The 115,343-nt window shown below is 49.3% G+C and carries 97 protein-coding genes, 2 pseudogenes and 1 CRISPR repeat array (1 of these 100 running past the window's edge); of the genes and pseudogenes, 78 read left to right on the top strand and 21 right to left on the bottom strand.

Translation table 11 applies throughout. The features are described from left to right. Positions 1 to 756: the 3' end of an extracellular solute-binding protein gene (locus tag AC3ZPD_RS16895; protein WP_490985458.1), read on the top strand. 927 nt of this gene lie to the left of the window's left edge; the window shows 756 of its 1,683 coding nt (coding positions 928–1,683); its start codon lies beyond the left edge, outside the window; it ends in the stop codon at positions 754 to 756. A gap of 98 nt (positions 757 to 854) precedes the next feature. Here the strand turns inward: AC3ZPD_RS16895 and AC3ZPD_RS16890 are convergent, their stop codons facing one another. Next, positions 855 to 1,778, bottom strand: coding sequence for an AEC family transporter (locus tag AC3ZPD_RS16890; RefSeq protein WP_490985457.1), 924 nt, complete (start codon positions 1,776 to 1,778; stop codon positions 855 to 857). Positions 1,779 to 2,200: 422 nt separating this feature from the next. Between AC3ZPD_RS16890 and AC3ZPD_RS16885 the strand changes: the two genes are divergently transcribed. The 7 genes from AC3ZPD_RS16885 to AC3ZPD_RS16855 all read left to right on the top strand — a co-directional run bounded on the left by AC3ZPD_RS16885 (position 2,201) and on the right by AC3ZPD_RS16855 (position 12,772). Next, positions 2,201 to 3,442 carry a sugar ABC transporter substrate-binding protein gene (locus tag AC3ZPD_RS16885; RefSeq protein WP_490985456.1) on the top strand — a complete coding sequence of 414 codons (1,242 nt, stop codon included), beginning with the start codon at positions 2,201 to 2,203 and terminating at the stop codon, positions 3,440 to 3,442. Positions 3,443 to 3,573: 131 nt separating this feature from the next. After that, complete coding sequence (locus AC3ZPD_RS16880; RefSeq protein WP_490985541.1) at positions 3,574 to 4,473, top strand: carbohydrate ABC transporter permease; 900 nt, start codon at positions 3,574 to 3,576, stop codon at positions 4,471 to 4,473. A gap of 17 nt (positions 4,474 to 4,490) precedes the next feature. After that, positions 4,491 to 5,309: a carbohydrate ABC transporter permease gene (locus AC3ZPD_RS16875; protein WP_068696991.1), complete on the top strand. Its 819-nt coding sequence runs from the start codon at positions 4,491 to 4,493 to the stop codon at positions 5,307 to 5,309. Positions 5,310 to 5,350: 41 nt separating this feature from the next. Then, positions 5,351 to 6,340 carry a LacI family DNA-binding transcriptional regulator gene (locus tag AC3ZPD_RS16870; protein WP_490985455.1) on the top strand — a complete coding sequence of 330 codons (990 nt, stop codon included), beginning with the start codon at positions 5,351 to 5,353 and terminating at the stop codon, positions 6,338 to 6,340. Between the two features lie 60 nt (positions 6,341 to 6,400). Continuing rightward, the gene (locus AC3ZPD_RS16865; protein ID WP_490985454.1) at positions 6,401 to 6,820 is read left to right on the top strand and encodes a hypothetical protein; all 420 of its coding nucleotides are present in this window, start codon (positions 6,401 to 6,403) and stop codon (positions 6,818 to 6,820) included. A 317-nt stretch (positions 6,821 to 7,137) separates the two neighbouring features. Further along, entirely contained in the window at positions 7,138 to 9,303 is a 2,166-nt protein-coding gene (bglX, locus tag AC3ZPD_RS16860) for a beta-glucosidase BglX (protein ID WP_490985453.1), read from the top strand. Positions 9,304 to 9,367: 64 nt separating this feature from the next. Continuing rightward, positions 9,368 to 12,772: a GH36-type glycosyl hydrolase domain-containing protein gene (locus tag AC3ZPD_RS16855; protein ID WP_490985452.1), complete on the top strand. Its 3,405-nt coding sequence runs from the start codon at positions 9,368 to 9,370 to the stop codon at positions 12,770 to 12,772. A 149-nt stretch (positions 12,773 to 12,921) separates the two neighbouring features. On the opposite strand, the gene AC3ZPD_RS16850 is transcribed toward AC3ZPD_RS16855, so the two are convergent. Continuing rightward, positions 12,922 to 13,884 (bottom strand): cation diffusion facilitator family transporter, encoded by a 963-nt coding sequence (locus AC3ZPD_RS16850; protein WP_490985451.1) that lies wholly within the window; start codon positions 13,882 to 13,884, stop codon positions 12,922 to 12,924. A 1-nt stretch (position 13,885) separates the two neighbouring features. Beyond that, positions 13,886 to 14,206, bottom strand: a complete 321-nt coding sequence (locus AC3ZPD_RS16845) for an ArsR/SmtB family transcription factor (RefSeq protein ID WP_490985450.1) — start codon at positions 14,204 to 14,206, stop codon at positions 13,886 to 13,888. Between the two features lie 713 nt (positions 14,207 to 14,919). Here AC3ZPD_RS16845 and AC3ZPD_RS16840 point away from each other — a divergent pair. The 5 genes from AC3ZPD_RS16840 (at position 14,920) to AC3ZPD_RS16820 (ending at position 24,747) form a co-directional block, all read left to right on the top strand. Next, positions 14,920 to 20,613, top strand: coding sequence for a S8 family serine peptidase (locus AC3ZPD_RS16840; RefSeq protein WP_490985449.1), 5,694 nt, complete (start codon positions 14,920 to 14,922; stop codon positions 20,611 to 20,613). A gap of 146 nt (positions 20,614 to 20,759) precedes the next feature. Beyond that, the gene (locus tag AC3ZPD_RS16835) at positions 20,760 to 21,452 is read left to right on the top strand and encodes a response regulator transcription factor (RefSeq protein WP_490985448.1); all 693 of its coding nucleotides are present in this window, start codon (positions 20,760 to 20,762) and stop codon (positions 21,450 to 21,452) included. 37 nt (positions 21,453 to 21,489) lie between these two features. Further along, positions 21,490 to 22,911 carry a sensor histidine kinase gene (locus AC3ZPD_RS16830; protein WP_490985447.1) on the top strand — a complete coding sequence of 474 codons (1,422 nt, stop codon included), beginning with the start codon at positions 21,490 to 21,492 and terminating at the stop codon, positions 22,909 to 22,911. 76 nt (positions 22,912 to 22,987) lie between these two features. Next, entirely contained in the window at positions 22,988 to 24,076 is a 1,089-nt protein-coding gene (locus AC3ZPD_RS16825; RefSeq protein WP_490985446.1) for an ABC transporter permease, read from the top strand. Beyond that, positions 24,076 to 24,747, top strand: coding sequence for an ABC transporter ATP-binding protein (locus tag AC3ZPD_RS16820; protein ID WP_490985445.1), 672 nt, complete (start codon positions 24,076 to 24,078; stop codon positions 24,745 to 24,747). The genes AC3ZPD_RS16825 and AC3ZPD_RS16820 overlap by 1 nt, the downstream gene beginning before the upstream one ends. A 182-nt stretch (positions 24,748 to 24,929) precedes the next feature. Here the strand turns inward: AC3ZPD_RS16820 and AC3ZPD_RS16815 are convergent, their stop codons facing one another. Next, positions 24,930 to 25,898, bottom strand: coding sequence for an AraC family transcriptional regulator (locus AC3ZPD_RS16815; protein WP_490985444.1), 969 nt, complete (start codon positions 25,896 to 25,898; stop codon positions 24,930 to 24,932). A 256-nt stretch (positions 25,899 to 26,154) separates the two neighbouring features. Here AC3ZPD_RS16815 and AC3ZPD_RS16810 point away from each other — a divergent pair, with 256 nt between their 5' ends. The 8 genes from AC3ZPD_RS16810 to AC3ZPD_RS16775 all read left to right on the top strand — a co-directional run bounded on the left by AC3ZPD_RS16810 (position 26,155) and on the right by AC3ZPD_RS16775 (position 36,679). Next, positions 26,155 to 27,144, top strand: coding sequence for an aldo/keto reductase (locus AC3ZPD_RS16810; RefSeq protein ID WP_490985540.1), 990 nt, complete (start codon positions 26,155 to 26,157; stop codon positions 27,142 to 27,144). Positions 27,145 to 27,223: 79 nt separating this feature from the next. Beyond that, a complete protein-coding gene (locus tag AC3ZPD_RS16805) occupies positions 27,224 to 28,228 on the top strand; it encodes an SDR family NAD(P)-dependent oxidoreductase (RefSeq protein WP_490985443.1) in 1,005 nt (334 codons plus the stop codon). A gap of 224 nt (positions 28,229 to 28,452) precedes the next feature. Further along, positions 28,453 to 29,472: a Gfo/Idh/MocA family protein gene (locus tag AC3ZPD_RS16800; RefSeq protein WP_490985442.1), complete on the top strand. Its 1,020-nt coding sequence runs from the start codon at positions 28,453 to 28,455 to the stop codon at positions 29,470 to 29,472. A gap of 34 nt (positions 29,473 to 29,506) precedes the next feature. Continuing rightward, positions 29,507 to 30,448, top strand: a complete 942-nt coding sequence (locus AC3ZPD_RS16795) for a cupin domain-containing protein (RefSeq protein ID WP_490985441.1) — start codon at positions 29,507 to 29,509, stop codon at positions 30,446 to 30,448. Positions 30,449 to 30,454: 6 nt separating this feature from the next. Further along, the gene (locus tag AC3ZPD_RS16790; protein ID WP_490985440.1) at positions 30,455 to 31,540 is read left to right on the top strand and encodes a Gfo/Idh/MocA family protein; all 1,086 of its coding nucleotides are present in this window, start codon (positions 30,455 to 30,457) and stop codon (positions 31,538 to 31,540) included. Positions 31,541 to 31,817: 277 nt separating this feature from the next. Next, positions 31,818 to 33,437, top strand: coding sequence for an RHS repeat domain-containing protein (locus tag AC3ZPD_RS16785; protein WP_490985439.1), 1,620 nt, complete (start codon positions 31,818 to 31,820; stop codon positions 33,435 to 33,437). Between the two features lie 20 nt (positions 33,438 to 33,457). Next, the gene (locus tag AC3ZPD_RS16780) at positions 33,458 to 36,268 is read left to right on the top strand and encodes an RHS repeat domain-containing protein (protein WP_490985438.1); all 2,811 of its coding nucleotides are present in this window, start codon (positions 33,458 to 33,460) and stop codon (positions 36,266 to 36,268) included. A gap of 12 nt (positions 36,269 to 36,280) precedes the next feature. Beyond that, the gene (locus AC3ZPD_RS16775; RefSeq protein WP_490985437.1) at positions 36,281 to 36,679 is read left to right on the top strand and encodes a phosphoribosylaminoimidazole synthetase; all 399 of its coding nucleotides are present in this window, start codon (positions 36,281 to 36,283) and stop codon (positions 36,677 to 36,679) included. Between the two features lie 447 nt (positions 36,680 to 37,126). On the opposite strand, the gene AC3ZPD_RS16770 is transcribed toward AC3ZPD_RS16775, so the two are convergent. From AC3ZPD_RS16770 to AC3ZPD_RS16760, 3 genes are read right to left on the bottom strand one after another with little or no spacing between them, the layout of a single operon-like run. Further along, positions 37,127 to 37,855, bottom strand: coding sequence for a hypothetical protein (locus AC3ZPD_RS16770; RefSeq protein ID WP_490985436.1), 729 nt, complete (start codon positions 37,853 to 37,855; stop codon positions 37,127 to 37,129). 20 nt (positions 37,856 to 37,875) lie between these two features. Continuing rightward, positions 37,876 to 38,439, bottom strand: coding sequence for a winged helix-turn-helix domain-containing protein (locus tag AC3ZPD_RS16765; RefSeq protein WP_490985435.1), 564 nt, complete (start codon positions 38,437 to 38,439; stop codon positions 37,876 to 37,878). Further along, entirely contained in the window at positions 38,381 to 39,337 is a 957-nt protein-coding gene (locus AC3ZPD_RS16760) for a LysR family transcriptional regulator (protein ID WP_490985434.1), read from the bottom strand. The genes AC3ZPD_RS16765 and AC3ZPD_RS16760 overlap by 59 nt, the downstream gene beginning before the upstream one ends. A gap of 252 nt (positions 39,338 to 39,589) precedes the next feature. Between AC3ZPD_RS16760 and AC3ZPD_RS16755 the strand changes: the two genes are divergently transcribed. Continuing rightward, positions 39,590 to 40,696, top strand: a complete 1,107-nt coding sequence (locus tag AC3ZPD_RS16755; protein ID WP_490985539.1) for a YeiH family protein — start codon at positions 39,590 to 39,592, stop codon at positions 40,694 to 40,696. 116 nt (positions 40,697 to 40,812) lie between these two features. Here the strand turns inward: AC3ZPD_RS16755 and AC3ZPD_RS16750 are convergent, their stop codons facing one another. Next, complete coding sequence (locus AC3ZPD_RS16750; RefSeq protein WP_490985433.1) at positions 40,813 to 41,331, bottom strand: helical membrane plugin domain-containing protein; 519 nt, start codon at positions 41,329 to 41,331, stop codon at positions 40,813 to 40,815. Continuing rightward, entirely contained in the window at positions 41,306 to 44,287 is a 2,982-nt protein-coding gene (gene fdhF, locus AC3ZPD_RS16745; protein ID WP_490985432.1) for a formate dehydrogenase subunit alpha, read from the bottom strand. The genes AC3ZPD_RS16750 and fdhF overlap by 26 nt, the downstream gene beginning before the upstream one ends. A gap of 538 nt (positions 44,288 to 44,825) precedes the next feature. Here fdhF and moaA point away from each other — a divergent pair. Both moaA and fdhD read left to right on the top strand, forming a co-directional pair. After that, on the top strand, positions 44,826 to 45,836 hold the full coding sequence (gene moaA / locus AC3ZPD_RS16740; RefSeq protein WP_490985431.1) for a GTP 3',8-cyclase MoaA: 1,011 nt from the start codon (positions 44,826 to 44,828) through the stop codon (positions 45,834 to 45,836). A 61-nt stretch (positions 45,837 to 45,897) separates the two neighbouring features. Beyond that, positions 45,898 to 46,761 (top strand): formate dehydrogenase accessory sulfurtransferase FdhD, encoded by an 864-nt coding sequence (fdhD, locus tag AC3ZPD_RS16735; protein ID WP_490985430.1) that lies wholly within the window; start codon positions 45,898 to 45,900, stop codon positions 46,759 to 46,761. A gap of 241 nt (positions 46,762 to 47,002) precedes the next feature. On the opposite strand, the gene AC3ZPD_RS16730 is transcribed toward fdhD, so the two are convergent. The 3 genes from AC3ZPD_RS16730 to shc form a co-directional block, all read right to left on the bottom strand. Beyond that, on the bottom strand, positions 47,003 to 47,347 hold the full coding sequence (locus AC3ZPD_RS16730) for a Na-translocating system protein MpsC family protein (RefSeq protein ID WP_490985429.1): 345 nt from the start codon (positions 47,345 to 47,347) through the stop codon (positions 47,003 to 47,005). 211 nt (positions 47,348 to 47,558) lie between these two features. Next, on the bottom strand, positions 47,559 to 47,984 hold the full coding sequence (locus AC3ZPD_RS16725; protein ID WP_490985428.1) for a DUF4395 domain-containing protein: 426 nt from the start codon (positions 47,982 to 47,984) through the stop codon (positions 47,559 to 47,561). Between the two features lie 176 nt (positions 47,985 to 48,160). Further along, positions 48,161 to 50,074, bottom strand: a complete 1,914-nt coding sequence (gene shc / locus AC3ZPD_RS16720) for a squalene--hopene cyclase (protein ID WP_490985427.1) — start codon at positions 50,072 to 50,074, stop codon at positions 48,161 to 48,163. Between the two features lie 183 nt (positions 50,075 to 50,257). Between shc and sigK the strand changes: the two genes are divergently transcribed. From sigK to AC3ZPD_RS16670, 10 genes and pseudogenes are all read left to right on the top strand, one after another. Then, the gene (gene sigK, locus AC3ZPD_RS16715) at positions 50,258 to 50,956 is read left to right on the top strand and encodes an RNA polymerase sporulation sigma factor SigK (RefSeq protein ID WP_068696941.1); all 699 of its coding nucleotides are present in this window, start codon (positions 50,258 to 50,260) and stop codon (positions 50,954 to 50,956) included. Between the two features lie 558 nt (positions 50,957 to 51,514). After that, positions 51,515 to 52,249 (top strand): SDR family NAD(P)-dependent oxidoreductase, encoded by a 735-nt coding sequence (locus tag AC3ZPD_RS16710; protein ID WP_490985426.1) that lies wholly within the window; start codon positions 51,515 to 51,517, stop codon positions 52,247 to 52,249. 76 nt (positions 52,250 to 52,325) lie between these two features. Beyond that, on the top strand, positions 52,326 to 52,925 hold the full coding sequence (locus tag AC3ZPD_RS16705) for an NADPH-dependent F420 reductase (RefSeq protein ID WP_490985425.1): 600 nt from the start codon (positions 52,326 to 52,328) through the stop codon (positions 52,923 to 52,925). Positions 52,926 to 53,514: 589 nt separating this feature from the next. Then, positions 53,515 to 54,108, top strand: a complete 594-nt coding sequence (locus tag AC3ZPD_RS16700) for a TetR/AcrR family transcriptional regulator (RefSeq protein ID WP_490985424.1) — start codon at positions 53,515 to 53,517, stop codon at positions 54,106 to 54,108. A 338-nt stretch (positions 54,109 to 54,446) separates the two neighbouring features. Then, positions 54,447 to 54,929, top strand: a complete 483-nt coding sequence (locus AC3ZPD_RS16695) for a DUF2975 domain-containing protein (protein ID WP_490985423.1) — start codon at positions 54,447 to 54,449, stop codon at positions 54,927 to 54,929. Between the two features lie 59 nt (positions 54,930 to 54,988). Next, positions 54,989 to 55,381: a YhfM domain-containing protein gene (locus AC3ZPD_RS16690; protein ID WP_490985422.1), complete on the top strand. Its 393-nt coding sequence runs from the start codon at positions 54,989 to 54,991 to the stop codon at positions 55,379 to 55,381. Between the two features lie 170 nt (positions 55,382 to 55,551). Beyond that, positions 55,552 to 56,049 carry a DinB family protein gene (locus AC3ZPD_RS16685; protein WP_490985538.1) on the top strand — a complete coding sequence of 166 codons (498 nt, stop codon included), beginning with the start codon at positions 55,552 to 55,554 and terminating at the stop codon, positions 56,047 to 56,049. Positions 56,050 to 56,076: 27 nt separating this feature from the next. Then, positions 56,077 to 56,205, top strand: a pseudogene (locus tag AC3ZPD_RS16680) (zinc ribbon domain-containing protein); the annotation flags it as partial. Positions 56,206 to 56,629: 424 nt separating this feature from the next. Beyond that, positions 56,630 to 57,847, top strand: a complete 1,218-nt coding sequence (locus tag AC3ZPD_RS16675) for a multidrug effflux MFS transporter (RefSeq protein ID WP_490985421.1) — start codon at positions 56,630 to 56,632, stop codon at positions 57,845 to 57,847. Positions 57,848 to 57,927: 80 nt separating this feature from the next. After that, the gene (locus tag AC3ZPD_RS16670) at positions 57,928 to 58,635 is read left to right on the top strand and encodes a DNA alkylation repair protein (RefSeq protein ID WP_490985420.1); all 708 of its coding nucleotides are present in this window, start codon (positions 57,928 to 57,930) and stop codon (positions 58,633 to 58,635) included. Between the two features lie 142 nt (positions 58,636 to 58,777). Here the strand turns inward: AC3ZPD_RS16670 and AC3ZPD_RS16665 are convergent, their stop codons facing one another. Next, entirely contained in the window at positions 58,778 to 60,130 is a 1,353-nt protein-coding gene (locus AC3ZPD_RS16665) for an MATE family efflux transporter (RefSeq protein ID WP_490985419.1), read from the bottom strand. Positions 60,131 to 60,275: 145 nt separating this feature from the next. Between AC3ZPD_RS16665 and AC3ZPD_RS16660 the strand changes: the two genes are divergently transcribed. Beyond that, the gene (locus AC3ZPD_RS16660) at positions 60,276 to 60,962 is read left to right on the top strand and encodes a TetR/AcrR family transcriptional regulator (RefSeq protein WP_490985418.1); all 687 of its coding nucleotides are present in this window, start codon (positions 60,276 to 60,278) and stop codon (positions 60,960 to 60,962) included. 158 nt (positions 60,963 to 61,120) lie between these two features. On the opposite strand, the gene AC3ZPD_RS16655 is transcribed toward AC3ZPD_RS16660, so the two are convergent. Beyond that, entirely contained in the window at positions 61,121 to 61,609 is a 489-nt protein-coding gene (locus AC3ZPD_RS16655) for a pyridoxamine 5'-phosphate oxidase family protein (RefSeq protein ID WP_490985417.1), read from the bottom strand. 566 nt (positions 61,610 to 62,175) lie between these two features. Here AC3ZPD_RS16655 and xerA point away from each other — a divergent pair. The 18 genes from xerA to AC3ZPD_RS16565 all read left to right on the top strand — a co-directional run bounded on the left by xerA (position 62,176) and on the right by AC3ZPD_RS16565 (position 73,796). Then, the gene (gene xerA, locus AC3ZPD_RS16650) at positions 62,176 to 63,159 is read left to right on the top strand and encodes a site-specific tyrosine recombinase/integron integrase (RefSeq protein ID WP_490985416.1); all 984 of its coding nucleotides are present in this window, start codon (positions 62,176 to 62,178) and stop codon (positions 63,157 to 63,159) included. Positions 63,160 to 63,300: 141 nt separating this feature from the next. Continuing rightward, a complete protein-coding gene (locus AC3ZPD_RS16645) occupies positions 63,301 to 64,191 on the top strand; it encodes a hypothetical protein (protein WP_490985415.1) in 891 nt (296 codons plus the stop codon). A gap of 10 nt (positions 64,192 to 64,201) precedes the next feature. Continuing rightward, a complete protein-coding gene (locus AC3ZPD_RS16640) occupies positions 64,202 to 64,396 on the top strand; it encodes a hypothetical protein (protein WP_490985414.1) in 195 nt (64 codons plus the stop codon). Between the two features lie 582 nt (positions 64,397 to 64,978). Beyond that, positions 64,979 to 65,242, top strand: coding sequence for a hypothetical protein (locus AC3ZPD_RS16635; RefSeq protein WP_490985413.1), 264 nt, complete (start codon positions 64,979 to 64,981; stop codon positions 65,240 to 65,242). A 373-nt stretch (positions 65,243 to 65,615) separates the two neighbouring features. Next, on the top strand, positions 65,616 to 65,873 hold the full coding sequence (locus AC3ZPD_RS16630; RefSeq protein WP_490985412.1) for a hypothetical protein: 258 nt from the start codon (positions 65,616 to 65,618) through the stop codon (positions 65,871 to 65,873). Then, complete coding sequence (locus tag AC3ZPD_RS16625) at positions 65,863 to 66,234, top strand: retropepsin-like aspartic protease family protein (protein ID WP_490985411.1); 372 nt, start codon at positions 65,863 to 65,865, stop codon at positions 66,232 to 66,234. The genes AC3ZPD_RS16630 and AC3ZPD_RS16625 overlap by 11 nt, the downstream gene beginning before the upstream one ends. A 315-nt stretch (positions 66,235 to 66,549) precedes the next feature. Continuing rightward, positions 66,550 to 66,774, top strand: coding sequence for a hypothetical protein (locus AC3ZPD_RS16620; RefSeq protein ID WP_490985410.1), 225 nt, complete (start codon positions 66,550 to 66,552; stop codon positions 66,772 to 66,774). Further along, a complete protein-coding gene (locus tag AC3ZPD_RS16615; protein ID WP_490985409.1) occupies positions 66,758 to 67,027 on the top strand; it encodes a type II toxin-antitoxin system RelE family toxin in 270 nt (89 codons plus the stop codon). Before AC3ZPD_RS16620 ends, AC3ZPD_RS16615 begins: the two co-directional genes overlap by 17 nt. Positions 67,028 to 67,344: 317 nt before the next feature. Beyond that, the gene (locus tag AC3ZPD_RS16610; RefSeq protein WP_490985408.1) at positions 67,345 to 67,914 is read left to right on the top strand and encodes a GNAT family N-acetyltransferase; all 570 of its coding nucleotides are present in this window, start codon (positions 67,345 to 67,347) and stop codon (positions 67,912 to 67,914) included. 302 nt (positions 67,915 to 68,216) lie between these two features. Beyond that, entirely contained in the window at positions 68,217 to 68,696 is a 480-nt protein-coding gene (locus AC3ZPD_RS16605) for a DinB family protein (RefSeq protein ID WP_490985407.1), read from the top strand. A gap of 39 nt (positions 68,697 to 68,735) precedes the next feature. Then, entirely contained in the window at positions 68,736 to 69,122 is a 387-nt protein-coding gene (locus AC3ZPD_RS16600; protein ID WP_490985406.1) for a DNA-binding protein, read from the top strand. Between the two features lie 364 nt (positions 69,123 to 69,486). Next, positions 69,487 to 70,062 (top strand): dihydrofolate reductase family protein, encoded by a 576-nt coding sequence (locus AC3ZPD_RS16595; protein WP_490985405.1) that lies wholly within the window; start codon positions 69,487 to 69,489, stop codon positions 70,060 to 70,062. Between the two features lie 533 nt (positions 70,063 to 70,595). After that, on the top strand, positions 70,596 to 70,823 hold the full coding sequence (locus AC3ZPD_RS16590) for a hypothetical protein (protein ID WP_490985404.1): 228 nt from the start codon (positions 70,596 to 70,598) through the stop codon (positions 70,821 to 70,823). A gap of 301 nt (positions 70,824 to 71,124) precedes the next feature. Beyond that, positions 71,125 to 71,778 carry a lysozyme inhibitor LprI family protein gene (locus AC3ZPD_RS16585; RefSeq protein WP_490985403.1) on the top strand — a complete coding sequence of 218 codons (654 nt, stop codon included), beginning with the start codon at positions 71,125 to 71,127 and terminating at the stop codon, positions 71,776 to 71,778. Positions 71,779 to 71,853: 75 nt separating this feature from the next. Beyond that, positions 71,854 to 72,417: a GNAT family N-acetyltransferase gene (locus tag AC3ZPD_RS16580; protein WP_490985402.1), complete on the top strand. Its 564-nt coding sequence runs from the start codon at positions 71,854 to 71,856 to the stop codon at positions 72,415 to 72,417. After that, positions 72,418 to 72,612, top strand: a complete 195-nt coding sequence (locus AC3ZPD_RS16575) for a glyoxalase superfamily protein (protein WP_490985401.1) — start codon at positions 72,418 to 72,420, stop codon at positions 72,610 to 72,612. It abuts the gene before it with no gap. A 103-nt stretch (positions 72,613 to 72,715) separates the two neighbouring features. Then, a complete protein-coding gene (locus tag AC3ZPD_RS16570; protein ID WP_490985400.1) occupies positions 72,716 to 73,171 on the top strand; it encodes a GNAT family N-acetyltransferase in 456 nt (151 codons plus the stop codon). A 154-nt stretch (positions 73,172 to 73,325) separates the two neighbouring features. Next, positions 73,326 to 73,796, top strand: coding sequence for a hypothetical protein (locus tag AC3ZPD_RS16565; protein ID WP_490985399.1), 471 nt, complete (start codon positions 73,326 to 73,328; stop codon positions 73,794 to 73,796). Between the two features lie 149 nt (positions 73,797 to 73,945). Here AC3ZPD_RS16565 and AC3ZPD_RS16560 read toward each other — a convergent pair whose 3' ends face one another. From AC3ZPD_RS16560 to AC3ZPD_RS16545, 4 genes are all read right to left on the bottom strand, one after another. Then, on the bottom strand, positions 73,946 to 74,875 hold the full coding sequence (locus AC3ZPD_RS16560) for a dihydrodipicolinate synthase family protein (protein ID WP_490985398.1): 930 nt from the start codon (positions 74,873 to 74,875) through the stop codon (positions 73,946 to 73,948). 69 nt (positions 74,876 to 74,944) lie between these two features. After that, positions 74,945 to 75,787 (bottom strand): carbohydrate ABC transporter permease, encoded by an 843-nt coding sequence (locus tag AC3ZPD_RS16555; protein ID WP_490985397.1) that lies wholly within the window; start codon positions 75,785 to 75,787, stop codon positions 74,945 to 74,947. 13 nt (positions 75,788 to 75,800) lie between these two features. Beyond that, a complete protein-coding gene (locus tag AC3ZPD_RS16550) occupies positions 75,801 to 76,739 on the bottom strand; it encodes a carbohydrate ABC transporter permease (protein ID WP_490985396.1) in 939 nt (312 codons plus the stop codon). Positions 76,740 to 76,814: 75 nt separating this feature from the next. Next, the gene (locus tag AC3ZPD_RS16545; RefSeq protein WP_490985395.1) at positions 76,815 to 78,242 is read right to left on the bottom strand and encodes an ABC transporter substrate-binding protein; all 1,428 of its coding nucleotides are present in this window, start codon (positions 78,240 to 78,242) and stop codon (positions 76,815 to 76,817) included. Positions 78,243 to 78,451: 209 nt separating this feature from the next. Between AC3ZPD_RS16545 and AC3ZPD_RS16540 the strand changes: the two genes are divergently transcribed. The 7 genes and pseudogenes from AC3ZPD_RS16540 to AC3ZPD_RS16510 all read left to right on the top strand — a co-directional run bounded on the left by AC3ZPD_RS16540 (position 78,452) and on the right by AC3ZPD_RS16510 (position 88,972). Then, positions 78,452 to 80,236 (top strand): sensor histidine kinase, encoded by a 1,785-nt coding sequence (locus AC3ZPD_RS16540; protein ID WP_490985394.1) that lies wholly within the window; start codon positions 78,452 to 78,454, stop codon positions 80,234 to 80,236. After that, positions 80,211 to 81,839, top strand: a complete 1,629-nt coding sequence (locus AC3ZPD_RS16535; RefSeq protein ID WP_490985393.1) for a helix-turn-helix domain-containing protein — start codon at positions 80,211 to 80,213, stop codon at positions 81,837 to 81,839. The genes AC3ZPD_RS16540 and AC3ZPD_RS16535 overlap by 26 nt, the downstream gene beginning before the upstream one ends. A 215-nt stretch (positions 81,840 to 82,054) precedes the next feature. Next, entirely contained in the window at positions 82,055 to 82,414 is a 360-nt protein-coding gene (locus AC3ZPD_RS16530; RefSeq protein WP_490985392.1) for a hypothetical protein, read from the top strand. 53 nt (positions 82,415 to 82,467) lie between these two features. Beyond that, positions 82,468 to 82,757: pseudogene (locus AC3ZPD_RS16525) on the top strand (VOC family protein). A 39-nt stretch (positions 82,758 to 82,796) separates the two neighbouring features. Beyond that, positions 82,797 to 83,189 (top strand): hypothetical protein, encoded by a 393-nt coding sequence (locus AC3ZPD_RS16520; RefSeq protein WP_490985391.1) that lies wholly within the window; start codon positions 82,797 to 82,799, stop codon positions 83,187 to 83,189. A 37-nt stretch (positions 83,190 to 83,226) separates the two neighbouring features. Beyond that, entirely contained in the window at positions 83,227 to 83,748 is a 522-nt protein-coding gene (locus tag AC3ZPD_RS16515) for a hypothetical protein (protein WP_490985390.1), read from the top strand. Between the two features lie 529 nt (positions 83,749 to 84,277). Then, entirely contained in the window at positions 84,278 to 88,972 is a 4,695-nt protein-coding gene (locus AC3ZPD_RS16510) for an endo-1,4-beta-xylanase (RefSeq protein WP_490985389.1), read from the top strand. Positions 88,973 to 89,072: 100 nt separating this feature from the next. On the opposite strand, the gene AC3ZPD_RS16505 is transcribed toward AC3ZPD_RS16510, so the two are convergent. Continuing rightward, positions 89,073 to 89,981 (bottom strand): carotenoid biosynthesis protein, encoded by a 909-nt coding sequence (locus tag AC3ZPD_RS16505; protein WP_490985388.1) that lies wholly within the window; start codon positions 89,979 to 89,981, stop codon positions 89,073 to 89,075. Between the two features lie 305 nt (positions 89,982 to 90,286). On the opposite strand from AC3ZPD_RS16505, the gene AC3ZPD_RS16500 reads away from it, so the two are divergent. Both AC3ZPD_RS16500 and AC3ZPD_RS16495 read left to right on the top strand, forming a co-directional pair. Next, positions 90,287 to 90,874, top strand: coding sequence for a TetR/AcrR family transcriptional regulator (locus AC3ZPD_RS16500; protein WP_490985387.1), 588 nt, complete (start codon positions 90,287 to 90,289; stop codon positions 90,872 to 90,874). 386 nt (positions 90,875 to 91,260) lie between these two features. Next, on the top strand, positions 91,261 to 92,775 hold the full coding sequence (locus AC3ZPD_RS16495; protein ID WP_490985386.1) for a UDP-N-acetylmuramoyl-L-alanyl-D-glutamate--2,6-diaminopimelate ligase: 1,515 nt from the start codon (positions 91,261 to 91,263) through the stop codon (positions 92,773 to 92,775). A 29-nt stretch (positions 92,776 to 92,804) separates the two neighbouring features. On the opposite strand, the gene AC3ZPD_RS16490 is transcribed toward AC3ZPD_RS16495, so the two are convergent. Beyond that, positions 92,805 to 93,686, bottom strand: coding sequence for a DMT family transporter (locus tag AC3ZPD_RS16490; protein WP_490985385.1), 882 nt, complete (start codon positions 93,684 to 93,686; stop codon positions 92,805 to 92,807). Positions 93,687 to 93,901: 215 nt separating this feature from the next. On the opposite strand from AC3ZPD_RS16490, the gene AC3ZPD_RS16485 reads away from it, so the two are divergent. From AC3ZPD_RS16485 to AC3ZPD_RS16415, 15 genes are all read left to right on the top strand, one after another. After that, positions 93,902 to 95,200, top strand: coding sequence for a family 16 glycosylhydrolase (locus tag AC3ZPD_RS16485; protein ID WP_490985384.1), 1,299 nt, complete (start codon positions 93,902 to 93,904; stop codon positions 95,198 to 95,200). Between the two features lie 163 nt (positions 95,201 to 95,363). After that, a complete protein-coding gene (locus AC3ZPD_RS16480; RefSeq protein ID WP_490985383.1) occupies positions 95,364 to 95,789 on the top strand; it encodes a hypothetical protein in 426 nt (141 codons plus the stop codon). After that, on the top strand, positions 95,789 to 96,178 hold the full coding sequence (locus AC3ZPD_RS16475; protein ID WP_490985382.1) for a type II toxin-antitoxin system RelE family toxin: 390 nt from the start codon (positions 95,789 to 95,791) through the stop codon (positions 96,176 to 96,178). Before AC3ZPD_RS16480 ends, AC3ZPD_RS16475 begins: the two co-directional genes overlap by 1 nt. A 190-nt stretch (positions 96,179 to 96,368) precedes the next feature. Beyond that, a complete protein-coding gene (locus tag AC3ZPD_RS16470; RefSeq protein WP_490985381.1) occupies positions 96,369 to 97,325 on the top strand; it encodes a carbohydrate ABC transporter permease in 957 nt (318 codons plus the stop codon). A gap of 5 nt (positions 97,326 to 97,330) precedes the next feature. Then, on the top strand, positions 97,331 to 98,176 hold the full coding sequence (locus AC3ZPD_RS16465; protein WP_490985537.1) for a carbohydrate ABC transporter permease: 846 nt from the start codon (positions 97,331 to 97,333) through the stop codon (positions 98,174 to 98,176). 79 nt (positions 98,177 to 98,255) lie between these two features. Then, a complete protein-coding gene (locus AC3ZPD_RS16460) occupies positions 98,256 to 100,001 on the top strand; it encodes a sensor histidine kinase (protein WP_490985380.1) in 1,746 nt (581 codons plus the stop codon). After that, positions 99,979 to 101,604, top strand: a complete 1,626-nt coding sequence (locus AC3ZPD_RS16455; RefSeq protein WP_490985379.1) for a response regulator — start codon at positions 99,979 to 99,981, stop codon at positions 101,602 to 101,604. The genes AC3ZPD_RS16460 and AC3ZPD_RS16455 overlap by 23 nt, the downstream gene beginning before the upstream one ends. A 113-nt stretch (positions 101,605 to 101,717) precedes the next feature. Next, positions 101,718 to 103,055 (top strand): ABC transporter substrate-binding protein, encoded by a 1,338-nt coding sequence (locus AC3ZPD_RS16450; protein WP_490985378.1) that lies wholly within the window; start codon positions 101,718 to 101,720, stop codon positions 103,053 to 103,055. A 76-nt stretch (positions 103,056 to 103,131) separates the two neighbouring features. Further along, positions 103,132 to 105,210 (top strand): glycosyl hydrolase 115 family protein, encoded by a 2,079-nt coding sequence (locus AC3ZPD_RS16445; protein WP_490985377.1) that lies wholly within the window; start codon positions 103,132 to 103,134, stop codon positions 105,208 to 105,210. Between the two features lie 323 nt (positions 105,211 to 105,533). Continuing rightward, a complete protein-coding gene (mntA, locus tag AC3ZPD_RS16440) occupies positions 105,534 to 105,986 on the top strand; it encodes a type VII toxin-antitoxin system MntA family adenylyltransferase antitoxin (protein WP_490985376.1) in 453 nt (150 codons plus the stop codon). Beyond that, positions 105,983 to 106,396: a type VII toxin-antitoxin system HepT family RNase toxin gene (hepT, locus tag AC3ZPD_RS16435; RefSeq protein WP_490985375.1), complete on the top strand. Its 414-nt coding sequence runs from the start codon at positions 105,983 to 105,985 to the stop codon at positions 106,394 to 106,396. Before mntA ends, hepT begins: the two co-directional genes overlap by 4 nt. A gap of 242 nt (positions 106,397 to 106,638) precedes the next feature. Then, positions 106,639 to 106,936: direct repeats of the CRISPR family, unit length 33 nt; unit sequence AGTCGCACTCCATGTGAGTGCGTGGATTGAAAT. A gap of 338 nt (positions 106,937 to 107,274) precedes the next feature. Continuing rightward, positions 107,275 to 108,402: a CdaR family transcriptional regulator gene (locus tag AC3ZPD_RS16430; RefSeq protein ID WP_490985374.1), complete on the top strand. Its 1,128-nt coding sequence runs from the start codon at positions 107,275 to 107,277 to the stop codon at positions 108,400 to 108,402. Between the two features lie 241 nt (positions 108,403 to 108,643). Beyond that, a complete protein-coding gene (locus AC3ZPD_RS16425; RefSeq protein ID WP_490985373.1) occupies positions 108,644 to 109,777 on the top strand; it encodes a glycerate kinase in 1,134 nt (377 codons plus the stop codon). A 30-nt stretch (positions 109,778 to 109,807) separates the two neighbouring features. Then, positions 109,808 to 111,184: a glycoside-pentoside-hexuronide (GPH):cation symporter gene (locus tag AC3ZPD_RS16420; protein WP_490985536.1), complete on the top strand. Its 1,377-nt coding sequence runs from the start codon at positions 109,808 to 109,810 to the stop codon at positions 111,182 to 111,184. A 54-nt stretch (positions 111,185 to 111,238) separates the two neighbouring features. Then, positions 111,239 to 112,723, top strand: coding sequence for a glycoside hydrolase family 5 protein (locus AC3ZPD_RS16415; RefSeq protein WP_490985372.1), 1,485 nt, complete (start codon positions 111,239 to 111,241; stop codon positions 112,721 to 112,723). A 16-nt stretch (positions 112,724 to 112,739) separates the two neighbouring features. Here the strand turns inward: AC3ZPD_RS16415 and AC3ZPD_RS16410 are convergent, their stop codons facing one another. Next, positions 112,740 to 113,606: an AraC family transcriptional regulator gene (locus AC3ZPD_RS16410; RefSeq protein ID WP_490985371.1), complete on the bottom strand. Its 867-nt coding sequence runs from the start codon at positions 113,604 to 113,606 to the stop codon at positions 112,740 to 112,742. A 165-nt stretch (positions 113,607 to 113,771) separates the two neighbouring features. Here AC3ZPD_RS16410 and AC3ZPD_RS16405 point away from each other — a divergent pair, with 165 nt between their 5' ends. After that, complete coding sequence (locus tag AC3ZPD_RS16405; protein WP_490985370.1) at positions 113,772 to 115,169, top strand: family 4 glycosyl hydrolase; 1,398 nt, start codon at positions 113,772 to 113,774, stop codon at positions 115,167 to 115,169. The last annotated feature ends 174 nt before the right edge of the window (positions 115,170 to 115,343 follow it).

The following is a 115,343-nucleotide window of genomic DNA, read 5'->3' as shown; positions in this document are numbered from 1 at the left end:
ACAAACATGATTCTCAGCCGCAGCGGGGCCGGGATCTGGAACGCAGGGGCAGGTATCGGTACCTGGCTTCCGGTGATGAAAAATAAAGATCCGTCCGTCGAGCTTGTTCCGGCGCCATACCCTGTGCTTCATCGGGGGGAACGCCCTGAATTCGGACAGCTGGCCCCGGCCGTAGGTTCCAGCAGCGTAGCCATTTCCGCTAAAAGCAAACATGTGGAGGAAGCGGTGAAAATGCTGGATTACGGGTACGGTACGGAAGGCCACCTGCTTTTTAATTTCGGGATTGAAGGGGTCAGCTATGTGATGAAGGACGGTTATCCGACTTATACGGACATCATTTTAAACAATCCGGAGAAGCTGGCCCCGTCACAGGCGCTGGCGATGTACACGAGGGCGAGTTACTTCGGGCCTTTCGTCCAGGATATCCGTTATATGGAGCAGTATTATTCCCTGCCGGAGCAGAGGGAGGCGATCCGCTTGTGGTCGGATACGGATGCGGCGCTTCACGCGCTGCCTACGCTGCCGATTACGGAGAAGGAGAGCACCGAGCTGTCTACGATCATGGAGGAAGTGAACAAAGCCGTCAACGAGATGTCGTTAAAAATCATCATGGGTTTGGAGCCGATATCCGCATTTGATGAATATGTGGAAAAAATCCGGCTGCTCGACATCCATCGGGCCATCGCCATCGAGCAGCAGGCGCTTGATAATTACCGTGCCGCTGTTTCCCAATTGAGCGTGGGCGCTTCGAAGTGAGGCGCGAATTGAATAAAGCACCCGGAATTTCCGAATGGCGCAAGTCGCCGTGCCGGACAGCCGGGTGCTTTTCTGTTTTTCGTAAGAATCAACGGGGTTCAAGCCAGGTGACCGGCCAAGGAAATCAGCACGGTGATCGTAAGGACGTTAAAGATGGTGGAAACGAGAATGGTTTGAGCGGCAAAATCGGGTTCGTTCTGGTATTCTTCGGCAAGAATCGAAGTGTTGACGCCGACAGGCATTCCGGAGGCGATCAGCAACGCCTGGGCAGGGACGCCCTTTAGACCGAGCAGCATAATTAGCAGAAAACCTACGGCCGGCGCAAACAGCAGCCGCAGGACAACGCTGATATAAACGTCAATCCGTTCAAGCCGCAGCGGATATTTGACGATCTGTGCACCCAACGTCAGCAGGGCAATCGCGACCAGCGACTTATCCCCGTAAAGCAGAGGCTGGTAGATGAAATCCGGAACCGGCAAAGCCAGCAAATGCCAGAGCAGGCCAAGCACCAGCGCGTAAGGCACGGGCATTTTCAGAAAACCTTTAATGGCTTCGCGGTACAAACCGTTGCTTTTGGCCCCCTGGATGGAAATCACGCCGTATGTAAAGGTCAAGAGGCTCTGAAAGGCCATGATCAACGCCTGCACCGATCCGGCCATCGGATCTCCTTTAAAAGCCAGATTGTTGACGGGGAGCCCGTAGTTTCCCGAGTTATCCAGCAGCAGGCTGTTCGTAAACGCGGCCCTCATGCCTCTGCTGAATTTGCGCCCGCGCCCGACCAGGGTTCCGGCCAAATAAAGCACCAGGACGTATAAAGCGTAGAATAAGGCGACGCTGCCCAGAAGGGAAGGCGACATTTCCGATTCATACATGTTGATAAATACGGCAGCCGGAGTAATGAAATAAAAATTGATTTTGGTTAAAGTATAAAGGTCGAGTCTAAAAACGTACTGCATGACGGAACCGATCCCGATCAGCACAAAAATAGGCAGGACCACCTGCAGCAAAATGTCTGCAATCATGGTGTCATTCATCTCATTTCAAAAGGAATAAAGGCAAAGCAGCAATGCTTTGTCATTATAACACGTTAACCGAGTGTTGCAGGGGGAATAAAAATAAGATTTTCATGGAAAATAAGGCTTGAAATCGCTATCAGGCCGGATTATAATGTGTGTATTGAAACGTTTCGAATTTATAAAAAATGCAAAGCGGTTCATATTTCCGATAAACATTCAAATAAAACCTCTGAGACCTATTGGAAGCGTGAACAACGGTCGCACTAGACGAAATAAGCCCTTTATAACGCCTTCCGGCCACCAAAAGCTTACTCATTCGGCTCGAAACGAGTGCGAAATTTTTTTCGAAATGAATCGAAACGTTTCGAAGTAAGTGCTTTCATTTATGGTTTTTAAGCTGTAAAAACTACAAACGGGGTGAAAGAAAGATGAAGAAGAAAACTTGGGGCATCATGCTCGCTACACTGATGGCATTTTCGCTGGTATTGGCAGGCTGCGGCTCGAACAACTCCAATTCCGGATCGGGAAGCAGCAAAACGCTGAAGGTTTGGTTTATGGGAACCTCCGACACGGTAACGCCGATTACCAAAATGTACGAGGAACAGAATCCGGGCGTTAAGGTTGAGGTTCAGGCGATTCCTTGGGATTCCGCCCATGACAAACTTTTGACAGCGGTTGCTTCGCAAAACGGACCGGACGTTGTACAAATGGGGACCACCTGGGTTCCCGAGTTTGCGGCCGCGGGCGCGCTTGCCGATATGGCTCCTTACATCGAAAAATATCCGAACCTGAAAGCAGAAAACTTCTATGACGGCGCGGTGCAAACGGGCCAATATGATGGTAAAACCGTAGGTATCCCTTGGTATGTAGAGACCCGTGCTTTGTTCTACCGTTCGGATCTGCTGGCAGGTGTAGGTTATCCGGAAGGACCTAAAACCTGGGATGAGCTGAAGGATGCCTCGCAAAAATTGGTAGCCCAAGGCGGCGCTGGCCATTACGGCATCACGATTGACAGCAAAGACCAGATTACGGCGGCAATCTTCGCTTGGCAGAACGGCATCGATTTTATCGACGACCAAGGGCAGCCGCATTTCAATGATCCGAAATATGTGGAAGCGATCAACTACCTGAAAAGCTTCTACGACGAAAAGCTGACGCCTTCAGGCACGGATCTGGACACGGTTGCAGCGTTCAAAGACGGTACGATCCCTATGTTCATCAGCGGTCCTTGGATGATTCAAACCATTAAAGACAAAGACCCTGAAATTGACGGAAAATGGACAGTAACGACGCTTCCAGCGAAGGAAAATAATCAATCCGCCATCGGCGGCGCTGATCTCTCAATCTTTAACTACAGTAAAAATAAAGACGAAGCAGCCAAATTTATTTCCTTCATGTCGGATAAAGAAGCTCAGCTGAAATATTACGAAACGTCCAACTCTCTTCCAGCCCTCAAAACGGCTTGGGACGATCAGGCTTTCCAAGATCCAATGATCGCGGCTTTCGGCAAACAGCTTGAGACCTCCCGTCCGGCTCCGCAAATCAAAGAGTGGGAAACCATTGCACAGTCGGTGATCTCCTCCTTTGAGCAAATCACCATCGGCGGCGCGGATACGCAAACCGAAATGGATAAGCTGAATGACAAAGCCAAGGAAATTCTGGCGAAATAATCATTCAGAAGTGGAAAGCTCACGCTGCGCCGGGGTTCCGCCGAAAGGCGGGTCCCGGCTGTATGCTTTTAGCATTTAGGTCCGCCTAAATGGCGGCGTTCTTTGGAATTACCATCAAAGGGGTGAAGATGATGAGGGAGTTCGCGAAACAGTGGAACAAAAATAAATATCCATATATGTTTATTGCTCCGGCCGTTTTGCTGCTGGTCGTTTTTTCGATCATTCCGATTATTATTGCGCTTGTAATCAGTTTTACCAATATGGACCTGATCGGACTTGCCGATTATTCCAATATCCTCGGCGTCGGCTTCGACAATTATATCAACATTTTTAAAGATCCCGTGTTCCTGAAATCTTTGTTTAATACGTTCATTTACGTGATCGTCGGGGTGCCGCTGGTAGTCATTTGCGCCATGGCGGTGGCTTTGCTGCTCAATTACGGCACAAGCTGGCTGTTCAAAACGTTCCGCGTCATTTATTACATGCCTTCCATTACGAATATCGTAGCCGTTGCCGTGGTTTGGGGTTATCTGTATAACGGCTCTTACGGTTTGTTTAACTACATGCTTTCCTGGTTCGGCATTCCGGCCCAGCAGTGGCTGCAAGATCCGACGCTCGCCAAATTTTCCTTGATTCTGCTGGCTCTCTGGAAAGCCATCGGCCTGAACATGATTATTTTCCTGGCCGCGCTGCAGGGAATTCCGCGTTCCTATTACGAAGCCGCCGAAATCGACGGGGCTACCGGCTGGAAGAAACTCCGCTATATCACGGTTCCGCTGCTGAGCTTCGCGACCTTCTTCGTTACGATTACGACTTTGATCGGCTGGATTCAGTTCTTCGAGGAACCGTTCGTCATGACGAAAGGCGGACCGCTGAACGCGACCATGTCGCTGGCGCTCTTCATTTACAATAACGGCTTTAAGCTCAGCAACTTCGGTTACGCGGCTTCGGGTTCGTTTGTGCTGTTCGTCATCATTATTCTGGCCACCATCGTGCAGTTTGCGGTGAGAAAGAAAGAAGTCGAGTATTAAGAAGGGGGAGAACCGGCATGGCCGTCAAAAAGATTGAAAAAGGCGTGATGATAACGCTCCTGATCCTGGGCGGCATTCTGATGATGGTTCCGTTCATCTGGATGCTCGGCTCGTCGTTTAAGCCGGAGAATGAATTTACGGTGATTCCGCCGACCATTATTCCGCACCATCCGACCTGGAACAACTACAGCAGGCTGTTTACGGAAATGGATTTCCTGGTTTATTTGAAAAACACGCTGATTATCGTCATATGTTCGTTTGTCGGCTTGCTGCTGAACGCTCTTGCCGGCTACGCTTTTGCGAAATTCGAATTTCCGGGGAAAAACGGATTTTTCTATTTAATCCTGGCTACCATGATGATTCCGGGCCAGGTTACCATGATTCCGACGTATTTGATCATCAATAAAATGGGACTCGTCAACACGATGGCGGGGATTGTACTGCCGGGACTGGTCGGCGCTTTCGGCATCTTTTTGTTCCGCCAGTTCATGGCGACTATCCCGACGGATTTGATGGAGGCGGCGCGTCTGGACGGGGCAGGGGAGTTCCGCATTTTCTTCCGGCTGATTCTGCCGGTCGTGAAACCGGTTTTTGCGGTTCAGGCGATTTTGACCTTTATCGGGGCCTGGAACAGCTTCCTGTGGCCGCTCATTATTGCCAACGATGAAAGACTGTACACCTTGTCCGTCGGGCTTTCGCTGCTGAAAGGGCAATACGGCACCGAGTTTGGCCTGCAGATGGCGGGCGCAGCCTTTATGGTAATTCCTATCATTATTATTTTTACTTTCTTCCAGAAACACATTATTGAAGGATATACGATTTCCGGGATGAAATAAATAAGTAGACTATGCAAGGCTTGGGAAGGACTGGATGAACGATGGCTACGATTAAAGATGTGGCAAAATTGGCGGGGGTCGCTTTATCTACCGCTTCATACGCTTTGAGCGGCGACAGCAAGGTCAGCTCGAAGACACGCGAGAAGGTGCTGGAGGCGGCAAGACAGCTCAATTATCGGAAAAACGGTTTTGCCATGGATTTAAAGCGCAGCCGTACGAATACGATTGCTCTGATTCTTACCGACTTGTCCGGGCCTTATTATTCCGAGCTGATCCGCAGCGTGCAGGACGTGGCTTTATCGAACGGCTATGATCTGATTGCCTGCAGCTCCATGGGAGGCAAGGACTCTACGGCGGTTAAATTCCTGCGGGAAAAAAGGGTGGACGGGGCCGTCGTGCTGGCCCATAACATTACGGATGAAATTTTGCTGAGCTCGGCGAGCGCCGCTTTTCCGATCGTCGTCATGGACCGGAAAACGACCGGCGAAGGTTTGATCAGCGTTGTGGTCGACGGGGAACAAGGCGGTTATGACGCCACCCGGCATTTGATCGAGAAGGGTCACCGGCAGATTGCTTATATCAGCGGCCCGTCGAATTCCTTTGACAACGCGCTGCGTTATCAGGGATTCCTGCGGGCGATGCGCGAAGCCGGGCTTGAGGAGAAAGCCAAGTGGCGGCTGGGCGGCAGCTTTATCCGCGAAGGCGGCTATAAGGCGACCAAAATGATGATGATGCAGGGCGAGCTGCCAACGGCGGTATTTTACGCCAATGACGAAATGGCCGTCGGCGGCATGAAAGCGCTGGAGGAAGGCGGGGTTTCGATTCCGGATGAAATTTCCGTGATCGGCTTTGACGATATTCAGCTTGCTGAATATGTACACCCTGCCCTGACGACGATTCACCAGCCGATGCATGAATCGGGTTCGCTGGCCGGCCATCTGCTGTTTCAAATGTTGAACGGCGAAGAAGTCAACGAAACCTACAAGCTGAAAGTGGAGCTGATCCGGCGGAATTCGGTGAAGCAGGTATAAATGAAGTACTGCATACGCGCGGGAATTAGGTAAAACTGAAAGGCCAAGGTGGACGCCGTTATGCCGTTTATTCAAACCTCGCTGTTCTCGGAAACGCTTGGTATCCGACCGGAGTTATTATACGGATATGAAGCAGGGAGGCGCTTATTTTACTTATTTGAGCGAAGAACCCCCCGGGCTGGTGTCCTATTTGTTTCCGCTGTCGCGGCGGAGCGGATCTTCGGTGATCCGGGGCAGCTGCAAGGCAGCGGCGACGATTTGCTGGCCCTTCTTCCGAAGGCGGCGGAATCTGGACGTATGCCCAGGCTCTATCAATGCTGCGGGACGGAGGATTTTCTCTACGAAGGCAACAGGATCTTCCTCCGTCATGCTGAGCGGGCAGGCCTGAAGGTGACTTATGAGGAAAGCCCGGGCGAACATGAATGGGGATATTGGGACCGTCAGGCCCGCCGGATGATGGAGTGGCTGCCGTGCCGGTAAACCCGGAGGCAAGCAGGCAAGCGGGCTGGCAAGTAAGCAGGCGAAGGCATGAAAGTTCCAAAAGGCAGGTTTGAATGCAGGCCTGAAGGCTTATGGGCCGTCCGTTTGTTTCGTTAAGGGATCTTTTTATAGCCTGTGGCCTCGGATCGGTCCCGCTTGGAGATCATGACCCGGCAAGGGGAGCATATGTTTTTAGAAATTTTTTTGCCAATCATTTGAAACGTTTCGATTTATGGACATTTAAAATGATTAAATATACAGAATTTTACTTGATTTATTTAAATAGAAACGATTCGAAAATAGGAGGAGAGGTACAGATGACCAACTGGCTCGTTACGGAGTATTTAAACAAAATGACGCTGGAAGAGAAGGTTGCCCAGCTGCTGCAGCTGGCGGTTCCTTTTTTTAAGGGAGCCAAGGACGGCGGCCAGATCACCGGACCGATGAAAAGCCTCGGCATTACGGAGGAGCAGATCGATAACGCCGGATCCGTGCTTGGCCTGGCCGGAGCAGACGAGGTTCTGGCGGTGCAGCAGGCGCATCTGGAGAACAACCGGCTTGGCATTCCGCTGCTGATCATGGCGGATATCGTGCACGGGTTCAAGACGATTTTTCCCGTGCCGCTTGCCATCGGCTGCTCCTGGGATCTGGAGCTTGCGGAGAAAAGCGCGGAAATCGCGGCCAGAGAAGCGGCCGTGTCAGGCATCCACGTAACGTTTGCCCCGATGGTCGATTTGGTCCGTGACCCGAGATGGGGACGCGTAATGGAGTCGACAGGGGAAGATCCGTACCTGAACTCGCTGTTCGCCCAAGCTTTTGTCCGCGGCTTTCAAGGCGACGATTTGCGGAACGAACGGAACCGCGTGGCGGCTTGCGTAAAACATTTTGCCGCATACGGCCTGGCAGAAGGCGGCCGGGATTACAACACGGTCGATTTGTCCGAGCTGAAGCTGCGCGAATCCTATTTGCCGGGCTATAAGGCGGCGCTGGAGGCGGGAGCCGAAATGGTGATGACTTCCTTCAACACGCTGGACGGCATTCCCGCCACCGGCAACCGCAAGCTGATGCGCAAGCTGCTCCGCGAGGAGTGGGGATTTGACGGCGTGCTGATCTCGGATTGGGGAGCGGTCAAAGAGCTGATTCCGCACGGCGTGGCGGAGGATGAACGTGAAGCGGCGCTGAAAGCGCTGCAGGCCGGGGTCGACATCGAAATGATGACCTCCTGTTATGTGCACCACCTCCCCGAGCTGGTTGCGGAGGGGGTCATCGAAGAGAAGCTGATCGATGAAGCGGTGCTGCGGATCCTGGAGCTGAAAGAGAAGCTGGGTTTGTTTGAACAGCCGATGCGCGGGGCGGATCCGGAGCTGGAGCGGACCGTCGTGTACAGCAGCGAGCACCGCGCCGTCTCCCGGGAGCTGGCGGCGGAATCGTGCGTGCTGCTGAAGAATGCCGGCGTGCTGCCGCTGGCCCGGCAGCAGCGTGTGGCGCTGATCGGGCCGTTTGCCGACAGCGGCGACATTCTCGGTCCGTGGTCCTGGACCGGATCGCAGGAGACGGCGGCGCGGCTTGGCGCCGCCATGCAGGCAGCCAGCGCTGAAGCTTCGAACGTGACGGTTGCCGCAGGCTGCGGCATCGACACGTTTGAGGAAGCGCTGGCGCAGGAAGCCGCCGCCGCTGCGGAGGCGGCGGACGTGATCGTGCTCGCGCTCGGCGAGGCGTCCGAGATGAGCGGCGAGGCCGGCAGCCGGGCCGATATCCGGCTGCCGCAGGCACAGCTGGAGCTGCTGCGGCGCATGAAGCAGCTCGGCAAACCGCTGGCGGTCGTGCTGTTTAACGGCCGCCCGCTGGACTTGAGCGGCGTCCTGGACGAAGCGGACGCCGTGCTGGAGGCCTGGTTCCCGGGCAGCGAAGGCGGTCTGGCGATTGCCGACCTGCTCTACGGCGACGTGAACCCGTCCGGGAAGCTGACGATGTCGTTCCCTTATTCGGCCGGTCAGATTCCGGTCTATTACAACCCTTTTAATACCGGCCGCCCGCAGGGCGCGCCGGATGTGCAGGTCCGCTACGTCTCGCAGTACCTGGACGTTCCGAATGAACCTTTGCTGCCGTTCGGCTACGGGCTGAGCTATACGACTTTTGCCTACGGACAGCCGGAGCTGACTTCGGCGACGTTAACGGCGGAGCAGCTGCTGCAGGTGTCCGTAACGGTCACCAACACGGGCAGCACGTCCGGTACGGAAATCGTGCAGCTCTATATCCGCGATATGGCGGGCGAAGTCGTCCGTCCGCTGAAGGAGTTGAAAGCCTTCCGCCGGGTTGAGCTGGCTCCGGGCGAAAGCCGCAAAATAAACTTTGAAATTAACGAAGCCATGCTTCGCTATTATCATAGCAACTTGTCCTTTGGCAGCGATCCGGGCGCTTTCAAGCTGATGATCGGCGGCAGCAGCTGGGACGTGCAGGAGGCCGATTTCCGTCTAGTTTAACTGATAGATAGGACCGATAAACAAAAGGCTTAGGCCGAAAGAGAGAGAAAAGGACGTGAGAAAGATGACAACTGTAACGGAATCCAAGCTGTCTCTCCGCAAGGGCGGACTTCAATTTGATTTCCTGGCCAGCGGAGACCTCCGCCAGGCAGCCGGCGGGGACTTCCTGATCAACCAGCTGACGGGCAACCCGGTGGACGGGGCGGCCGGAAACCTGTTCCTTAGAATTCACTCCCGGGACGGCATCGAAGCTTACCCGCTGCTTGGCAGCCGGTCGGCCAGCCGTTTCCGCCGTCTTGGGGATCGGCTGGTCTGGTCCGGCCGGATTGAGCACCCTGCGGCGGGAGCCGAAGGAGTGGGATATGAGGTTGTTTTTACGCTGACCGATCATGGGGTCTGGTTCTGGGACGTCCGGCTTCAAGGCAGCGGCACCGAGGTGGACGTCATTTACGGCCAAGACGTCGGCCTGGCCCATCCGGGCGCGGTGCGCAGCAATGAAGCATACATGTCCCAATACATCGATCACGCCGTGTTTAAGGACGAGGCCGGCAGTTATGCCGTTTGTTCCCGTCAGAACCAGCCGCAGGGCGGTTTATTCCCTTACCTGCAGCAGGGATCGTTGACCGGGGCGACCGGTTTCTCTACCGACGGCTTCCAGTTCTTCGGTTTGTCCTATAAAGAAACGGGCCGCCCGGAGAGCCTGTACCAAACCAGCCTGGCCAACGAAATTTACCAGTATGAATTTGCTTATACGGCATTGCAATCCGCCCGCAGCGTATTGAACGGCCAAGCCCGCTACGTGTTCTACGGATTGTTTAAGGATGACCATCCCTCCGCGATTACCGGGCTTGAACTTACAGATACCATCCGGCAAGCCTGGGAGGAAGCGGAACAAGACGCGCCGGCTCTTTTCGGGGGTGAGCCGGCGCCGCCCGGTTTGTCTTCGAATCCGCCGGGAACGATGGCGGCTATCGGAGCACCGCTGCAAACCCTCTCCATGCTGCCGGAGGAGCTGGACCTTCTGTTCCCGGTACGGAAACAGGAGGAGTTTGAAAACGGGCAGCTGTTAGCTTTTTTCACGGACACTTATGAGCATGTGGTCCTGAAGGAGAAGGAGCTGCGCGTAGAACGGCCGCACGGGCACATTCTGATGAGCGGAGACAACGCGCGGATGAATCCGGAGGTCATGACGACCACGTCGTATATGTACGGCATTTTTAACTCCCAGGTCGTTGTGGGGAATACGAATTTCAACAAAATGATGAGCAACGCGCGGAATGCCTTAAATGTGCAGAAAACGTCCGGCCAGCGGCTATACGCCGAATTGGACGGGGAATATCGCTTGCTCGCCATGCCTTCGCTGTTTGAAATGGGCTTCAACTATACGCGCTGGTATTATAAAACGGCTTCCGAGACGTTTATCGTCACGAACTACACGACCGTAGATTCTCCGGAGGTGCGCCTGCACGTTCGTTCCGCAAGCGGCGCAGCGTACCGCTTCTTGATCAGCAGCCAAATCACGATGAACGTCAATGAATATGAAGTTCCGTTTGTAATGGAGCAGGCTGGCGATTCCGGCATGCTGATCTTCCGTGCAGACGCAGGTTCCCTAAGCGCAGGCGTTTATCCGCAGCTGCAGTACCGGATGAGCCTGGCCGGAGCCGCATACCGTCTGGGCGATGAGCGGGTGTTGACCGAAGGCGCGGAAACAGGCAGCGCTTCGCTGGTCGTGCAGGAGCTGGAACCGTCTGCGGAATGGACGCTTACCCTGCAGGGGCTGCTAAATGGCGGAGAAATGCCGGTGACGGATCGTCCGGCGGAAGAGGAAATCCGCAAATACCGGGAGTTCTTCGCCGAGGTCATGAACGGCTTCCTGCTGAAGGGCGCTTCCGGACGGGAAGAAGGATTGTTTAAGGTTAACGCGCTTGCGTGGTGGTATACGCACAACATGCTCGTGCATTATTCCGTTCCGCACGGGCTGGAGCAATACGGCGGTGCCGCCTGGGGAACGAGGGACGTCTGCCAGGGACCGGTGGAATATTTTATGGCCACCCATCATTACGGGCAGGTCCGCGATATTTTGAAGACCGTGTTCTCCCATCAATATGAAGACGACGGCAATTGGCCGCAGTGGTTCATGTTTGACGGGTACGCCAATATCCAGCAGGAAGAAAGCCATGGCGATATTATCGTTTGGCCGCTGAAGGTCATCGGCGATTATTTGACGGCCACCGGCGATTTTGCGCTGCTGGACGAACGGGTTCCTTATACGCGCAAGCACAGCTTCGACTTTACGGAGACGGGCGCTTCGGTCCGCGAACATGTGAAAAAGGAGATCGGGTACATCCGGGAGCATTTCCTGCATGACACGTATCTCTCTTCCTACGGGGACGGCGACTGGGACGACACGCTGCAGCCGGCTAACGCGCAGCTCAAGCAGTACATGGTCAGCAGCTGGACGGTGGCGCTTACTTATCAGGCCGTAACCCAGCTGTCCAAGGTGCTGGAGGAGACGGATCCGCAGTGGTCCGCCGAACTGAAGGAGCTGGCGGGCGGAATCCGGCGCGATTTCAACCAATATATGCTGGGCACCGAGGTTATCCCGGGTTTCCTGTATTTTGAGAACCCCGAAGAAGCCCAGCTGATGCTTCATCCTACGGATGAGGAAACCGGCATCCAATACCGGCTGCTTCCGATGACCCGGAGCATGATCAGCGAGCTGCTGACGCCGCAGCAGATGAAAGCCCATTACGAACTTATTCAGGAAAAGCTGCTGTGCCCGGACGGCGTGCGGCTGATGAACCGGCCGGCCCAATATGTCGGCGGGGTCAGCGTGCATTTTAAACGTGCCGAGCAGGCGGCCAACTTCGGCCGGGAAATCGGCCTGCAGTACGTGCATGCGCATATCCGCTACGTGGAAGCGATGGCGAAGATCGGCCAGCCGGAGCAGGCCTGGAACGGCCTTGCCGCCATCAACCCGATCGGGATCCGGGAAGTGGTGCCGAATGCGGCGCTTCGCCAAAGCAACGCTTATTTCAGCAGCTCCGACGGGGATTTCAAAACCCGATACGAGGCTCAGGAACGTTTTGGCGAGCTGCGGGAAGGCAAAGCACAGGTCAAAGGAGGCTGGCGCATTTATTCCAGCGGCCCCGGCATCTACATGAACCAGCTGATCTCCAGAGTGCTGGGCATCCGTGAGGAAGGCGGGGACCTGATCGTCGATCCGGTACTACCCGCCGAGCTGGACGGCGTTTCGTTCGACTTCGAATACGGGGGCGCACCGGTGACCTTTGTTTACCGGATTCGGGAAGGCGCGGTCAGCCGCGTGACGGTCAATGGTCAGGAAATTGCCGGCGAGCGGATTTCGAACCCCTACCGGACCGGAGGTTTGCGGGTGAAAGCGGAGGAATTTGACCGCTGCCGGATTCCTTCCGGCGGCGGCCGTACGGTTGTAGAGATTCAAATGTAAACCAAATGCAAGCCCGCAGATTAGGGGCCTCAAGGCCTTTGGCGTGGCTGGCGTTGGTGTTGGCGCAACGATGGCATCAAAGGAAAAGCCCGCTCACGTGAAACTTCAGTCTTCCGTGGGTGGGCTTTTTGCCGTTTATCATTTTCGCATTAGATCTTCAATTCCTGATGTTTAATCTTGGCGCATTCGACCTGAATGGTCGTGTGTTCGATACCGAATTTGTCCTTGAGCCGGTTGATGGCCTGCTGCAGGACATCCTGATATTTCTGCTCTTCGCCGATCAGCAGGTGGCAGCTCAGCGCATCCAGCCCGGAGGTGATGCACCAGATATGCAGGTCGTGGACATTGACGACGCCGTCGATGCTTTCAAGCTCGGCTTTCACCTCTTCCTGGTTGACCGTATTCGGAGTGCCCTCCATCAGGATATGAACGGAATTCTGAATGACGCCCCAGCCGCTCTTTAGAATGAGCAGGGCCACGACAACCGAGATGATCGGATCGGCGATATACCAGCCGAAGGCGTACATCAAAATACCGGCCACAATGGCGCCGACGGAACCGAGCGCATCTCCGAGCACATGGAGGTAGGCGCCGCGCATGTTCACGTTATTTTTCACATCACCTTTAGTCATCAGGGAAACGGCGCTGATCAGATTAGCAATCAGGCCGACGATAGCGATCAGCATCATGGGGCCGCTTCCTACTTCAGGCGGGTGAGCCAAGCGGCCGACCGCTTCCCATACGATCAGACCGGCAATAACGAACAAGGCAATGCCGTTCAGCAGGGCGGCCAAAATTTCAAACCGGTAGAAGCCGAACGTTTTATCCGGTGTTGCCGGCCTGGAAGAGAACTTGAAGGCGATCAGGCTGAGCAGCAGAGCCGCCACATCGCTCAGCATATGGCCTGAATCGGACAGCAGCGCCAAGCTGTTGGTGAACAAACCGCCGAAAAATTCCAGCAGCAGGATGACGGAGGTTGTGATTAAAGCGATTGTCAGTCCTTTGGAATTTCCGTTCCTGAGCTCTTCGAAATGCTGGTGGGAGTGGCTGTGGGAATGACCGTGCTGGTGACTATGACTATGAGTATGGCTGTGTTGGCTGTGTTGCTCCATGCTAAACGACCTCCAGACCGCATTGGATATGGCTTAAAACCTGGTTCAGAATCGTGATAACGTGTTCGTCTTCGTAAGTGTAATATAAAGTGTTTCCCTCCCGTCGAAACTTGACCAGCCGCAGGCTGCGCAGAAAGCCGAGCTGATGGGAGACGGCGGACTGAGTCAGGTTAAGCACTTCCGTAATATGATTGACCGAACATTCTTCCTGGGAGAGCAAATATAAAATTTTAATCCGGGTCGGATCGCCTAGCGCCTTAAAAATTCTTGAAGCCCGATCGACCGTATCTTCCGTTAAAAAGGCGTGGTCCTGCTGTTTCATGATTTCCGTTCACCGCTTTCGGTCGAGTTTGTTGGATTAAGATACCCTTTGATATTTATAATCTGTCCATTCGTTTTTTGGTTGTCTTATATATGAGCATATGCTCATATATAGTGTATGATAGTAAAGGCGAAATTGTCAAAAGAAGTTAAGCCGTTCCCCTTTTTCTGACACAAGTTGTCATAGGAAAAAAGAACGAACCGGGAGAAATGGACTTACCGACGGTCAATTCGATAGTTACTTCAGTCTTATCCGAAGTGGGACTAATGAATCAAAATGTAAAAAATACAGATATTTTCCAATATTCATGCTTGTGCTTCCATTTTTATGCAATTATACTGACTTTAATTCAAACAAGCTATCGTCAATTCTATTCATAACCTGACAGATTAAATTGGCTGTCAAGTGTTATCCACCTCTATTCGCCACTCCTACGATCTGCTCCTGTCTGATTTTCTCCTAACGGAGCCTGCGGGTTCATGGACAAGAAGCCAGGATCCCTGCACATTAACGTATTCCCTGATCACCAACTTAAATATCCTAGCTAGTCCATTCCAAACTTATTGCTTTCGCCTTGAATTTGAGGTTTCTCTGAAAGGAGGTGATGCTTCTTTAGGAAAAATTTTCGAATGTTTCAGGTTTATTTGAGGTCAGCAGACTGAAGAGGCAGTAAAAAAATTCATCTAAATTCCTAGTAAAAGGAGCGGTGAAGTTTGGTTAATCGAAACAGGTTGAACAAGCATTTTTCGATCGGAATGACGATGCTGCTAACATTTTCGCTTATCACGCCCTTTAATCCGGCAAGCGCAAAATCTGCTGACTATTTCAGCTTGAGAAACACCCATGTAGAAACGCAGGCCGTGAAAGTGGATCCCAAACTCAACAAACAATTTGATCAATCGGAATATGTCACCTATCTGGTGAAAATGAAGGAGCAGACGGACACGACCTCGGTATCCCGGCAGGCGATGCAAAAAGCTTCGCTGCAAAAGGCGACCCCATCCGCCGCCAAGCTGTCGGCCCGTTCGGCCGTCGTCAGCTCCCTCCGCGCAACCGCTTCGCAAACGCAATTTTCCCTTGAACAATATTTGGATGATGCCATGGAAGCAGGAAAGGTCAAAACTTATAAAAGCTACTTTATTGTGAACGCGCTTGCCGTCACCAGTACCAAGGAAGTGATGGAGGCCATCGCCAAACGGGGCGAGGTAGACAAAATCCTGCCGGATGAAACCCGGTATTTGCAGGATACGACGGTGACGCCAACCCTTGAAAAACCGGCGGCCGCCGTGCAGACGCCAAGCGGCAGCGCTCCCCAATCAGGCGCTGCGGCGGACAAGGACAAAGGGAGCGCAGGCGGGAAAAACGGCGCAGCGCCTGCGGCCTCCTCAGCCCCGGCCGCTCCTGCTCCGGGCACCTCGAAACCCGGATCGTCCAGCGGAATTTCGCTTGGCGTTCAAACGGGACAAGACACCAAAACTTCACAAAGCGGCAGCGGCAAATCGCCAACCGCAGACGACCCTAACGTAGAATGGAACATTGAGCGTGTGAACGCTCCGGAAGTATGGGCCAAAGGCATCGACGGCACCGGCATTGTGGTGGCGAGTCTCGATACGGGAGTCGATTATACGCACCCGGCGCTGGAACGAAAATGGCGCGGCCTGGACGCGAACGGCAATATCGTTCACCCTGAGCTGAGCTGGTATGACGCCTACAGCGGGGATCCGCTGCCGAATGACAACGAAGGACACGGCACCCATACGATGGGAACCATGGTGGGTTCCGAAGAAAACGGCACCAACAAAATCGGCGTAGCGCCGGGAGCCAAGTGGATTGCCGTACGGATTTTTAATCCGGATACGACGGACAGCATCATTTTGGACGGAGCCCAGTGGCTGATGGCTCCGGTGGACGATGAAGGCAACCTGCATCCGGAGCTGGCTCCGGACGTGGTGAACAACTCCTGGGGAGGCGGCCCCGGGCTGGATGAATGGTTCCGGCCGACGGTTCAGGCTTGGCGGGACGCCCAGATTTTTCCGGAGTTCTCTGCCGGCAACACGACCTTGACCAATCCCGGCGGTCCGGGCTCCGTAGCGAATCCGGCCAACTATCCGGAGGCTTTTGCTACCGGGGCAACCGACATCAATGATCAGCTTGCGGATTTCTCGCTGCAGGGGCCTTCGCCATACGGCGAAGTCAAACCGGAGGTTTCCGCGCCTGGCGTCAACATCCGTTCTTCCGTCCCTGGCGGATATGAAGGGGGCTGGAACGGGACCTCCATGGCAGGCCCTCACACGACGGCTATTGCGGCCTTGCTGCTGCAGGCCAACCATTCTTTAACGGTGGATGACCTGGAGAACATCCTGATGGACACGGCGGTGCCAAGAACCGACGGCCAGTTCCCGACTTCTCCGAATAACGGGTACGGACACGGCATTGTAAATGCGCTTGACGCCGTCGGCTCCGTCCTGGAGGGCATAGGCTCCGTTTCCGGGAAAGTGAGCACGGGCGGGGACGATACGGAAGAGCCGGTGATCGAACATACGCCGGTAACGGCTGCGTTCGTCGGCTCCGATCTTCCGATCACCATCCATGCGACGGATGACGTCAGTATCCTGAACGTAGACGTTTATGCCAGAACCAAAGGAATGTCCAATTACGTGTATATTCCGGCAGAACGGGTTTCCGGCGACTACAAAGACGGCGTTTATGCCGCGTCCATCCCTTCTTTCCTCGTACAGCCTGCAGGACTGGAATATTATATCCGCGTCAATGATTACGGCAACAACGGATATGATTCGGAAATTTATCCGGTAGAAGTCAGCAGCGGCGTCAAAGCGGGTTATGTGGAGGATTTTGAAAACGGTTTTGTCGGCTTCTCGACAGGCGGCGCAGGGAAACCTTGGGAGTGGGGAACACCGGTCAGCGGTCCGGGATCGGCGGCTTCCGGAGACAAGGTGTTTGCTACCAACCTGACCGGCACCTATGCGGCGGGCTCTAATTCGTACCTGCTCGCTCCTCCTATTGATCTTACCGACAGCGAGAGCGGAGCGCTTGTTTCGTTCAAGCAATGGTACGACATCGAGGATAATTTCGATTCCGGCACCGTGTATTTGGCCTCCGAAAGCACCGGGAATGAATTCGTGCCGGTGAACCGGTTTGACGGCCAAAGCGGCGGCTGGAAAACGCAGTACCTGGACCTTACGCCGTACAAGGGCGAAACCGTTTCGGTTTTGTTTGACCTTGTGAGCGATGGCGGCGGCCAGGCGGCCGGCTGGTATATCGATGATTTTAAAGTGGAGGATCTCGATCAAACGCCTCCTTTGGCGCCAACCGGGCTGACCGCATCGGCGGACATTCTGGGGAATGTAAGCTTGACCTGGACCGCTCCGCAGGATGAGGACCTTAAACAGTTCAAGATTTATCGTTCCGAGAACGATAACGCAAGTTATGAAGAGATCGGCACCTCGCAGGAGCCGGGTTATGTGGATACTTTATCGGCGACGGACGCCACCTATTATTACAAAGTGGCAGCCGTTGATTACAGCGGCAATACGGGGCCAGACTCAAATGAAGTTTCCCTGGACATTCATGCCCCTGAGGTCGTCTATAGCGATTCCTTTGATTCGGACAGCGATAACGGCTGGACGCATTCCGGAACGCAGGATGAATGGGAGCGGGGAACGCCAAACGTTCCTCAGCTGCAGGCAGCCGCTTCCCCGCCGAATGTATGGGGAACCGACCTCGACGGGAGTTATGAAAACGGCGCAAACGCTTCTCTTTATTCGCCGGTTATTGATTTGACCAATGTTCCCGAAGCTGTTCTGCTGTTTAACAACTGGTATGCGATAGAGGCCGGTTACGATAATGCCTACGTGGAAATTACCCGCGACGGCGGAGCTACCTGGAACGAGCTGACCGGCTTTACCGGAGCTAACGACGGCACGCATTGGACACCTGTGATCTCCGATTTGACGGAATACGCCGGTTCCAGCGTTCAGATCCGCTTCCGGCTTACTTCGGATGGCAGCGTGACTTTCCCGGGCTGGTACTTGGACGACTTCCGCATCCTGGCGGTCTCCTCGCCGGAAGGCGCTTCCCGGGACCGGATGGTCGAAGCGAAACCGGAATCGGTTAAAAATCCTTCCGTAGAACCGTTGTTCAAGCGGACGGTAACGGATCAGAAAACCTTTGAGCAGCAGGCAAAATCCGCTGCCCATGCTGAACACGCGGTTTCATCCGGTGTTTCGGCCCGGCCTGAAGGCGGCGCCGTGGATATCGGCATTCAAAGTTTGCCAACCAGCGCAACCGTCACGGTTCTTGAAACCGGCCGATCGGTAAATACGGATCCGGCCTCAGGCAAATACAGCCTGACGCATATAGCGGGCGATTATAACCTGAAGGCGGAAGCCTACGGTTATTACCCGCAAACCAAACCGGTGACCATTGCAGACGGCGAAACCGCCAAAGTCAATTTCAGCCTGGAGCCGATCCCTAGAGGAGTGGTGCATGGCGTGGTCACGGATGAACGCACGGGCGAGCCGATTGCGAATGCCCGGGTACTGGCCGTGGAGGATACGAAAGTAGCCCCGGCGCAAACTGCCGAAGACGGCAGCTTTACTTTGACTTTGCTTGAAGGAACCTACAGCCTGTTGGTACAAGCGGGCGATTATTACTCCAAAACCGAAACGGTCACCGTCGCCGGGAACGACAGCACCCAGATTGAGGTAAGCCTGAAGCCGTTTGTCGGCATTGAAGGTGAACTGGCCTATGACGACGGAACCGCGGAAAACGCCTGGGCGTTTAACGCCGGCGGCAACGCTTGGGGCATCCGCTTTACGCCGGATTCCGAAGCGGCAATGATTACCGGCGCACGGCTTGTCTTCTGGGATGAAACGTTCCCGTCTCCGGGCGGCACGGCTTTCCAATATGCCGTGTATGACGCAACCGGTGCTGATGGTGCTCCCGGCAACCTGGTAGCGGGCCCATTCGATGCGACCGCCCTTCGGGACGAAACGCAGTGGACGGAGGTAGAACTGCCGCAGCCGGTTACGGTTCAGGGCGACTTCTACATCGTGTACATTCAGCCGGCCGCGGGCGGTGCTTCCCCGGCGCTTGCTACGGACGAAGATACGGAAGCGACCGGACGCGCTTGGGAACGGGTGAGCGGAGTTTGGGCCCCGTCCGCCGTAGAAGGCAACTTTATGGTCCGGGCCGAAGTCAAATACGCGGTTAATGCGCCTGTTATTTTGACGCCGGTTACCGCCTCTTACACAAATGCGGCCGATTTGACCGTTACCGGGACTTCCACTGCGGAAGGCTCCGAGATTACGATCTACAATGACGATACGGCTGCAGGAACCGGCGTTATTGAAAACAAGGCCTTCAGCGTTCCCGTTACGCTGCATCCTGGCAGCAACACCTTAACCGCAGAGGCCGAGGTGAACGGGAAAGCAACCGACCGTTCGGAACCGGTCGTGATCACGCTGGATCAGACGGCGCCTGAGCTGGTTGTAACCACGCCGGCTGAAGGCACGTTGATGAACGGCGAAGTCGTGACGGTTACCGGCACAACGTCCGACGAGAACTTTGACGCCTTGCTCGTGAACGGACAGCCGGTGGAGCGGAACAGCGATGGCAGCTTTACCTCAAAACTTATCGTGGAAGAAGGAGATAATACGATTACCGTTACGGCCCGGGATTTGGCCGGCAACGAAACGACGGAAGTGCGCACCGTTCATGTCAGCACGGCTCTGCCGGAGCTGACGAATATGGAGCCTTCGCAAGACGTGCATATTGCTTCCGGAGAGCCGGTGACCGTTTCGTTTGACAGCGTGCCTGGCTTGACGGCTTCCTTCCGAATCGAACTACCGCTGCCTATGAGCACTTTTGCCCGCGGCGGCGTGGTCATGACGGAAACGGAGCCGGGACATTATGAAGGCACCTATTCAACGCCTGCTTCCTTGCAGCTGGACGGCGGCGTAATCGTCATCACGGCGTCTGATGCCGCAGGCAATGAGGTTGAAGCCGAAGCTCCAGGCAAACTTTATGTGGGTGAAACGGACGGCGGAAATCCCGGCGAACCAGGGGATCCCGGAAACCCTGGAAACCCAGGTGACCCAGGTGACCCAGGAGATCCGACTCCTCCAGCCAACCTGCCTCCGTTAGCGGTGATCGAGGCTGCCGACCATGGCGACAAGAAGGAAAAAATCACATTCAGCGCCGCCGGTTCCAGTGATCCTGACGGCAGAATCGTCAAATACCAATGGGATTTCGGCGACGGCAATACCGCTACCAAGCAGTCTGCCTCCCACAAATTCAGCCATAAAGGCTCGTACACGGTAACGCTGACCGTTACGGACGATAAGGGGGCAAAAGCGACGGCGGAGCATGTGATTGTGATCCGATAACAAGGATTGCGTTTCGGTGAATATTTTTTCGGAAGAAGCACCCGTTCAGGTTTCGGCCTGAACAGGTGCTTTTTTTAACCTTATGTTATACTCAAACTGAATTTTAAAGAGGAACGATAAGCGGTGAAGGAAAGGGAGAACCCGTTATGAAAAAACTACTGGTCGCGGACGACGATGCCCATATCCGTACCCTGCTCAGGCATTTTCTGACTGCGGAGGGCTACAGCGTGGTTGAAGCCAAAGATGGGCTGGAGGCTGTGGACAAGCTGGCGGCCGAGGACCTCGATCTGGCTGTGGTCGATGTCATGATGCCCAAAATGGATGGACTTGAATTGTGCGGCTATATTCGGGAGAACTACGATATTCCGGTCATTCTGCTGACAGCCCGGGAGCAATTGGCGGACAAAGAGCAAGGTTTCCGCCACGGTACGGATGACTATGTAACGAAACCTTTTGAGCCGGAGGAGCTGCTGTTCCGCATCCAGGCATTATTCCGGCGTTATTCGCTGGCTTCGAAAGAACGCATCAGGCTGGGCCCGCTGATGATCGACCGCAGGAATTACGAAATCCGGGACGGGGATGCGGTCATGCTGCTGCCGCGCAAGGAATTTGAGCTGCTTGCGCAGCTGGCCCAATTTGCCGGACGTTTATTCGGAAGGGATGAGCTGATCCGTTTAGTTTGGGGCGGCGATTACGCAGGCGACGAGCGGACGGTGGACGTCCATGTGAAACGGCTGCGTCAGCGTTTTGCGGATTATGAGCCTATCTTTCATATTCAAACGGTACGGGGGCTTGGTTACAAGCTGGACGTTTCCGAAGGGAACAAAAATCCGGACTGAGGCTGCCCCGCAGTCTAAAGATTGGAGCTGCAGGCCAATGAAATCTTTATACCTACGCATCTGTATGGTCACGCTGTCTACCATTATCGTCAGCAGCCTGTTCGGATTTATGGTATCCAACATTTATTATCATGCCAAACTGAAGCCTTACAATGACGTCAAGCTTTCCCGCATGCTGGACCAGGTCCGGTCGTTTCTGGAACAGGAGGCTGCGGGCGCGGCGGGTTTGCCAGAGCCGGGCATAACCTCTGACGCGGACAAATACCTGCAGAGCGTGGGAGCGCTGGGATACGAGCTGTATTTGACGGACGGGGCCGGAGAGGAAAGTTACTATGGTGGAAAATTCCGGATCACTGATCTCAAGGAGCAGCAGGTAAAGTCGGTTTTGGCCGGACAAGCCTATCACGGGGTTGCCGATTTTCCCGGCGGCCCGCTGATTACCGGCTTCTTCGAGAACAGGCTCAGCAATACGGTAGGCGCCGGGGTCACGATCGCCGGGCGAAATTATGCGCTGTTTATGCGGCCGGATACGGAAGCGCAGTTCGGTGAGCTGCGGAGCTTTTTTGCGATGATCCTCCTGTTTACGGTCCTGTTCAGCATCCTGCTGTTTCTGATCGCAACGGGGCATGTCGTTCGTCCGGTCACCCGGCTGACGGAAGCGACCAAAGCGATCGCCAGCGGACGGTACGACATCAAGCTGTATACCAGACGCCGCGATGAAATCGGGCAGCTCGCCGCCCATTTTGAGAAAATGAGCCGGGAGATCCAACGTTCCGACCAGTCGCGCAAAGAATTCGTGTCCAATGTTTCGCATGAAATCCAGTCTCCGCTGGCTTCCATTCAGGGATTTGCGGCCGCCCTAAGGAAGCAGGAGTCTTCGCCGGAAGAGCAGGAGCATTATTTAAGCATCATCGAGCAGGAAACCCGGCGTTTATCCTCTCTGAGCAAACAGCTGCTGACCCTGTCCATGCTGGATGACAAACAGGCGGAAGGTTTCGCGGCGGAGCCGGTCCTTTTGCGGGAGCAGCTGAGACAGGCCGCCCAGGTGCTGGAATATCCGCTGGCCGAGAAGGAGATTGCACTGCTGCTTAACGTGCCGGAGCTGACGGCTGCCGGAAACGGCGGACTGCTGTACCAGGTCTGGATGAATCTGCTGGCAAATGCGGTGAAGTTTACGCCGAGCGGCGGGACGATCAAAGTCCGGGCCTGGAAAGAAGGCGAATGGTGCAAGGTCGCGGTAACGGATTCCGGAGAAGGCATCGCAGCCGAGGAGCTGCCGCTGGTATTCGACCGGTTTTATAAAACGGATAAATCAAGGGAACGTACGTCGAGCGGAACCGGTTTGGGGCTTTCCATCGTCCGTAAAATCATCACCCTGCATAAAGGCACGATCGAAGTGGAGAGCACCGTTGGGGAAGGCAGCACCTTTACCGTAACGCTCCCCGCATTTGTAAACTGAAATTCATATTCCGTTCATACAGGCTTCCTATACTGGGCACGTAAATTAGATACGCCAGGTAGGGAGTGAAACCGATATGTTTTTATCGATCAGGGAAATCCGGCATGCCAAGGCGCGTTATATGCTGCTGCTGGTTATTATGCTGCTGGTCACCTTTTTGGTTTTGTTTGTGACGGGTTTGGCCCGGGGGCTGGCTTACGCCAACGCTTCTTCCGTGGAAAATATGCCGGCCCGCTATTTTTTGCTTCAGCAGAATTCGGATAACCGCTTCAGCCGTTCGCAGCTGGATTCATCTTCGATTCAGCAGGCCCAGGCGGCGATTGGACAGGAGCATGCCACTTCGCTGGGCGTCCGCATGGGAACGATCACGGTTGACGGGGGCGTGTTAAAGACGGATATTGCCGTATTCGGAATCGATCCGGACGGTCTGCTGGCCCCCGAGGCTGCGGAAGGGACGCCGCTCCGCGCGGCAGGTGAAGGAGAAGTGCTGGCGGACAGCGGGCTCAAAGAGGCTGGCGTCAAGCTGGGCAGCCTGATCAAGGATCAAAGCAGCGGTTTATCCTGGAAGGTGGGCGGGTTCACGGACGACGCCTCCTACAGCCATGCTCCGGTCGTCTATATGAACTTGGCGGATTGGGGCAAGCTAAGCGGCGGGGCAGCGGTTTATAATGCCATTGCTGTCCAGGGTAACCGAGGAACGGCGGATGCCGCTGCCGCGACGCTGAAAGACGTGGATCTGATCACGAAAAAAGAGGCCATCTCCGCCATTCCGGGTTATTCGGCTGAACAGGCGTCCTTAACGATGATGATCGCCTTTTTGTTTGTGATCGCCGCTTTTGTGTTAACGGTGTTCGCTTATGTCATAACCCTTCAGAAAACAAGCCAATTCGGCGTGCTGAAAGCGATCGGCGTAAAAACCGGCTACCTGGCAGGCAGCGTCCTGCTGCAGATGGTGCTGCTGTCTGTGGTCAGCGTGGCGGTTGGCCTCGTCTTGACCTGGGGAATGGCGCTCGCGCTGCCTTCCGGCATGCCGTTTATGCTTGAACCGGGCGTAATGGCGGGAACTGCGCTGCTTATGATTGTTGTCTCTGCGGCCGGAGCTTTGGTGTCGGCGCTCAGGGTCGCCAAAATTGATGCGCTGGATGCGATCGGGAGGGTTGCCTGATGACAACGATGATGAAGCTGAACCGGGTAACCCGGACCTTTGGCGACGGCGATTCCACGATAACGATTTTGGACGAACTGTCTTTTGAAGTAAAAGAAGGGGAATTCGTGGCGGTGCTTGGGCCCTCCGGCTCGGGAAAAAGCACCTTCCTGTCCATCGCCGGGGCCCTGCTGACCCCGACCTCGGGCGAAGTTACGATCAACGGAAGGACGCTTGCGGGTTTGAACGGGCGGGAATTGTCCGATCTCCGCCTGCGGGAAATCGGGTTTATGTTCCAAAGCGCCAACCTGGTCCCTTATTTGAAGGTGGAGGAGCAGCTGCGGTTTGTCGCCAGGCTGGCCGGGATGGACAAACGCGAAGCCCGGCGCCGCGCGGGTGAGCTGCTGGAGCGGCTTGGACTGCGGCACCGCGCCGGTTTTTATCCGGAGAAGCTGTCCGGCGGCGAGAAGCAGCGGGCCGCGATTGCCCGCGCCTGGATGAATCAACCTTCCATCCTGCTGGCGGACGAACCGACGGCCAGCCTGGACGCCGCACGCGGCGATACGGTCGTGCGCATGATCGCCGATGAGGTGAAGGCGGAGCGTAAGGCGGCCGTCATGGTCACCCATGACGAGCGGATGCTCCATTATTGCGACAGGGTGCTGCATTTGCAGGACGGAAAGCTGGTCTAAGGACTAGGAGCTAAGGAGGCTTCAGGCAAGAGGCAGGAAGAAGGAAATAGAAAGCAGCTGGCTGCGCAAGTAAAGAAGACGTGTACTGGACGCGATCGCTTAAATGATCACGGCAGTCACGTCTTTTTGGCGTTCGAAGGGGTTTAATGGGACCGCGGCTCCTCTGGATCTTCATCTTTACTTTACTTTACTTCCGCGGCGTCCGGAGCGGTATTTTTGCGCAGCTGCTTGATGTCCTGCAGAGGCGGCAGCCCGAACAAACGCCGGTATTCCCGGTTGAATTGGGAGGCGCTTTGGTAACCCACCTTCAAAGCCGCAGAGCCTGCATCCAGGGAATCGGCCAGCATAAGGCGACGAGCCTCCTGCAGCCGGAGGTTTTTTTGATACTGCAAAGGCCCCATGGTGGTTACCGCATTAAATTTGTGATGGAATCCCGATACGCTCATGCTGCACAATTTGGCAAGCTCCTCCACGGTGAAGGACTCGGACAGATGGGTCCGGATCCAGGCGATCGCCCGGGCAATGCCGTTCTCCTGCCGGTCGAACAGCGCCTGCTGCAGGAACAGATGGCCGTAAGCCCCTGACAACATAATAAAAATCATTTCACGTTTGATAAGTTCGGATAAAAAAGGAGCATGCGCCGGTTTGCCTGTCAAATTCAGCAGCCGAATGAACAGCTCCAGCAGATCCGCATCGGATTTGCCGATAAAGGCTGCCGTGCTCAGCTTTTTATCCTTGGATTTTATGTGGATATCGGCTTCCATGATCACGGACGTAATTTCCTGAATCGTAAAATCGATCCGCAGGCCGATAAAAGGCGTTTCGGGCGTTGCCCGGATCACCTGGCCGGAGGCAGGCATGTCGATCATGGAAGCGACATAATCGCCGGCATGATAATACAAAACGTCGTCCCCAAGATGAAGAGTTTTGCTCCCTTGCAGAATAAGGCAAAAGGAAGGCGTGATGACGCCGGGCGTAAGAGGGGCGGGCCGGTGGCGTCTATGAATGGAAAGAAAAGGAATGATCGTTTCGGTCGGCCCTTCTTTGCGGGTTAGCTCCTCTGCCTTGGCTATAAGCAGGTTTAATAGATCTTGATGGTCTGGAACGTCCGTTATATCTGAATGCTGCAGCAAAGCTTCCTGTTGGAGCATGTTTTTCACCTTCCCTGTTGGATAACCGTTTGGCCGAGCCAATTGCACCTTTTCCCAGCCATTGAGCTCGCAACAAGCATAGCGCATTTCCGGACCAAATCCTATAGCTATCGATTGGGAAAAAACAAATACTTGCAGACTCAGGCAATTATTGTACAGGAATGGGTATAGTGAGCCTTCCGTTTTTACCGGATAATGTGGTTATACCTCCTTTAGTCGGGGGGAATAGCAGAGGGGAGGAAACAATACCATGGTTATTCATCGGCGCAAACTGGGCCGTCAAGGACTTGAGGTTTCTGCAATCGGTCTTGGTTGTATGGGCATGAGCCAATCCTACGGGCCTGCGGACGAGCAGGAATCCATAGCTACGCTGCACCGGGCCGTTGAACTCGGCTGCAACTTTTTTGATACGGCAGAGGGGTACGGCCCTTTTACCAATGAGGAGCTGCTTGGCCGCGCCTTTAAGGACCGCCGCGACCAGGTGGTGCTTGCCACCAAATTCGGTTTTCTTTTTAAGGACGGAAAACAGGTCGGCGCGGAAAGAGCCAGCCGCCCTGAACAGATCCGGGAAGCGGTAGAGGGCTCCCTTCGCCGTTTAAAAACGGAATATATCGACCTACTCTATCAGCACCGCGTTGATCCGGCAGTGCCCATGGAAGCGGTAGCCGGCACGGTCGGCGAGTTGGTTAAAGAAGGAAAAGTCCGGTATTTTGGGCTTTCGGAAGCCGGGATTGCGAACATTCGCCGGGCCCATGCCGTCCATCCGGTGTCCGCGCTGCAAAGCGAATATTCGCTCTGGGAACGCAATCTGGAGCCGGAAATCCTTCCGGTCCTGCAGGAGCTTGGCATTGGACTTGTCCCCTTCAGCCCGCTGGGGCGCGGTTTTTTGACGGGAGAGGTCAAACGGGCGGAGGAATATCCGGAAGGCGATTACCGCCGCCACGATCCCCGTTATCAGGGCGGAAATTATGAGGTTAACAAGAAGGCCGCGCAAATCGTTTTCGAGGTGGCAGCCGGGAAAAACGTGACGCCCGTGCAAATTTCGCTTGCCTGGCTGCTCCACAAGGGAGAGAACATCGTTCCCATTCCTGGGACCAAACGCCGTATATATATGGAAGAAAATCTCGCTGCCGCAGATGTTGAGCTGGATGCTTCCGAGATGAATGCGCTGGACGAAGCCCTGGCCCCTGATCAAATTTCAGGCCAGCGGTATCCCGATTGGGTGATGGCCACCATCGACCGCTAAAAACGGACGCATGTATCGACAGACGCCGGACGCCGGTTGCTAGAATGAGACAAAAGCAGAACCAAAGGAGGGAATTATCATGACCACAAAACAACAGCCGATCGGCTCCGGATTTGGAGCGGCTTCAACTACTGATGAGGTGCTTGCAGGCCTTGATCTTCACGGAAAAACGGCCATAGTCACGGGAGGTTATTCGGGACTTGGACTGGAAACCGTGCGGGCGCTCAGTTCCGCAGGAGCCGCGGTCATCGTGCCTGCGCGGGATTATGACCGGGCGTATAAGGCGTTAAAAGATATAAAGCGGGTAGAAATTGAACAGCTGGATCTGCTGGACCCCGCTTCGATTGACGGATTTGCCGAAAAATTTGTCGCTTCCGGGCGGCCTTTGCATATTTTGGTGAACAGCGCCGGCATCATGGCTTGTCCGCTTGCCAGAGATGCACGGGGATACGAATATCAATTTGCCACGAACCACCTGGGCCATTTTCAGCTGACCACCCGGCTTTGGCCCGCTTTGCGCCGGGCAGGCGGCGCCCGGATCGTATCGGTATCCTCTTTGGGGCACCGTTATTCCCCGGTCAATTTTGAAGATCCGAACTTTGAAAGAAGGGAATATGACCGCTGGGCGGCTTACGGACAGTCCAAAACCGCGAACATTTTGTTTGCGGTCGAATTGGACAAGAGGGGGAAAAAGGACGGCATCCGCGCTTTCGCGCTTCATCCGGGCAGCATTGTCAACACCGGGCTCGAAAAATATCTTACCCGGGAAGAGCTGATCGCCGGCGGCGTACTCGATGCGGACGGGGATCCGATTCTTGATCCGGCGAAGCAGTTGAAAACGGTTGAGCAGGGAGCCACGACAACTGTCTGGTGCGCGGTCCATCCGCAGCTTGACGGCAGGGGCGGCGTTTACTGCGAGAACTGCGACATCGCTCCGTTTATGCCGGTGTTTGAGGGAAAGACGGGGATGAGCGACGCGACCCGGTTAACCGGCGTAAAACCTTACGCCGTGGATCCCGAAGCGGCCGAGCGCCTCTGGAGCTTGAGCGAACGGCTGCTGGGCTGGGAACCTCTCGAGATTTGAATGTTTTTCAGGCTGCAGCCGCTCCCCCCGGGGAGCGGCTGTTTGCTGCGCGCGGCGTTAGCTGCGGAAACGGCCTCAAAATCTGACAGGCATCGCCGTTTTTTATGGATTTTATATGTCGTGATATTATAATCTTGTTGTCGCATTTTTCTAATATAAAAGCGCTTAACTTTGTGCTATTTTAAAGGTGGCTGTCAGAATAATATATATCGGAGGTAAAGCGAATGAGCGTCAGAGTCGGAATCATCAGCTATTGGCATGTACACGCCTGGGACTATACGAAACAGGCACAGGCGCATCCGGATGTAGAGATTGCCGCGGTATGGGATGAACTTCCCGAGCGGGGACAAGAGGCGGCCGGGCGGCTGGGCGTTCCTTTCATCGCCTCCCTGGGTGAGCTGCTGGGCCGGGAAGATATCGACGGCGTGATTGTCGTTACGCCGACCAACCGGCACCGCGAGGTTATGGTGGCCGCAGCGAAGGCGGGCAAACATATTTTTACGGAGAAAGTCATTGCCGCCACCACCCAAGAATTAAACGAAATTTTGCGGGAAGCGGAAAATCATAAGATCAAGTTTACGGTTTCCCTGCCCCGCTTGAACGATGGTTATACATTAGCCATCCAGGATATTTTGAGCCGGAACCCGATTGGGCAGATTACATACGTCAGAGTGCGCTTGTCGCACAACGGGGCAACGGCGGGATGGCTTCCGGAGCATTTTTACAATTTGGAACAGGCACAAGGCGGTGCGCTTATCGATTTGGGCTGCCACCCGATGTATTTGACGAACTTGTTCCTGAATCAGCCGATTACGGGCGTCAGCGCGAATTTTGGCTATGTGACCGGTAAGGATGTAGAAGACAACGCTGTAGCGACCCTTTACACGGCTTCCGGAGCGATCGGCGTCGTCGAAGCGGGCTTCGTCAACAATCATTCTCCGTTTACGATCGAGATTCACGGCACCGAAGGCACGCTGCTGTACGGAACGCCGGAACCGAAGCTGCTGCTCAAGACGAGCAGGGAAGTGGAAGGCGTAGATCCGAAGGCGAAGGAGAGCTGGGTAGAGCTGCCTCTTAAGCCTAACCGGGAAAGCGCCTTTGACCAGTGGGTGGCCCATATTCAGAAAGACACGGCAGCTTCGGAAAATATCGCGGCGGCCGCCCAGCTGACTTCGCTGATGGAAGCAGCCAACCTTTCGGCGGCGGAAAGACGGATCGTAACGCTGGAAGAACTGGACGGCTGATCGCTGCACTTTTTTAATCAGGAGGAATTTCGTCATGGACCCTAAAACCTTTAAACCCTGGTTTGACAAACGGGAACTGCTGGAGCGGCTCGACATCACCGTCCCGTGGGGACATTACGAGCTGAGGGTGCTACGTTTCCATCTTACGACCTTCCCGGCTGGCCGGGTCGTGGGATTCCACAATCATGCCGAATTTGAATTTCATTTCATTCCGTCCGGGAAAGGCAAAGTGATCTTCGGAGACGGGGAGGATGGGCAGGAACATGCGCTGTCGGAGGAAATGCTTTATCTTACGCCCCCGGGCGTCATGCATCACCAGGAGGCGGACGCGGCGGAAGCTATGGACGAATTTTGCCTGCATGTCGATATTGCGGAGAAACGCCGGGCCGGCGTGGACCCTTGGGAAATTGCGGAAGCTCAGGAATGCGTGGAGAAGCTCAGGAGCCTGCCGCTTGCGCCAACCATGGATACGCACAAGGCGATGGATTGTTTCCTGGAAGCTTATGCGTTATGCGACGGCAAGCTGCCCGGCTATTACACCTCCATCAAACATCTGGTGGTCGGTATCCTGCTGAAAACGGTCAGGGCTTATGTGCCGGAAGGAATTCAGACGGAATCCGAGGCGCCGAGACGCGACATGCTCACCTACCGCTATCAATACGCCATTCAGTTTATGGAAGCGAACCATGCTTCACCGATAACGCTGGAGAACGTGGCGGAGAGGCTGAACATCAGCTCGCGGCAGCTGCAGCGGATTTTTAACCAGGCCTGCCCGGACAAAACGTTCAGCAAAGCGCTGGAAAATATCCGGCTGAAGGCGGTCTGCCGCAAGCTTGAAGACGGAGCTCTGACGGTGGAGCAGATCGCCCAGTCGGAAGGTTTTAACCATGTAACCTATTTGCATAATGTGTTTCGGAAAAGAATCGGCATGACTCCTGCGGCTTACCGCAGAACCTTACAAGAGAAGCGAGGATGATCGAAGATGGGTAAAACATACCGTGTGGGCATAATCGGCTGCGGCGGCATTGCAAACGGCAAACACCTGCCAAGCCTGGGGAAAATGGAAAACATTCAGCTTGTCGCTTTCTGTGACATCGTTCCGGAGCGGGCAGAACAAGCGGCCGAGAAATACGGCGCCGAAGGGGCGAAGGTTTATACGGATTATAAAGAGCTGCTGAAAGACGGCGGACTGGACATCGTACATGTACTTACGCCTAACGATTCCCATGCGGAAATTTCGATTGCCGCGCTGGAGGCGGGCAACCACGTGATGTGCGAGAAACCGATGGCCAAAAGCGCCGCGGATGCGAAGAAGATGGTGGAGGCTGCGAAAAGCACCGGTAAAAAGCTGACCATCGGCTACGACAACCGCTTCCGTCCGGACAGCCAGCATTTGAAGAAAGCTTGCGACGCCGGGGAGCTTGGCCATATTTATTACGCCAGAGCGCATGCCATCCGGCGCAGAGCGGTGCCAACCTGGGGCGTGTTCCTCGACGAAGAGAAGCAAGGCGGAGGCCCGCTGATCGATATCGGTACACACGCCTTGGATTTGACGCTTTGGATGATGAACAACTACCGTCCAAAGGTTGTGCTCGGCACCAAATATCATGAGCTGTCCCAGCGCGAAAATGCGGCCAATGCCTGGGGGCCTTGGGATCCGAAGAAGTTTACGGTAGAGGATTCGGCTTTCGGCATGATCATCATGGAAAACGGCGCAACCATCAACCTGGAAGCGAGCTGGGCTTTGAACACGCTGGACATCGATGAAGCGAAATGTTCGCTGAGCGGAACGGAAGGCGGAGCCGACATGAAGCAGGGGCTGCGGATCAACGGCGAAGACCACGGCAACCTTTTTGCCAAGGAAGTCGAACTGGGTTCCGGCGGCGTAGCCTTCTACGATGGCGTTAAAATGAACCGGACCGATCTGGAAATGAAAGATTGGATCGATTCGATCGAGCAGGACCGCGATCCGGTCGTTACGCCGGAGCAGGCTTATGTAGTCTCGCAGATCCTGGAGGCTATTTACGAATCGGCCCGCACGGGTAAGGCGGTTTATTTGAACGAGTAGGTTTGAGGATTAGGGAGTAAGAAATAACGAAGGATACATTGTATGATGGATTTGATTTTTATATTTTTTTGACTTGTTTAACATGTGAAGCAGCCGCAGATTTATGCGGCTGCTTTTTGTTATTTACTTTAAAAATAATCTATTTTTAAGATAAAAAGGTACTTTTTTACTATAAAGTAAAAAAGAATATGAACGATAATTCTAATTGTATCGAACAAAAAATTGAGTAGTTACTCCGGTTTCAGATATTCCCGTGACCTTTGGAGCCATGTATCGTTTGTTCTCTTGGCAAGGGAAAGATGGGGCTGCCATTTCCAAACAAGTAGTTGGAATAAATGAGACCTATCTCTTCAGAAATACAGGTTCTCAAACCGAATCAATGAAAACAAATGCGGTTGATGTCGGGGGTAAATACGATGTTGCGGTATACAAAAAGGACGGCAGCGTAGACGATGCTGGCTTTGACGAAACAGGGAATATATCTATTCCCTCTAATGGTTATGCCATTGTAACCGGTCAATCTGCCAATGCCATAACAGTTTCCTACACGGATACATTTACCTTGGAACCGGCTCCACATCCAGCTATGCTCCGAAAAACTTTACGGCAAGGTGAACTGTATTATTTCACCAATATCAGTGATCAAACCGAATGGATTTATCCTGATTCCATTCAGGGTGTGAATGATTTCGCTTATGTAATTACTAAACCGGATGGAACCGTATATTCGGAAGATGATGATCATTTTAACTCCGTGGGTGTGCATGAAGGTTATACGATGCAAGTATACCCCTTGACTTTGCCCGTGACCTTCGGCGGCGTTTATTCTGCATTTGTTGGTGGAGAGGGTGAGGCCCCTACCGATAAGACTGTAACTTTGTCGCAAAATGAAAGTTATGTCTTCACCAACACGGATACCCAAACTCATACCTTAATAAGTGATGCCTCTCCTGAGGGCACCTCCTCCTTTGATTATGCTGTTTATAGCGCAAACGGACAGCCGAATGAAGGGGGGATGTCTGGTAGTGGAAGCCTATCCTTATTATCTGGTCAATCTATTGTTGTTACTGTGGTATCACCGAAAAGCGTAACCTTTACTTATGGAACCTATTTTGAGGCGGCTCCAAGTACCGAGCCCGCATTGCTCAAAAGCACTTTGAGTCAAGGGAGCAGCGCAGCTTTTGAGAATACCAGTATATTTAACGCAGCTTTGATGACTAATGGAAGTGCCGCTGGAAATCGTTATTTCGATTACTGGATGAAAGACCAAAGTGGCAATCTCATTTTGAAAGGCGATCAGCAGACATTCACTTCTATATCCATTCCTGCCGGCGCAGTTATTCAGGTTTCAGCTGCAGTTCAACCGGTTACCTTCGGGGCTCCTTATCGGGCATTTATATTTGCTGAGCCAGAAAAGTATGACTTTACCGATCTCCTTAATCGTCAAATTGTGCTGGTTTCCAATGAAGCAGGAAAAACTGCTTATTACCGGTTCAAGGCTCCGGATGCGGGAACTTATCGTTTTGTCGTAAAGGAAACTACCGATCTCTCCAAACAACCACTACTTACATTATATGACAACCTCGAGCTTCAAAACCCACTGTTATCAAGCAAAGAAGTGGATCAGGAATTTGGAATTGATTATACGGTGCTTGAAATTAAATTGGAAGCTGGTCAAACCTATTATTTAACCTTATCGGAACTAAACTCACTTGTTTTGCAGCAAGTCCAATTGACGGTTGCCATTTTGAATTTGCTCCCTGAGTCTAGCTATCAGTATAGTCCTTCCGGAAGACTAAACGAGCTGACTTTTCCTAGCGGAGACAAGTTGATTTTTGAATATGATGAAAAAGGTAACCTGGTACGAAGAACCAAGAAAATATTCCCGTTCAATTAATCTGACTAATCGAGGTGAAGATGATGTCGAACACTCTATCTAAGAAAATATGGAGCTGCACTTTAAGTGTCACACTTCTGCTTGGAGGAATATTAAACTCTGTCCCTGCTTCGGCAGAGGCAACAAAGAATTCTATTTCTCCTTTTGTTAGCAACGAACAGCTGGGAAACCAGCAAATTATAACCCTCTCTGGATTACTCCATGATTTCAATGTCACTCAAGCTTGGCTTGACGGTGAACTGGCAAAAGGATATTCCTTATATCAAATTTATTCTGCCTTGAAAGCCGGGCAAGCCAACTACGATTCTTTTATCTCCAAATTCAATGTAACCAAAGAGATACACCAATATGATGGGTTCGGCCTGTTAAATTCAACGGTTTACGCTGACGGATCAAAATCACAAACTTTGTACGATTTAGTAAACCGAACAACTACTTATGTTGATCCAGCTGGTATCAAGCAGCGTAAAAAAATGGATCTGATGGGCAATGTACTTGCAATTGAAGAGGAAAAAGGCGGGACATATGCCCCCTTGGAACAAACTACGTATGATTTGGCGGGTAATGCAGTTGCCAAAATAGATGGAAATAACAAAACAACGACTTATGCTTACGATGCATTGGGACGTACGACTTCACTTACGGACCCTGAGCAAAAGATAACGAAGTACAATTACAGCTTGGCTGGGAATTTAACCGAAATTGAATACCCTGACGGTACCACGGTGGAAAAAGAATATGATGAATTGGGAAATCTGATTAGACAAATCGATCAGGATCGAAGAACGAAAATTTTCAATTACGACTCCCGCGGCAACTTAGCCCAACTAATGGATGCATCAGGACAAGTTACGGAGTATCAATATAATGATGATAATCTGTTAACCAACATCAGCGCTGCGGAAAATCAGGTAAAGTATACGTATGATCCGATGGGACGGACCACTTCAATGACGGATTCAACAGGTCAGACCCATTATGATTACAATTCGGCAGATGGCTCATTAACTTCAGTATCCTATTCTGACGGTACAAAAATCAATTATAACTATAATAATCAAATGTTGTCCGGCTATACCTTCACCGGAGCAAATGGAGCTTCAGCGGGTGCTCAGTTTACTTTGGACGAAATGAATCGGGTTAAAACAATGGATATTTCCAGTGGTAGGGCCCCTCAAAGCGTTGGTAAAACGAACTCACTTTCTAACGGAGTATTAGATCAAATTACTTTTGATTATCAGCGTAATGGCTTGCTAAGCAGCCAGAAGTCCGCAAGCGGTTTAGGAGCGTCCTTTGAATATGAAGGATATAACCTGACAGGCATGACTGCTGGAAATGAAGTCGCCTTGCAAATGCAGACTCAAACTGCAGGAATGAAGCAAGCGGCAAATGCTGCTGGCGACCCTGGTGAAACCGGGGGAATGGCCGCTTATCAATTTAATTATCAGTACGATAACAATAAGAATGTGATTATCCGCATGCAAAACGGCAGCAATGACAGCTTTACGTATGATTCACTGAATCGGATACAAACCGAGTCGGCTGGAGAACAAAATAAAACCTACAGTTACGACTCGCGTGGGAATTTGATGAGTGTTGCGGGGCAAAGCGCTAAAGGCTTGACCCGTACTGATTATACCTTTGATAGTCTGAACCGGCTGACTGAAGTTAAAGGTGAAGATGGCAAGATGGTCAGCTACACCTATACAGGGGACGGTTTGCTGTATGAGCGGAAGGAAGACGATAAGGTTACCCGTTACTACTACGACCAGCAAGCCAAACTAATTGCCGAAGCAGATGTAAGCAGTGGAACACCTGAGGTTAAATTTATATATCTATATGACTTATCAGGCCATTTACAGTGTCGTGTAGAGCAAACGAGCGGAGCGGTTCAGTATTATCAGTTTAACGGCCATGGGGATGTTGTTGGTCTGACAGACAGCAATGGGAAAGTGTTAAATAGCTATAGCTATGATATTTGGGGGAACCCGATAACCGAGGAAGAAACGGTTTCGAATCCTTTCCGTTATTCCGGGGAGTATTGGGATGGAACAACCAAACTTCAGTATCTCCAGGCCAGATGGTATGATCCAAGTACGGCGAGGTTTATTTCAAAGGATACGTATGAAGGACAGCTCGACAACCCGCTGAGTTTAAATTTGTATACGTATGTGGGGAATAATCCGCTCGGTTTTGTGGATCCGAGTGGGCACTATTATTTATCCGGCGACCTGGCAGAGGTAAAATACGAATTAGAGTTCGCAATGAAAACTGTGAGCTCTACTTCACAAGAGGACTATTGGTTGTTCCGAGCCCACTTTGGTGTTATTTTTGCACCGGTATTTGACGACGAGAATAACAACCAGTTTAAATATCTGTATGGCTTATTGACCCAAACAAGCCCGTATGGAAATAATTCTGGCAATGCGAGTTGGGCTGAGGGGCAATTATTGGAAGCCTATAGCGATTGGAATATGCAGTATTTGCTTGAAGCGGCCGGTAGCGGTATGTTTGGTGTGGGAAGCATGTGGGAAGCCAACAATGCTGCGCGCAATTTTGTTAAGGGTGCGGGAGAAGTTAAGACTCCTACAGTTGCAGGAAGGGGACAGTCAAAGGGAGGCCATCAACCTACCAATCTTAAAGAACAGCTTGCAGTGGAAGAATCTATGTCGAACCCTGCCGCAGGCAAGACGTTGGAAGGGAAAAACACTGACCCAAGATGGCCTGCTGATGAAGGGTGGGTCAAAAAAGCTCAAAACGTCAACGGTGTTGAGGTACACTATACGTATAATACTAAAACTGGAGAATTAGATGATTTTAAGATTAAATAACGAGGTGATACTATGAAAGTCAGGTGTATTGCCAATACAGGCGATAAACTATCAAAAAAAACAATGGAACTAGGGAATTCTGACCAAACTAGATACTCAGTAAAGATTGGTGAACAATATACTGTCTACGGACAACATCTCTATAAAGGGGTATTGAGTTACTTGTTGCTTGGGACTTTTGAAAACCTCCCTTCTTGGTATCCTGCCGAATTATTTGAGGTAACAGATATGTTACTTCCCTTAGAGTGGTATTATCAATTTTTCGGGAATGAAAGCAGTATCAGTGCTATTTGGGGCTACAAAGAACTTGTAGCTATTGATTCACATCACGATGACCTTATTGAGCGCGAAGATGAAGCAGTATGGATTTTTTTGAAGCGAAAGAAAGAGATAGACGAATTTAATGAATAACAAGTTTCAAGCGGCCTTCTTCTGATGGAGAGAGCCGCTTTTCTTTGGCGGGGATACCCAGTGCTGAATGAACCCATCATTCAACCAACAACATACCTAACCCATGTAATACCCGTATAATGATTTCATGAAATCGTTCGTACGCACATCAACTACTCCATGCTTGAATTTGTAACCTAAATAACGCTATACCGATACATCGAACAGGTCGATTATGGTCAGTTACCACCATGATTGACCTGTTTTTTGTTAGCTTCGTTTTCTGCGGTTATTTCCAAAATCCATCGCAACCGAACAATACCCTATCTCGATATAGACACTGAGAAGGCAACCTACTGAAAAGTCATCGCAACTAATCAGAGGGATAGCCCGACTTTTATAATGTCAGGACGCAACTGAACATTCTACAACGGGAAGGTCATGTGTTAATGGCTAGCCACCTGCCCTCTAATTAAGCCCGAAATTCATCAAAAAATTCGGGAGGGGGCGCACATAAAAAGGGTCCACTTCATTCAAGCCGGTATAGGTCGGTTGTTGTTCATAATTCCCCTTCAGGATGGCTTCGGTATTAAGCTTCAACTGAAGGATCGGTGTTATCAAATGAAGCCGGATTGTCCGTTTCATAAAGAGGAGAAGCAAAGCGAGGCAGAGGATAATAAAAGCGATGATCACGAAGGAATAAACAGGACGGACATGCGATTGAACAGGAAAAACCTGGGCTTCCGGCAGGAAATACACGACTTTTCCGACCTGATACTGAGAGTTTTTGTCCAAGACGGGAAAAGCGATCTGGAATAACCCGCCAGCCTGTTGACCTGAGTACATATCGTAGCGTAGAAATCGGTTGACATTGTCTTGATCGATGGGCGAGAGGGCTGCCGAACGAAAGCTTATAGTTCCATCCAATTGAATATAGGCTAGGCCAATCTTGCGCTGGGTCGCTAAATAGTTTAATTCGGTTTGGGTTTCTGCCGTTCCGATGTCGTCATGATGTTGTTCCAAATAGAGCAACAGTGGGTTAATCGCCAGTCGCACCTGCTGAATCACAGTTTGCGGAGGAGCCTCTTTGCCACCTGAAAGGCTGTATGAAAGCCAATATAAACTGCTCCCTAGCAAACCGGCAAGCAGCAGCAACGCAAGGGTCAGCGATTGATGGGTCCGGACTCTTAAAGACATATCGCTTTGCCTCCTGTCGGTTAGTTTGCGCTGAATTTATAGCCTACGCCCCATACGGTTTTGAGATAGGCAGGATTTGATGGGTCGGCTTCAAGTTTCTCCCGCAGCCGCCTGATATACACGGTCACGGTATTCTCATCTCCATAGTTGGCATAGCCCCAGACCGCATCTAGCAATTGAGATTTGGAGAATACATAGTTTTTATGAGCGGCTAAATGATAAAGCAGTTCAAATTCTTTTGCAGACAAGGATACTTCTTTACCGTTTACCGTGGTGATGTAAGCTTTTTTATTTATTTCAAGGTTCCCGAAACGCAGCGTATCTGGATCTTGATGTATCGTATTGACGCTTTCATATCTGCGGAAGTGAGCGTTAATACGCGCCAGCAGCTCCGTAATGGAGAAGGGCTTGGTCATATAGTCGTCCGCTCCGAAGCCGAATCCCAGCACTTTATCGGTATCGCTTCCTCTTGCGCTTAGGATCATGATCGGGACATTGTTTGTCTCCCTGATCTTTCGGCAGAGATCAACGCCGTCGATGTCCAGGAGCATGATATCCAGTATGATATAATCCGGTTCCAGCATCTTCTGGAAATCCCACTCCTTCCCGAATCATATCCGCCAGCAGCTCCGTTGCTTTCGTCCGGAACTGGCTTTCCGGCATAATTAGCGAGAACTGGCGTTTAAGCGGAAAGCCTTCCAACTGCAGCAGCTTTAGGGAACCGGATTCTAATTCCTTGCGCAGCGTCCAGCGAGAGAGCAGGGTGAGGCCAAGGCCGGCATCGACGGCTTCCTTGATCGCCTGCGTACTGCCGATGACGAGCAGATGGGCCGGCTGGAAGCCAAACTGCTCAAGTGCTTTTTCCTGCATTTGTCGGGTTCCGGAGCCTTCTTCGCGCACGATCCACGTATGCTCCGCCAAATCGGCGGCCGTGGTCTCCGGTTGACCTGCTGCCGGGTGGCGGGGGGAAGCGGTGATAAACATCAGGTCTTCTGCAAAAGAATCAGCGCTGATTCCTGTCAGCTCTTTCGCTGTAAGTTCGCCTTCCACGATCCCGATGTCCAGCTGTCTGCGCGAGGTCAGGTCCAGAATATCTTTCGAGTTGGCAATTGTAATGCTTGGGGATACTTTCGGGTACTGCTCGCGCAGCCTGGTTAACACATGCGGCAAGATGTATTCGCCAAATGTATAGCTGGCTCCAATGGTCAGCGGTCCGCTGGCGGTGTGGTGGAGATCGTCGAGCAGATTTCCCATACGGGTGTAAAGGTTCAGAATCTCTTTCGCATGGTGATAGACGATTTCTCCGGCCTTGTTCAACTGAACGTATTTGTTCGTCCGGTCGAGCAGACGTGCGCCCAAGTTTCGCTCAAGCGACTGGATATGGCTGCTGACGGCCGGCTGCGTCATATGCAGCAGTTCGGCTGCCCGGGTAAAATTCCGCTGCTCGGCAACGGTAATGAAGACTTGCAAGGATTGTTCCATTTAATGGGCCCCTCAGCTTTCTCATTTTGATGTTCGTGATATCCGTCAAAATCATAAGTTAAATATTATTATAATAATAATTATAACTTATTTTACTTATTAAATCTTCAAGCATAACATGAACCATGTACCAAGAAGGAGCTGGGGGGATTAGACATGAATAAGAACACAAATTCAAGCATGCAATACAAGGAAGTACCAAAAGAAGTATCTAAGGCAATGCTCGGCTCACAGCCCATATCGCAGGAGCAAATGGGGCAAAGCCCGAAGTCGGCATTGGGCAAAACGTCCGGCTGGCTCCGCTGGTGCGGGGGCGTTGCTTTTACGTTTATTATAGCCTTGATCAGTTATTATCTGGGCAAGCTGCCCGGATTGGATCATGTCGGCGCCTTGGCCTGCGCTATCCTGCTCGCCGTCCTTTACCGGCAGTTTGCCGGATATCCGGAGGCGCTTCGCCCCGGGATCCAGTTTGCCTCGAAAAAACTTCTGCGTTTCGCCATCATTTTATTTGGCCTGAAGCTGAATATGGACGTCGTGCTGCACCAGGGTTTGGGTTTGCTTGCCCGTGACGTTGTCACGATTGTTTTTGCGATTGCCGCGACCCTGCTTCTGGCCAAATGGCTGAAGGCCGATCTATCGCTTTCGCTTCTGCTGGGCATCGGCACCGGCGTCTGCGGGGCGGCAGCCATTGCCGCCGTTTCCCCGATCGTAAAGGCTAAGGAAGAGGATACCGCCATCGGGGCTGGCCTCATCGCTTTGGTGGGCACGCTGTTTGCCATTGCTTATACGGTGATCCGGCCGTTTCTGCCCTTTACGCCGGAGCAATACGGCACATGGGCCGGTACTAGCCTGCATGAGATCGCCCATGTCGCCTTAGCCGGCGCTCCCGCCGGAGCGGACGGTCTGGCGATTGCCCTGCTGGCCAAGCTGGGCCGGGTATTCCTGCTGGTGCCGCTCAGCTTTATTTTGCTCTTTTGGATGAACCGCCAAAATAGCAAGAAACCAGCAGCGAGAGCAGGCGAACCTTATGTGGGTGGAGAAACGGGAAGCGGAGAGGGGACGGGGACGGCGCAGGAACCAGCTGCGAAAGCCGCTTCAAAAATCGAGTTTCCCTGGTTCCTGATCGGTTTTATCCTGATGAGTTTGTTCGGCAGCTATGTGCTCGGCAAATCGATTACGGTTCCGGAGCCGCTGCTGAATGACATATCTTTCCTGACTTCGTTTATGCTAAGCATGGCGATGATCGGACTTGGGCTGAACGTGAGTCTGAAGGATGTCAGAAGCAAAGCGATGCGCCCGCTGCTGATTATGGTTGTCGTATCGGTTATGCTGTCCGGCCTGGCGTATTTAATGGTTTGATGAATTAGAATAAAATGGTCATAAAAATCGGCCATAACAAATAGAAGCCCTCTTCAATGGATGCTGCATCCGTTTAAAGAGGGCTTTTATCTGGTTTTCTTTCTTATTTCCTTTTCTTATTTTTCCTTGGAGATAAACTCCTCGTCGTCATTCTTGCGTTCGGCCAGTCCCTGGCCTAGCCCTTTAAGGAAATGAATGCCGAAGCCGACGGCGCGGTTGACGTCAGGGTCTTTAAGCACCCGCATCAAATCCATCAGGCCGATCTTCTTCTGGTTATGCAAAAATTCCTCACCGGACTCCATGCCGTTCGAAAGGCTCTTCATCAGCTTGGCGGTTGTCGCCGGGTCCATTTCGGTCAAAGCGCCGGCCGCGCCCATCAGGTTGTTGATGGCGTTGGTCACCGGTTCCCGAGTTACCTGGGAAAGGAGGATTTTGGTGATTTCCTCTTTGGCCTTCAGCATGGACTGGGCAGCCTCCAAAATGCCGATGTCGTTCAGCTCTTTCATGATCGACAGCGTATTTTGGAGCGCGTCGCTGCTTTCGGCCATTTCGTCCGCAAGCTTCTGCAGCTTCTGCTGCTTTTGCTCTTCCTCCGTCAATACCTTCTTATTAATGAATGTAATGGGCTTCGCCATGAGGGGAGTCTCCTTTCTCCTGATCCACTAGAGAAACAAAGCCGGGCCGGTTCCATTTCCGCTGCACTTCAACGCCATGCTGCGGGAAACGTTTCTTGTAACGCGGGTTCGTCAGCGGCAGCGGATTGTTGCCTTCCTTCTCCAGCACGGTCATCCGGATCTTCATCTGCTTGTAGGCCGGCGTATGGGTTTGCACGTCCACGGCACCGCCGGTCAGCAGGTTAACGGCGCTCTCGTGGCTGTTTGAGTGCATAGGCACGTAAACGGTTTTGCCGTGCATCCGTTCCGTCACGACGGCGTGGATGCGGATTGCCCCGTAAGGGGATTCCAGACGGACAAGAGAACCGTCCTTGACTCCGCGTTCTTCCGCGAGCTCCGGAGAAATCTCCACAAATACGTTAGGCAGCTTCAGATGAATGCCATGCGATTTATCGGTCAGGTTGCCTTCATGGAACTGCTCCAGCAAACGTCCGTTGTCCAGGAACAGGTCATATTCCGGCGGAAGCTCTTTAGGCGGCACATAGTCGAACAAGGCAAACCGGGCTTTTTTATCCGGGAAGTTGAAGCCGTCCAGGTACAGAAGCGGCGTATTGCTGCCGTCCGGCGAACCCCAGTTGAAGCTGCCCCAGCCCTCAAGCACGTCATAGTCACACTGCGCGAAGAAAGGCGTCAGGGAAGCCATTTCGTCGAAAATTTCGCTTGGATGACTGTAGTTCCAGTCGAAGCCCATTTTTTTGGCGAGCTGGCAGAAGATCCACCAGTCCGGCTTGGCGTCTTCGATCGGTTCCAAGGCCTTATAGAGACGCTGCACACGGCGTTCCGTGTTGGTGAACGTTCCGTCTTTTTCCAGCGAAGGCACAGCCGGCAGAATGACGTCCGCGAACTCGGCCGTTTTGCTCAGGAACACGTCCTGCACAACCAGGAAGTCCACTTTGGCCAGCATTTCCTGGGTATGGTTGGAGTCGGAGTCGACCCAGGCCATTTCTTCGCCGGATACATACATGCCTTTGATTTTGTCGTTGTTGATCGCTTCCAGCATCAGGATGTTGTCGAGACCCGGTTCAGCTGGCAGTTTTACGCCGTAAGCCTTCTCGAATTTCGCGCGGATGCTGTCGTCGGTTACAGGCTGGTAGCCTGGGAAAATATTCGGCATTGTGCCCATATCGGCTGCACCCTGCACGTTGTTATGGCCGCGCAGAGGATAAGCGCCGGCGCCCGGACGCATGAAGTTGCCGGTTACGAGCAGCAGGTTCGCAATCGCCGTGGACGTGTAGGAACCGCCGATGTTTTGCGTAACGCCCATGCCCCAGCAGATGCAGGTGCCGTCGGCGTCGCGGATCATTTCGGCGATCTGGATCAGCGTTTCCTTTGGAATGCCGGTTACTTGTTCAGCAAACTCCAGCGTATATTTCTGAATCAGCTCCAAAAACTCCGGATAGAAGTTAACGTGTTTCTCGATGAACTCCGGTTTGTGCCAGTTCTGATCGATCATGTATTTGGCAACCGCAGTCAGCCACACATAATCGGTGCCCTGGTTCGGACGGATGAACAAATCGGCGCGTTCGGCCATTTCGTGTTTGCGCAGGTCGACGGCAATCAGCTTTTGACCATGCAGCTTGTGCGCGCGTTTGATCCGCGTAGCGAGTACAGGGTGGCCTTCGGCCGGAGAACAGCCGACCAGAATCACCAGACCTGCTGCAGCGAGGTCTTTGATGGTTCCGGTGTCGCCGCCGATGCCTGTGGTTTGCTGCAGACCCCACGAAGCCGGAGACTGGCAGTACCGCGAGCAGTTGTCCACGTTGTTGGTCTGGAAGATCTGGCGGGCCAGCTTCTGCATCAGATAGTTTTCTTCGTTCGTATATTTGGAGGAAGCAATGAAACCAAGCGCTTCAGGGCCATAAGTTTCCTTGATGCCGCCCAGTTTGCTGGCTACAAGGCTCAGCGCCTCATCCCAGGAGGCCTCCACGAATTCGTCGCCTTGGCGGATCAGCGGAGTGGTCAGACGTTCGCCGCTGTTGACGAAATCCCAGCCGAATTTCCCTTTAACGCAGGTGGAAATGCCGTTGACCGGACCTTCGGAGGTCGGCTGGACTTTAAGGATTTTACGACCTTTGGTCCAAACCTCGAAGGTACAGCCTACGCCGCAGAACGTGCAGACGGTTTTGGTCTTTTTGGTGCGGGTTTCACGCATGGAAGCTTCGACTTCGGACACTGCAAAAATACCGCCGTAGCCCGGCTCCACTTCTTTGATCAAATGAATCATAGGGTCAAGCACATCTTCTTTGAGTCCGGTCATGAAGCCGGCTTCGCCGAGCATGGATTTCTCCATCAAAGCGTTGCAAGGGCATACGGTTACGCAGTGGCCGCAGCTGACGCAGGAGGAATCGTTGATGGCTTTGCCGTCATCCCAAATGACGCGAGGGCGTTCGGCTTCCCAATCGATGGACAGGGTTTCGTTGACCTGGAGGTTTTGGCAGACCTCCACGCATTGTCCGCAGGCAATACATTGATTAGGATCATAGCGGTAAAAAGGATGGGACATGTCCACAGCCTGGGCTCCGCCCTTAGGTTTAAAAGGATACTTCTGGTGTTCAATCTCCATGAACTCGACCGTATTGTGCACCCGGCAGTTGCCGTTGTTGTTGTCGCACACGGTGCAGTACAGCATGTGGTTTTCCAGCAGCCGGTCCATCGCTTCGACCTGGGCTTCTTTGGCCGGTGCGGAGGTGAGCTGGATGCTCATGCCTTCTTCGGCCATGGTCGAGCAGGAACGCATCAGCTGCCCGTTAACCTCTACGATACAGGTATCGCAGGTACGGATCGGATCCACTTCAGGCACGTAGCAGACTTGCGGATGCTGAATGCCGTTTTCGTTGATGGCTTCGAGGATGGTTTGCCCTTTACGGACTTCATACTCCTTGTCGTCCATCGTGATTTTAAATGTAGTTTCTGTCACGATCAAAACTCCTCTCGGCTAGGCTATGAATCAAAAAAAAAATTCCACTATAAATACATTTGTCCAAAAACAACGCATGTATTCACGGTGGAATAGAAATCAAGCTAAAAAACTTGATAGCCAATCGCCTTTATAATAGCCAAAATGCCTTTATCCATAGCTATTAACCGCCAAACGGACGCACCGGACGACGATCAAAACGCTATATCACATTATTTAACTATAGTGCGGAATGTCATAGATTTCAACCGAAAATTGACCATGGGAAGAAGGGTTTACCTTACCTTTTTGCTTGGATGCGGGCGGAACGGCTGAGGGGCAAAGATTCTCAATCCATTCTCAGTAAGGAGGGAATCCATCGAAATGGGATCAGGCGGTTTAAAGGCGTCTTTTTACGTCTATTTTAAAATAAGATTAAATTAATTTTTGACAAAATCCCTGGTTAGCGTTAAAGTCCAGATAAACTCCATTTGGGAATTCATAAACAAATAACGTTCTAAATAAAGGGTTAATAAATATACGTATTGAGGTGAAAACGATGGGGAATCCCGTTCAGGATGTTTATAACCGCCCCTTACGTGACTTAAGAATTTCGGTGACGGACCGCTGCAATTTCCGCTGCCGCTACTGTATGCCGGCCGAAATTTTCGGACCGGATTATCCGTTTTTGCCTAAAGACAAAGTACTTAGCTTTGAAGAAATCACAAGACTTGCATCGCTGTTTGCCGGCCTCGGCGTCACGAAGCTGCGAATAACCGGCGGCGAACCTTTGCTGCGCAAAGATCTGCCTATGCTGATTGAAATGCTGAAGCCCATTCCCGGGATTACGGATATCGCGCTGACCACGAACGGCGTGCTGCTCCCGAAATTCGCTTCCCAGCTGAAAAAGGCCGGAGTAGCCAGGGTTAACGTCAGCCTGGACTCTTTGCATGATGAAACTTTCCGTTATATGAACGGAAACAGAAGCGGCGTGCAGGCCGTGCTGGACGGCATGGAGGCTGCGGCGGAAGCGGGGCTGCAGGTCAAGGTGAACATGGTTGTCCAGAAGGGCGTCAACGATCAGGAGATTTTGGAGATGGCGTCTTTCTTCCGGGAGCGCAAGCATATTTTGCGGTTTATAGAGTTTATGGATGTCGGCAACTCCAACGGCTGGCGGCTCGACGACGTGATCACCAAACAGGAGATCATTGACCGCATTAACGGGGAAATGCCCGTAGAGCCGGCGGAGCCGTTGTACAAAGGAGAGGTAGCCTCCAAATTCCGTTATAAAGACACAGGCCAGGAGCTGGGCGTCATTTCGTCGGTCAGCGATGCGTTTTGCTCCACCTGCACAAGGGCGAGAATTTCGGCGGAAGGCACCTTGTATACCTGCTTGTTTGCTTCAAAAGGATACGACCTGCGGGAGCAATTAAGATCCGGACGGACGGATGAGGATATTCAGGCTTATCTTTCCGACATCTGGCAGGGCCGGAAGGACCGCTATTCAGAGGAAAGACGTCATCAGACCTCGGATTTGCCGAAGGTTGAAATGTCGCATATCGGAGGCTGATCGGGGTTAACCTTTTACGATAAAGGCCGATTGGAATGAATTCGGGGACAGGGGGAACGTTATGGGCAAACCGGTTGAAGTACGCCGCAAAGTCAACCGTTATCAAAACGGTGAGATTCTGGAGATCGAAGATCAGGTCGTGACGGAATATCCGGTCACCATCAAGATCAACAAAGAGGAATTCGCCACGATGGTTTGTACGCCGGAGTATGTGGAGGACATGGTTGTTGGCTTTCTCGCTTCCGAAGGTGTGATTAAGGCATATTCGGATATTGACGAGCTATGGTTTCAGGAGCGGGAAGGGTATGTTCATATCAAAACCGACAAGCTGAACGCTTTTTATCAGCATTTCCACTCCAAACGGTACATTACGTCCTGCTGCGGCAAAAGCCGGCAGGGGTTTTATTTCATGAACGATGCCAAAATGGCCAAACCGACGGCGGACGCCAGCGTGCATTTAAGCTTTGAGGATTGCTTCCGGCTGATGGATTTGATGCAGCACTCGGCGGAAACGTTTCAGCAGACCGGCGGCGTCCATAATGCCGCTTTATGCGACAAAAACGGGATCGTGTTATCTCGCATGGACATCGGCCGCCACAATGCTTTAGATAAAATTTACGGCTACTGCCTGAAAAATGATATCTCCCTGAAGGACAAAGTTATCGTGTTCAGCGGACGGATTTCGTCGGAAATTTTGCTTAAGGTATCCAAAATCGGCTGCGCGGTAGTTCTGTCCAAATCGGCGCCGACCGAGCTGGCCCTGGAGCTGGCGGAAGACCTGGGGATCACGACCGTTGGGTTTATCCGCGGGGATTCGCTAAATATTTATACGCATCCGGAGCGGATCGGCGACGGAGCTTTCGGGGACCCGGCGGAAAAAGAGTGGAACCCTCAAGGCGTTCAGGAATCATGCGAGAGAGGGTAAGAAGCTGACAAGCTAAAAAAGCTGCCGCAGCGGGCAGGCTTTAAGCCGCTTTTCCGGCGGCTTTTTTGTGTTTTTTAAGACGCATGCAAAAGCTAAAGGGGTTCTTTCTCCCGGGGATCCAGAACTTCTCCGGCCGCTTCGATGAAAGACTGGAAAATTTGGCACTCGGCACAAACGGATAAATCATTATGAGCATTGGGGGCCTGTCAGGCCTAATAGGAATGCAGTCTATCCCTGCTGTTTAGACCGTAATCTTATCCTCAAAAACAAAGACGGAAACGGCCACGTCCTTCTCGACGTCGATATCTGTAAACAGGTGAAGCAGCTTGTTGTTCATGTATTCTTCGATTTCGGGCTGAAATTTGGTCGGATACACTTTTTGAATCATGTTGGTTCTGGCGTCCTTGACCATCTGTTTGCCGTTTGGTTCCATCGCAAAAAACTTCTCGGTTTGCGTCAGATTGCCGTAAAGCATGCTGATGGCCAGATTATCTATAAAAGAAGTATGAATGCGTTCGGGACCTTTCCCGAACAATTCTTTCCGAACCTTGCGGACCAGTTCGTTAAAGCCGGTTTCTTTCTTCATGGGAGCATCCCTTCGACTTAAAATGATTTCGGGATTTTATTATACCATACAAGCTGTAAAAATGAGGACGCTTTCGGAAGAATCGGGGAGAGCATAAGAGAGAATTTTCGGGTCAATAACTAAATGCAAGCCGCCCCGTGTCAGTGTGATTTGACCGGTGCGGCTTGCTGGCGTTTCTTCTTCAGATGGGCAGATGGGGCCGGAGGATGGATTAGTGGGCGCGGGAGCGCAGCAGCTTCCATTTTTTGTATTGAAAATAAACCGTACAGCCGATGCAGTAACCCAGGACGGCGGCAGTTGCGGCTGCGCCCACCAAAGCGGAAGCGATGTACGCAGGCACATTCCATCCGAACAAATAAAAGACGGCAGCAAGGCCAAGCAGGGTTACGGCTATGGTTTGATTAAAACGTGCCAGCTCTGCCGCTTGGGTTTCGGAATTTTTCAGCTTTTTTGGGCTGAGAAAAGGCTTCACCGCCAGAATAAACAGGTTGGTTTTCGGCCCGAGCAGCACGGGAAGCAGCTGCACCAGAAAGACCAGATAGATCCAAAACGGCTGCTGAAATATTAAGGATAAAAGCACGAACAACACGATGCCGGATTGATTGGCTTTAATGAGCGGAAGCGGGATTTCGTTCATTTGGACACCTCTTTTCAAAGGAATTAACCTGTTTTGTGGATCCTATGGGCCTATTTCAGGTTTATAACCGATTATTCCTAGTAAATTAATTATAAATAGAACTTAGCATGTGTTTATCGGGAAGTCAATTTAGATTTTTGACCCATAAATCTAGGGCTCGGGATCCGGGCGGACCTTTATATGGGGTACTTTTTCCGGTAATGACTGAAGGTCAGCAGGGGCCAAATATGCCTGTAGCTGTGATAGTTGGTGTAAAAATTGCCGGGAAGCCCGGCGCCTGTCGGATAAGAAAGCAGGGGATCGTTATGGATTGAGTTCGAACCTGCAGAACCTGCAAAATCGGCCAATCGAAGGATGCCCTTGTCAATTTCGGGCGTGGGACGGGGCGAAACGGCAATTAAAGCGTCCAGGGCCCAGGCGGTTTGCGAGGGGGTGCTTTTTCCTAGAGGGACATAATGTTTCACCACATCGCTCCGGCAGGATTCGCCCCAGCCTCCGTCCGAGTTCTGGTTATCCAGCAGCCAGCGGGCGGCTTTTTTTACCGTGTCATGCTCAGCGGGGAGACCCACGGCTGCAAGTCCGGTCAACGCGGCCCAAGTGCCGTAGAGGTAACAGACGCCCCACCTTCCGTACCAAGAGCCGTCTTGCTCCTGATGTTCGATCAGCCAATCCGCGCCCCGCTTGATAAACGGGTGTTTGAGGGTCAGTCCGGCAAAATGGCCGAAATATTCCAGCGTTCGCCCGGTAAGGTCGGCTTCGGAAGGATCGGTTGCCGCGGCTTTGGCGCCTTCGATGGCGAGCCAGGTGAGCATCTCTTTATTCGTGTTTTTCTCAAAAGCGGGCCAGCCCCCGTCTTTATTCTGCATCGAAATGACCCAGTTCAGGCCGCGGTTCCAGGGATCGCGGAAGGCCTCGTCTGTCCGGGCCAACTGGCGGATTGCCCGCAAAGCGGCGGTGGTATCGTCCACATCAGGGATGATGCTGTTATTTTCGGAAAATCCCCAGCCCCCGGGAACGGGGTTCGGGTTATGAACGCTCCAGTCGGCCAGCTTGTGATGCTGCTTGGAGCGGAGGTATTCGGCGGCGCTTCTGATAGCTGTGTGGCTCGCCGGTAACCCCGCCTCCTGCAGGGCATAAGCCAGCAAAGCGGTATCCCATACGTCGGAAGGCGAGTTCTGCAGGGTCGTATGGCCGTCATCGGCCGTGCAGCGCATGGCAGTGATCCCGTCCACGGCACGGGCAATGAGCGGGTCCCGTTTATCGACTCCTAAGGCCAGCAATGCCCAAATCATTAAGATAGTAGAACTGGCATAACTGTATAACGTTCCGTCCGCCTCAATCCGCGTCAGCATGAACTGTTTGGCTTTTTCCGTGGCAGCTTCGTGCAAATGGCGGCCGGGAGCGGCCAGCTTGCTCAGTCCGGATGTAATGTGGTCAATCAGCTTGCGGTGTTCTTCGGGAGGTTTTTCGTTATCGGCTATCCGTCTGGCATAGAGATCGCCAAGATCGGTCATTTGCGGCGTTTGAATCGAAAAATCGCGGTCCGCCATAATCAGCAGCGGGATCAGATGCATCCGGGAATAACCGGAGAAATCAAATATACTGATCGGAAAAGAAGGCGGGAGAAGCAGCACCTCAAGTGGAATGGATTTGACGGAAAGGGGCCACTTTTGCTGCCCGGTCACGGAAAGTAAGGTTTTGGTCAGGATGCTGGAAGACTCCCCGGCTCCTCCTCTGGATAAAATATACCGTTTGGCCCGCTCCAGGGGTTCGTCCGTTTTGCTGCTGTATCCGGAGTAGAGCAGGGCGAAATAAGCTTCAATCGAAGCGGCCAGGTTTCCTTCCGTCTCATCGGCATACCATCTCCAGCAGCCGTCCGGCTGCTGCGCGGCCAGGATGCGGTCGTGCAGCTCCCGGATCAGCGTTTCGTTATCGAGCTCCAGACTCCGGAAGAGGATGAGGGAGAGCGCGTCGATAACGGTGCCATTTTCAAAACAAAACCGCCACGTTCCATCTGGCCGCTGCTGCTCAACAAGCTCCTCAATCATCCGGTTTATAGCCTCGGTTGCCGTCTTCAAGACTTGGTCCATCTGCCTGGGTACCTCCCGGTCATTTTTCACCATTATATGTGCGGAAGTTGGCGGAAATGAGGCGGGGGATGTGTAAATACGAATAGTAAAGTTCTTTTTCCCCGTACAGGCACGAGTGGGCCCCCGCCCACATACAATGAACAGACCGCAGACAAATGCACATTTCTTCAGGAGGTGTCATCCTTGCCCGGACTGTTCAGTGCGATTGCCTTGTTTATTAAACAGCTCACCCTGCTTGTCTCTTACGTCAAAAATAACGCGTTTCCCCAGCCGTTAACGGAAGCGGAGGAAACCCTGCATCTGCAGCGCATGGCCGAAGGGGATCCCGTCAGCCGTAACCTGTTGATCGAGCACAATTTAAGGCTTGTTGCCCATATCGTCAAGAAATTCGACAACACCGGCGAAGACCTGGAGGATCTGATCTCCATCGGAACGATCGGCCTCATTAAAGCGATAGAAAGCTACCGGCTCGGCAAAGGCACGAAGCTGGCCACGTTTGCCGCGCGTTGTATTGAAAACGAAATCCTCATGCACCTGAGATCGCTAAAGAAAACCCGTAAGGATGTGTCACTGCACGATCCAATTGGAACGGATAAGGAAGGTAATGAAATTACTTTGATAGATATCCTCGGCAGCGACAACGACGACGTCGCGGACCATGTGGAACTGAAAATGGAGAAAAGTAAAATCTATCAGAATCTTGATATTCTCGATGAAAGAGAGCAAGAGGTTATTAAAGGCCGGTTTGGTCTGGAGCATGGCGGGGAAGAGCGCACGCAGCGCGAAATCGCCAAGGAACTTGGGATAAGCCGGAGTTATGTATCGCGGATTGAGAAACGGGCGCTAATGAAGTTGTATCATGAGTTTTATAAGAAGAAATAAAGGAATGGGAGTGTCAATTATAATTCTAATTGGTGTGAGAAGTAGTGGCCCTGTTCAGTAGACAGGGGCTCATGAATTTTTAATTTATAAAATATGTGAAAGTAAAGTACCTCCGTGCTCGTTGGTATGATCCGGGGATCGGTCGATTTATTAACGAGGATCATATCAAGGGGAATTGATGAATCCGCTGAGTTTAAATTTGTGTACGTATAGCAGTAACAAATCGGCATGAAAAGCCACCTTTGACATTAAAATCGAAGGTGGCTTTTCATATTTCATTTAGGCGGTTCAGCTCCCTCCAGCTTGGGCGGTATCTCGCATAGACGCCTCGACACGATGCCCGGCGACGACGTCACGCGCTACCGCAAGTAGATGACTGTAATTTTTTTCTGGCGTCGGCTCGCAGGGGGCCTTGACAAGTGGATCACTGATCCACTACAATTGAATCACTGATCCGGTTATGATAATCGGTAGCTGGATCAGTGAATTCCATAAGGTACAGCAAGCTGTGCAGATGGGCCAGAGATGCTGTCCAACATAACGAAAGGGTGAAAATTCATGGGAAAGCTTGAAGGTAAGGTTGCAGTCATCACGGGGGGCGCTACCGGCATAGGCCGCGCCGCAGCAAAGCGCTTCATCGAGGAGGGCGCCTTCGTCTTCCTCTTCGGTCGCAGGCAGGAAGCACTCGACGCCGCTGTGGCCGACCTTGGGCCCAATGCCCGCGCGGTGAAGGGCTCGGTCTCCGATCCGGCCGACCTCGACCGACTCTACGCGGCGGTGAAGTTCGAGCGCGGAACTCTCGACATCGTCTTCGCCAATGCCGGGGCGGGAAGCCAACTTCCGCTTGGCGAGATCACCGCTGAGCACATTGACGAAGTCTTCGACACCAATGTGAAGGGTTCGATCTTCACGGTACAGAAGGCGCTACCGCTGATGGGCCAGGGCGGTTCGATCATCCTTACGGGATCAAGCGCCGGCACCACGGGCGCCCCGGCAATGAGCGCTTACAGCGCGAGCAAGGCGGCCGTGCGCAATCTCGCGCGGACCTGGGCGGAGGACCTGAAGGGCACCGGCATCCGGGTAAACGTGCTGTCGCCCGGAGCAACGGCAACCGAACTCGCGAAGGAATCGCTAGGCGAGGAGGGTCAAAAAGTCTTCGCCTCGATGACTCCGCTCCAGCGCATGGCTGATCCGTCGGAGATCGGGGCGGTGGCCGCATTTCTCGCATCATCGGACAGCAGCTTCATGACCGCCAGCGAGGTCGCCGTCGACGGCGGCCTGGCGCAAATCTGACGCGCTACGCCCAGGCCGGTCACTCCATTCGATATTCGGAGACTGCCGGGCGTGGTAACCCAAAGGAGGAGAACATATGAGCTACGCAATTATTGGCTTCGGCCAGATCGGCCAGGCCCTTGCTAGGACGTTTGCCCGAAGCGGCATCGAAGTATCCGTTGCAACCACTCGCGACCCGGAAAGCTTTGCATCCGCTGCGTCTGCGATCGGACCAGAGATTATTCCTAAAAAATTGGCGGACGCCGTCAAGGCAGACATCATCTTTTTGGCTGTCCGTTTCGAGTCTCACCCGGATGTTGCGAAGGTGCTCCCGACTTGGCAGGGGAAGACCATCGTCGATGTGACCAATGCCTACGGCGTGCCCTCTGAGGAACTGGGAGGACTGCCTTCTTCCAAGTTCGTCGCGCAGGCCTTCACGGGTGGACGACTGGTCAAGGGCTTCAACCATTTGGTGGCTGCCGTCCTTGACCAAGATCCGACCGTTCATGGCGGCAGGAGAGTCGTGTTCCTGGCGAGCGACGATGACGGCGCAGCAGCGGAGATTGGTGCTCTTGCGGAAAATCTCGGTTTCGCGCCGATCAAACTTGGCGGGCTTTCGGAAGGCGGACTGCTTGTGCAGGCGCGCGGAAAGAGCTGGGGTCAACTGATCTTTAAGGATTTGGTCAAGTTCGACTGATGAATCGTGATCGCAAATTTCGATGCGATCATGTCTTGTGGATACGGGCAGCCACAATTTGATTGAAGCAAAGACGACGCCGATAGGCAGACGCTTGCCGATCATCTGGTGCGTGCGCGCTTGTGGGTCTGTCTGACGCCTTCCAGCTCGGGGAGCTGACGGGCTCGGCACTCTTGCCTTGCGCACCTGGTCGGGCGTGAGGGTCGGGCGAAGGCGCTCGACCCTCGCCTCTTTCGCCAGCGTTTGCGGCTGTGCGATGGCGAAGGCGCTGCGGAGCTCGCGTATGGACGGTTTGAACGCCAAAACGATGGAGCTTCGGTCGTGGTCTGCACCGTCGCGGCCCGGATGGTATGATACTGACGAGGAAGATTGAATTTGATATAATGATCATGCTAGCCTTCGGTATTTTTAAGGGATAATGTTACGTAAGCAATACTAACGTTCAATTTCGCTTGGCTGGGAGAAATCAGAGGCCGCATCCGGCAACGAGTAATTGATCAATACTGCTTAGAAGAACAATTGAGATCCGTTCCCTTTGATACCAACGCCTAATCGTGACAGTAAGCTTTCTATTTGAGTGAGGTGAAACATGATGCGAGCCGACGCCAGAAAAAATTACAATCATCTACTTGCAGTCGCGCGTGACGTCGTCGCCGAGCATGGTGTCGATGCGTCCATGCGAGATATAGCCCGCCGGGCCGACGTCGGGTTGGCCACTTTGCTTCGTCATTTCCCGACACGGGAAGCCTTGTTCGAAGCGTTGCTGCGTACGAATCTGGAGGCACTGACGCAGAAGGCAGGCGAACTCGAAACGTCGAAACCACCTGACGAAGCGCTCGTGTCTTGGGTTCGCGAACAAGTGGCTTTTCTCCAAAGCTATAGCGGCGTTGTCGCCTTGATGGCGAGCGCCCACGCGGACCCGGACTCTGCGCTTTACGCTACATGCGCAGCGGTGCACTCAGCAGGCGAGCGACTATTGCTCCGTGCTCAGACCGAGGGAACGGCGCGCGCCGATATGAATGGGGACGACTTGTTCGCCCTGATATCGGCACTCGGCTGGCTTGTCGGCCAACCTTCATTCGCGCCACGGGCCGATCACCTCTTTAATATTATCGCGAGCACCTTCTGGATCAGAGATCCACAAGATACAGCAAACGATGCAAATGAGCCAGAGACGCCTTGATATCCTCAGTGAACGCGAGTAAGAGATTATTAAAGGCCGGTTTGGCCTGGAGCATGGCGGGGAAGAGCGCCGCAGCGCGAATTCGCGAAGGAGCTTGGGATAAGCCGGAGTTATGTATCACAAGGATTGAGAAAAGGGCGCTCATGAAGCTGTATGTCTCATGTTATAATGTTACACTTTACAAAGTGGTTGTAGGCTAAAAACCTATGGCCATTTTTTTGTGTGATCAGATTGATTCAATAAGTTATGAATTCGATGAAAAACAACACTAATTTATTGTAAAACGATAAATTTTCTGCTAAAGTCAATTTTATAATTCAATGGGTGAGGTGCGCTTTATGAAACGGGGAACAACACTCTTTTTGAAGATGGCTGTCTTGCTGATTGGAATCGCAGTTCTTGCTTTGTGCCTATTTTTAGTGCCCAAGATCGGGAGTTTTGCAAGAGGATTGTATCCGGATATGGCTTATATGAAACCTCTTGTTTTATTTGATATGTACGCGGCAGCGGTGCCTTTTTATTTTGCGTTGTATCAGGCATTTAAGCTTTTAAGCTATATGGAGAAGAACCAGGCGTTTGCGGAATCATCCGTCAAGGCTTTAAAGAATATAAAATACTGTGCCGCCGGCATCAGTATCTTGTACCTGTTAGGTGTGCCGCTCTACTATCTCCTTGCGAAGAAAATCGATCCTCCAAGTTTTATGCCCATGGCATCGGCCATTATTTTCGCTTCTATGGTGATCGCCGTTTTTACTGCGGTTCTCCAAAGACTTTTACAAAAAGTTATTCAAATAAAATCAGAAAATGATTTAACGATTTGAGTGACTCCTGCCGGTTAATACCGGTTAGTCTCGCTCTTTCCTTAGCAAGGAGGCCGTATATGAAAAAAATTAGCATCCTGTTATTTCCGCTGATGATTTTGCTGGTTATTATTTTTGTACTGGTCAGACCGAAGCAAGAAATCGTCAAGATCAGCCTTGTATCCGAGGCAACGGGAATCACTTACACCTACAATGAGACTGACTCAAAAAGCATTCAAATCTTCGAAGAGGCTATAAGAACCGTAAAAAAAGTACGCGGAGCTATTGATGTGGGCCCGCCAACTTATCGGATGACGGTTACTTACGCTGATTCCAAGGCGGTCGGATACAGCCTCTATATGGATTTTGAAACCAAAAATGGTTTCCTGATCAAAAATAGCAACAGCGAAAGGATGCTGGACTTAAGGGATAAGCCATCGGAAAAGCTTGCCGATCTGTTAAAAGAGAGGTGAAAAACATAAAACTGGGGATGAGCTATTTTACAGCCGTCGTAGATTTTTATTGCCTACCTGGCGGGCGTGGTGCCTCTCTTTTTGTCCCAAAAATCTTCCAATATGTGTTAATATAAAAGCGGATATCATTTTATGCGGATATAATTTCTAATAAGGAAGCGAGGCAACCGATAGTGAAACAGTTAATCCTTGGAGATGCCAGACACGAACTGGCGAATACCCGCCGTATTTTGGAGAACTTGCCTAATGAACATATGTCGTGGAAGCCGCACTCAAAATCGATGACATTGGGTAGCTTAACTACACACCTGGTAAATCTGCTGAACTGGCAAGTCGCCATTTTTCTTTCCTCCGAACTTGATCTTTCAACCGTTCCGATGAAAAGGGAAGCTTTGGCAACACGCGAAGAGGTGCTGGAGGAATTTGACGCTAATGTCGCTAAGCTTGAAAAACTGCTGGACGAATGCGAGGAGGATGGGCTTGCCGCGGAATGGACCCTGCGAAACGGCGACCATGTTATTCTAAGCCAACCGCGGGCTCTTGCGTTTCGCACATTCGGATTAAGCCACATGATCCACCACCGGGCGCAGCTCGGGGTCTATTTGCGTTTGCTCGATATTCCATTGCCGGGGATGTACGGTCCCACTGCCGATGAGAAGGGCATTTAACGAAGAAGCAGCGCGTGAAACCACAGGCTTTCCAAAATGTTCGATATCCAGCACAATCAGTTTAGTGTCGTCTACTGTGCGGATTGCGGTTACTCCGAATTTTATAACAAGCAGTCTTCGGCGGGGTCGAATATTCTTGATTTGATCTTCGGTTGAGTCAACCGGATACAAGCGAAGGCGCTTTTTACAGCTCAGCTCAAGAGGCAGATTATTCCACGGACGGAAAAAATAGTTCGATCAGCATACGAAGCAGCCGGCAAAAATGCCCGGCTGTTTTTGTTGTGCAAACGTCCGGAATAACGTGTGAATCCTGAGTTTTTTTCAATTAAACCCTGACTATGCGGAAGTGAATTGAATAAATTTTTAACAATAATTCTTGACTTACAGTTAACTCTATGGCCTATACTTCAACTAAAACGTACTAATACAAAGGATAAGCTGCGGCTAGGAATAGATAGGAGGAAAATAACAAAGATTAAACAGGCGGGCAGGGTCTGGAAAAAATGAATATTTTAGCATGAGTGGATTTAATAGATTTTAAAAATAGAAACCATACTAGGAACTGGAGATTACTTTTATAATGAGAACAAATCAGAATTGGAATGTTTTTGGCTTGGCTTTGCTGCTGGGTTTATTTTCGACGTTGGGTCCTTTTACTATTGATATGTATTTGCCGGCATTTCCTCAAATTGCTGAGCATTTTAATACAAATGCCTCTCTGGTGCAGTTCAGCTTGACGGCTTGTTTGCTTGGATTAGGTATCGGTCAGCTCGTTATGGGCTCTCTGAGCGATGTTTACGGCCGGAGAAATCCTTTGCTTATTTCGATGGCTATTTATGTCATCTCCTCGTTAGCATGCTCGTTTGCACCTAATATCGGATTGTTAATCCTGTTTCGGTTTGCCCAAGGATTTGCCGCTTCCGCAGGGATTGTAATCTCTCGAGCGATCGCCCGCGACCTTTACAGCGGTCATGAACTCACTAAATTTTTCTCATTGCTGTTGCTTGTAGGGAACTTGGGACCTCTTGCTGCGCCGATTGCAGGCAGCGGTATTCTTTCCTTTACGACATGGATGGGTGTGTTTATCGTACTGGCCGTGCTGGGAACGTACTTGTTGGCGATGACCAAATGGCGTTTAAAGGAGACGCTCCCGGTTGAGCGCCGCGAGACTCCTAACCTTATGAATCAAATCCGAAGTTACGGGCTGCTTTTACGCGATCGCAAGTTTGTCGGCTATATGCTGGCACAGGGAATTATGATTGCCGGGGTTTTTGCTTATGTATCAGGCACCCCTTTTATCTATCAAGATATTTATGGGGTTACGCCTGCCGTTTTCGCCTTGCTGTTCGGATCGAACGGCATTAGCTTGATTATAGGCTCGCAGCTGGTGGGACGTATGGCAAATCGCATATCTGAACAGACATTCTTATTGTTTGGCTTATGGGTGGCTTTATTTGCAAGCGTGGCCGTTTTAGTGGTAGCGTTAGTCCATGGCCCGCTGTTCGCTTTGGTGATCCCGCTGTTTTTCTTTGTATGTTCGATTGGCATTACCTCTACGGCCGCATTTCCGCTTGCAATGGAGAGCCAGGCCAATATGGCTGGAAGCGCTGCGGCGCTGCTAGGGGTGATCCCTTTCCTGCTGGGTGCAGTGGTCGCTCCTTTGGTGGGGATCGCGGGTGAAGACACCGCCGTTCCGCTGGGCGTCATTATTTTGGTGACGAGCACGGCTGCGATGCTGGCTTATTTCGGACTGGTCAGAAGAGCTCCGCGTGAAGTGTCGCCCGTAAACACGCACTGATTCTGATTTCAGAGCAGATCGGGTTTAAAGCGATAGAAACATCCGGCAGGGCAAAGCCACCCTTAAAGGAGTGTAGAACGATGAATTTTGAAACGGTTATGCAGGAGCTTGAGGCTCTCGGCAAGGAAAGGCTCAAGAAAATGTACTTGTCCAACGGGGCGAGGGAACCGCTGTTTGGCGTGGCTACCGGCGAAATGAAGCCCATTTTCAAGAAAACGAAGCTCAATCAGGCTTTGGCGGAGCAGCTTTATGCGACGGGAAATTATGATGCGATGTATTTTGCCGGCATTATTGCGGAGCCAAACGCCATGACCGAGTCGGACTATGACCGTTGGATGGATTCAGCCTATTTCTACATGCTTTCCGATTTTGTAGTGGCGGTAACCTTGTCGGAAGCGGATATTGCCCAAGATGTTGCGGATAAGTGGATGGCTAGCGGCGAAGATTTAAAAATGTCCGCTGGCTGGAGCTGCTATTGCTGGCTGCTGGGCAGCCGTCCGGATAGCGAATTTTCAGAAGGCAAACTGAGCCGGATGCTTGAACAAGTGGAAAAAACGATCCCGGGCGCTCCTGAACGAACGAAATATTCGATGAATAATTTCCTGTATACGGTGGCTACTTCCTATTTACCTCTTCATGACAAAGCCGTAGCAGCCGCGAAGGCGGTACATCCGGTAGAAGTCAAAGACAATAAAGGGAAGATCAAGACTTTAAACGCTGTAGAAAATATTCAAAAGATGGCGGACCGAGGGAAACTTGGTTTTAAACGCAAGCATGTAAGGTGTTAGCATTCGGTTAAGCGAGCTTTAGCTCCATAAAAATAATAAGGGCAGCGGGTCATTTGACCGGCTGCCCTTTTGTATTTTACGAGACTGACTGCTTACTGTAGCGGCCTATATTACACCCACCGCCTACTGAACCAACGGCCTGCTACTGGACCAGCTGCTCCAAATCCGGCTGCAGTTTATTCCGCAGAACATACAGCATGACGGCTCCAACCAGGAACGCGGCGGCATCCGCAATGACGAGGGACCAGACCACCCCGTGGAAGCCGTTCAGCCGATCGGCGATAAACAGCACCGGAATCAGCGTAATTCCCTGAATAATGGACATAATGAACGCAGCGGTTCCTTGCGCCGTAGCTTGGAAGATCCCGGTAAACAACGTGGTCATGCCTGTAATAAACAAGGATAAAAATGTGACGTGCAAAATGTAGCTGCCCATTTGAATCAATTGCAGGTCATTCGTAAATAATCCGATCAAGTGGTCGGAAATGAGGTAAACGATCACGCCGAATAGGGCGGCTAAAGCTACAATCGTTTTGATCGTAAATCCAATCGTATGTTTCATCCGCAATTTATTGGCTGTAAAAGTGAAGGCAATAAGCGGCACAACCCCCTCGCACAAGCCCATCAGAATAAACTCCGGAAATTGCAGCAACCGGGAGGAAATGCCGTAAGCCGCTACGGCCTGATCCCCATATTCAACCAGGAAACGGTTAAAGATCAGCGACATGGCCCCGAGGAAAATGCTCATAATAAATACGGGCACCCCGATTTTAAAAACATTGCCGAGAATGTCTCTGGTAGCCCGGAACCATTTTACGGAGACCGTTAGGAATTGGCTTTTGGATCCCATATGGAAGGCGTAGAAGGCACTCGCGACCATGTTGGAAATGACCGTTGCAGAGGCAACGCCGATGACGCCCCAATGGAAGACGAAGATGACCAGCGCGTCGAGCAAAATATTTACGATAACGCTGAGAATCATCCCGATCATCGAGGTGATGGCCGCCCCCTCAGAGCGAACGATATTTTCCAATGTAAAAAATAAGACAACAAATGGCGAACCGATCAGCATAACCGTGACATAGTCTTTCGTGAAGCTAAAGGAGTCTGATGTTGCGCCCAGGCCGTGAACGATGGGATCGATCAACGGGAGGCCGACGGCAATAACGAGAAGACCTAGAAACAGGCTGCTGTAAAAAGCGAAGGAGGACACGTGTTTGACATCCTCGTATTTTTTCTCCCCAAGCAAACGCGAGATGAAAGTCCCGCTGCCCATGCCGATCAAATTGCCTAAAGCCATAATGACGGCGAACAACGGCAAGGTTAAGGCAAGTGCGGTTAACATGGCGGTATTGTTGAGTGTGCCCAGGAAATAGGCATTCAAGATGGAATAGATGACGCTCATTGACGTGCCCAGCATCATCGGGACGGCGAAGTGAGCTACGGCTTTGGAGATGGGTACTTTTTCAAAGTAATGGAGGTTTTCTGCATCCATGCGGATCACGGCTTTCTTTATAGATTTTGATAGATTTTGTCCCAATCTAACAGTGTTAGTTTGAACCTTACAGTGTTAGATGATATCATGAACTTATAAACCTGTAAAGCATAAACTTACACTGTTAGATAAAAGGATGGATCTTATGAAAAAGCAGCAGCCTCAGATTTCGGAGGATAAGATTTTAGAAGCCTCGTGGGGGCTTCTGGGGGAAGAGGGGATCGAGAAATTTAGCTTGAGGCGGCTCGCCGACCGGCTGGGAATCCAGGCTCCTTCTCTGTACTGGTATTTTAAAAGCAAGCAAGATCTTTACCAGCGCCTGGCCAACCAGGTATCGAAAATCATTCTGGAGGAGTTCCACTCCGAGGGGGACTGGAAGGAGCAGCTGACGGGACTGGCGGTAACGGTGAGGAGCGTGCTCAGCCGGTATCCCTGCTCCACGCAGCTTATGATGATGACGCTGCCTCACGAACCGGATATTATCCGGTTTACCAACCGTATGCTGCTTTGCGTGGAATCGACGCCGCTGGAGCAAGAGCAGAAAATGCAAGTGGTGACCACGCTTGTGAACTATGTCTTCTATTTCGTTCTGGACGCCTATCAGCATGAGCGTAATGTCGCTGCTATTGTTAAGGAGGATCCAGACGCGCTTCCGGGTGAGGAAATGGTCCGCCTTCTGGACACCATGAGTGATTCGGAAGCCGGACTGTTCCGGAGAATGTTCACCCATGGGCTGTTCGAGCTGATGGGGACCGACAGTGCGTTTGAATTTGGTTTGAAGCTGATTCTGCTCGGGATTGAGCAGGTGATTCAGGAGAAGGGGCAGGAGTAGGAGAACGAGCAGGAGAAGTAACTAAAGAACAGAAGTAATGTGGAAAAAGAAGTCGAAACACGGATTAAACGCCCGTCCGAAAGTCGGAGGGGCGTTATTGGCGATTGTTGGGATCTTATGGGGGAGTAGAGGCTAAACCAAGAAAAGCGCTCGGGCTCTTAATTTAATTCGATAGTTCGGTTGATATCGGTATCTTCGGTATTTTTGCCAAGCAGTCTGCGGAACAAAAATTTCCCCATTTTAAACTTGTTGCCCGCATCCCAATATTCGGCGGCATCTGCTTTTACCTTGATCAGAATAAGATTCGGATCGTCAGGGGTGGTGTCCAGAACTTTCTCGTATGCCGGGCTCCAGAATTCCTTCAGCTTCTCGGGCTCGTCCACAAGCTCGGCTTCGCCTCGAATGGAAACGAAGGATTTGCCGGCATAAGCCACATTCACTTGGCGGTTATGGAGCAGCTCGTGGAATTTGTCCGTGTCTTTTTGGGTCAGAAACCAGAGGTCGCCATCGAACTCTACCTCCTGGGTTTTCATGGGACGAGAGACCAGCCCTTCTTCCGATACCGTTGTCAGCATCGCCGTTTCTATGCCTTTGATCAGCTCACGAACTTGCTCCACTGCTTGCTGGTTTTGAGAGGTCGTATTCATGATTTTCGATCACCTTCCCGTAAATGGTATTCCTTTATTATTACCCCATTAAGGGGTGTTAAACCTTGTTTAGAGGCATTAACCCCTGGCGGAAGCAGTACTAGAGTCGTTAACCCTTGGCGGAAGCAAGGCTCTTCTGTAGGGGGAACGAAGGTGGGGGGCTGGCTTCTGTAGGGTTGTCTACAAGGCGGGGATTTCGCTGTTGGAAGGAATGAAGTGGAGGCGAATGACTGGCTGCTTGGGCTGCTTGCTATTGATGGGATTCGTCTGCTTCGTATAGAATGATGAAAGGAGATTCATTTCATAGGGGTTTTTAATAGATTCCGAAAGTATCGGAAGGCGGTTTTCTTTTCCCTAAGGGGAGAAAGCGGCCTTTTTTTGTTATCCGCGTTTGAAGGAAACTAGGCGAAGACGGTTTTCGGTAACTTTTTTCGAAAGGGAGAGGTCATGACCAGGATAGAGGTTGTAAAATTGAACGCTGATTCACTGGGCATCAAGCTGCCTTACCATCCGGGCATATGTCCATCCGCAGGATTCAGGGAAGACGTTGGGATGCCGAGCAGAAATTGTGGATCGTTCCGTATAAGAAATCTGTCATTTTGCAGCTGCTTGAGATGTTTCCAAGAAAGCTTCTTTCGTTTGAACCCATGCTGCTGAAGGAGTGCGAATGGATGGGAGCGATTGAAAAAGACGAGAGGAACAAAAACAGTTTTAATCGTGCAGTCTTGATCGAAGAGTTAAAGAAGCGCGGTTACAGCAGCAAGACGATCAAGGCCTATTGCAGCCAGGTAAAGCGTTTTGTGCAGACCCTTCCGCCGGATGCGCCCGAGATCAGCAGCGAGGCTGTTCAGAAATATTGTCTGGCTCTACTGGCTAATCACATCTCCCATTCCAGCGTGAATCAGACGATCAGCGCGATCCGCTTCTACGCCAAGTACGTGTTAAACAAGCCGGTGAATGAAATCCAGTATATCCGTCCTAAAAAGCAGCATACCTTGCCCAACGTTTTGTCGGAAAACGAGGTGATAAAGCTTTTAAAGTCTGTAACGAATATCAAACATAAAGCCGTTCTATATCTGACCTATTCCTCCGGGCTAAGAGTAAGCGAGGTGGTCCGGCTGCGGATGACCGATCTGGATACGGAAAGGCAGACCTTGCGTGTCCGGCAAGGGAAAGGGAGAAAAGACCGGAATACTCTCTTATCTCGAGCGGCTATGAACATGGTGCAATCCTATATGGCTCAGTTTCAGCCTGAGGAATGGTTGTTTCCAGGACAGAATCCCGGACGTCACGTAACCGAGCGTACTATCCAGAAAGTGTTTGAAGAGGCGAGAAGACAAGCGGGGATAGTCAAAAAAGTAAGTATTCACTCGCTGCGCCACTCTTTTGCGACTCATTTACTGGAGGGCGGAACCGACCTCCGGTATATCCAGGAGCTGCTCGGTCACCAGAGTGCCCGAACTACCCAGCGTTATACCCATGTCAGCACAAAAAACATACAACGTATCCAGAGTCCGCTTGATCGGATGGATCTGGAGAAAAGGGAATAGGCGGGTAGATCAAAATGTACTTCGCCTATACCTCTTTATGGATTATACTAGAAGAAGTTCGGAGAATTACCGATATGTGGTATTTATGTGAAGTTCGGATAAATGACGTTATGTGAAATCATTAAAAAGAGGAGGATAAAAATGAGTAAGTCTTTAAAAACATCTTTAGCAAAGGCAAGATTAAAACATCCAATTATATTAAGGTTTATTTTGATAATTATTTTAATCTTATCTCTTGCAGTTTTATCTAATTTCTTGATTAATTTTTTCAATTCGTCCAATTTAGATGTTTTTAAATTTCTTAATAATTCAGGTAGTGTAGCGATACTTGCATCATTATTAGGAGCTACTGTGGGTGGAGCTATAACTTACTTTGTTACTATATATTCATTGATTCAAAGTAATCATATAAAAAGTGCGATAATAAATAAGAAAACAATCTATGAACCTTTGCTTATTGAATTCAAAAGTCTTTATAAAGATTTATCTAACAATAATGTAGTGCAAATATCATTTAATCCAGTACGAAGGAATCGGAATTTTACTCAATTTGAAGTGTGGATGCGAATCAAAAACGACTCTAGATATTATCAAATGCCAAGTTACCTTAGAGAAAAATTATTGTCTTTAGAAGAAGAGGTAATTTCTTATATTGAACAAATGGACAATGTCGAACAAAGTGCGTTTGATTCTTTAAAAACTCAAATAAAAAATTTGGGAAAAGAAATTGAGGGCAATGAAGCAGGTATTAGATCAATTTTTAATTTAGAAGATTTAATTAATAGAAAACAAAATGTTTTGAATGAAATGATTTTAAGTGAAAGAGTCGTAGGTATTCCAGATTTGACAGTAGACGAAAAGAAGAAAATAAATGAAGAATTTAATAAATATTTAAATATAGATCCTAACATAGAAAAATATTTTAATATAAAAAATAAAGTTGAGTTATCACTTGATGATCTGGTTGAGATCCTTGAGTTAATCATTATTACAATAACAAATAAGTATGAACGAAAAAGCAGCTTATTTTAGGAGGATAGCAATGTATACTTCAAGTTCGAGTATAAAAGAAAAAATGTTGAACAGATTTGAGTCGCAATATCCTGATCTTCTCCTTTACTTAGATAATCCTTATATATCCGAATTATTAGATGCTATATTCGATATTGTCGCTCAAGAAGTAAGTGAAATTAAAAATGAAACGATTTCGAAAAAAGATATAAGCAGAAAGTTTTAGAATTATGACTTTAACATCACATGACTTCACATAACATAATATTCACGCTGCGGACATGCGTCCTGGGTCCGGCATGCGCCGGACACTCGACATACGTCGAGTCGTGAATACAGGAACGTTAAGCGAAACTTCCGAAAGACTATAGAATTCATAATAACATCTACAAAAACAAGAAATGTATGAAGTAAACTCGAAACCGGGGCAAGCCCGGCGAATGCAAAGACTATAACGAAGCGAATTCGGAACCGAGGCAAGCCCGGCGAATGCAAGGACTATAACGAAGTGAATTCGGAACCGAAACAAATCCGGCATATACAAAGACTGTACGAAGTGAACTCGGAATCGAAGTAATTCCAATAATAATTGGGATGTAATCCAAGAGGTCAGAAGCATCGCTTAACACCGTATTTACGCTGCGGGGCTATCGCCCCTTGGTTGTCGGATGTATAATCATGGAAGAAGCTCAGACAACAAACGCCCCAACCTAAGATAAGAGCTATCTAAGGTTGGGGCGTTTCGTGAATACAAAGACGTTATCTGAAACTTGTGAATTGCAAATAAAATTTAGGATCGGAGGAAACCATGAATATTAAATCTAGTCTCATTTTAGGATTTTCAGTAATCATTGGATTTATACTTTTAGGGTTTATTCAAGGATTTTTTCAAGATAGGGGGGCATCAACAAATATAAAGGGAAATGAATCTAAAGAAAGATATGAATTTGTAAGTGCAAATGACGATAACGTAATCATATTTGATAAACAAACTGGTCAATATTGGAGGAAGTTTATGCCTAATTCCGAAGGACCTACTGAATGGACAAAAGAAGACTCACCACTAAAATAAACTAATGATAAAAATTTGTAAAATAGAATAACAATCAATTTTGAAGGTAAATCAAGTGGTCGCCAGCATCATATAACACCGTATTCACGCATCGGGCCATTCGGCCCTCGGTCCGGCCGGAGTTAGAAGTGGATTCAGCGAGGCATTTCAGCAGCAGGGAGGTAGATTCAGCCGGACACACCCGCACCACCCTAACCGCATCGCGGCCGGTCACTTCGTGACCTTAAGGTGGTGGGGCGTCGTGAATACAACAACGTTATATGTAATCGGCGGAAAAAAGATGATATAAAATACAATGAGAATGCTGAACTATAAGTATGATAAAATCAAGATAGGAAAAAGAAATGGTAAGAATTTGTGGGAGGTAGAACGAATGAAATGGCAAGAAGTAAGAGAATTGTTTCCTGACCAATTTGTTCTGGTGTCCATACTTAATTATCATGAGGAAGGCAACAAAAAAATAGTAGATGAAGTTGCACCAATTCGTACTATATCAAAGCAAGAGGCTAATAAAGAGTTTTTTCAAGCAGAGCCTGGGAATTTAGTATACCATACTTCAAATCAAGAATTTGTGATCCATATTCGCCGGGACCCATTAATAAGAGTGAGACGTAATAGTAATGAAAATTAACTATGATGGACAGTTAATTACGACGTCGCTTACCGTTACATTCAGAGGAAGAGCATTAAGAATAGATGATGTGATTATAGATACAGGGTCCTCACATACTATAATTAGTCCTGATATTTTGGAGGAAATAGGTGTGACCTACGAAACAGGTGATTCTATATATGAAGCATATGGGATTGGGGGAAGCGTTCCTTTCTATACAAAAATTATGGACAGGGTTGAAATAGGTACAAGAAGCATTGAGAATATAGAAATAGATGTTGGTATATTGCCGAAGGACCATAAAGGGTTGCTCGGATTGGATATTCTTAAACAACACAGCTTTATTATTGACTTGAAAACATTAGAATTACATACTTAACCAATAGAATGAATGGCATTAATAAGAGGAATCTGAGAAGTCGCCGACATCATATAACAATACATCTACGCTGCGGGGCATTCGCCCCTTGGATGTCAGGTGTGAAGGCTAGAAGAATATTCAGACAACACACGACCCGACCTAAGATAAGAGTTATCTAAGGTCGGGTCGCGTCGTAGATGCGCAACGTTATAAGAAATTGGCGCAAACATGTAATATGAAGGTATTTCACAGATGAGGTATATAAAGATCCAATATGGATCATCTTGTTATACTGGAGTATAATTAAGATGATCATGAAAAGGAGGTAAATTCATGAGTATGCCCAAGGATGAATTTGAAAAAATTATAGATCATTTGAATGAGAAGAATAAAGTGGTTGCAAAGAGTTTTTTATCTTGGCTACTAGAAAAACAAATGGAAGAAGACGATGAATATTTGACCGTAGCTGATTTAGAGGCGATAGAACAGGGACGTAATGAATACCGAAGTGGTCAGACGAAATCCTTGGAGGATTTAAAGCGTGAACTTGAACTATAAAGTTAAATTTTCAAACGAAGCAGAGAAGACTATTAGGAAGTTAGATCGATCTACTGCCAAGAGAATAATCATAGCGCTTGATCAATTGAGTGAAGAACCCTATCATGGCCCCAACATTAAGAAAATGAAAGGAAAGGAAGATAAAATCTATAGACTAAGAGTAGGTAATTATAGAATAATATATGAAATCATTGATAATGAACTCATCGTCTTTGTAATCCGTATAGGACCCAGAGGTGACATATACAAATGACAACACGCCCATACATGAAAATGTTCGGGCGTGTTGTCATTTAATAAAGAATTAACTAAGTGTATCAAGAAGTCGCCAACATCTTATAACAGCGTATTGACACTGCGGAACCTGAAGGTTCCTAGGTCGCCTGGAAGTAGAAGAAGGGATTCATAATGTAGCGAATTTAGTAGCAGGGAAGTGGAATCAGGCGACAACCACTGCGAGGCTAAGTCCTAGCGGATCCAGTCGCATGCGCTCCTTTAAGCCTCTCAGGTTCGTGAACACTGGGAACGTTATCTGAAAGAACTACAATTCGTATTATGGGGGGCAATCTCATGGATGTTGAAAAACTGTTCTCTGAATCACCTGACTTCAAAACGAATCGTTTGTTACTTCGGAGAATAGATATTAATGATGCGCAAGATTATTTTAACTTTGCTTCTGACCCTGAGGTAACAACATATACGCTGTGGAAAACCCACAGAACCATTGATGATTCTTTCCAATACCTAAATCGTGTAATTGAGAAGTATAAGTCTAAACAATCTTACCACTGGGGAATTGTTGATATTGACAGTAAGAAGTTAATAGGTAGAACTGGCTTGATTTCATGGGACCCAGCTCATGATAAAACTGAGATTGGTTTTGTATTGTCGAAACAGTATTGGAATCAGGGAGTCATAACTGAAGCAACAAGGGAAATCATATCGTATTGCTTTAACAAATTGGATGCGAATCGTATAGAAGGGCGTTGTAATCATGATAATGTGGGGTCAGCCCGAGTCATGGAGAAATTAGGTATGTCTTTAGAGGGTACATTGCGGGAACAGCTGAAAATAAAAGGAATCTATAAAGACCAAAAAATGTATTCAATACTTAAAAGAGATTTTTTGGCTAATTCTTAGAAGGTAGTTCCTTCAGATAACAATGTGTTCACGCAACGTCGGGGCTACGCCCCTCCTCGGTCCCGGAAGATAAGTCGAAGAAGTGATTGCCGGGACACATCGACACATCCGCACCACCTAACCGCATCGCGGCCGGCTCCTACGGAGCCTTAAGGTGGTGGGACGTCGTGAACACGGAAACGTTATGCGAAACTTCCGAAGAGCTGATAAAATGCGTTCTCAGAGGAGCATTATGCAACCAACATTCAGATATAGTTAGGATTCCGCGAATGGAATGAGTATCTTTTTTAGGAGGCTACCGCATGTTAAAGCTATTCGAATATAACTGGCAAGTTCGCAGAGATTGGTTTGATTGGTGTGGAACTGTAAGTGAAGAAGAATTACTGAACCAACGCACTGGCGGTATTGGGTACATTCTCCCCACGTTGTATCACATAGTGGCAGTCGAGTATGGCTGGATATGTGGTGGAATACAAGACAAAGCGATTAATATCCCACAATTCAAGGAAGTGGCAAGCTTACAGCAGTTAAAAGACTTTTCCGCCCGTTGCCACGAGGAACTAGCCCCATTTGTTTATGATTGGAATGACAGTCTGGAAGACTGCATTATGATTGATATTACGGATGAAGGGGAAAGGGAGCCTCATAAATACGGCGAAGTGATGCGGCACGTGATCGCCCACGAGATCCATCACATCGGTCAATTATCTATATGGTCACGAGAAATTGGCGTGAAGCCGGTTACTGCAAATTTGATTGGCAGAGGGTTATTTGATAATTAAGCATATAAAAGAAAAATTAGAAACGTAGGAGAGTGAAGCATGAGGGCTACACATATAACAAGCGTTATATGTAGTTTAATAATTGGCGCTTCATTAATCATAGGTTGTTTGATAATTACAACGAAAGATGTAACGGAAACTAAGCAGGAATTAAATATTGCAGAAGGACAAGAGAAATTAATTAACTCACCTTTACTAAACATTAAACAAGCAGCTGAGTATCTTAACCTTACAGAAGAACAAGTAACATATATTATCCAATCGGAACAAAATACATTAAATACGATGGGATCATTTCCAGGTGAGATGTTTCCATATTTCAAAATTAATAACGAAATATTTATTAGCAAAACTGATTTGACAAATTGGATAAAGGACGTAACTACACAGAGAAGAGAATATACGGAAGGACTCGCAGTACACTAAACAATTTTCTTGAAAGTTGATTCGAGAAGGTCGCACATATGAGCTAATACCCTATTCACGCATCGGCGGATAAGCCGCCTTGTTTCCGAAGATAAGTCGAGGAAGCAGTTGCCGCCGGGATACGTCCGCACCACCTAACCTTGTCGCTGCCGCTCACTACGTTTGCTTAAGGTGGTGGGACGTTTTGAACACGGGAACGTTATAGGAAATAGTGAAAGAATAAACAAATCAAAACCTGTTTAAATGTTTTGTTGAATTAAACTAACGGGCAGGGTAGATTAGCAATTTATAAGAAACATACCTAACCTTTACATGGTATCTTGTAGTCGGTACATTACATCATATTAACAAAGGAGAACTGAAAATGAGAAAACTCGTTCTATTCCTGCACGCATCGCTTGACGGTTTTGTAGAAGGGCCGAACGGTGAAATGGACATTGGCTGGGTTTCCTACGATGCTGATTTGGAGAAACACGCGAAAGAAATTTTGAGTACTGCCGACACTGTCATTTGGGGACGTGGGACTTATCAGATGATGCACAGTTACTGGCCATCTGTGCCTTCGAACCCATCAGCTTCGCAATATGAACGGAATCATGCCGAGTGGATCGAAAAGACAGCCAAAATCGTATTTTCCACGACGCTGGAGAAAGTCGAATGGAACAATTCCAGACTGGTGAAGGAAGATGTCGAGGAAGAGATCAAGAATCTCAAACAACAGCCAGGCAAGGATATGGTCATCCTCGGCAGTCCCAGGTTTGCGCATTACGTGATGGGTCTTGATCTAATCGATGAGTACAAAATCACGGTTTCTCCTGTCCTGATTGGCAGCGGGCTGCCATTGTTTCAAGGACTCCAAGAGAAGACCAATCTTAAACTTATCGAAAATAAAACATTCGATTCAGGAGCCATTGGTCTCTATTACCAGACGGTTAGATGACTAGCCTCGTGAAGTAGTTTGCATTATCCAATCAGTCAACGGGGCTGAACTAACGGGAATGATAGTTAAAAATGAAGGATGGTTTTGTATTTCGGAGAGGTATTGACATCCTATAACATCGAATTCACGCTGCGAGGCTTACCCCTTGGGTGTCAAATGTATAAACATGGAAGCATGCTCAGACAACACGCGACCCGGCCTAAGATAGGAGCTATCTAAGGCCGGGTCTTTTCGTGAATATGAGAGGCGTTACCGGAAATTTATGCAAGCTTGTTAAGAAAGGTGTGATTCGATGGAGATGATATTTATTAGGCATGCTCAAGGAGAACACACTATTAATTTGCCAATGAGTCTAAATATTTCTCATCCGACTCTGACTGAAAGGGGAAAAGAACAGGCCCGGAAATTATCTGAGATACTTTTGTTAAAACATAAAGACATTGTTATTGTAAGCCCATGAATGGATTACTTTAACATGCGATGAAATATATAAAAGAAAAGAGATTGAGGAATTATATCAGGATTTTGAAGTGTTGGATTTTAATGAAGATATATGGATTGAAGGAATAAATAAACTTGACGGATTATTATTTAAGGAATTAGTAGAACGATTTATTGAATGGATAAAGACTTTGAAGTGTACTGTTTATTTAATCACACATGATGGAACAATTAATAACTACCGACAAATATTAGGAGAAGATCATGTAACAAGAGATGATTTTTTAGGAGATACAGGATGGTACAAGATAATTGTATAGTAATTCAAGGAGGGCATGAACTCCGATAAAATGAAGGTGGACAAAAGAATATACCGGTTAATGATTTTTCAACATCAATTATGTTTTATGACTCGAAAGAAGTACTTAACAATTTATTGAAAGAAGAAAAAGAATTTATATGACTAAATAGTAAGACAATAGCTAAAGGGAAAATACTATATATAAAAGAATAAAGAAAAAACTGTATACAAGGAATAGGAGAATGTTTTAGTTTAATCGAAGTAGGTGGATTCATCAGGTTACTGGTAAATATTAAAGAGAATATTTAAGGAGAGAATTTATGAAAGGTAAGATACTCTTATTATTTTTTATAACGTTAGTGATTTCATCTTGTCAAAATATTAGTCAATCTACTGCCTTGAACAGCGAAACTAAATCAATAATGAATTCTGAACAGCCTCCTGATGTAAGGAGTACAGGTAATGATACAGAATCGAAAGGAATAACGGGAGGGCCATCAGATCCTTCTAACAATGAAGTGTTATCCATGAGCATTGGGAACTATGATTTGACTGGAGAATTTTATGATGAAATGCTTCGAAATCCTATAGATCATGATTATGAAGTCGAATTTAATGAATTACAAAATTCCAAAGAGATTACTACAACATTGGGATGGGGGGCGTTAGAAAGCAAATATACAGAGATTTGGGATAAAGAGTTGAATCAAATATATGAAAAGCTTCTTTCTAAGTTGGATAAAGAACCAAGTGAAGCACTCATTGAATCGCAGAAAGAATGGTTACAGTATCACTTAAGTGAAACAAAATTTGTAGAGAAGACATTTATTAATAATGGTTACCTTGGATCACAAGGATCAGTAAGCCTAGACAAGGTTATAAGGGAGCGAATTAGGGAAAGAACAATGCAATTATTTGAATATCGATATTTACTAGATGGTGAAGTTGAGTTTGTATACCAAAGTAAAAAATAGAGTTGGAACGCATAACCCTGTATTCATACTGGGTCGGATAAAACACATATTAATAGATACAGAGGAGATTATAAAATGAATCCAATCCTAATAGATTTTCCAAACGAATTTACAACTGAAAGGTTATTGATTAGAAGACCTCTACCTGGGGATGGCAAGATCGTGTATGAAAGCATAATCTCATCGCTCAACGAACTCAAGGAGTGGCTGCTACTTTTTGCACAGTTTGAAGATTCTGAACAGGCAACCGAAGCAAATTTACGAGAAGCACATGTAAAGTTTATTAAGAGAGAAGATCTTAGATTTCTGATATTCGATAAAGAAACTAGAAAATTCATTGGTTTATGCGGATTGATTAAGCCGGATTGGGAGATACGTAAATTTGAAATTGGATACTGGATTGATACGCGTATGAGCGGTAATGGGTATATGACTGAAGCAGTTCAAGGAATAACCAATTTTGCTTTTACAGAGTTAAAAGCGAGAAGAGTAGAAATTCGTTGTGATACTTTAAATGATAAGAGTAAGGCGATTCCAGAACGATTAGGTTTTCAATTAGAAGGAACATTAAGAGGTGATGATTTATCAACAGATAAGAGTCAGATAAGAGATACTCATATATACGCTCTAGTTAAATAAATGGTGATAGTGGTTCGAGAAGGCGTTAACATCCTATCGAATCCTATCGATCATATTCACGCTAATAAGCAAAATAATTATTCAAAGCCTGGGTTGGAAACCACTCCTTGGGGAAGTGAGGAATGTTGTGTGATAGATCCGTTTGGAAACGGAAATATTTTTTATGAATATAAGGATAAAGAAACAATGAAGTAAAAATGCGAATTGCAAAAATCCCGAGGCAGTCGACGACATCTGGAACACAGCATTCAAGCTGCGGGGCCGTTGGCTCCTGGATTGAAATGAGGAGCTGGTTCGAATGGAATTTACAATTATCGAATATGACCCCTCCTTCGCATTACAAACGGTTAAGATGTGGAGGGAAAGCAAGGAACAAGCGATTGGGCAAAAAGAAATACATTCTTTTGAAGATCATGTATTTTTCCTGAATCATATATTGATTAAAGACAATAGAGTTTATATTGCAATTGAAGATGCAAGTAAACAAGTAATAGGCGTGCTAGCTTGTAACGAGAGTTGGATTAATCAGTTGTATATTCATCCTCAATATCAAGGAAGAGGAATAGGGAAAAGGCTTCTAAATCTTGCCAAACAGCAATCGAATGGCAGGCTTTTTTTATACACCTTTGAAGTCAACAAGCGAGCTCAGAAATTTTACGAAAGAAACGGCTTTAGGATTGTTAGTCGAGGAAATGAAAATGAAGAGCAGCTTGAAGATATAAAGTATGAATGGACAAAACCTAAAAATGTTTGATGTGTCGGTTCCTTCTTGGTCCAGGGACACATCCTCGCACCTATCGCCTCCCGGTCGCCCCACTGGGGCTTAAGGTGGGTAGGACTTTGTGAACACGGGAACGCTAACTGAAATCGACGGACAATTAATTCATAACAGGTTGAGGAGATAAGATATGCTGGGACATTTAGGCTTCTCCTATGTAGGTCTGATTTATTTATTAATGTTGTTTATCCCAAATCTCATTTGGAGTAAGAGGCAGCCGATTGATCATGAAAAAACGCATGAAAATAAAGGATTAGTAGGGTTTGAACGAATTGGACAAGTAGGCTGTACGGGCAGTGTGTTAATTTTTAATGATTTTAACATTGCGGCTTTTTCAGCTTGGAGTTTGTGGCTCCTAGCCTCATTTTTACTCATGATTGGTTATGAAATTTGCTGGATTAGATATTTTACTAATGAACAGACAGAGGAAGAATTTTATCGTAGTTTTTATGGGATTCCCGTACCTCTTGCCAGTCTGCCTGTTATGGCTTTTTTACTGCTGGGCATTTATGGAAAAGTTATTTGGCTGATTGCATTTGTTATCCTGCTTGGTATAGGACATATCGGAGTGCACATTCAGCATTTAAAAGCGAAAAAATAAATCGAATAAATCCAGGGGGATACAAATTAAAGAGTCAGCCCCAAAACGTATTAGCCCCAAAGCTCTCTTGAGAATTATCCCTCTTAAAAAAAGCTAAGGCCCGGTACCGTCTGGTACCGGGCCTAGATTTTAAACACGACCCAAACGGATTATTCTTTGATCAGAATATTTTTCCTGAAAACTTCAAGAAGCTCACCGGCTGTAGCGGCTGTATGATGGATGCCCGCAAAGGGGCCGTCAGGTGAACAGTAACCGACAGGAATGTGAAAGACTTCTTCTAAAATAAATTTGATTCCCGGTAAATTCCCGATCCCCGCTTTGGAATACGCTTCGGTGACTTCGTTGGCGCGGTATTGAAGCTGCCGGGCCTCATCATAAAGGCCTGCATTGATTTTCCTCATCATCACTTTATGGTGATAGCAGGTAATGGCCTGCAGGGCCCCGATATTGCCATCCGCTCCCATAAGCTGTGAACACACGGCCAATTCGTCAGCCCCCGTTAGAATGTTAAGGCCGGGCTGGTGTTTTTTGAACCTTTCCAGGAAATAAAAGTTGTTGTCCGTGAATTTAATCCCCCGAAAAGTAGGTACCTCTTTCATGGCCTCAAGAAGCTGTGCAGGTTCAATGTCTTTTCCGCCGGTCAAGGTTTTTCCCATGGCGACCCAATAAATATAGAAGGGGACGTTGGGAGCGGCAGCGGAAATCCGTTTGAAGTAATCCACATTGTCCTGCAAGGTAGCATGCTCGGAAATACCGACGGAAGCTACCGCGTACGCTCCGTGTTCAGCCGCATGGGCAGCGAGGTCGACGGAATCCTGTAAATTGTCGTTATAACCGACGTGGACAAAAATCGGGAATTGATCCCCGGCAGCCTTTAAAACGGCTTCGGCCCATTGTTTTCTTTTGGCGACGCTTAAATACTGGCCTTCCCCGGTCCAGCCAAGCATATACAAACCGTCCGCCTGCTGCTTCACATACATGTCTATCAAGGCTGGAGCCAGCTCCGTTCTAACGTTCCCTTCATGGTCGAGAGGGGTGACCAGCGCAGGGAGAACACCTGTGATCAGTTTGCTTTGCATTGAAATCTCTCCAATCTGTTTTGAATTTTTGGGTAGAAATAAACCTATGGAATGGCCGAAAGGAAACCCTTACCCTTTAACCGCCCCACTGGTCAGTCCGGAGACAAAATACTTGTTCAGCGCAATGAATACAATCAACATCGGCAGAACGGACATGACGGTGCCCGCCATCATCAAGTCCCAGGAGGTCACGGATTCCCCGGAGGTTTTCATGGACACAATCCCTACCACAAGAGGCTGCTTGTCGGGATTCCCCAAGGTAAAGACCAAAGGCAGCAGGTAATCGTTCCACGAATTCATAAAGGCCAGCAATCCGACGGTGGCAATCAGAGGTTTGGTAAGCGGGAATATAATGTTGTAAAAGATTCTGAAAAAGCTGCACCCGTCCACCTTGGCCGCTTCATCAATCTCCTTGGGGATGCCGTCGATGAAACCCTTGGCTAAATAAAGATTGGTGACATTGATGCCAAAAATATAGATGATGATGACTCCCCATAGCGAGTTGTTCAAATGCAGGGCTTTGGCAATATTAAGCTGCGGATAGAGATACAAGCTCCCTGCGGAAATGAACATGGAAAAGGTAATCAGAGCAAGCAAAGGGCGTTTGCCTGCAAAATGCCCGCGTGAGAACACATAACCTGAAGAGATGGAAGTCAGGATGGTCCCAATGACGATGAACGCGCACATATAAACACTGTTCCACACGTAAAGCTTAAAATTGGACAAATTCCAGGCTCTCGCATAGTTGTTAAAAGTAACGGTCTCCGGAAAAAAGGAGGTAGAGGTTAAAATGCTCGCTGTGTTTTTTAATGAGCTGATCACGATGTAAAAGATCGGAAAAATGACCAAAATGGTGAGCAGCACCAGAAAGAGGTATAGCGAAATGACCTCAATGGCTGTTCTAGTTTTCATCCTTTTGTTCCCCTTAGTAATGGTCTCCTACATGTTGGGTAAGCTTCAAATACAGGCCGACGACAACGGACAGAATCAGGGCTGTTATAACGGCCAGCGCTGAAGAGTAGCCATACTGGCTAACCACATCGGCCGCACCGTATGAGAAGAAGTACTTAAAGGTGTAAGACATCACGACCTCTGTCGAGCCGCCCGGCTGCCCATTGGTCAGTACCAGAACCAGATCGGACATTTTTATGCTGTTTACGATGAAGAGCATCATCACAACTTTCCCTGTGGAAGCGAGCATGGGCAGGGTAATTTTGCTAAACTTTTGCCATTTGGTTACCCCGTCGATTTCCGCGCATTCATAAATATCCCGGGGAATGTTCTGAAGACCCATGATGAAGAAGATCATGTTAACGCCGAAACCCTTCCAGACGCTGGAAACGACAATGACAATATCGGCAAGCCATTTGTCCCCAAACCAGTTGATTGGAGCAGAAATGAGGTGGAGGGATTTAAGCACCTGGTTAACGGCGCCTTGAAACGGTTCGAACATGAGAAAAAATACGATCCCGACAATAGCTGTACTGACGATTGTGGGAGAAAAAAATACAGTCCTGAAAAAGGAATTGATTTTCTTCTGACTGTTAAGCACAACGGCAAGAAACAGGGCCAGAGGGATTTCCAGCACAAATTTGACGACCACAATGAATGCGGTATTGATTAATGAATCCCAGTAGTTGCTGTCCCGCATGAAAGCGCGAACATAGTTGTCAAGCCCAATGAACTTTGCATTTGAAATGCCGTTATAGTCAAACCATGACCAGCGGATCAGCCATACCATCGGGTAAATGGTAAACAAGGCAAATCCGATGAGCATCGGAGCCAGCATCAAATAGGCTTGGAGATTATCTTTACGTTGAAAGTTTAGATGCTTTCCGGCCGATTTCCGTTGAATACCATTCATAGAGGCGCTGCCTTCTTTCTTAAAATTGAAAGTGTGCCATACTTTCGATGGTTAACTCTTTGTTTACGCTCTGCACTATTTGGAAGATTGGGTATCCCAGTCTTTATCCACATACTGGGTAAGATCCAAGCCGTTTGCGACTGCTTGATCCAGAGCTGTGTTATAACGATTGGTCAAATCGGTAAGAACCTTTGACACATCCGAACTGGATCCGGCGATCAGATTGACGATGGTATTCTGGTAAGGCTGCCCTTCAATCGTAATGACGCCATCGGGCGGAGTAGGTGAAAAATAAGAGTTGGACGTGTCCGCAAATTCGGCGGTTCCCGCTTTTTTATAGCTGGAGGGAGCCTGAGCCTGAATATCCTTTCTGGCGATAAAATCAATTTCGTTATTTTGAATCGCTTTCAAAGCTTCGTCGCTGTGGAACAATTCGTAGACCTTCATAACCTTCTCCGGCATGTTATTGGCGCTGGGCCCGACGCAAAGAGCATCTGCGATCTGAGCATAGTTTTTGTGCTTATCCGCCGGATCAAGGACCGGAGTGTCGGTGACGCCAAGATCAAATTTGGTTCCGGTTTCTTGCCAAAATTTATCGAGTGTGGAGACATCCCAGTTCACGCCCGGCAGCATAGCGATTCTTCCCGCAGCGAACTGCGCCATAAGCGAATCGTTGTCCATGCCTTCTCCTCCTGGGAAGATGCTTCCATCCTTCTTCATTTGGAGTATTTTTTCGATATTGTCCTTAAAGTCTGTAAAAGTAAATTTGCCGGTGGCAAAGTCGAATCCCATATTACCGACCGAGCTTGCAAACTGGGAGGCGAAATACCATTTTCCCGAAGAAGCCGAATCTTTCAAGTGTACGCCGTAACCGTAAGCGCTGCCTTTATTGTCCTCGGTAATTTTCTTCGCATAGGCAACGACTTGATCCCAAGTGGCGGGAGGTTCCGTGAACCCTGACTTTTTCAATAAGTCTTTGTTATACATAAATTTCGTCGTCAACACTTTGAAAGGGACGCTGTAGGTCTTATCATTAAACGTCGTATACCCCTTAATCAAAATATCCTGATAGGTGCTGAGGAATTCCTTTCCTCCCGGCAGATCGTCAATGGGAAGCATCCACCCCGAGTTAATGAAGGGCTCTTTGACGGTGCCGACAAATTTATACAACTCCGGACCTTGACCGGCTGCCAGCGCAACCTTTAATACATCATCGTAGTTGCTTCCGTACACTTTGTATTCGATGTTGATGCCGTCTTTTAAGCCCTGGCCTTTGTTGTATTTATCAACGATAGGGTCCATAACGGGTTTGTAGGAAGCGTCGTTTGTCCATACGCGTACGGTTTCCATTTTGGCTGCGGGTGCGGCTTCCGAATTGCTGCCCGAAGAGCTGCCGGTGCCGGATTTGCCGCTGGAGCAGCCGGCCAAGACGGCGGCGCCCATCACCAAACTCAGGCATGCCAGACCGAGGCGGCGAGGCAGGTTTAATCTACGTGTTTTCAAGTTTGAGTTCCCCCTTTGAGTATTTGTAAAGCGCTTTCGCGTTTTATGTTAGCAAGTTTAGAAAAGCATTAAAATATAAAAACTTGAGGGAAAAAGTTAAAAATATTATGCAAATGTATGCGCTATCTTTTTGCTATGCTATAATTTCGGTTGTACTTGGGAGGCTTCATGATACTCGAAGAGGGGATCTGAGCGGGTGGAGAATACCTATGAATATACGTAAGCGTTTAGTGGTGTATTTCCTTGCATCGATATTAGTTCCTTCTGTCATTATCACGGTAATTGTTTATATGGGCTCAACCGGAATTATCAACAAAAAGATGAGCGAGCTCATTGAGAAAAATTTGGATTCCGCGCGGTTAATTGTTCAGGAGAGGTTGGAATTCATCAATGAGATGACCACCTTGATTTCATTAAATCCCATGATTCAAGAGGTGCTCGGCGAGAGTCCGACTACGGATTTGTCCGAAAACATCAGGCAGATTATTAAGCTGGACCGCGCACTGGACAGCTATTATTTGTCGAACTATTACGCCTCCCCCATTTCAGCTATCGTGCCTACGATTTATTTAATCAACAGGCCGGAATATCGGAAGTATGATATTTCATCCAAGGTTCAGGATATTTCCGCGATAGAAAATGAACCGTGGTACGTGAACAGCAAAAACAAAAATTTTGTAGTCGATGCGCTTCCCGGTCAAGACCATATGATTGTGGCAAGAAGGATATTCAGTTTAAAGAACGCGGATCAATATGAATACGCCGCTTTGGTTACGATTGAGCTGGAAAATAAATCGATCAACAGCGTGCTGGCCAGCTACAAGCCTTCAGCGGAGAGCAAAATCTGCATTCTGGACGGCAGCAATCAAATCATTTTTAGCAGCGACGTTCTGACAAAAGCCGAAAACAGCTTTATCCAGACGCTTGATTTGAAGGCCGGCAAATCGCAAATTAGGGGCTTGGAAGGGGAAAAAGTGCTTGTCTCCTCCAAAATGATGGATAATATCGATTGGAGAATCGTCGATTTAACGAATTTAAGCGAAATCAATTCCGATCAAACCCGGCTCACGCGAATCGTGGTGCTTATTCTTATCCTTTGCATGACTTTGGCCCTTTTGGCCGCTTTCTTTCTCTCGCGTTACATTTCCAGTCCGATTACGAAGCTGGTTGCCTCCATGCGTACGGTGAAAGGGAATAACTTTGAGATCAGCATCAAATATAACAAAAAGGACGAATTCGGCTACTTAATCAGGCAATATAAGCAAATGATCGGCCAGATCAAGGATTTAATCGAAAAATTGTACGTTAGCGATTTAAATAAGCAGCAGGCGGAGCTGCTTGCCAAGGATGCACAGCTCCGGTTTCTGCAGGCCCAAATCAACCCGCATTTTTTATACAATACGTTAGATTCGATTAATATGTATGCCATTAAATATAACGTGCCGGTCATCAGCGAAATGATCAACTCCCTTGCCAATTTCTACCGGTATTCTCTCAGCAAAGGGCGTGCCATCATCACTCTTGATGAGGAGATCAACCATACCCATAGCTACCTGGAGATCCAATCCAAAAGGTTCGGTTCCAAATTGCGATATAGCATAGACATTCCACGTGAATTCCGGAGAAAAAGGATCGTCAAGCTGGTGATCCAGCCTTTGGTCGAAAATTCAATTCTTCATGGCTTTGATCATGAAAAGGGCGAGCTGGAAATTACGATTTCGGCCAGGCAGACAGAGGATAAAATAGTCCTTCTGATCACGGATAACGGTGTCGGCGCCGATGTGGAAGAACTTAACCGGCTGCTCGATTCCGCTGAACCGATGGAGCATTCCTTTGCCGTCAGAAACGTCCACCGCCGGCTCCAAAACACTTTTGGAGAAGCGTACGGCATTCTCTACACCCGAAACAAATCAGAAGGAATTACGGTTGAAGTCAGAATTCCCAAGAATTATACGCCGGAGGAACAAGATGATAACAGTAGTTCTTGCAGATGACGATTGGATGGTCACAGAAATTTTAAATGATTCCATTCCTTGGCGCGAGCTGGGCATGGAGGTGGTTGGAATGGCGGATCATGGCAGAAAGGCTCTCGATTTATGTCTGGAGCTTCGGCCGGACATTTTGGTCACGGATATCCAAATGCCGTTTTGCAATGGTTTGGAAGTGGCTATTCAGCTCATGGAACAGGACATCCAAACCAGAATCGTCCTAATTAGCGGCGTGCAGGATTTTAACTATGCCAGAACGGCGTTAAATGTAAAAGCGGCCGGATACATCCTTAAGCCCATTCAGCTTAAAGAGGTGGTCTCCACTCTAAAAAAGGTGCGGGACACGATCGAAATGGAGTGCCAGCGCGAACAGGTGATTGAGCGTCTGTCGTCCCAGCTTTCCGAAAACATGTCCTTGATGCGGGATAAATTTTTGAACCATCTTGTCCTGGAGGGGATGCAGGGCCAAGATGAGCTTCGGGAGCGTCTGTCCTATTTCAATCTGCCGTTAAAGATGGAACAGGACATTACGGTTGCTGTCGCCAAAATGGATGAGTACGAACAACGGGTAAAAAGCAAAGGCGTTGAGCGCGTGCAATTTTTCAACTTCTCCATTAAAAACATCATCGAGCAAATATTAAACCATTTTCAGGCCGGAACCTGTTTGACGACCAAGGATAATGAATTTGTCATGATTTTTAGCGGCGAGTACTGCCGGGAAGAGAAGATGAGTCAGATCTTTGAGGGCATTGAGCAGCTGCTTATTGATTTCGAGGGAATTTCGCTGTCCATCGGTGTCGGAAACGCTGTAAACGTCGGAGCGGCGAATCAGTCCTATAATTGTGCCTGCAAGGCGTTAAGCTACAAGTTTTATACAGGCAATAATTCCATCATTCATATTGATGATATTATCCGCTCCAATACATCCGATAAAATAACGGATATGACTCATAATGCCCGATTAAACGAACTGCAAAAGTTCCTGTTAACCGAGGTGAAAATGGGCAAATACCAAAAAGTACTAAAAAGGTTTGAAGACTATTATTCCCTGCTGGCGCAAGCCAATCAGTTTTCTCAGGAGTATATTCGGGGACGTTTTCTTGAATTAATCATTGATGCCCATCGCGAAATATGCGAGACCGAAGGGGAAGTCGAAGAGGTAACTGAAGCTTACATGGTTTGCCTGCAATCCATCATGAAGGCAGAGTCCATTTCGGAGATTAAACCGTATGTCAGCCATATGCTGCGCTGCATGGCCGAATATTATAGTGCGAAATATAACAAAAAGCATAGTACCTTGGTCGAGGGCATTAAACGTTATGTAGGCCAGCATTATAAAGCCAATCTTTCACTCGCCGAGATTGCGAATGAAGTATTTATGTCCCCTACCTATATTTGTGCCGTGTTCAAACGCGAGACGGGAAAAACGATCAATGAATACATCATCGAAATGAAGATGAAGGAGGCTAAAAAAATGCTGGCCGGCACAGCAATGAAGATTATGGAGATTTCCGAGGATTTGGGCTATGAGAACGCTCAATATTTCAGCTATTCTTTCAAGAAGTATTTAGGTGAAACCCCGCAGCAATACCGGAACAAGTTTTTGTAGGAGCTAAAATGATAGACGAAACTAAAGAGTTTAAGGATCAAGATAAAAACGAACAATCGTTCTTCATTTTAATGGTATATAATGGTACAATAGGAAGGACGATTAAAGGCATGTTTTCCTTAAGCATCGAAGATCCGCCCGAAGGTTAGCGCCTAAGGCGGTTTTTTATTTAAGCCTGATGTTAGTCCCGGGGGCTAAGAAAGGATGCTGTCTAGATGGAAGTGGTACCGGATTTAGATAAGTTGGAATCCATAAAAGCTTTGCAGTCGACCATTCGCAAGCTCGAAAATGCCTTATCCCAAATGACTAATCATGGCGCAAATACGACCCTGGTTAAGAAAAGACTTAAAGCTGTCCGCATCGGCCTGGCTGCGCTAGAAAACGTTTGGAATCAAAGTTCCCAGCCTTATCCTCAGGAAGATCTAACAGAAGCCCGCGATGTTATTATCGGCTTAATTCCATCCATCAATAACAGTTATGCTAAGGCAAAGACGGGCAGTCCGCAAAGAACCCTTCTGGAAAGAAGAATTAAAGCGTTGGAACTGTCTATTCAAGCGATTGATGAACTTCGCTAAATAACTAGTAAGGTAAACAACGGATGATCCGTCCAGTAAAGGGGAGTAATGAAATGAAAGCAAGAGTTACTGTTATAACGATTGGTGTAGATGATCTTGATCGGGCTCTTATATTTTACAGAGATGGGCTGGGTTTTCCGACCGAAGGAATTGTAGGTACTGAATCAATGTAAGCAGCAAGGAAGAAGTTGACCTGGTTATGGAACAAGCACGGAAGGCAGGAGCGACCATAACGGTGCAGGCGCACGATACCTTTTGGGGAGGGTACTCCGGTTACTTTCAAGATCCGGACGGACACCTGTGGGAAATTGTTTGGAATCCGGAATGGGATAACAAGGAGTAATGAAAAGACGATTAAGCCTAAAAGGGGTTTTTTTAAACTATGGCAGAAACGGCATCGAAAGGGAGCAACTTTGAAAACGCCATTTTCCTTAATCATTTTCTGCTATTCGCTGTAGCAGCTATTTTAATTATTTTCGCCGTCTATTTGTTCATTAAAAGAGCAGTTGAGAAAAACGATGGGGATTTTACCTCAGAGGCAGAAACCAAGCGGAAAGATGGAAAAAACATATTATTAACCCTAAGCTGGATAGCTGCATTTTTACCCTATTTATTTAGCCCGGTGGTGTTTGGTTTGATTGCCTTTTTTCTTGGATTGGTTCTGAAAAGAGATTATGAAGTAGGGAAGCAAAGCAAGATCATTAGGGTTCTGGCAGTCGTTAATACGATTGGGGGAATGATTATAGGGTGGGTCGTTAATAACTTACATAGCTGAGTTGATGTTACTTTAATGGGAGGAAGAAACTCATACCTTGGGGGAGAGTGCGATTTTCAATAATTTAAAGGGCAGTAGAACAATGATGATCCTTGTTCTCTTTGTGGGGACATTATATCTTTGTCTAGGTGATATTAATTTCACGGGTAAGTCAAAATTAAATAAAGTCATTCAAGTAAAGCAGATTTCAAGCACCGTGATGTCCAAAGTGCATTATACCAGAAAGGATTCGGGCGCATTTATTGATTGGATAGAAGTGAAATTAAATAAGGATGAGATTAATAACATTGTAAACTGGATTAATACTGTGCCTGATTCAAAACTTGTAGAGTTGAATAATATACCTTCAAATACCAGCATTAGCGCAGGCATTGTTTTTAGATTAAAGAACAGAGAAGAAATAAGAATTCAATATGATCTTGAGCAGATTTTTGTAACAAGAACAGATATAAGGGCCGGACAAATCATCTATACCATTGACCAGGAAAACTTAACAGATTTCTTTGATCAACAGCTTAAAGGTTTTTATTTTGGTGGAGACAAGGTAAAGGAATCTTGAATGCAATCGAAGAAGTTCCGCAATATCGTTCATGCAGCGGGCGTGAACTCGAATTATAAAGTCAGCTTTTCGAGCGAGGCCGAGCAGATGATTAGAAAACGGGATCGGCCTACCGCAGAAATAATATACAAATGAGAACACGCCCATACGTGAAAAGGTTAGGGCGTGTTTTGTTTTATAAAAAGTTTTGCATTCAAATCGGGGCAGTTTCCCTGACAAAGTAAAAAGAAGCAACGAAGCAAATTCAGGTAATCCTCTCTGCGGAATAAAGTCTACATCCTCCAAACGGATTCATGCAACTCAGCCATTAAGGGATCGCTGCCATAAAGGATCCATCTCCCCCTCCTTCTCCAAATCACCTTTAAAAATCTCGGTAAATTCTTTAGTTCCTCTGGTACCGCTTTTGCCCGGGATTCCTATAATGAAGTTTGTGAAAGGAGGAAAGGCAAAGTTTTTTTGTAAGCGGTTTCCATTAAGGGGTATGTTGTTCGGTTAATCACTATATTTTGGAGGAGAGTGACAGCAAACAATGAGTAGATGGTTTAAAAAGGGCATCTCGATCGTCCTCGCAGCCGCGATGCTCGTCCCGATGGGATGGCGTGCGCCGCTTACCCATGCATCGGCAGCTCCGAACATTCCCGTCATTTTATATCATGTGATCAGCGACAATCCGCAAGGGGATTACCAGTATAGTACAGATCAATTCGAGCAGCAGATGAAGTACCTGAAAGACAACGGATATACGACGTTATCGGCTGAAGAGTATGTCGATATCCTCGTAAACGGTCAGGACGCCCCGGACAAACCGATTTTGCTGACCTTTGACGATGCAACGCCTGACTTTCTTACTGAAGCGCTTCCGGTATTAAAAAAATATGAGTTCAACTCCGTAGAATTCGTTGTCAGCGATTGGATTGATGGCGGATACAGCATGACGAAAGCACAATTGCAGCAGCTGGCCTTCGAGCCGAGCGTCAGCCTGCAAAATCACTCCAAAACCCACAATAACGATACCGCACTGGGCGGAGTATGGACAGACCAAATCACCCAAGAGCAGGCATCGGCCGAAGTGGAAGCGGCGGGCACATTCCTGCAAGAGATTACCGGAAAAGCTCCTGTCTTGTTCGCCTATCCTTACGGCGCCTACAACCAAACTGCCGAGGATGCGCTGCAGGGCAGCGGCATCCAGGTTGGCTTCAAGGCCTGGAGCGGCGATGAGGGACCTTATGCGATGGGCCGGATTCTCATAAAAAACGGTGACACCCTAAGCAACTTCGCTGCTGCCATCGGGGGACCGGCGCCTGCCGATCCAGAAGCGCCTGTGAATCCCGAACCCACGGATCCAGTCCCTTCGGATCCTGCTAATCCGGATGTACCTGCCGGAACCGTCGTGTTGAACCAAAGCTTCGAGGATGGCCAAACCGGCGGCTGGTCAAAACTTTCCTGGGGTTCTAACGGAGAAACGTCCGTTGTGTCGGAGGTTGCTTCCGAAGGAAGCAGCTCGTTAAAGTTCTCCAACCGTGCCGATCAGAATGCCAGGCCGGCTCTCGTTTTAACTAATCTTTTAAAATCCGGACATCAATATGATATCTCGCTGAAAGTGAGACTGGGCTCGGGCAGCGGACAATTTCATTTGGCGTCCAAAATCGATTCTCCGCTGCTGGATAACCAATATCCTTGGATGATCGGCAATCAAACCGTGGCGGATACCGGCTGGACGGCTTTTGAAACCAAAGCTTACGAAATCCCGGCCGATACAAAGGAAGTGATCGTCTGGGTTGAAGGCTGGGAAAATACGTTAACCTCAGATCTCTATATCGATGAAGTTAGAATTACGGATGTTACTTCCGGAGAAACCGATCCGGGAGATGTGGATCAGACGGGGATTACGGCCGATTTCGAAACCGGCACGCAAAATTTCGCGGCTCGAAACGGGCGTGAAACGGTAGAACTCACTACCGAAGATAACCATACGCCGGACGGCGGGCAAAGCTTGAAGGTGACCACAAAAGGTCAATATGACGGTGCATTGGTGAATGCGGCCGGCAAGATGGCCAAGAACAACCAATACCAATTGTCCGCCTGGGTCAAAATGGCGCCGGGCCAGTCTGCAACGAGACTGCGGATCAGCGTGCAGTCCGGGGACAGCACTTTTACCAACGTTTCGCAAAATGCCGCCGTCACGGACGGCGATTGGGTGCAGCTGACCGGCAAATATACGCTTGCCGTTACCCCGACCGTACTCAATGCCTATATTGAAACCGCGGATAACGACGGCGGTGACCGGACCTTTTTCCTGGATGATTTTCAATTGACTTATCTGGGGCCGGTCAATGCTCCACCTCCGATCCAGCAGGATATTCCGAGTTTGCAGGATGTGTACGGCAATCAGTTTTTGATCGGCAACGCCGTTTCCTCCACCGACTTTCAGGGTGAACGATTTGAGCTTCTCCGAAAGCATTTCAACGTCGTAACGGCTGAAAATGCGATGAAGCCGGACCAGGTTTACAACTTGGATAAACAATTCGATTTTACGGCCGAGGACGCTCTGGTCAGACAAATAACGGACGCCGGCCTTAAGCTCCATGGTCATGTGCTGGTTTGGCATCAGCAGACGCCGGAGTGGCTGAATACGGGAGAAGACGGGAAACCGCTGACCCGGGAGCAAGCCTTGGAGAATATGCGCAACCATATCCAGACCGTAATCGAGCATTATGGCGACAAAGTGATTTCCTGGGACGTCGTGAATGAAGCGATGAACGATAATCCGTCCAACCCGGAGAATTGGAAAGCGGCATTGCGGAACTCCCCTTGGAAAGCCGCCATCGGGGACGACTACGTGGAGCAGGCGTTCCTCATCGCCCGCGAAGTGCTGGACCGCCATCCGGATTGGAATATCAAGCTGTATTACAATGATTACAACGAAGACAACCAGAATAAAGCAACGGCTATCGCGAGCATGGTTCAAGAGCTCAACGACAACTATGCGGCTGCCCATGACGGGAAGCTGCTCATTGACGGCATCGGCATGCAAGGACACTACAATCTCAATACAAAGCCGGAAAACGTGGAGGCGTCGCTGGAGAAATTCATCCAGCTGGGCGTAGAAGCGAGCATTTCCGAGCTTGATATTACGGCCGGAAGCGACGGCAATCTGACCGAAAAGCAGGCGAATGCCCAAGGTTATTTGTACGCCCAGCTGATGGATATGTTCAAGAAACATGCCGAGCATATCTCCCGCGTTACTTTCTGGGGCTTAAATGACGCTTCAAGCTGGAGAGCTTCGCAAAATCCCCTGCTGTTCGATCAAGATCTGCAGGCCAAAAAAGCTTATTACGGCGTTGCCGATCCGGACAAATATATGTCCGAATACACGCCGGATTCGGAAGAAGCCCGGGAGGCAACCGCCGCTTACGGCACGCCGCAAATGGATGGCATCGTTGACCCTGTTTGGGGCCAGGCGGCCGAAATACCGGTCAACAGGTTCCAATCGGCCTGGCAGGGGGCTTCCGGCGTGGCCAAAGCGCTTTGGGATGATCAAAATCTGTACGTTTTGATTCAGGTCACGGATACGCAGCTGGATAAAACCAGCGCCAACGCCTGGGAACAGGATTCGGTTGAAGTTTTCCTGGACCAAAACAACGGCAAAACAACCTCTTACCAGCAGGACGACGGGCAATACCGGGTCAATTATGCGAACGAAACTTCCTTCAATCCGGAAAACATCGGGAAGGATTTTGAGTCGGCAGTCCAAGTCAGCGGCACTAATTACCGGGTTGAGCTAAAGATTCCGCTTAAATATGTAACGCCGGCCAATCAAACGCAGCTTGGTTTCGACGTACAGATTAATGATGCGAAGGACGGTGCCCGTCAAAGTACGGCTGCCTGGAATGATTTGACCGGCCAGGGCTACCAGGACCCATCCGTTTACGGGATTCTTACCCTCGCCGGCAAACCGGCAAACGGTGGCGATAACGGAGGCGGTCACGAAGGCAATAACGGTGGAGGGAGCAGTGGCGGAGGCACTCCAACCGCCACCCGGCCAACCGGTGAATCCGGCAGTGGGGCAAACTCAGGCAAACCGGAAGTGACCGTCGTTAACGGCGTGGCCAAAGCGATCCTGTCAAATGACTACCTGAAGCAGCTCCTTGAGCAGACCGCTCCGGCAGCAGACGGCATAAAAACCATCCGTTTCGAGTTGCCGAAACAAGCCGGGGCAAATGCGTATGAAGTCCAATTGCCCGTCCAAAGTCTCTCAGGTCAAGATCCCTTTACGCTTGTGCTGAAAACGGAATTTGCAGCTTTAACCCTCCCAAGCAGTATGCTGGGGATTGCAGCGGAGAACGCCAATCAGGTTTCTATTCGTTTCGCTAAAGCATCGGCAGATAATCTAACCGAAGCTGCTCGAATGCTGATCGGAAACCGTCCGGTTGTGGATCTGAGTCTCGTTCTGGACGGCAAGGCTACGGCCTGGAGCGATCCAAAAACGCCTGTAACGGTAACCGTCCCTTACATGCCGGCACCGGAAGAGCGGGTTCATCCGGATCAGCTGGTCGTCTTATACATCGATGACCAAGGCCAAACGACGCCTGTTTCAAACAGCCGTTTTGATGCCGCAGAACAAGGAATCGTATTTAAAACGACCCATTTCAGCGCCTATGGAGTAACCGCTGTTGCGGGTACCTTTGCGGATTTGCAGAGCGTCCCTTGGGCAGAGCGGGCCATTGATGCCCTGTATGCTCATGGAATTACGAAAGGAACGGCAGCGAACCGTTTTTCTCCTTCGAGCAGTACTACGAGATCGGAATTTATCAAGCTCCTTGTGAAGACGCTCGAGCTAGAAGGCCCGGACGGAAATGCGGCCATGTTCCGTGATGTTCAGCTTTCAGCAGACTATTATAATGAATTGGCTGCCGCGAAGGAATTGGGGATCGTGACAGGCAGCGAAGAGGGTTGGTTTAAGCCAGATGACGCCGTTACCCGTCAGGATGCGATGGTTATGACGGCACGTGCGCTCAGGGCAGCAGGCCGAACCGCCGAAGATCGTGCCTCTCTCGAGGTTTTTGCGGATCAAATCCGTATTTCCGGGTATGCACGAGAAAGCGTTGCGGCCCTGGTGGGCTCGGGCATTGTTCACGGCAAGGGAGGAAAGATAGCGCCTTTGGAATCCCTCACCCGGGCCGAAGCGGCAGTCCTCCTTTATCAGGTCTGGAGCAGCAAATAAGGAAACAGGAGTAAATAGACATAGTATGGTTACTGTTTCAAGGTTTTGTTTTGGAAAGTTAAAAGGCCGGTCCCTTTCGGGCGCCGGCCTTTTTGTTTTTTTACAGATTAAGAAAGGCCTGGTTCTGCTGCTTCCTGTCAAGCGTAGGAGTAAAGTTAGCGGATTGTCGTATGGTGATGACAGAAAGAAGAGTGACAAAAAACATAGTAAACACGGATACCAGTCCCATGGAGTTGTAGATGTCTCTGTGGCCTTCGCCGGTCATGCAGAGGAGCAGATAGTTAAGGCTTTGAATACCGTACACGGCAGCCGCTTCATACCAATAAGACTTGTTGAACGAGCCGTCGGCGCCTTTCGTATCGTATTTGGAAATAAACAGGGCGAAAATCTGCATGAACACATACACCACAAAAAACCAGCCTAAATAGTTGGAAATCGGAACTCCGAAGTAGCTGCCCCCATCTTCCCAGATCCACTCCTTGCTGATGGTGGAGGTCAGCGGGTCCATCACCACATCCCACATGACCATAATGAAGGAAGCGACGAAAGGAATCAGGAAAATTTGCAAGCCGCGCAGCTTCCGGCCATATTGTCCGTTCAGCACATGGGAGAGCGTCCAGGCCATATAGCCCATCCCAAAGTAGGCGATCATAATAACAAACGGTACATCAAAAATTCGGGGAATATCCGACGTGTAATGGTAATTTCCGAAAGGGAACCCCTGAGCAATGCTTAAGCTTTCAAAAAAATTGCTGACGAGCCAGGTGATGACGAAAAAGATAATCATATTTTTCAGCCCATAACGTTTGGTTCCATGAAAAAAGGCTAAACCCGGTATCACCGGAAAAATCACGATATCCACTATATCTTTTGCCGAAGACGGCATAAAGAATTTAATCAGCGTAACCACGAGCAGCAAGCCGATAAACGCCCACCGGGCAACGCTTGATGAGCCTTTTTCCGTTACAGTTCCGGTTTTCGCTGCGAGCGGGTTGGTAACCTGCGGCATAAGGTTTTGCCTCCTTCAATTTTGGCTTGATGGATAGGAACGGTCCTATTTGCTGGAGATGGCGGGGAAAAGGCTCGATGAGCACCTGGCCCTCAAGTCTCCTTCCCGGGTTCGGGACTCAAGGTTGTACAGGTAACGGGAGGTGCTCGATCAATCCTGACAGGATGTTGAATTTCCGCCGCGACTACAATATACTGTACACGGTGTTGGGCTTCAACCATCAATTCATTTGAAAATGAGCAAAAACCGACAAGCATCGCCTGACGTGTCGGGTTCTTATATTTTTACGGAAAAATGGAGGCCGCATGGATACCCCAAAACAAAATCGCCGTACCAAATTAACCAAATGGATTCTAAAAGAGACGATCCTGGAATTAATTCGCGAGAAACCGATTTCCAAAATCACCATCAAAGAAATTTGCGAGTCCGCCGACTTGAACAGAAGCACGTTTTACGCCCACTATACAGACCAATATGACTTGATGAAGCAAGTGGAGCAAGAGATCAATCAAGAGGTTAATGCTTATATTCAGGCCTATCTCCAACCGGGAGAAGCCGGAGATCCTTACCTGGTCATTGAGAAAATCCTGGATTTTATGCTTCGGAATAAAGAAGTCTTTATAGCGCTTTTTACCGGCAATGGCGGCAAGGACTGCGCAGAACATATCGCGGATCTGGTCCGGCAAAACAGCATCAACGAATGGCTGAGCAACGGGAGCCTTGATCCGGAAGTCGCCGAATATTTGTACACCTACGCCGAGGTTGGGGGAACCGGGTTGATGATGAAATGGGTCAACGAAGGCTGCATCAACCCCCCGGGTGAGATGGCTTCGCTTATTATCCAGATGATCCGGGGCGGCATTGCTTCGTTTACGGAGAAAGAGCGGGGCTAGTGTTTTGGCAAAGGGTTGGAATTAGGATTACCGCCTTAGTGCGGCAAGGTCGCAGGTTTTTTACAGGTTAGAAACAGGATGGCTATCTTTTTGAAACATGCTTTTTGTATTCTGAGTTCAATGACGGAGACCGTACCTTTTGCGGAAGGAAAAGGAGCCGCGGGCAAGGGGTTCACGGCCGGATAAGGTGAATAGGCCGCCCGTTTTTGGTTATGCTACGTTTCAATAGTGATGGCTAAATGTGTCCTTTTCAGGTAAAAAAGGTGAAGGGCCCCCGGTCATCGATCGCACGGCTTTGTTTTCCTTTTCCATTATCGTTAGCAGAGCTGCACCGAAGGGATTTTACAACAAGAGATTATTTTGCTGAAGGTGGAAGGGGGACAAACATGCTATTGACTCAGTTACTTGAAGGTTTGGCATACGAATGGCTGCAGGGCGATAGGGATAAAAATGTAGCCGGCATAGCCAGCGATTCCAGGGAAATATCCGAAGGAGGTCTGTTTGTAGCCATTTCCGGCTTTTCAGCAGACGGCCATCGTTTTATTCATAATGCGGTTTCAAACGGAGCTTCCGTCGTCATCGTTGAAAAAGAGGTTGCAGGGATCGAGGAACGGGTAACGGTGTTAAAAGTTCAGAACGCACGGGATGCGCTTGCCCGCATCTCCGCGAATTTTTATGGAAACCTGTCGAAAAAAATGAACCTGATCGGAGTCACGGGGACTAACGGGAAAACGTCCGTTACTTATTTCCTTCGAGCCATATTTGAGAAAGCCGGAAAGACCTTGGGTGTAATCGGAACGATGGGAACGATAATCGGCCAAAGCCGGTTCAGTAATAAAAATACGACACCCGAATCGATCGTTTTACAAAAAATGTTCTCCGATATGGTCGAGTCCAAAGTGGAAGACTGCATCATGGAGGTCTCCTCGCACGGACTCAGCTTGAGCCGGGTCGCTTATACCCATTTCAACATGGGGATATTCACCAATTTAACCCCGGACCATCTGGAGCTTCATCATACGATGGAGGAATATTTCGAAGCCAAGTCCTTGTTGTTCGGAATGACAAGCGATTATAACCTTTTTAATGCTGATGATCCGTATGGACGCCTTCTGATTCAGCGTTTTCAAGGGGGCAAGGCGAGGATAGTGACTTACGGCATCAAAAATACAGCCGACATTTATGCGGATCACATCGATTATGATGTAGATCGTACGGAATTTACCGCTCATACTCCAAAAGGAAACGTTAGGATCCGTGTGAATTTGCCGGGGGAAATATATGTTTATAACAGCCTGGCTGCCGTTGCCGCAGCCTGCTGCAATCAAATCGATTTGCAGCTCATTGCCGACGGGATCAACTCGGTCAAGAAGATCCAGGGGAGACTGGAAGTGGTCTATGAGGATCAGGATAACCGGATCATCGTTGATTTTGCTCATACCGAAGATGCCTTGGAGAAGGCGCTGAAAACGATCAGGCCTTTTGCGAAAGGGCGCATTATTCTGGTCTTTGGCGTTTATGCGGATGACAGCCAGGCCGGGAAAGACAAACGGACCGGAATGGCCCGGGTCGCGGCAGCTTATGCCGACTTGTCCGTGATCACGACGGACAACCCGAAAGAGCACGATAACCGGATGATTATCCAGGGGATTGAAGAAGGAATGAAGTCTTTTAAGGGCACTTATACGACGGTTATCGACCGCAGGAACGCCATTGAATATGCGATAAGCTTAAGTGCTCCGGGAGACGTCATTCTGATTGCGGGCAAAGGACACGAAACCTCGCAGGTCATTGGTCAAGACAGCCTTCCATTTAACGATGCCGAAATCGTGCTGCAAATCCAAGCCGAGCGTCAGGAAAAAGTGGCTTTAAAAGGCGGGTTTAGATGGGGATTGGCATAAGGCAAGGCTGCAGGCGAGTCTAAGCATGCTTAGAGCTCGCCTGTTTTATTTATCGAGGAAATCTGCGGGGGTTTTCTTTTTATATTCACTATGCAAATTCCAAGCAGTACAAGCGCAATTCCGGCTAAAGTGGTGGTCTTCAGCGCCTCATGCAGGAACAGCCAGCCTGAAACGACCCCGATAATGGGCACGGTCAATAAGGTAACCGAAGCGGTACTGGCTTCGATTTTGGACAGGATATAAGTCCATAACACGAAAGCGAGCGCTGAAGCGAGGATCCCGGAGAATAACAGGTATTCCGCTGCCTCCCAGTTCCAATGAGACGCGCCATGCTCGAAAAGCAGGGAATAAATAAACAGGCCGATCGTGCCGAACGCCATTTGCCAGGTCGTAAATTGGATTTTATCGCTGTTTTGGAGTTTTTGTTTGATAATAACGTTAGACATAGCCCACGTAACGGCCGAGGATAAAGCCAGCAAAAGCATCCACGGATTGCCGGAGATCCGGATATTCATGGCAAGCACCAAACCGATAAGGCCGACGGCGATGCCCAGCGTTTTGCGGGTAGTCAGCCTATCGCCGGGTATCCAGTAATGAGCCATGATGGACAGAAATAAAGGCATGCTGTACGTTAACACCGAAGTGAGCCCGGCGCTGATATAATTCAGCGAAACCTGGATGGCTATATTAAAATAAGTCGTTTGCAAGATACCGCAGATCAAATACCATTTGAGATGCTCTTTTTTAGGAAAAGGAATTTTTTTATAAAAGACGATCCCAAACAGAACTCCCGAACCGATCAAGAAACGGAATGCGGCAAATAAAACGGGCGGGAACAAACCGTTCCCAAGTTTCATAATTACGAAGTTAAATCCCCAAATCAGACATAAAAGCAAACTTAACAGCTGCATGAAATCATCCCTTCAATCCGTCGTCACTAACTTTAATCATAGCATGATTGGAAAAGTGAAGAGAAGCGTGAATAAACGGGTTCTTTAACAACAGATGCCTCTGTTCTGATTCTAAAGTGAAAGAAATGTGTTCGATTCTCTTCTATTCAATCGATACAACTCCTTTTAGTATACAAATGTAAGCGATAACAAAACGTAAAGGAGATGTATCGCGTATGAAGAAAATGATCATGTTTGGTTTGGCGCTCGTGCTTGCAGCAGGTTCAGTCACATATTCAACCAATCAAAAGGCAGCCGCAGCAGATACTCCGGCAAACCCAATCGACAAGCCGGGATGGGTGCTAACCAAAAATGACGAATTCAATGGAACCACATTGGATACGAGCTTATGGGTTCCCAGGTATTTAGGCTTTAGAACCTCTACTGACCGGGGCAATGCGGATTATTATTTTAAGGATGGAAGTATCGTACTTAGGGTGACGAATGACACACCGACTTATTATAGCAGCGGAGATCAAATGAAGGTGTCCAGTCTGCAGACTGCCCAAGGAGACTTCCACCAGGGAAGCTATACCAAAAATCACAACGAACCCTATATTTCGAAGTTCTCCCAGCAGTATGGCTATTTCGAAATAAGAGCGAAGGGCCAGGCTGACCGTTCCGGACACTCGGCTTTCTGGTTTAATACGGATGATCCAAGCATTTATCCCCAATCCAGCCGAAATACGAAGGAACAGCTGGAAATCGATGCTTTCGAGAATTTTAGACGCAACCAATACCGGTTCAATCTCTACAATCCGATGAATGCCGGTATTGGCAATACGAATGGCGGGACATACGCATTCGACTTTTCCGCTGACTTTCATATCTATGCCATGGAGTGGTCCCCGGAATATGTTAAATATTATGTGGACAATCAGCTAGTCAAACAGTTAGATGCAACTAATATCGTGGATAAGCCGATGTTCGTCTATCTGTCCCTTTATGTTAATACTTGGGGTGGTGATTCCTCCCCGACTTATCCTGCCGAGTTTACGATTGATTATTTCAGAGCCTATCAAAAAGCCGATGAAGTCAACATCAAGCAAGAAGCCGATGAAGTCAACATCAAGCAAGAAGCCGAAAATTTGAATACTTTGCTGTCTTCCGGTGTAACCAAAGAGACTTGGGATGACGGAGCCAGTGGGGGCGGTTGGGTAAAAGTCTTATCCGACTCAACGAATGACTATGCGGAGTTCACGGCAAATGTACCTTCCGCAGGAGCTTATCAGGTGATTACCGGATATCGAACCGCTTCGACCAGAGGAATTTCTCAATTATCCATCAACGGGCAAAATCATGGTTCCCCGATCGATATGTACGGTTCTACGGCAGCCTTTAAAGAAGCTTCGACTACCGTGAATTTCGGCAGCGCAGGCAATAAGAAATTCAGATACACGGTGACGGGCAAGAATGCCAACAGTTCGAATTACCAGCTGGGTATTGATTATATCAAGCTTGTCAAAGTTAATTAGCACTTAATAGCACGTATAACCGCCTGAGGCTTTTACAGCCTCAGGTTTTTTAGCGATCGGTGGTCATTTGGAGCGTTTAAGTGTGTTGTAATTACACGTTTCAAGTGATACAATTTATGTATATTTGTGTTAAGTTGTTGCATATACTAAGGAGAGATCGCTAATGGCGCCTCAAATGCTTGTCATGAAAGGGAGGGAATTAGGCATGTCTGACCCTCGTTCATCTATCACTTCCGAAATGCTGGGGTTCATCAAGCAAAGGGTGCTCACAGTTACGGACATTACACGTTCCAAAAAATTGACTCAGATCTTGGACTCCTACGCTTCTAAGGAGCCCAACGAAAATGTCTTTGTCGTTCAAAATAGCCGAAATAAAGATGCGCAGGCCGTTATTGCAGATCTTGATTTCTTTTACGAGCTTCTTGCTATTAGAGAAGCTGTTGAGAAATCTATTGATGAGCTAATGTACATCACTACACTTGAGCGCAAAAATGATGACGCAAATGTAGATCTTTCTCAAGTAATCACTGGGCTGGATCTTGATGTTGACCGTATCATGAGCCTCGTGGAGGGCGGGGAGCTTGATTAATGCCTGATGATGTTCAGACAATCACAGCAAGGATAAATAGCCTCTTGGCCACACATAACGTTACTGTTAAGTTTGGCGAAAATGCTATTGAGGACTTGATCAGCTATAGAAAAGAACAGCAGGAATTAATCATCGCGTTGATCATCAGGTGTGCTATGAACGGCCCCTTAATAAAGCCTCGTGGAATCGGTGAACCTTTACACGGAGAGCTGAATGGTTTTTCAAAAATAAAGCATCAAAAACCCGCTCTCCGAGTTGTTTATCGCTCAGTCGAAGGTAAACCTATCCGCATGGAAATTATAGCTATTGGCCCTCGTGATAAAGATAAAGTTTATCAAATGGCTGCTAAACGAATAGTTGAGTTCAAAAAGGAAATGTCGGACTCTTAATTTTGTAAGGATCTCTTATGGAGGTCCTTTTTATTATGCCTGATCTTACTATAAAAAGAGGGCTTCATCCTATCCTCAAAATTGATAAATAGTGAAAGAAAAGGATTCATTCCTCTCCTTCAGACCTTAATTGAGCGGCATTATAATTGAAGAAAAGTTCCGATAATCCTTCACAGATAGGAGTAAAGAGATGAACAACACAGTTGCAAAGCCCATGCCCGCAGACTCTTTGAAAACGGTGCCAAAGCCTAAAAAAAAGGGGAAACGTTGGAATTCCCCGATTGCCGGTTACCTATTTCTCTCCCCTTGGCTGATCGGATTTTTCCTTCTCACCCTTGGGCCTATGATCATGTCCTTATATTATTCCTTTACCGATTATTCCCTGCTTGGTGCCCCAAACTGGATCGGCGCCGAGAATTACAAAAATATTTTCACGAGTGACGATGTTTTCCCGTCTTCACTCCGCATTACCATTGTTTTTGTGCTGTTAACGGTCCCGCTAAGGCTGATCTTCGCTTTGGCCGTGGCCATGCTGCTGAACCGGAATATCCGCGGAATTTCTTTCTACCGCACGATGGTTTATTTTCCATCCCTGATCGGTACGAGTATTGCGGTGTCCCTGCTTTGGAAAAACATTTTCAGCCGAAACGGGTTTATCAACGACTTTCTGGGCATCTTCGGCATTAAAGGGCCAGCCTGGATTGCCGATCCAAAGTATGCGCTCGGGACTCTGATTCTGCTGATGGTCTGGCAGTTCGGATCTTCAATGATTATTTTCCTGGCGGGCTTGAAGCAGGTCCCCGGTGATTTGTATGAAGCCTCATCGGTGGATGGAGCAAGTAAAATACGGCAGTTTTTCTCCATCACGCTCCCTATGCTTTCGCCGATTATTTTGTTTAACGCCATTCAAAGCTTGATCAATACGTTTCAAATGTTTACTCAGGCCTTTGTTATTACAGGAGGCGGGCCGGTGAAATCCACTTATGTTTATGTCATGTACCTATACGAGGAAGCCTTCACCAAATTCCATATGGGTTATGCGTCCGCATTGGCTTGGATTCTGCTCGTCCTGATCGGGTTGTTCGCAGCCGTGCTGTTCGCAACCTCGAGGTTCTGGGTATTCTATGAATCGGATGGAGGAAAGTAACCATGATGTCGATCAGTAAAGGAAAAAGAAGCATAACCCATATTTTGCTGCTTATCGTGAGCCTGATTATGATGTATCCCATTTTCTGGTGGATTGGTGCTTCGCTGAAAACCAACCAGGAGATGAGCTCGGCGAATCTGTTCCCGAAGATCCCCCACTGGGAGAACTTCTCGGACGGCTGGGTCTCGGTGCCGAACTTCACGTTTACTCATTTCTATATCAATACCTTTGAGCTGATTATCGGCGTGTTGTTCACGAGTGTTCTGTCCTGCAGCCTGGTCGCCTTTGCGTTCTCCCGCCTGGATTTCCCCCTGCGGAAAATATGGTTTGCCATCATGCTCGTTACCCTCATGCTGCCTACGCAGGTCACGATTGTTCCTCAATATGTCATGTTCAGCAAATGGGGATGGATCAATACGTATCTGCCTTTTTATATCCCGCATTTGCTTGCCGGAGGCATCGGTGGTCCGTTCTTCATTTACCTGCTGGTCCAGTTTATGCGTTCCGTACCGAAGGAATTGGACGAAGCGGCCAAAATCGATGGGTGCTCCTGGTTCGGCATTTATTGGAGGGTCATGCTTCCTTTGGTCAAACCCGCGATCGTTACCGTAGCCATCTATTGCTTCCTCTGGAATTGGGATGATTTCTTTGGACAAATGCTTTATATTAATTCTATTGAAAAATATACGATTAACCTAGCATTGAAGCTCTTCATCGATTCGCAAGGGTCCGTTCCTTGGGGACAAATGCTGGCGATGTCGCTGGTGTCGATCGCTCCCGCGGTGCTGATTTTCTTCCTGGCACAAAAGCATTTTGTAGAAGGAATATCTGCAGGTGCTTTAAAGGGATGATTTGCTTCAATAGAGGAGAATTTTAGCTGCGAGCAATCGCAGCTTTCTTTCTCTTTTACGACCGGGAGGAACCTTGCTTATGACCAATCCTTTTAAAACGCTGCGGATCGACGTTGTTTTCTTTTTCGGCTTTGCCCTTATCGTTGTTTTGCTTGTAAGCCTTATCGTTACTTTTAGCTATATTAACGGGTCCAAGGAAATAGCAGACAACACTTCCTATTATCAGCAGAAGCTGCTGATTGAAATTCATAAGAAACTGAATACCAACCTGGAAGACATCGAGCAGAGCTCCAACACGGCGGCCCAGTATTTTAGCGACCAGTATGAGGAAATGATGGACGGCAGCCAGTATGACCGGGTACGCGGCCAGGCGGACATCCGCTCGCAGTTAAACAACTATGTATTCAGCATGCCGATCCTCCAATCCATTCACGTTTATTCGGATTTGACCCCCTCTTACAATGTACAGGAATACGTTCAATTCATGACGATGGAGCAGATGGAGAAGGAAAGCTGGTATGAGGATTTGCGCAGTTCCGACTATGCCTGGCTGAGCGAAAGGACCATTAAAACCAATAATGGGGACACTTCGGTCATCAGCTTTGCTCGGAGAGTGTACAACCGCTTTAACCGCGCTTTTGCCGTCATTGTCTTTAATGTCCGCGTTCCGGTATTCCAATCTTTGATTACGACCGAAGACAACCGCTCGAGTCTGGTTCTGCTGGACGCAACAGGGAAGCTGATCACGCACACCGGAAACGATTCCTTTTTCCTGAACCACATGGATCAAATCAAAAGCCAGCTCGAAAGCCAAAGTACGGGAGCACAGCGGGCCGGAGATGAATATCTGGTCTGGTCCTCCTCGCCGGATTCCCAGTGGTCGCTTGTAGAGATCACCTCGTGGAGTCAGATTACCGCAGGGAGCCTGAAACAAACCCAAATCATTTTGGTTTTGGGGATTGCCACGATTTTCGGGATTCTTTTATTGGCCGTCTTTTTATCCCGTCAATTTGTCAAACCTATAGGGCTGCTGCTCAGGGCCATGAGTAATTTCTCGCTTAGCAAACGGACGCCGCTGCCGGACGACTATAAAAATGAATTTGGCCGGCTCTTCCAGGGGTACGAAAAATTGACCTACCGCATCGAAGAATTGTATGAAAGCCTGGAGCGGCAGCATGAGCATCAGCGGGCGGCGGAGATCAAAGCGCTGCAGATGATGATTAATCCTCATTTTCTCTATAACTCGCTGGACCAGGTGAATTGGCTGGCCATCGAAGCCGGACAGAAGCAAATCAGCCATATGCTTTCTTATCTGGGACAATTTTTTCGGGTGGCCTTATCCAACAGCAACAGTCTTGTCCCTCTGGCCGAAGAGCTGGCTCATATTGAGAGTTACCTGCAGTTTCAGAAAATACGCTGGGAAGACCGGCTGGACTATCATTTTCATATTTCCGAGGAAATAAAAGCTTTGTTTGTGCCGCGAATTCTGCTTCAGCCCTTCGTAGAGAACGCTTTCATTCACGGGTTTCATGGCAAGCGGAAGGCTTCATTGACGATATCCGCCCAAATCGACAAAGAACAGCTGCAAATTGTGGTCAAGGATGACGGAAGGGAACTTCAGGAGAACTGGATGGAGAACCGGAGCGCTAAAGGGGGATATGGCCTCAGTAACGTGCGGGAACGAATTGAGGCGATGTTCGGACCTTCGTACGGGTTCACTCTGAACAATTCAACGGAAGGCGGAACTCAAGCCGTGATTTGGCTGCCGCTAATCTATGAAAATATCAAGGGAGGAGATCAGCATGTGGAAGGTAGTCATCATTGATGATGATTTCCAGGTCGTGAGAGGTTTGCGGAAAGCGATTCCCTGGGAGGAGCTGGATGCGGAATTTTCGGGGGAAGCGATCGATGGAGAGGCCGGCTTGAAATTAATAGAAGAAGTGCAGCCCGACATCGTGCTGACTGATATCTATATGCCGGTAATGAACGGCATTCAAATGATCGAACAGCTCAAACAGCGGGATTTTACCGGAAGGTTTGTGATTTTGAGCGGCTATAATGATTTTGAATATGCCCGGACAGCTCTGCGCCTTGGTGTGGACGATTATTTGACCAAACCGGTGACTTTGGACCAAATCCGCAGCGTCTTGTCGGAAACGATTAATAAATTGGAAGAGCTGTATCTGCAAAGATTGGAACGCCGCCAGACAGGGCCCCAAGCTGTGAGGGGGATTCCCACCAAGGAAGAGTGGTTATCAGGCCTGCTGAACGGATGGAACGGAGAAGAGGATGCCGGCGGAACGATTCCTTTTTCGGATATTCAGCATATGAAATTTACCGTTATGGTCATTGAAATTGTTTGGAATGAACGGATTAAAAATCTGTCGCTGGCCGACTGGAATCTGTTCAAATTTGCAGTGTCCAATATTGTGGCTGAAGTGACAGGCGAGCAATGGCCGGATGCCAATTTCGTATGGCTGTTCGGCAATCGGGCGGCTCTGCTGCTTCCTGCCCGCATAAGCCAGACGGAGCAGGAGCTTCTTGGCGCAGCAAACGGCCTTGGCGGTTTGATAGCCGGAGCCATGCAGTCTTTCCTGGGCTTGCAAACCCGTTATGCCCTGGGAAAAGTCGGGAGTACCTGTTTGGAAATCAAAGCCTCTGCGGACGAAGCCATGCAAAAGCTGTTTAAAAGCCAAACCCTGATGATTGACAGCGTGGCAGATGTCTCGGTGGCTGCAGGCTCACTGGCGGCGGCTTTGCCGGTAGGTTCTCTGGATGAGGGGTTGTCGCTGAATGATTTTTATCAAGCGATCACGCAGGCGCTGCAGGAGGGGCAGGATGGAGAGGTATTGTCGTTAATCCGCCTTTTTCTGGATCAAAGACAGCCGGAGGAACAACGAAATCCGCTGGTTTACAGGGTGCTTGCAGCCGAGCTTTGGACGCTGCTGCAGAACGCGATGCTCGTAGCAGGACTGCCGGCAAGAAAAAGCGAGGACGAGGCTATTGCTCTCCGCGAGCTGAACAGCCTAACCGATCGTGCCCAGATCGAAGAGTGGATCGAAAGCCAGCTGCGGCTGCTCCGCAAAGGGCAAGGTCCGGTAATTCATGAAAAACACCGGAAAGCGGTTCAGTTCATGATTGAATACATTCACCAGCATTATGCCGAGGAGATTACGCTGGAGCAAATGGCCTCCCAGCTGTTTATCTCCAAGAATTACTTGAACCAGCTGTTCAAAAAAGTAACCGGAGAAACCTTGACCAACTATGTTATCCGGGTGCGGATCGAAAAAGCCAAAGCATTGCTTATGGACGGGAACCATTTGATTTACGAAGTTTCGGAGATGGTCGGTTATCAGAATGTTCCTTATTTCAGCACGCTCTTCAAGAAGTATTGCGGAGTGAGTCCAAGCGATCTGATGAAGCGTTAGGTTTGTAGTGGATACTGTAAGATTTGTGTTCATTACTATTCTATACGCTTACTGGCGGTGGTGTTACGATCTAGCTATAAACGTTGGCATAGCCGACAGAAGGGGGATAAACAATGAAAAGTACGTTCAGAAAAAGTTTTTTTGTAATCGCTTTAATGATGACGTTTGTCGTTTCTGCCTGCGGGAACAGCGGCAGCAACAGTGCGGCATCGAACAATGCAGGGGCTGACTCTTCGGCAGCCCAAGGGAACTCCGGAGGCGGCTCGGACGCACCAGTTACCCTTACGATTGCTTGGTGGGGTTCACAGGAAAGACACGACGCTACTTTGAAAGCGCTTGATCAGTATAAAGCGCTTCATCCCAACGTTACCTTCCAAACGCAGTTCTCAGGCTGGGATGGCTATTATGACAAGCTGGCGGTTCAATATTCAGCCAAAAGTGCTCCCGATATCATCCAAATGGACGCGGCTTATTTGAATGACTATGCGGGAAGAGGTTTATTGGCAGATCTGAAGGACCTTAACGTAGCGGATATCGAGCCGACCAACGTGGACAGCGGCAAGGTGAACGGCACCTTATACGCCATACCGTCAGGGGTCGCCGCGCTTGGCATGGTGTATGACAAAACTGTGGTTGAGAAGCTTGGACTCCAGGCACCGACTTTCGGCTGGACTTGGGACGACTTCTATGCTTTCGGGGAAGCCGCCAAAGCCAAGCTTGGCAGCGATAAATATGTATTCGTCGACCAAAGCGCCGATTTGGTCGACTATACCACCTACCAGTACAGCATGGGCAAAGGTTACATCTATGATGACAGCGGTAAACTTTCTATCGATAAAGATACCTGGATTCAATATATGACGAAAATGAGCGAGCTGCGCGACAAGGGGATTTTGACGCCTGCCGATATTACCAACACAGATAAAGAGCTTGATCCTCAGCTGGACAGCGTTATTAACGGCAACGCCGTTATGCGTCACTTATTCTCGAACCAGGTTGGAGCCATCGACGCCTTGAAGCCGGGAGCTTTTGGTTTCGCCTCCATGCCGTATGGTACGGAAGCGGGCGGCTGGCTCAAGCCGAGTATGTTCTGGAGCGTAAACGCTCAATCCAGCCATCAGGCCGAAGCCATCAAATTTATCGACTGGTTTATCAACGACCAGGAAGCGGGCAAGACGCTTGGTTTAACACGGGGCACTCCGGTCAACAAAAAGGTCGTGGAAACTTTAATCCCAAGCTTCAGTGAAGCGGATAAAGAGTCCGTCACGTTCCTTGACAAGGTAACGCCTGATGCACAGCCGTTCATTAACGATCCTAAGGGATGGGGCAACTTCAAGAACGATTACAAAACGATAGTGGAAAAAATTCAGTATAAGCAGTCAACGCCGGAAGAGGCTTACGACGAATTAATGAAGACCGCTGACAAATATGCGGCTGAAGCAAGCAAATAATTAATAATAACAAGATAGGACAGGACCGGCCGGAACCATCGGGCCGGTTCTCTTAACTTTTGGGAGTGGAGAACTTATGGATAAGATTTCAGAAATGAAGCTCTCGGGAGAAACGACATACGAGCTTCGAATTCCTTTAACACCGCCAATCCGTCATGCTTGGCGCATGATTGTCAGGGACCACGAGAAAGTATTCGGTCAGGAGGCGTCTCTGGCTGCCGCCGGCGAAGGGAAGATCGTTATCCGTTATGCCAGACAGGAGGATCTTTGTCCGGAATGGCCGGAGGCGTTTGGTTTCCGGTTCGACCGTTCCGCTTCCGTGCTGCATATCATCGGCAAGGATGAGCTTGGAATCGTTTACGGGTTGCTTCACTACAGCCGGAGCGTTCTGGGCGTTGACCCGTTTTGGTTTTGGGGAGAACTACCGCCGCTTAAACAAGAGGTGATCAGAGTCTCCGCCGAAGATTTCGACAGTCCTCGGCCCAAAGTCCGCTACCGGGGCTGGTTCGTTAATGACGAGGTCTGCCTGATCGGCTGGAAGAAGGCGTATCCGCCCGGGGAAGAGGTTTGGCTGCCGGTGTTTGAGGCGCTACTCCGCTGCGGCGGCAACATGGTGATCCCGGGAACGGATCTGCCGCGCAGCGGCATTCATCATAAGCTTGCCGCTGAAATGGGTTTATGGATTACCCATCATCATGCCGAACCGCTCGGCGCTGAGATGTTCCTGCGGGCGTTTCCGGGCAAACAGGCGAGTTATAACCAATACCCGGAGCTTTTTGAACATCTTTGGGAGGAGGCCATTCGGCGTCAGAAAGACGAGAAAGTGGTCTGGGTGCTTTCTTTCCGGGGGCAGGGTGACAAACCTTTCTGGGAGAACGACCCGGCCTTTGATACGCCGGCCAGCCGGGGAAAGCTGATTTCGGACGTCGTTCGCAAGCAGTATGAAATGGTCGCCCGTTACGTGGAACAGCCCGTCTGTTGTATGGCGATGTACGGGGAGATAGCTGAGCTGTACAAGGAGGGGCATATTACCGTTCCTTCGGGGGTTATTAAAGTGTGGGCCGATAACGGCTACGGGAAAATGGTGTCCCGCAGGCACGGCAATTTAAATTTGCGCGCATCTTCCTTGCCTGAGCCGAATGACGGGGGAGCCAACGGCGTTTATTATCACGTCACCTTCCACGACCTCCAGGCCTCCAATCATCTGACGATGTTCCCTTCTTCGGGGGCATTGATCACGGAGGAACTGGAGCGGGCGTTTTCCGCTGGCGCCGATGAATACCTGCTGGTCAATTCAGGGAACCTTCTTCAGCATCTTTATCCGCTTTCCCTGACTGCGGAGCTTTGGCAGTCCGGCAGAGCCGATGCCGAAGCTCATCTGCTTGGCTTCATCGATCGCATGTATACGCTTCATAAGCCGGAAATTGCGGACCTTTACCGGGATTATGCCAAGTGTACGATTCATTATGGTCCCAACCCGGACGACCGGGCAGGGGAAGAATTTTATCACCATCCGGCTAGACAGATCATGGGCGACTGGCTGCGCGGCCGGAAGACGTGTGCAGACACGCTGAAGTGGGCCGCGGGCGAGGGACCGTTTTCGGAGCAGGTCGGCTGGTTCCGGCAGCAGGCTGAGCAGGCTGCTTCAAGCTGGATCAAGCTGAGCAGCCGGTGCCTGAAGCTCCTTGCGCGTTTGCCGGAAGAGGAAGCGAAAAGGCTCCGTCATCAATTGTTTGTACAAATTGAGCTGCATAGAAGCGGATGCCTGGGAATGACCGCCATTTGCAGCGCATATGAACGCTTTTGCGAAGGCGACTTTCCGCAGAGCTTTGTGCTGGCTTCCCGGGCGGTTTGGCACTACCGGGAAGGGGAACAGGCGCTTCGGGAGGCGGAGGAAGGGCAGTGGGAGCATTTTTACAGAGCGGACTGGCTGACAAACGTGGCCAATACGATCGACCATGCCGAAACGGTCCGCAAGTTTGTGCGTATCCAAGGGGACAGCCCGGATATGTTCCAATGGTACAAATCGTTTCTGATGCCCGAAACCGAGAAGCACATTTATCTGGAAAATACGCACCGCAATCCGCTTCCGGACGACGAATTAGCTAAGAGGCTGGAAGCCTTGTTTTTTGAAAGTCCGGGGCAAGAAGCCTAATAAGCGGTTACGCAGTAACACCTATATTTATTTGCAGCATGTTACCAACGGAAGGGTCTAAGTATAATAAAATTTGAAGGCAGAGATCCAGTTTGGGTTCTCTGCTTTTTTATGTAATCAGGTTAATAGGCCTTAAGGGGGAATAACCCTTCTTTAGCTGGAGAGGATAATTACAGTATTTCCTTGTTTACTGCCAAGTGAATGCGCAGTCAAATTATGAGGAAGATTTTTTTTAATAGCATAGCTTGTGGTATTAAATTAATATAATAATATATTAATTAAGAAATTAAGTGAGTCGCAGTCCCTAAAGGAGGGTGCGTAGATTGAAAAAGCTCAGTGATCAACTCGAACTCGATCATCTACTGATTGAGCAAGGACTAACCCCATCTCAACTTGAGGGGATCGTGAATATCCTGGTCGAGTATGTGAACCCGGCGTCCATTATCTTGTTTGGTTCTTTTGCCAAGAGGAAGTCGAGACGAGACAGCGACATGGATTTGGCTTACATTCCCGATAAACAAAAGCCAGATGCCTATGAACGATTTCGAATCGCTGCTCTTATTGCAGATAAGATGGGGCGTGAAGTGGATCTGATTGATTTTGAACAGGCTAGTCCGGTGCTGCGGGCCCAAATCATAGACAGCGGCTTGCTGCTTTATGAACCTGATTCTTTGAAGAGGCAGTTGCTGTTTATGCGTTCTCTTAAAGAATACGCTATGCTTAATGAGGAGCGGCGGGAAATTATCGAAAGCCGGATGCGGGAGGATCAGTTATGAACCCTGATATCCTTTTGAACAAAATAGAAGTAATTCGTAGATGTTTGTTCCGGATAGCAGAGGAGTATGCGAATGATGATCGGAATCTGCAGAATTACACAAAACAGGATTCCATCATTCTCAATCTGCAAAGATGCTGTGAAGCCAGTATTGACCTTGCCATGCATGCTGTTTCTGAACTTCGGATTGGAATTCCTCAGACGAGTCGTGATGCTTTTGATATTTTGCTGAGTCAAGGAATCATTGACGAAAAGTTGGCTGGTAATATGAAGGCCATGATAGGGTTTCGCAATATAGCGGTACATGATTACCAGGCCGTGCAGCTAGAGATTTTAAAGGCTATATTAAATAAGCATCTTGTAGATTTTGTTGCATTTACGAATGCTTTAAAGAAGTTCGCAAACAGCTAAGCCAGCCCAGGATCGGTTAAAAGTGCACTTCTAAATTAAGCAAAATGGTATCTTCGCCATTGGTGCGAACCTAAAGCTCCCATAAAATCTCCGGGGGATTCGCACCTCAGATTTTGTCGAAAAAGGCGCTGAATCGAACCCCTGAACACGAGCAGAGAGTTGATTGATCTAGTTGAGTAATTAGATATAATGAAAATAGCTCGAATTCATCTTGTTAGGAGATGGAATAGGGGCATTTTCGCTGTCGCACTCCATGTGAGTGCGTGGATTGAAATACCATTATTATTTTTAAAATCTCGATCTACTGCAATGTCGCACTCCATGTGAGTGCGTGGATTGAAATACCTTATTACCATCCTCGTCAGTGACTTCCACAAGTCGCACTCCATGTGAGTGCGTGGATTGAAATTTATTAATGGAAGCAAAGAACGAAAGGAAAGTAGTCGCACTCCATGTGAGTGCGTGGATTGAAATCATCCCGTCACGCCAGTACCAAAAATTATGACCAGTCGCACTCCATGTGAGTGCGTGGATTGAAATTGCCATGTTCTCAACTCCCTTCACTCAAACTTATTAACGTCGCATTCCACATGAGTGCGTGGCGGGTACCTTTCCATTGCTGTATTCATCTCGCATTTCGAAGACCTGACTGAATTTAAGCGGAAAAAAGCGCGCGAGGGGAACCCGGATCTCCAACGGCATTTTGTAAATGCATTTTCAAATCATAAGCACCCAATAATCACGCGGCATTCCACTTTCGGAAAACCCTTCCAGAAGCAGACTGCCGTATTTTTTATTCCCTTAGCCCGTCCGAGATCGTTAAAATAAAGGAAAGGAATCCTTTCAACCCATTGTTCTAAAGGAAGTGACGATGCGAAATGAATATTTCCACCAAACTGGCGCAAACGATCGTGGTCGATATGAAGGAAATCGTCAATCAGGAGATTAACTATATGGATACGGACGGCGTAATCATCGCGAGCACGGATTTAAGCCGAATCGGCACGTTTCATGGCGGAGGCAAAAGAGCGGTCGACACCCGCAGGGAGGTTGTAATTCAAGAGGACGGGGAATATGCCGGCGCGCGCAAAGGCCTAAATCTGCCCGTAACCTTTGAAAATTCGATTGCGGGAGTCATCGGCATCACCGGAGAATACGAGGAAATCGAAAAATACGGAAAAATCATTAAGCGTTTTACGGAGTTGTTAATCAAGGATGCTTATCTCAATCAATTGAGGAGCCAGGAGAGAGAAAACCAGCGGATGATTATCGAAGAACTGCTGTTTCGTAATTCATCCGCCGACGAACAAGGCATCCTGAATAAGCTGAAGGTATTCAATATCCGTCCGCATGTGGAACGAGTTGTTGTGGTGTCGGAAATCCTGGGGGACGATCATCGGCTGATTGAGGAGAACGATAACCTTTTTAAGCTGTATACGGACCGGTTATCCGCTTACGCCGACCCTCTGCTTATGCAGAATAAAAATAAAATGATCATGGTGCTGCAGGCGCTTCCGGAAACCTCTCTTGAAGTGCTGCTGAACGACCTGGCCCGGGAGCTTGAAGCCAGATACCGGTTCCCGGTGAAGTCCGGAATCGGAACCGTGGAGAACGAGCTGACCGGCCTTAAAACCTCCTATGAAAAAGCGCAAACCGCCCTGGATTGGGCATTATTTTCGGAAGAGAAGGCGATCCAGCATTACAACCGGATGGATATAGAGATTGTAGCGGAGAAAGTGTCCGCCGACATCGCCGCCGAATATATTCGGAAGGTTTTTGCGGATTTAGAAGATAAGGACGCCCAGGAATACAGCAGGATCTTTAAGCTGTTTGAAAAATACAACGGATCCATCACTCAAATTTCCGAGGCCCTTTATATTCACAAAAACACGCTCCAGTACAAGCTGAACCGGCTCAAAACCTTAACGGGGTACGACATGAGGCGGTACGGGGATTTTGCCGTGCTTAAGCTGGCTTTTCTGTTAAATGCCAGACGGGCCGTCTGACGCTTTAAGCCCATATTGGAACGGATGGGCCCGGTCCAGTTGGCTGGAATTAACCGTCATAAATGAAACTTTAAAGGAATCCGAATAACTCTTTTATTACGGATACCAAATCTAACCCCTAATCATTAGGGGTTATTTAGTATGGGTTCCATATTCAAATGTAACCGCTTTAACTAAAATGACTAGTAAAGGAAAGCGCTTCCTGTAAGCTTTATTAAAGATAGATAAAGGGTGTGGGGAATTGAAAATTGTGATTGCGGCCGACTCTTACAAAGGAAGTGCCACTACATTTGAAGTCGCGGACTTTATCGAGCAAGGTATCCGCCGGGTGCACCCGGATGCCGCCATACTGAAAATGCCGCTGGCTGACGGCGGGGAAGGAACGGTAGACGCGTTAGTTTCCGCCGGCGGCGGCCGTTATATCGAGCAGGAAGTAACGGGGCCTTTAGGCAGCAAGGTTCAGGCACGATTCGGCCTGCTCCCCGGCGGTACCGCTGTCGTGGAGATGGCGGCTGCCTCCGGTCTTCCCTTGATCAAGGAAGAGGAGCGGAATCCTTTTATCACGACAACCTTCGGCACCGGCGAGTTGATTAAAGCCGCCCTGAATGAAGGCGTAAAAAGGATTTACGTCGGAATCGGCGGCAGCGCCACCAATGACGGCGGTTTGGGGATGGCGCAAGCGCTGGGAGTTTCTTTTAAAGACCGGTCCGGCCGTGAAATCGGCTTTGGCGCCGAAGCGCTGGAGCAGCTGGACACGATCGATATGTCCGGATTGGACGCCAGACTGAAGGACACGGAAGTGCGGGTGCTTTCGGATGTCACCAACCCTTTATGCGGCAGCAACGGAGCTTCTTATGTGTATGGGCCGCAAAAGGGAGCTTCCCCTGGCGACGTCGCTAAGCTGGACCGGCTGCTGCGGTTATTCGCCGAGAAGATCAAACAGCAATTAGGCGTCAGTATTATAGACGTACCTGGGGCAGGAGCGGCTGGAGGCCTTGGAGCCGGATTAATGGCGTTTTGCCAAGCGAAAATGAGCTCGGGAATCGAGACGGTTTTGAAGCTGATCCGTCTCGAAGAGGCCCTGAAGGACGCGGATCTGGTCATTACCGGGGAAGGTCGGATGGATTTCCAGTCTACGCAAGGGAAAGCTCCGGTCGGCGTAGCGAAGCTGGCCAAAAAATTCGGCCTGCCGGTCATTGCCATCGTGGGCAGCGAAGGCGAAGCCATCCAGGAAGTATATGACCACGGCATCGATCTGGTCATCGATATTATTAACCGGCCTTTATCGCTTCAGGAAGCTATGGACAAGGTGGGCGAGCTGACGGCAAATGCCGGAGAGAAGGCCATCCGGGCATTCCAATTAAACAAGAAATGAGAACGAAGGGGAGGTTTTGAAATGGGCTTGATGGCCGTAAAAAAACCAGTTATCAAACCAACGGTCCACAGAATCAGCAACCGGGAAAAAGTAGGTTATGCGACAGGGGACCTGGCGTTTAACCTGATCTATCAGACGGTCAGCAGCTATCTGCTGTTTTTCTACACCGATGTATTTGGCATCTCGTCGGCTGCCGCCGGCTTAATGTTTCTGATCGTCAGAATTTTTGATGCGGTGGTCGACCCGCTGATCGGCACGATGGTGGACCGCACAAATTCCAAATACGGACGGTTTCGGCCGTATCTGCTTTATGGAGCCATTCCTTTTGCGATCATGTCGATTCTCTGTTTTACTACTCCGGCTTTCTCGGATGTAGGAAAGTTGGTCTACGCGTATATTACTTACATTTTATTGTCCGTAACTTATACGACGATCAACGTCCCTTACGGAGCCTTGACTTCGGTCATCACGCAGGACAACAAGGAAGTGGTCAATTTAACGTCCGTGCGCGTATTTTTCTCCAATATCGGCGGCATGATCGTGACTTATGGCGTACCGCTCCTTGTCGGGGTATTTGCAGCTGCTCATATGAAGACAAGCAGCAGCTGGCAGCTGACCATGACGATCATGGGCATTCTGGGAAGTTTGCTGCTCTTTTACTGCTTTTTCAACACCAAAGAAAGAGTCAAAGTCGCGGATCATGCCGCTGAACGAATCAGCCTCAAGGACGCTTTCGAGCAATTTAAGGTCAACCGACCGCTCGTCCTCATCTGTTTGTTTTTCATTATCAACTTTGGCGTGAACTCCATTATCAACTCGGTGGGCGTCTATTATATTACCTACAATGTGGACAGACCCGATCTGGTGAAATGGTATGGCCTGCTGGGCGTTTTGCCTGCCCTCGTTTGTATGCCGCTGATGCCGTTCCTCTATAAATGGATGGGCAAAAGAGCACTGCTGTTCACCACATTGACCTTCAAAATGGTTGGGCTGCTGGCTCTTTGGATTATCCCTGCTTCCATGGTTCCGCTTGTGCTGACTGCCAGAATCATTTCCGCGATCGGCACGGTTACGGCCGGCGGCCTCTGCTGGGCTTTAGTTCCTGAGACCATTGACTATGGCGAATATAAGACGGGCAAACGTATGGGCGGTTTGATCTATGCCATTATCGGATTTTTCTATAAATTCGGTACGGCGCTCGGCGGGATTGTTCCGGGACTTATCTTGTCACAATTCGGTTATGTAGCTAATCATTCTCAAACCCCAACCGCTCTGCACGGTATTTTGCTCACTACGACGGTGATTCCGGCGGTTTTTATCATCATCGAGCTGGTCGCCATTTATTATTACAATCTGGATGAAAAAGAACATAAAAGAGTGGTTGCCGAGCTGGAAGCCCGGAAATAAGCGGATAAAAGCTTAAGCCCCTTACAACGGATTAAAGAAAGGAAGCGGAAGCAGATGGACAGACTTACGGTCAACAAAAACAAGATTATCGATTCGCAAGGAACCCCCGTTCAACTAAGAGGCACCTGCATCGGCGGCTGGATGAACATGGAGGATTTTATTAACGGGTTCACGGGGACAGAGCATGCTTTGCGGTATACCGTTTCCGAAATCCTCGGCGCAAGCAAGGCGGAATTTCTGTTTGAACGGCTCCAGCACTATTTTTTCGGCGAAGACGATATCCGGTTCATCAAAAGCTGGGGCGCCAACACGGTACGGATCCCTTTGAATTACAGGCATTTCGAAGACGATGAGGCTCCTTTTACTTACAAGGAATCCGGCTTTCAGCAACTGGATAAAATCGTGGACCTCTGCGAGCAGCATGGCCTGTATGTGATTTTGGATCTTCACGCGGTACAAGGCTACCAGAACACGCATTGGCATTCGGATAATGACGTAAGGCACAGCTTTTTCTGGCATGACCGGACTTATCAGGACCGTTTTGTGGCCTTGTGGGAAGAGTTCGCCCGCCGTTACCGGGGAAAAACGGTGATCGCCGGCTATAACGTCATGAACGAGCCTTGCGTCAATTCGCCTCATGGCGACTATCCGCATACTTTTTTCGGGAACTATAAGCCGGATTGGGACCGGATGAACTCCGTCTACCAAAGAATAGTCGGGGCGATCCGCAAGATTGATCCGGCGACGATTATTTTTCTGGAAGGGGATATGTATTCGAAGCTGTTTGAAGGCTTGGAAGCTCCCTTCGCCGATAACCTGGTGTACAGCAGCCACAATTATACGGCCGCCGGCTTTGGCCCTGGCCCTTACCCGGGAATCGTGGATGCGCGCAACGCCAACATGGACCGGGGCAAATACTGGGACGCCAAGGTGCAAGAGGAAGAATTCCTGAACCATCAAGGGACCCGCTATACCCGGCAGCATCAGGTTCCCCTTTGGGTCGGCGAGTTTGGCTCCGTTTATAACGGACCTGCCGGGGAAGTCCAGGACCGGTTGAAGGCGATGGACGATCAGATCGGCATTTTTGAGCAGTATGGGGCGCACTGGACAACCTGGACTTATAAAGACGTAGGCGTCATGGGGCTGGTCACCTTGGATCCCGAATCCGAATATATGCAGCGGATCGCCTCCATTATTAAAATGAAACATGAGCTCAACACGGACGACTGGATGATCTGGCTGCCCGGCCATAAAGCGAGACAGCTTGCCGGAGAACTGGCCGCGCATCTTGAGGAAGCGATCGGCGATCCGGGCATCAACCACAGCTACAATGTAGCGGGGATTTCGCAATCCATTCTGACCGTGTATGCGGGAGCCTTGATCCAGCCTGCTTACGCCAAGCTGTTTCAAGGTTTATCGGAAGAGGCAATCGACAGAACGATGCAGTCTTTTGCTTTCCGGAATTGCAGCCTCAACAAAGGCCTGCTTGATATCCTGCAGAAGCATACCCGCCAGCATTCCGGCGTAAATAAGCAGTAGAAGGGAGCAGTCCGGTTTATACCCGGCGGTTCAGCTTCCGGTAAGCCCGCGGGGTGAGGCCTGACAGCCGTTTGAACATTTTCCCGAAATGGGAGAAATTATCGAAGCCGGCCAGCCCGGACACCCCCGTAATGCTGTGGTCCGTTTCGCGCAGCAGCCGCTGCGCCTCCCGGATTCGAGTAAGGTTGACATATTCGGCGAACCCGAAGCCGGTGACCTCCTTGAAGACGCGGCTGAGATGGCTTTTGCTGATAAAGAAGCTTTGAGCCACGACATCCAGTTCAAGCGGTTCACCGTAGTGCTGGTTAATATGACGGACAATATCCGATACCTTGCGCTGAATGGGCGTAGGTTCATGGACCGGAGCAGGACTTTGTTTACGGAAGAGGCGGGCGGTAAACAACAGCAGCTCGTTCGCCTTATGACGGATGTGGAGCCGGTAGCCGGGAGGCTGCTCGTTCAGCTCAGCAAGGAGGGAGCTCCATAAAACTTCGATCTGCAGCCGCTCCTGGAGATTCAGCCTGGCGAGCGGATAGTTTCGGGAGAAAGGCGTCAGCAGCAGCTCTCGCTCCTCCGGCGAATGTCCGTCAAAGTAGGAGGGGGAGATGTAAAGGACGGCACGCTCATGGTTCGGGACGCCTAATTCGGAGGTTTTATGAACGGCATTGGAATCGATCACAACCAGATCGCCGGGATGCACCTGATAGGCGCTGTCTTTAATAAAGTAATTCCTTTCGCCGTTAAATAAATAATAGATTTCGTAATCGTCGTGGTAGTGGTTGTCTGCCATGGAAAAAGGACCCGTTCTCCGGTCGAATTCGACCCGGAACGGGTCTTTTTCATCGCCAAAATGCAAGGAGTCGGGAAGCTCAGGGAGCTGCATGAACGATAGTCCTCCTTTTTTAAACCGCATAACCGCAGGATGTTTTATTCATTTTAGCAAAAAAAGCGGCATTTATGGAAATAAAGCGTTTAAATGCGGCGAAAACCTCCCTTTATTTTGATAATCTGAGCTCAGAATAAAGAAGTGAATAAACCTCAGGAGGAAATGAACATGATCAAAAACGGAAACCGGGTAGAACAGCTTCAAATTGCGTATATCGGGGGCGGATCAAGGGGCTGGGCTTGGGGTTTGATGAGCGATCTGGCCTTAAGCCCCGAATTGTCAGGGACGGTTAAGCTTTATGATCTTGACCTGGAGGCGGCCCGCCGGAACGAAATCATCGGCAACCGTTTGACTGCACTTCCCGAGTCGCAGGGACAATGGAGGTACGAAGCGGTGAAAACGCTGGAGGAAACGCTGCGCGGGGCCGATTTCGTCATTATTTCCATCGTGCCGGGCACGTTTGAGGAAATGGAGTCGGATGTGCATGCCCCCGAGAAATACGGGATTTACCAGTCGGTCGGCGATACGGTGGGGCCCGGCGGCATCCTCCGCGCGCTTCGCGCGATCCCGATGTATGTGCAGATTGCGGAAGCGATCAAGGCCCGCTGTCCGGAAGCCTGGGTAATCAACTACACCAATCCGATGACGCTCTGTACGAGAACTTTATACGAAGTGTTTCCGGAAGTAAAAGCGTTCGGCTGCTGCCATGAAGTCTTCGGGGTGCAGCATCTTCTTGCGGATATGCTTGAGGATATGAAGGGCATTGCCGGAGTTCGCCGCGAGGACATCAAAACGAACGTGCTGGGCATCAATCATTTTACGTGGATGGACCGTGCGGAATATGAGGGGCGGGACCTGCTGCCGCTTTATAAGGAGTTTGCGGAGAAATACTATAAAGAAGGGTTTATCAAGCCGGGCCGGGACCATTGGATGAATTCCTATTTCACATCGGCGCATCGCGTCAAATTTGACTTGTTTCTCCGGTACGGTATTATAGCGGCTGCCGGTGACCGCCATCTGGCCGAATTTTGCGGCACATCCTATTTGACGTCGCCGGAGGAGGCGGCCCATTGGAAATTCAGCCTGACTCCGGTATCCTGGCGCAAGGAAAATCGGCTCCGGCTGCTGGAACAATCGGAACGGATGGTGAACGGTGAGGAGCCGATCCGGCTGCAGGGCTCGGGCGAGGAGGGAGTTCTTCAAATCAAGGCGCTGCTGGGACTCGGCGATCTGGTGACCAACGTCAACCTGCCGAATCTCGGACAAATGGCCGGTTTGCCGCTCCGTGGCATTGTGGAAACAAATGCGGTGCTGTCTCACAACCGGATCACGCCGCTGACCGCAGGCCGGCTGCCGGCTGAGGTTGAATCGCTTGTTCTGCGGCATGTCTCGAACCAGGAGACCACGCTGCAGGCGGGCCTGCACCAAGACATGAAGCTGGCGCTGCACGCTTTTTCCGCCGATCCGCTTGTAGCTGTCGGGATTCGGGAGGCAAGGGCGCTGCTGCAGGAAATGCTGCTGAATTCCCGCGCTTTTTTGCCGGGCTGGGATCTCGCTTAGGGAGATTACGGAGATTACGGAGTGACAATAAAAAGAAAGAACCCTTCAACATGTGAACTGTACCCTTTGTCAAGGACACTTGTAAAAAAAGGGACTTGTGGTTTTAAGCCGCAGATAAAAGATGATTCCTGTACTGTACAGGAGTCATCTTTTTACGTCCCCATTGATATCTGT

The sequence above is a fragment of the Paenibacillus mobilis genome (genome assembly GCF_058267595.1).
This window is presented reverse-complemented; position numbering and strand designations above follow the sequence as displayed.

Excerpts from the sequence above, each read along its gene's own strand:
- AC3ZPD_RS16560 (WP_490985398.1), bottom strand. The coding sequence starts at position 74,875 with ATGCAAAGCAAACTGATCACAGGTGTTCTCCCTGCGCTGGTCACCCCT.
- AC3ZPD_RS16445 (WP_490985377.1), top strand. The coding sequence starts at position 103,132 with ATGGATAAGATTTCAGAAATGAAGCTCTCGGGAGAAACGACATACGAG.
- AC3ZPD_RS16830 (WP_490985447.1), top strand. The coding sequence starts at position 21,490 with ATGAAATCTTTATACCTACGCATCTGTATGGTCACGCTGTCTACCATT.
- AC3ZPD_RS16690 (WP_490985422.1), top strand. The coding sequence starts at position 54,989 with ATGAAAAAAATTAGCATCCTGTTATTTCCGCTGATGATTTTGCTGGTT.
- AC3ZPD_RS16475 (WP_490985382.1), top strand. The coding sequence starts at position 95,789 with ATGCCTGATGATGTTCAGACAATCACAGCAAGGATAAATAGCCTCTTG.
- AC3ZPD_RS16850 (WP_490985451.1), bottom strand. The coding sequence starts at position 13,884 with ATGGAGCAACACAGCCAACACAGCCATACTCATAGTCATAGTCACCAG.
- AC3ZPD_RS16635 (WP_490985413.1), top strand. The coding sequence starts at position 64,979 with ATGAATATTAAATCTAGTCTCATTTTAGGATTTTCAGTAATCATTGGA.
- shc (WP_490985427.1), bottom strand. The coding sequence starts at position 50,074 with ATGGACCAAGTCTTGAAGACGGCAACCGAGGCTATAAACCGGATGATT.
- AC3ZPD_RS16510 (WP_490985389.1), top strand. The coding sequence starts at position 84,278 with ATGAGTAGATGGTTTAAAAAGGGCATCTCGATCGTCCTCGCAGCCGCG.
- AC3ZPD_RS16500 (WP_490985387.1), top strand. The coding sequence starts at position 90,287 with ATGGATACCCCAAAACAAAATCGCCGTACCAAATTAACCAAATGGATT.
- AC3ZPD_RS16460 (WP_490985380.1), top strand. The coding sequence starts at position 98,256 with ATGACCAATCCTTTTAAAACGCTGCGGATCGACGTTGTTTTCTTTTTC.
- AC3ZPD_RS16455 (WP_490985379.1), top strand. The coding sequence starts at position 99,979 with ATGTGGAAGGTAGTCATCATTGATGATGATTTCCAGGTCGTGAGAGGT.
- AC3ZPD_RS16765 (WP_490985435.1), bottom strand. The coding sequence starts at position 38,439 with ATGCTGGAACCGGATTATATCATACTGGATATCATGCTCCTGGACATC.
- AC3ZPD_RS16625 (WP_490985411.1), top strand. The coding sequence starts at position 65,863 with ATGAAAATTAACTATGATGGACAGTTAATTACGACGTCGCTTACCGTT.
- AC3ZPD_RS16755 (WP_490985539.1), top strand. The coding sequence starts at position 39,590 with ATGGGGCAAAGCCCGAAGTCGGCATTGGGCAAAACGTCCGGCTGGCTC.
- AC3ZPD_RS16795 (WP_490985441.1), top strand. The coding sequence starts at position 29,507 with ATGGACCCTAAAACCTTTAAACCCTGGTTTGACAAACGGGAACTGCTG.
- AC3ZPD_RS16530 (WP_490985392.1), top strand. The coding sequence starts at position 82,055 with ATGGAAGTGGTACCGGATTTAGATAAGTTGGAATCCATAAAAGCTTTG.
- AC3ZPD_RS16725 (WP_490985428.1), bottom strand. The coding sequence starts at position 47,984 with ATGAACGAAATCCCGCTTCCGCTCATTAAAGCCAATCAATCCGGCATC.
- AC3ZPD_RS16855 (WP_490985452.1), top strand. The coding sequence starts at position 9,368 with ATGACAACTGTAACGGAATCCAAGCTGTCTCTCCGCAAGGGCGGACTT.
- AC3ZPD_RS16450 (WP_490985378.1), top strand. The coding sequence starts at position 101,718 with ATGAAAAGTACGTTCAGAAAAAGTTTTTTTGTAATCGCTTTAATGATG.
- AC3ZPD_RS16875 (WP_068696991.1), top strand. The coding sequence starts at position 4,491 with ATGGCCGTCAAAAAGATTGAAAAAGGCGTGATGATAACGCTCCTGATC.
- AC3ZPD_RS16580 (WP_490985402.1), top strand. The coding sequence starts at position 71,854 with ATGAATCCAATCCTAATAGATTTTCCAAACGAATTTACAACTGAAAGG.
- AC3ZPD_RS16620 (WP_490985410.1), top strand. The coding sequence starts at position 66,550 with ATGAGTATGCCCAAGGATGAATTTGAAAAAATTATAGATCATTTGAAT.
- AC3ZPD_RS16815 (WP_490985444.1), bottom strand. The coding sequence starts at position 25,898 with ATGCTCCAACAGGAAGCTTTGCTGCAGCATTCAGATATAACGGACGTT.
- AC3ZPD_RS16630 (WP_490985412.1), top strand. The coding sequence starts at position 65,616 with ATGAAATGGCAAGAAGTAAGAGAATTGTTTCCTGACCAATTTGTTCTG.
- AC3ZPD_RS16760 (WP_490985434.1), bottom strand. The coding sequence starts at position 39,337 with ATGGAACAATCCTTGCAAGTCTTCATTACCGTTGCCGAGCAGCGGAAT.
- AC3ZPD_RS16645 (WP_490985415.1), top strand. The coding sequence starts at position 63,301 with ATGAGTAAGTCTTTAAAAACATCTTTAGCAAAGGCAAGATTAAAACAT.
- AC3ZPD_RS16655 (WP_490985417.1), bottom strand. The coding sequence starts at position 61,609 with ATGAATACGACCTCTCAAAACCAGCAAGCAGTGGAGCAAGTTCGTGAG.
- bglX (WP_490985453.1), top strand. The coding sequence starts at position 7,138 with ATGACCAACTGGCTCGTTACGGAGTATTTAAACAAAATGACGCTGGAA.
- AC3ZPD_RS16410 (WP_490985371.1), bottom strand. The coding sequence starts at position 113,606 with ATGCAGCTCCCTGAGCTTCCCGACTCCTTGCATTTTGGCGATGAAAAA.
- AC3ZPD_RS16480 (WP_490985383.1), top strand. The coding sequence starts at position 95,364 with ATGGCGCCTCAAATGCTTGTCATGAAAGGGAGGGAATTAGGCATGTCT.
- AC3ZPD_RS16570 (WP_490985400.1), top strand. The coding sequence starts at position 72,716 with ATGGAATTTACAATTATCGAATATGACCCCTCCTTCGCATTACAAACG.
- AC3ZPD_RS16695 (WP_490985423.1), top strand. The coding sequence starts at position 54,447 with ATGAAACGGGGAACAACACTCTTTTTGAAGATGGCTGTCTTGCTGATT.
- AC3ZPD_RS16610 (WP_490985408.1), top strand. The coding sequence starts at position 67,345 with ATGGATGTTGAAAAACTGTTCTCTGAATCACCTGACTTCAAAACGAAT.
- AC3ZPD_RS16890 (WP_490985457.1), bottom strand. The coding sequence starts at position 1,778 with ATGATTGCAGACATTTTGCTGCAGGTGGTCCTGCCTATTTTTGTGCTG.
- moaA (WP_490985431.1), top strand. The coding sequence starts at position 44,826 with ATGGGGAATCCCGTTCAGGATGTTTATAACCGCCCCTTACGTGACTTA.
- AC3ZPD_RS16885 (WP_490985456.1), top strand. The coding sequence starts at position 2,201 with ATGAAGAAGAAAACTTGGGGCATCATGCTCGCTACACTGATGGCATTT.
- AC3ZPD_RS16540 (WP_490985394.1), top strand. The coding sequence starts at position 78,452 with ATGAATATACGTAAGCGTTTAGTGGTGTATTTCCTTGCATCGATATTA.
- AC3ZPD_RS16675 (WP_490985421.1), top strand. The coding sequence starts at position 56,630 with ATGAGAACAAATCAGAATTGGAATGTTTTTGGCTTGGCTTTGCTGCTG.
- AC3ZPD_RS16605 (WP_490985407.1), top strand. The coding sequence starts at position 68,217 with ATGTTAAAGCTATTCGAATATAACTGGCAAGTTCGCAGAGATTGGTTT.
- AC3ZPD_RS16485 (WP_490985384.1), top strand. The coding sequence starts at position 93,902 with ATGAAGAAAATGATCATGTTTGGTTTGGCGCTCGTGCTTGCAGCAGGT.
- AC3ZPD_RS16835 (WP_490985448.1), top strand. The coding sequence starts at position 20,760 with ATGAAAAAACTACTGGTCGCGGACGACGATGCCCATATCCGTACCCTG.
- AC3ZPD_RS16535 (WP_490985393.1), top strand. The coding sequence starts at position 80,211 with ATGATAACAGTAGTTCTTGCAGATGACGATTGGATGGTCACAGAAATT.
- AC3ZPD_RS16470 (WP_490985381.1), top strand. The coding sequence starts at position 96,369 with ATGAACAACACAGTTGCAAAGCCCATGCCCGCAGACTCTTTGAAAACG.
- AC3ZPD_RS16730 (WP_490985429.1), bottom strand. The coding sequence starts at position 47,347 with ATGAAGAAAGAAACCGGCTTTAACGAACTGGTCCGCAAGGTTCGGAAA.
- AC3ZPD_RS16665 (WP_490985419.1), bottom strand. The coding sequence starts at position 60,130 with ATGGATGCAGAAAACCTCCATTACTTTGAAAAAGTACCCATCTCCAAA.
- AC3ZPD_RS16670 (WP_490985420.1), top strand. The coding sequence starts at position 57,928 with ATGAATTTTGAAACGGTTATGCAGGAGCTTGAGGCTCTCGGCAAGGAA.
- AC3ZPD_RS16600 (WP_490985406.1), top strand. The coding sequence starts at position 68,736 with ATGAGGGCTACACATATAACAAGCGTTATATGTAGTTTAATAATTGGC.
- AC3ZPD_RS16825 (WP_490985446.1), top strand. The coding sequence starts at position 22,988 with ATGTTTTTATCGATCAGGGAAATCCGGCATGCCAAGGCGCGTTATATG.
- AC3ZPD_RS16585 (WP_490985403.1), top strand. The coding sequence starts at position 71,125 with ATGAAAGGTAAGATACTCTTATTATTTTTTATAACGTTAGTGATTTCA.
- AC3ZPD_RS16880 (WP_490985541.1), top strand. The coding sequence starts at position 3,574 with ATGAGGGAGTTCGCGAAACAGTGGAACAAAAATAAATATCCATATATG.
- AC3ZPD_RS16415 (WP_490985372.1), top strand. The coding sequence starts at position 111,239 with ATGGACAGACTTACGGTCAACAAAAACAAGATTATCGATTCGCAAGGA.
- AC3ZPD_RS16775 (WP_490985437.1), top strand. The coding sequence starts at position 36,281 with ATGAAAGTCAGGTGTATTGCCAATACAGGCGATAAACTATCAAAAAAA.
- AC3ZPD_RS16495 (WP_490985386.1), top strand. The coding sequence starts at position 91,261 with ATGCTATTGACTCAGTTACTTGAAGGTTTGGCATACGAATGGCTGCAG.
- AC3ZPD_RS16845 (WP_490985450.1), bottom strand. The coding sequence starts at position 14,206 with ATGAAACAGCAGGACCACGCCTTTTTAACGGAAGATACGGTCGATCGG.
- AC3ZPD_RS16430 (WP_490985374.1), top strand. The coding sequence starts at position 107,275 with ATGAATATTTCCACCAAACTGGCGCAAACGATCGTGGTCGATATGAAG.
- AC3ZPD_RS16780 (WP_490985438.1), top strand. The coding sequence starts at position 33,458 with ATGATGTCGAACACTCTATCTAAGAAAATATGGAGCTGCACTTTAAGT.
- AC3ZPD_RS16405 (WP_490985370.1), top strand. The coding sequence starts at position 113,772 with ATGAACATGATCAAAAACGGAAACCGGGTAGAACAGCTTCAAATTGCG.
- AC3ZPD_RS16555 (WP_490985397.1), bottom strand. The coding sequence starts at position 75,787 with ATGAAAACTAGAACAGCCATTGAGGTCATTTCGCTATACCTCTTTCTG.
- AC3ZPD_RS16820 (WP_490985445.1), top strand. The coding sequence starts at position 24,076 with ATGACAACGATGATGAAGCTGAACCGGGTAACCCGGACCTTTGGCGAC.
- AC3ZPD_RS16700 (WP_490985424.1), top strand. The coding sequence starts at position 53,515 with ATGATGCGAGCCGACGCCAGAAAAAATTACAATCATCTACTTGCAGTC.
- AC3ZPD_RS16575 (WP_490985401.1), top strand. The coding sequence starts at position 72,418 with ATGGTGATAGTGGTTCGAGAAGGCGTTAACATCCTATCGAATCCTATC.
- AC3ZPD_RS16465 (WP_490985537.1), top strand. The coding sequence starts at position 97,331 with ATGTCGATCAGTAAAGGAAAAAGAAGCATAACCCATATTTTGCTGCTT.
- AC3ZPD_RS16420 (WP_490985536.1), top strand. The coding sequence starts at position 109,808 with ATGGCCGTAAAAAAACCAGTTATCAAACCAACGGTCCACAGAATCAGC.
- AC3ZPD_RS16505 (WP_490985388.1), bottom strand. The coding sequence starts at position 89,981 with ATGCCGCAGGTTACCAACCCGCTCGCAGCGAAAACCGGAACTGTAACG.
- AC3ZPD_RS16710 (WP_490985426.1), top strand. The coding sequence starts at position 51,515 with ATGGGAAAGCTTGAAGGTAAGGTTGCAGTCATCACGGGGGGCGCTACC.
- fdhD (WP_490985430.1), top strand. The coding sequence starts at position 45,898 with ATGGGCAAACCGGTTGAAGTACGCCGCAAAGTCAACCGTTATCAAAAC.
- AC3ZPD_RS16865 (WP_490985454.1), top strand. The coding sequence starts at position 6,401 with ATGCCGTTTATTCAAACCTCGCTGTTCTCGGAAACGCTTGGTATCCGA.
- AC3ZPD_RS16520 (WP_490985391.1), top strand. The coding sequence starts at position 82,797 with ATGGCAGAAACGGCATCGAAAGGGAGCAACTTTGAAAACGCCATTTTC.
- AC3ZPD_RS16640 (WP_490985414.1), top strand. The coding sequence starts at position 64,202 with ATGTATACTTCAAGTTCGAGTATAAAAGAAAAAATGTTGAACAGATTT.
- AC3ZPD_RS16870 (WP_490985455.1), top strand. The coding sequence starts at position 5,351 with ATGGCTACGATTAAAGATGTGGCAAAATTGGCGGGGGTCGCTTTATCT.
- AC3ZPD_RS16800 (WP_490985442.1), top strand. The coding sequence starts at position 28,453 with ATGAGCGTCAGAGTCGGAATCATCAGCTATTGGCATGTACACGCCTGG.
- AC3ZPD_RS16595 (WP_490985405.1), top strand. The coding sequence starts at position 69,487 with ATGAGAAAACTCGTTCTATTCCTGCACGCATCGCTTGACGGTTTTGTA.
- AC3ZPD_RS16790 (WP_490985440.1), top strand. The coding sequence starts at position 30,455 with ATGGGTAAAACATACCGTGTGGGCATAATCGGCTGCGGCGGCATTGCA.
- AC3ZPD_RS16805 (WP_490985443.1), top strand. The coding sequence starts at position 27,224 with ATGACCACAAAACAACAGCCGATCGGCTCCGGATTTGGAGCGGCTTCA.
- AC3ZPD_RS16750 (WP_490985433.1), bottom strand. The coding sequence starts at position 41,331 with ATGGCGAAGCCCATTACATTCATTAATAAGAAGGTATTGACGGAGGAA.
- AC3ZPD_RS16770 (WP_490985436.1), bottom strand. The coding sequence starts at position 37,855 with ATGTCTTTAAGAGTCCGGACCCATCAATCGCTGACCCTTGCGTTGCTG.
- AC3ZPD_RS16490 (WP_490985385.1), bottom strand. The coding sequence starts at position 93,686 with ATGCAGCTGTTAAGTTTGCTTTTATGTCTGATTTGGGGATTTAACTTC.
- AC3ZPD_RS16550 (WP_490985396.1), bottom strand. The coding sequence starts at position 76,739 with ATGAATGGTATTCAACGGAAATCGGCCGGAAAGCATCTAAACTTTCAA.
- hepT (WP_490985375.1), top strand. The coding sequence starts at position 105,983 with ATGAACCCTGATATCCTTTTGAACAAAATAGAAGTAATTCGTAGATGT.
- AC3ZPD_RS16660 (WP_490985418.1), top strand. The coding sequence starts at position 60,276 with ATGAAAAAGCAGCAGCCTCAGATTTCGGAGGATAAGATTTTAGAAGCC.
- AC3ZPD_RS16705 (WP_490985425.1), top strand. The coding sequence starts at position 52,326 with ATGAGCTACGCAATTATTGGCTTCGGCCAGATCGGCCAGGCCCTTGCT.
- AC3ZPD_RS16565 (WP_490985399.1), top strand. The coding sequence starts at position 73,326 with ATGCTGGGACATTTAGGCTTCTCCTATGTAGGTCTGATTTATTTATTA.